Origin of the sequence: Puerhibacterium sp. TATVAM-FAB25 (assembly GCF_046535855.1) — a bacterium.
Lineage (GTDB): Bacteria > Actinomycetota > Actinomycetes > Actinomycetales > Cellulomonadaceae > Puerhibacterium > Puerhibacterium variabilis_A.
On sequence record NZ_JAXUAK010000002.1, the window covers coordinates 56,356 to 171,698 of the forward strand.

The window sequence follows — 115,343 nt, forward strand, 5'->3', positions numbered from 1 at the left end:
GGCAACGATCCGCTCGACGCCGCGCTGGCCGACCACGTCGGGTAGTCAGCGTTCTCCGTGGTGACGTCCCACCCGCGTTCGAGCAGTTGTGGCGACGAACGCTGCCTGAACATCGGCTTCACGCATCGGGACCTTCATGCGGGGAGTCGCCTGACAAGGCACCGCTCGCCTCCGGCGCCGGGCAGACTTCGGCCATGGCCTACCCGGGTCGCCCCACGCTCAAGGTGCTGCCGCAGTTCGCTGGCACCAACGTCGTCAAGTCGACGCCCGAGCAACGGCCTGCCCTACTCGCCTTCGTCGCTGAGCAGTATCAGGCTGGGCGCTCCCTACGGAAGCTCGCAGTGCTCACCGGACGTACGCAGACGGCTGTGCGACGGGCGCTCGACCAGGCCGGCGTCCCTCGACGTTCCCGGGGCGCCTACCGAGCGACCAACGAACCGTCCTCCTGAGCGGCCCCGGGCGAATCGGACACAGTCATCTAGGATTCCTCGGTCCCCTCGGTGTCACCCATCCGCAGCGCGTGGAAGACCTGTGGCGCGTAGAACGACATGACCTCCTCGCGGACCCCCGGGTCCTGGATCAGGACGTCGAACAGCGCCTTGTTCGTCTGCTCGATCTCTAGCACCGTGGTGACGAACTTCTTGTGGAACTCCAACAGGAAGTCGTCGTAGCTGTTGCTCTGAGCCACCGGGCGCAGATCCTCGTCCCGTGTCCACGTCAGGAAGACCTGCTCCATGGCGAGCTTGTGGCGGTCATCGAGGTTGAGCCCGTGCGCCTGGTTGATGCGCTCGATAATGCCGGCAATCGTGTCGGTGCTCTTCTCCCCTGCTCCCCCGCGGCCTTCACCGGGGAACGGCAGCAGCGGGTCCGCCGGCTTGTCCCTGAGCTCGATGGGCTCCTCGGCGCCCTCCTCAAGGGCGAGGTGCGTCAGAACGACCTTGTCGCCGAGTTGGAGGCGCCCCGACTTGCCGTCTGGGAGGACTTGCAGCAGGGCGCGGCAGTAGACGTAGAGCCGCTCGGTGCCGGGGTCGTTGTCGGGGAAGACCTGCGAGAGGAACGCGTACATGCGCACGAAGCGGTCGGCCGCGGTCTTGAACGCCTCCTGGTCATCTTCCGACAGGGCGGCGTACTTCTCTTTCGCCGGCGCTAGTGCGGCGTAGATGACGGCCTGGTTCCGCTTGGCGGGGTCGAGGGCGAAGTACGCGTCGGTGGCCTTCGTGACGTCGTCGACGTCGATGACGTCGTAGTCACGCAGCACGGCGTCGCGGGCGTCGCTGAGCGCGTTGATCTCGGCCGGGAGCGCGGTGGTCTCAGCGTAGAAGAGCTGGAACTCGGCCTGGATGGCGTCTCGGTGGTTGCGAAAGTCCAGCACCAGCGTGTCCGTCTTGCCGGCGGTGGTCCGGTTCAGCCGCGACAGCGTCTGGACGGCGTTCACCCCGGTGAGCGTCTTGTCGACGAACATCGTGTGCAGGAGGGGCTCGTCGAAACCGGTCTGGAACTTCTCGGCGACGACGAGCACGTGATACTCACCCGGCTTGTGCGGTGGCTCGCCCTTGAACCGAGCCGCGGTTTCGGTGTCGGGGAAGTCGTTCATGCCCGACTCGGTGAAGTCCTCGCCAGCGTCCTTGACCTTCCCGGAGAACGCCACCAGGGCCCGCACGTCGGTGTACCCGTGGTCGCCGATGTACGAGTCGATGGCCTGCTTGTACCGGACCGCCGACTTGCGGGAGTCGGTGACCACCATCGCCTTCGCCTTGCCGCCGATCTTGGTCAGCGTGTGCTTGCGCACGTGCTCGACGATGATGCGCGCCTTCTCGGCGATCAGGTGCGGGTGCGCCACAGCGACCTTGCGGAGCTCGCGGGACGCCTCGGAGATCTCCACGAGCTTGCCGGCGGTCTCCTTGTCCACCGCGGCGAGCCGGTAGTAGGTCTCGTAGGTGATGTAGTTATTCAGAACGTTGAGGATGAAGCCCTCCTCGATGGCCTGGCGCATCGAGTACAGGTGGAACGCGCCCTTGGTGCCGTCGTCCTTTAGGGTGCCGAACAGGTTGACGGTGCGCGGCTTCGGCGTCGCGGTGAACGCGAAGAAGCTCATGTTGTCCTGGTGCTCCCGTGCGGCGAGCACCGCGGTCAGCCCCACCTCGGCGTCGGTGAGGTCTTCCCCTGCCTCCTCCAGGGCGCGGGCCACCTTCTCGCCCAGTGCCTGGCGAAGCGCGACGGCGGCGTCCCCGCCTTGGGAGGAGTGCGCTTCGTCGATAAGCACGGCGTAGCGTTTCGCGGCGAGGTCAGCGTTTCCGACGAGGGACAGCACGAACGGGAACGTCTGCAGCGTCGTGACGACGATCTTCGCGCTCGACCGCAGAGCGTCAGCAAGCTGGACGGACTTCGGCGACCCCGACTCGGTGATGGCCACGACCGTGCCCTTCACCTTTTCCATCGACTCGACGTTCGCGCGCAGCTGCTCATCGAGGACGCGCCGGTCGGTGATCACGATGACCTTGTCGAAGACCCGTTCGTCAGCCGCGTCGCGGAGAACGGACAGGCGATGTCCGAGCCAGGCGATCGTGTTGGACTTCCCGGACCCAGCCGAGTGCTGGCACAGGTACATGTGGCCGGACCGGTGCTTACGGGCGTGCGCCTCCATCGCGAGGACGGCGTCCCACTGGTGGTAGCGGGGAAACAGGGGCTGCTTGGTCTTCTTCGCCTGGTGGTCGTAACCCTGGTGGACGAAGCGGCCGAGGATGTCCAGCCACGGTTCGCGTGCCCAGACGTCCTCCCACAGGTAGTGCGTCTGGTACTTGCCCTCCGGTGCCGGCGGGTTCCCGGCACCGTCGTTGTGGCCCTTGTTGAACGGCAGGAAGGCCGTGTCGCTGCCGTCGAGCTTCGTCGTCATGTACACCAGCCCGGGGTCGACCGCGAAGTGCACGACGGCGCGCTGGGACAGCATCACGTCGGTGGGGCTGCGGTCGGCCTTGTACTGGGCGATCGCGTGGTCGACGCCCTGCCCGTTCAGCGGGTTCTTCAGCTCCGCGGTCGCGACCGGGAGCCCGTTTAGGAACAGCGCGAGGTCGAGCCGGTTCTGGTGGCCGGGTGCGTACTTCAGCTCCTTCACGACCGTGAGCCGGTTCGCCTGGTAGCGGGCCATGTGCTCGGCGTTCATCGTGGTCGGAGACTTGAAGTAGGCGAGCTTGATGCGGACCCGCTGGTCCTCCACACCGTCGCGCAGCGCTGCGATAGTGCCGAAGGAGGAGACCTGCTGCGCGACCCGGGCGAGGAACTTCTGCCGCGCGCCGTCCTCCTCGCCGCCGTGGCGCTTCACCAGCTCCTTCCACTGGTCGCTCTGCGTTTCCTCGATGAACGCGAAGAGCTGGACCGGATCGAGCGCGAGGGTACGGTCGTAGTGGGCCTGGCTTCCGGCCGTGTACCCGCCTGCGCTACCCGGCGTGGTGAGCCAGCTGTAGATGTCGGACTGGAACTGCGCCTCAGTCACGTGCTGCGGCATCAGGGAACCTCCCGGGTGATGTCTACCTGCCCGTTCACAGCTGCGCTGATGACCGCTTGGCGGTGCTCGAGCATCAAAGTCAACTGCCTGTCGATCTCTTCCTTCACGGCCCGGTTCCGATCGAGCACCTTGCGGATTGTCAGCACCACGTCTTGTTGTTGCGCGAGGTCAGGAGCGGGAATCCGCAGTTGCCGGATCACTTCCTGGTTGATGTTCTGTTGACCGCCGCCTTCACCCATGGACATGAGTTCCGATCGATGCGCCCACAGCCAGAAGAAGACGAATGCAGGGTCGAGTTCGGTAGGCCGGTGCAGCACGCAGCACGCCTGATTCACCGTCATCGGCACACCGAGAATAGCCAACCGGCCGATGGTTGCGCCGTACATGGCCACGACCAACGACCCCGCCGGGTAGTACCGCAGGGAGCTGTGCTCCTCGAGGGCCACATCGGTAATGGTCTTCGCCGTCGACGTGACCAACGCATCGCGGCACTCCCCGGTGTTCAGCCACGGGTGCGACCCGCCGTAGTACTTCGACTCTGTGGATTTCGGAGTAGTCCCCGAGCCGGTTAGAAAGCGCCACGCGATCTTGTGTGGTGACCAGGTGTCTGGCGTGGGCCCGAGCCAATATGGGCCCCGTTGCACACGCCCACCGGGCTGGTCGGCACCGATGACGAGCCGACGTACCGTTTCCCGCTCAGCCTCATCCAGCAGTGACCTCTGCCGTGACTGCTCTCCCGCGAGCCGTCCCACCTTCCGCAGCGTCCCGTCAAGCCATGCGGCAGTCCGCACCTGCTGAGGGTGCGGAGGGAGTGGGATGGCAAGCGAGCGCAACCTGTCGCGATTTAGCTCCGTCTGGTTCGTGGCGCCAACGGCCAACGCCTCGTTGGCGTAGCGGTAGAAGTCATCAGTGCCAAGGACGTAGGCCAGGTAGGCAGAATGAACTCTGGCCGGGTCGCACCGGATGATGGTGACGTGACCGTCGGCGACCACTGCGCCGCCATCGCTCGAGTAGCGGGCCACTCGACCAAGCGTCCCGGTGCCCGTCGAGTTCACCAAGATGTCGTCTTGCCGCAGCAGTCCCCTAGCCAACTTGCCGGCGTCTACGGGTTCATGGAACTTGGCCAAGCCCAAGTCGATAGTCCGGTCAGGACGGATGCATTTCTGGTTGAACACCCGGATGTCGGAGGGTGCTGCTGAGTAGGTCGGGGCCACCCCTCGGTTGACGAACGGGGCGATGTGCTTGAGCTTGAATGGGCGCCACCCCTCGGGTGTTTGCACCTCGTCAACGCTGAGCGCAAAGCTCGTCACTCGGCCACCTCGCCTAGCATCTTGAGGATGCGACGCTGTGAGAACTTGATCTCGGCGTCGATTTCATGGAGGGGCCGTGGCGGCGTGTACTTGTAGAACAGTCTGGTGAAGGGAATCTCATAGCCTAGCCTGCCCTCGGGGTCAGCCACCCAGGCGTCATCCACGTACGGGAGTACCTCGCGATCCATGTAGTCGGCGACCGCCTCGTCGAGCGGGACGTTCTCACTGTCGCGCAGGTCGACATCCGGAAGGGCACGGCCACGCCCGTCCGTGAGGGACGCAGCGGATGAATCACGCACGAGGCACGCCTTAGCTACCGCCGTCCGCAGCGGGGCCTTGGCGCCGATCGCGTCCAAGGCGGAAGCGAGAGCACCGCGGAAGTTGGCCTCGGTCTCCGCCGTGGTGCCGACCATGCCGGCAAGCTTGCCGATCAGGGTCTCCTGGTCTGCCTTCGGCAGCTTGGCCACCGCACCGAGGGCGGCCACGGCCTCGATCGCAGCGTCGGTGACCGTCCAGCGGGCCCGCAGCGGCCGGTCGACGACGACCTTGCGGTAGCCGAACGCCTCGTTCGGCAGGATCTTGCTGACCTCAGACTCTGTGAACGACTCGTACAGCGCCGTGATGTCGGTCAGGTGCTTCTCCGTGAGCATGTTGCGCTTGTTGCCGAGCGACTTCGGCATCTTCGCGACCATCTGACGGGCATCAACGAGCTGGACGTAGCCCTGCCGCTCGGGCGCCTTCTTGTTGGTGAGCACCCAGATGAAGGTGTTGATGCCGGTGTTGTAGAACATCTGGTCGGGCAGGCCGACGATCGCTTCGAGCAGGTCGTTCTGGATGAGCCAGCGGCGGATCTCACTGGGGCCGGACCCGGCGTCCCCGGAGAACAGCGGTGATCCGTTCACGACGACGGCGACGCGGGCGCCGCCCTCCTCTACCGGCCTCATCTTGGACACCATGTGGAGGATGAAGAGCATCTGCCCGTCAGAGGTGGACGGCAGGCCGGGACCGAACCGGCCGGCCATTCCGAGGTTCTTGTGCTCGGCCTCGACCTTCGCCTTCTCAGTCTTCCAGTCCTTGCCATAGGGCGGATTGGCCAGGATGTACGAGAACTTCCGGTCCGGGAACCCGTCCTCGGTGAGGGTTGAGCCGAACTTGATGTTCGAGGCGTCCTGACCCTTCAGCATCATGTCTGAACGGCACACCGCGTAGGACTCCGGCGAGACCTCCTGCCCGAACAGGTGCACCTTCGCGGACGGGTTCACGTCCCGCAGTCGGTGCTCTGCCTCAGTCAGCATCCCACCCGTGCCACACGTCGGGTCGTACGCGGTGAACACCTTCCCCTTGGTATCGAGCCCACGGTCATCGGCCAGCAGGAGGTTCACCATCAGGCGGATCACCTCACGTGGCGTGAAGTGCTCTCCGGCTTCCTCGTTCGAGAGGTCGGCCGCGACCCTGACCAGCTCCTCGTACAAGTAGCCCATCTCAAGGTTGCTGACCGCGTCGGGGTGCAGGTCGATCTCGGTGAACCGCTTGATGACGGCGTACAGGATGCCGCTTCGGTCCATTCGGTCGATGTGTCGGAAGAAGTCGAACTTGTCGATGACGTCGCGGGCGTTCGGGGAGTACGCGTTGAGGTAGAAGCGCAGGTTGTCGGCGATGTTGTCCGGGTCGTCGAGCAGCGCCTCGATGGTGAACTTGCTGGTGTTGTAGAACTGCTGCCCGGCCGTGATGGCGAGCAGGTCGAAGTGGTCATCAGGGCTGCCGGGCAGGGTCTCGGCCCTGGCGAGCACCTGAACCTTCGTCCCTTCGAGTACGCAGTCGAGCCGGCGGATGACCGCTAGCGGCAGGATGACCTGACCGTACTCGTGTCGCTTGTAGTGGTCCCTGAGGATCTCCTTGATCGACCAGATGAAGGAGACTTTCTCTCCCCAGTTCTCCACGCTGCTTCCTCACGTCGTCGCGGTATGCGAAGCCACCGTGCCTCGAACGGCGGCTCTGTCCATGGGCTCGAACGGGACCAGAGTAGTGAGCGAGGCCGACACCGACTTCGCGATCGGGCTCCCGTGTGAGAGATGTCGGTGGGTGGGTAGGTGCATTCTGCCGACATGGATGCGACCGCATCACCGGAGGAGGAGTACCGCGGCGCCGATGACGTGGTGCTGAAGTTGGTTGCGTTGGAGGTCCGGCGCGCCGCGGCCGACCCCGCGCCACCGGCGTCCGGGGCCCTGGAACTGGCCCCGGTTGCGATCGTGCTCGACGGCGGGATGCGGCGTGTCATTCGTTGGCAGATGGGTCACACGTCCGCTCTCGGGCTGGTGGCGCGCCAGGCGGTGGCTGAGGCGCGAGCGCTGAGAGCTTGCGCGAGCGGTTTCCCGCGGTGGCCGTTGAACTCGAGCGGCCATGGCGTACTGCCGTTCGCGCGCGGGATGACCTGCAGCGGCGCCTGGTCCGGATGTGGAGGAGGTGGCGATGCAGCTGCTGCGGTCATGGCAGCTTGACCTCGACGAACTGCTGAAGGTCAGCGCAGCGGTGCTGACCGAGGGGTAGGGCGGCGGCGCCCTCGTCACGCATCGCCGGAGGTCGGCGGGGAGCTGGGGCACGTAGATCCGGGCGTACCCCGGGCACTGTGCCACTAGCCCCCGCGGACGGGGCGACCGACCGACCAGCGGATGACGCGACGGAGCGCGTCGTTCACCGCGTCCGCCTCCGGACGGACAGCCGTCGGATGCAGGGTTCAGCGGGCGTGCTGACGCCCCGCCGCATCTCGACGCGACCAGCTTCAACACCTCCTCATCGGCGTCGCGGCACTCCGCCGTTCAGCGTAGCCATCGCCTCCCCGACGCCGGCGTCCACCTGCCCACCGAGACTTCGGCTGCTCCCCTCCACCAGGTGCGGTACGACTCCCTCAGTGACCCCTCGCACTGTGAGGACGTCCCGGGCCGGCGGGAACAGGCAGCGCGGAGTTGAAGGCGACGATGGCAGCCGGAAGCGAGGTCGAGCGGACCGAGCGACGTGGAACCCCACCACAGGTTGTCACCGCGTCTCCTCCGGCTGCGACCACTGCTACGCGCTCACCCTGGTCAAGGGTCATTGAGGCGTTCAACCTCGCTCACGTCGACGCCGCGCTCTGCGTCCTAGACGATCCGCCGCCGTAGTCGCCGCTCTTGGCGCAGGTCCACCTTCGTTTCAGCTCGCTTGGGGAGCCTCACCGGTCGTTGAGGCACCCTCCGCGGGGACCTCCGACTCCGCCTTGCCTGCCGAGCGATCGGTCAGCATCGGCACCGGGTGATCCGGCCACAAGCGTGCCTGGAGGGCCTGCTCGAGTTGGGCGATGGTGATCGCGTCTGGCCAGCTTCGACCGGACAGCAAGTCGTACAGCGTCGAGCGTTCGATGTTTGCCTCCCGGGCCAGGCTCGCCTTCGAGCGGTCACCGATGCTGCGCTCCAGGCGGCGCGCGATCTCCACCGCGTAGGCCACTGCGGTCGGTGAGTCGTCGGCGAAGGACCCGTCCGGCCACGAACCCTCCGCTACCCATTCCCGAGGCGTGCGATACGAGCCCGATCGACGTGGCATGGGTCCAGGCTACTGACCGTGCAGTCAATGGCACTTGTCACGAGCCCTCAGGTATGGCTTGTCTCCTGCCCTGCGTGGCCGCCAAGCTTCGGGCTTCGCCCAGGTTGGGCCGGCGACCCTCGCCAGCCCGACCTGGGCAGCAACCGTCACGCCTTGGGATCGTGTGGCGGGGGTGCGCCTTCAGCCCGGGTCCATCGAGACGGATACCCATCCATCCGCCGCACCCAGCCAACCTCGACCATGGCCTTCAGGCGAGCGAGGACCTGCGACTGATTGCGGTCCAGTCGTGACCCGAGTTGGCTCGCCGATTCCGGGTCCCCATCCGCCTCTGGCAGGGCCGCCAGGAGGGTGCGCTCGAACTGTGTCGGCACACGAGGGGCCGTCCGATTCCGGGCCGCGCGCCCGCCACTCAGGGCCGCACGCCACTGTTCCGGCAACATCCGTAGCAACTGGTAGTCCGATGGGAAGGCGATTGCGGGACCGCTCGGTCGGTCTCCGGTCACAACGTGACCGTTCGAGCAGAGCAGGTCGGTCGCCACCTCAGGGACCCGGGCAATCGTCGTGCCAAGGGCGCCACACCAGCAACGCCGCGGAGCAGCGACGAGGCGCGTCCGCTCGATCCGGCCATCGAGAACCGGGCTCCACTCCCGCATGCCCGTGGGAGTGAACGACCGCGACGGTGGACTGCTGAGTCGCCAGACGCTGTCCTGACGCGCCCCTGGGGAGACCTCTTGCAAGTCCTTGTACGTGATGCTTCCCCGTTCGATCGCCAGGTCGACGCACGCCTGACGCTCCGCCGACATCCGAGTCCACTTCCCCCGCGGATCCCAGCGAAATGCTGGATCGGTGTACACCGCACGGATGTGCGCGGCGAACTCCGGACGCCGCCACTCCGGGCCCACCCAGGCCGCCGGCGGCAGGTCCAAGACCGCCTCACGCAGCAGCTGTGCCAGTTCCGGGAAGGGCGCGTGGGTGATGACCAGGGCAGCCACTCGTGACACCCCCGCAGCCGTCAGTTCCTCGACGAGCGTGTCGCGTGACCGCGTAGCGCCGTACCCGGGCCGGTCCATGCGCGCGCGCATCGTCTGGACACCCGTGTTCGCGTTCGTGATCGTCCACCCGATCGGCCCAACCTCGGCGACGCCATCCTCGACCGGAAGGCGCACAACCGCGGACGCTTCCCAACCGCCGTCGCTGCGCTGAACGAGCTTGAGGTCGCGCACCAGCGTTCGGAACGCCTCGTACTCCTCTTGTGTGAAGCGGTCGTCTGCCGTGGCTAGTCGCGCCAGTGCCGCATCGATGAGCTGCGTGCTGGACCGGAAGGATCGTGGCACCTGTTCATCAGCCCGCTCCTGCTCCAGGCCGGCAAGCTTCGTGAGCGCTTCTTGCTCAGCACGACGCCACCTCTCGGCCTCTCGGAGCAGTTGCTTGCCGATCTCTTCGTCCTCGGTGGCGACCGAACGCTTGACAGCCCGCTCCAACCGCGAACGCGCTCGCTCGGCATCCCCCCGCAAGACATCGCGCGGGTTCTCAGAGACCGCAACCCTCGCAGAATCGGCGACGGCGTAGAAGACCGACAGTCCGGCCAACTTCTGGACGGGTACGCCCTCACGGCATGCACGGGCGAAGGCCCGCACGAATCCGTGCAGCAGGTCCGTGGAGCTCATGTACGCCACGATGTCGTTGGACACCAGCTCGCCGCCGTCGATGGACCCGCCGCTCACAGGATGCCCTCTCGGTCCTCTGCAGCCGACCACGCCGGGCGTCGCACGACGCGGTACTGCCCTCGCTTCGCGACCTGGAGCTCGTACCGCCACGTCCCCTCGACCCAGGACATGCCGCTGAGCAGCGAGATCGATGCTGCCCCTCGGCCGCGCGCCTTGTTCTTCTTGGAGGCCCGGCCCACCCCTCGCATCTCCGACGGTGAGAGGAGCTCAGCCTGCAAGGTCCAGTCCTTCGAGGCGGCGACGACGGCGGGTGACAGCGATACGTCGCCGCCGCGGCCCTTCTTCCGACGAGCCGAATTGTGCTCGATGGCACGCCGGCGGACGCGCTCCAAGACCTCCCGCTCGGCCCAACCACCGTCAGGCAGGTCGACGTGGTGGAGGAGCTGCAGCTCACCCTGGAGGTCGCCCTCGCCGCGTGTCACTGGCACGCCGGCGAGCTCCTTGAACCCCTGCAGTGGACAGGTGATGCGCAGCAGGTGCTCACCCGTCAACCACAGCGGCGCCCAGGCATAGAGGGAGTCGAGCAGGGAATGGGCGTTGACGATCGCGGCGAGAGGGGCCTGCTTGCCGGAATGCGAGGTCCCCATGCTGGTGACCCCGATCTTGATGAGTGCTCGTGCCGTCGCACGAGGGCTGCGGTCACTGCCAAGGATCACCAGCATGCTGCGGACCTGGCCCTGCAGTTCGGGAACGGGCACGAGCCGCTTCGTGCTCTTGTCGTACCGGTACCCGAACGGGACGATCCCCCGCCCGTGGGCCCACTCGCCGCGCCGCCACTTCGCGATCTTGCCGGTCAGGAGCCGGGCGACGATCCAGTTCCGTTCCATCGAAGCGATGGTCGCGAACATCCCGAACATCATCTTGCCGACGTCGGCTTGCGGCCCCTCGAACGGGAACTCGACATTGCCCGCGACGACCTTGCGCACCCGGTTGGCGAAGGCGTACTGGAGCCGATTGCCCTGATCCTGCGAGCGGATCAGTCGCGAAAAGTTCGCGGCGATCACGACGTCCGGCCGGATGCGGTCGACTAGCTCCGCCAGGATTTCCGTGAACTGGTTCACCCCTTCGCTGTCCATCCGCGCAGCGGACGTCATCGACCACAGATGCCAGTCGTTGCGGACGCGGAACAGCACTGCTCGGGTCCCCGCCCGGATGATCTCTTGGACGACGACTTCATGCGTGGTGCCATCGACCTTGATCCACAGTGGCTGTTCGGTCGTGAGGGGCGCCGAGCCCAGCTGGCGAACGGCCTCCACCTGAGGCTCGCCGCGGTAGCCCTGGTATGTCTGCTCGCGCATGGCGTCGAACAAGAGCCGATCGGACTGGTTCGACTCGCGCACTACGAACAGCCGGCGCTCGTCGCCGGACGCGTCCTCCTGCCACGCCGACGGGGCGCTGAGTGGTTGGTGGCTCATCGCTCGTTCCTCTCGATCGCACGGCTCACGATCCGCCGCCCCGCAGGTTGCCGGCCGCAGGGATCAGGAAGGGACAGCCGAGCTGCTCCGACAGGGCGATGGCACGGCCCGAAGTTTGGGCGGATGCGGTCGACCAGCTCGGCCAAAATCTCCGTGAACTGGTTGACCCCTTCGCCATCCATCCGCGCCGAGGACGTCGTCGACCACCGGAGCCAATCGATGTCGACGCGGAACACGATCGCTCGGAACCCCGCACGGGCGGTCGCCTGGACCACGACCTCGCGCTTGATGGTTCTGTCGGCGTCAATCCACACCCGCTGATCGGTGGCGAGGGGAACTAGCTCGCGAATTGCCTTCACTTGCCGATCTGACCGGCTCGTCTCGCGGACCACGAACAGCCGGCGCTCCTCGCCGGATGGTCCCTCCCGCCAGACCAACGGGACATTGGGTGGTTGGCAACTCATCGCCTGCTCCTTCCGAGCACGCGGCTGGCACCGTGCCAGTCCGCAGACTGCCGGTCGCGAGGATCAGCCAGGCATAGCCGACCTGCTCCGACAGGGCGATGTCGCGGATGGTGACGACCCGAAGAGACGTACCCATGACTCGACTGTAGTCTTGAAACTACACATTGGACCCCCCGCGGCTGGTCGCTTTCGGTGGCTCGAGAAGCGCCTACGAGGACCAGTCAGATGGGGTACAAGCTCGCCGATAGGAACAGTCCGGGGCCCAGCTGAGGGCGCAAGGAGGTTGGCGCGGGGCGCATCGCCGGCGTCACTGGCCGGCGAACGGACAGCACCGCCGCCAGCCTCTCGACGTGGGTGCGGTGCTGAGGCAACGACCTCCTTGCCTACGAGGTGCCGACGGGCACGGTCCTGGTCATGGCCGAGCCCTTTCTCTACACCAGTTCCGCTCTCGCCCGTCATCTCGAGGCGCTACTTCGGGGCGAGTTCGCTACCGGTGCAAGCCCGTCGGAGTTCTCCCTCGATCCCGTCGACCCAACCTCCGCCCCTGGGCCCGCCGGAAGCACCCAAGCTCGCGTTTGACAGGTCGGCCGCGAGAGGAGAAGGAAGCTCCCAAGACTCACCGCGGTCCTCCACGATGCCGTCGATGAGGGCGGAGGTCGCTTCAGCATCGGCATCTCGGCCGGCCTGTGCGACGAGCCCACCAGCAGCAGCCCGGCCATCGGTATGCCCAGGGCCGACTCGGCACTGCAGCCAGCAGTCGCCCAAGCCAGAACCCGACGACGCGGGAGCGCGCGGCGGCGACACACAAAGCGGCGACCAATCAGCGAAGCCGCCTCGATCAAGCCTTCCGCGCCTTCGCAGCCATGGACTTCGCGCGCGCGACGAACTGCTTCAACGAACCGTCAAACCGCAGTCCGGCCAGCGAGCGGGCTGCGGCGAGCTCATCGCCGGTTAGATCGCCGGCCAGGGCAAGGAGGCACGCCGCGCTCTCCCACGCCAACGCAGCCTCTCCGTCCGGCGTGTACCAAGCCGACGTAGGGGGACGGGTCCCGCTGAGGTATCCGCGCGCGTTTTGGGCACACTCGGCCGCACCCTCACGCAAGTCGTCGGCAAGGGACCCATCCATCGGCTCGGGCGACACAGAAATGTTCGTAGTTGTCATGCCCATACTTGTGCCCGGACGCCCTCTGAGTGCAGTCGCCGCACGTACGACGAGCGGATGGGAGCCGCCTGTCGCGTGCAAGCCGACGACCTTCCGTTCTCAGTTTGAGACGGGCCCCCGGACAGCTGCCCCACTCGCGCAGTTACCGCATCGGCCGCAGCAGTTAGCTCGCGCGTGCGTTGCAGCGCAGGTGCTCGACCCACGGGCCTTCCGGTACGCCCCCTACGGCGACGTCCTCGCCACCGTCCTGCGCCACCACGTCCTCGGGGACGCACCAACCCCTGCTCACCCCGGCCCACTCCGTACGCACAAGCGCCATCAGCATCGCCCTCGCCGCCGACTCTGCCCTCGACACCGACGATGCTCTGGCCCGACCCACACGCTCGGCAGGCCGCAGTACACCGGCAAGACCGCCCACGCCATGCTCCGACGCGACCTCACCATCCGCGAGACCAACGGTCACTCCAGCCCACACACGTCCGCACCACCACCTCGCCGGCCGCTGCCTCTACTACCCCGCGCACCTGCCCGAGCACCAAGCCGTCCAGCGCTACCTCGACTGCACCATCCGCGGCGCCGCCGCCTGACGCCGAATATCGGCATGGGGTCAGGAGGCGGCGCTCACGGCCGGCTCGCCAGGTCCCAACCGGGGCAGGAAGATGCGGCACTCCCCCGCCTGGCGGGATGCGCGGCGCAGCTACCGCGGGCCGCCAGCTTCTCCACTCACGCAAGCCCCTGCCCTCCTGCCCGATTGCGCCGTTATGGCCTGGCCGCCCAACTCGCCGAACGCTTCTAGGTCACTCCAACCATCGCCACGGGTCATCCCACCCCCTGCCAAACCGAGGACGTAGGCGAGGGCTCCGGTGCGGGGGCCGACGTTGATCGGGCTACCGCCGCCCGACCAGAGCAACCACGCCCCCGACACCGCCCGAGTCATCCTCGACCAGGCACACCTGCCACCACCCGCGTCCCTGCGCTGACCTCACCCGACCCGCCCAACAGCAGCTCGAATCGGGCCCGCCCGATAGGCCATGACTACAGACCTAAGAAGGAGGAACCCGCCCACGACACATCCGCGCAGGTCAGGACCCTGGAACCGCGCCCGATGCGTCCTGGAACGACCGGACGCAACCGGCGAAACCAGGACCCACGCCCGCCCCACCGTGCGGCGGCTGCCGCGCTCGCCGCACCACGAACCGTGCCTCGCCCCGGCTCACACACCGTGAGCTCCAACGCGAGGCCACCATGACCCACCACCAACCAGCCAAACGAGCCCAACGCGTCACCTGGCGCGAATCCGCCGACGGCTACCTCGAAGACCACTCCTGGGTCAAGGCGTACCCCCGACAGCTCACCGCCCTCATCCAGGCCCCGATCGCCCCGACGGCGATCGAGCTCGCGCTGTACCTGATGACGCAGCTCAAGACCAACTCCCCCACGATCGAGAACTGGAACGCCGGCGCCGCCGCCCACCGCCTAGGACGCGACCCCGACACCATCTCCGCCGCGACCAGTCGGCTGTGCGACGCCGACTTCGTACGCAAGCGCCGGCGACGTGGACTCCACCTCGACCTCAACCCCGCGCTCGCCTTCCGCGGCTACGAAAAAAACCACCGCGAGGCACTCGAGGCAATGCACATCCCCGCGCCACCTCGCCCCTGGATCAAGGTCTTCACCCCGAACCTGCACACCCTCATCCAGGCACGCCTACCCGGCAGCGAGCTACGCGTCATGCTCCGCCTCATCGCCCTCACCGAGGGTGGCAACAGCACCCAGCCGCTCGGCCCACCAACAACAGCCGCAAGCGCCATCGGCATGACCAAGAGCCCCTGGTGCGCCGCGCTCAAGGTCCTCGAAGAAGGCGAGTTGATCCAACGCGCCAACCGCTCCAACACCGCCGGGGTCACCATCAACCCGCAGTACGCCTTCCTCGGCGGCCCCAACCAACGCGCCGAAGCCATCGCTACCTGGCGACGCACCACGACCCAGCGCGCCCGCGCCGCCAAAGCCGCAGCTGCCAAGGCCGCGAGGGACGACTGAAGTCTCACAGCCACACACCCCACGGCACTCGGGTCAGACGCCCCCCAGGGCCGGCCCCAGCGAGTCTTGGACGGGGCCTGACGCCGGAGCCCTCAACACCGTGGAGACTGCGAGCCGCGTACACCCATCACAGCTATCCAAGTTCTTGGATTTGCCCTGGCTGGGACCGACGTGGCGCAGTTCCGCGACGGCTCCGGCCGGTACTGGCAGTGCGACCCGGAGGGAGTTCTGGCGTCAGCAGACCGAGATCCATCGTCGGCTAGGCCTTGTCGAGTGACCCCCCCCGTACGGTGTCGCCGAAGTGCGGCGCTGCGATGCTGGTGGGCAGGTCACGAGCTCCGCTCGAGCCCGGACGGCCCGCTTTATGAACACTATGAAACTCTAGAAAGACAGTGGAGCCGTAGAGAACTCCCGAGCTCGACGCCGGCGGGTCGATACCTCCCCCGTCAACCCCGCGACTTCGCGGGTGCACTCAAGCGCGACAAGAGAACTGGTACGCACATTGTGCGCCGTCTACGCATTCCTGGTTGGCGCGGACCTAGTCCCACCACAAGCCGTACACGCCATCGGCAAGCCCCTCAACAAGAACGTCCTCCACCCCGCCGGCGGCAACGGGGTCTTCGGCGTCCCAGGACCGCCATACCTCTGCAACGGCAGTTCCGAGTGCATCCGCATCAGCCGTGGTCGGCCAATCACGCTCCAGACGCTCAAGCAACTGGCGCCACAAGGCCATGCCTTGAACCTGGATCCCGTCCAGGCGCAGGTGCCCGCGCGTCAACGAGCCGACCAACCGCCCGTCGAACTGGGTAGCGAGGTCGATGAGCCACCACATCGGGGGCTGATGCCAGTTTGGCCGAGCGGTGACCATGGCGGCATCAAGGAGCGATGCCGCCCGGGCCGCAGCCTCCGGCAGCACGCCCGCCAGCCGCCAACCCGAGGTCACATCCTCCTGGTCAGCAAACGGTGCAAGCAGGGTCGCCAGCGCCTGTGCGGTAGCCACTGCTCAAGCATCGCAGCCGGATCCGACGCCCTAGCGCTAGCCAGCATCCATCCTCCAGGCGCGTGATCCCGAGGTTGAAGTGGACCCGGAGACCTTGAGCACCTGCTGCGGCCCTCCCGGAAGAGGGGGCTCGTCGTTCGACGGGGACGAGGCGGAGCGCCTCCCCACCCACGTGGGCGCCGGTGACGGAGCCGAAGACTCTCGGCCCGTCGCAGTCGTACCTGGCGTGGTAGGCGACGCCGAGCGCGGCGTGCACGTCGCCCTCCGGCTCCTCAAACTCACGTCCTTCTCGACGCCTCCGGCGCGGATGCGGCCCCTTCCGGACGCCTGCGCGGCCGGGAGCCCACGCCAAGTGGGCTCGACCGCTGCAGAGTCGCAACGCTGCGCAGGACAGGGTGCCAATCGGGTGCTTCTGAGCCCGCCGAGGCGCCGGCTTGCAGCCAGCGCCTCGGCGGCCACTCCCCCGACTGACGTCCATGCGAAAGACACACGCTTGGCACGTAGTTCCGCAAGGTCGGCGCCGGACTCGCTCGGCCGCGATACGGACTACGGCGGACCGAGGCGGAGGCCATACTCGACGAGTGAGGACGACGATCTCAGTCCCGGCCACGGAACTCGAGCGGGTCGACCGTCTGGCCGCCCAGCACGGGATGAGCCGCTCGCAATTCTACCTACGCGCGGCACGGCGCTTCGCCGACCACCTCGAACGCAACGACGCCCTCACCGCCCAGGCGAACCCCGCGATCGAGCGCGCCGGCCAGCCGTCGGAGGGCCTCTTCCTCCGCGCGTCCGAAGACGTGATCTCGGGAGGGATTGGCCGCTCCACCGGATGAGCGCGGCGCGCGCCCACCCCTGCGGCTGACGAGCCAGCGGGCACCCAGCGTTACGCTCGTTGACCGACGTCTTCGCATAGGAGAACCTGTCTGTCATGCCGCTCCTGGGAGTGCGGGATGCCGCCGAACGCCTAGGGGTCTCGACCCGCCAGATCCAGCACCTTGTTACCCAGGGTGAGCTGACGGCCCTGGCCCGCGGGGTCCTCGACTCCGGCTCTGTCGATAGGTTCCTTGCAGTGCACGGGACGCTGCGCTCCCGAGCTTGGTCGGCAGCGACGGCGTGGGGTGCGGTCGCGCTTCTGTCCGAAGTCGACGCATCGTGGATGGGAGGCACGCAGCGGTCACGCCTCAAGGCCCGGCTGCGTTCGCTGACCGCCGAGGAGCTTGTCGAACGAGCGAGGGCCCGCGCACTTGTCGCTCGCTTCGTGGGGCACTCGTCCGTTCTCGGGCGTGTTGCCCAGACGGTCGTCAACACTGCCGTGATGCGCTCGGACCTTGGGCTTGCCGGATCAGCGGTCCTTGATGGTTACCTCACGCTTGACGATCGCGACACCGTGACGCGCAGGTTCAGCCTCGTCCCGGACAACGAGGGCACCATCGTGCTGCGCGCGACGACCTTTCCCATCCAGACTGTCCGCGAGATCGCTTCGGCCGGCATCGTCCTGACCGCCCTCGACCTCGCCGAGTCGCTCGAGATGCGCGAACGTCGAGCCGGGATCGACGCGCTCACGCTCGCGCTGGACAAGTTCCGCGGCTGAGCACGAAACCCGGATCGCCGTCGATACCGGGTCGCGTGCATGCACGCCCACGCAGAGGACCACCCCCACCCGCGCCCCCAGCGCTCCGAGCCCCGATCGCGGTATCCACGAGGATGCGAGGGCGCCTTCCGCACACTCGACGGCGCGCCAGTAATCCAATGTGCGTGCCGGGGGCCGTGCGATCGCGGGCAGTTCCGGTCATGGGGGCGAGGCGCAGAGGCCTGCCCGGGAGATCTCAAACGGGGCCTAGCGCCGACGCCCTCAGCGTCGTGGAGACCGCGAGCCGCGTACCCATCACAGCTTTCTGGACTCCTCTAGTTTTTGCATTTGCCCCAGCCGGGACCGACGTGCGCAGCCATCGAGCGTCAGGCTTCCAGCCCTCGATGCACCCCCAGCGCAGCCTCCACACCGCTCCAGGCCGCGGCGCCAGCCACCTCCCAGGCAGGCCGCCACCCACCTGTGCATCCGCGCACGCCACCGCTCGGGCTGCCACCATGTGCCCATGGCCCGGTTCATGACCGTCGACGATGTCGCCGAGGAGCTCGTGCTCTCGAAACGGGGGGTCTACGCGCTCGTCACGTCCGGGGCACTCCCGGCGATCCAGGTAGGCGGGCGCGGCGTGTGGAGGATCGAGCGCGCTCGACTCGAGGAGTACATCGAGCGGCTGTACGACGAACAGCGCCGCCGCATCGCCGAGCCCGACGACGAGCAGCCGTCGACGGACGGCGACACCGATGTCTGACCCGTTTGGGCTGGCAGACCGGTTTGAGCGTCGGCCACCGTTGTCGCACGCGGCCCGCCGGTTCGAATGGATCGCTGGGACAGTCCTGGCCCTGCTGCTTCTGATCGGGTTTGGGGTCCTCAAGCGCTGCGAGGCGCACTACAACGTCTACGGCCGCTCCAACGACGGCGCGACCGAGGGACTGCAGAGCAACGTGGCTGCTGCGCTCTCATGCCTCGAGGCGCAAGCGCCGGGCCTGCGCCCGGGGCAGGACACCGCCGCGGTTGCCGAGCAGCTGACCGACTGCGCGGGCACCGACATCCTCAACCAGGACGACGACGCCATCCGCCCCATCGACTGGCTGCACTCCGAGAACGGCACCATCGCGGTGACGAGCACCGCCACCGCCGACCGGCTCAACCTCACCTTGCTCACCGAAAGCTCTGCCGTGGCCACGGCTGGCGTCTCGCAGGACCGCACCACACTTGGCACGTGCTGGCAGGTGGCAAGTGTGGTGCGCTCCGGCACGCTCTCGTCCCCGTCCGGGACCCCGTGCAAGGAGTCCGTGGCCACCAGGGCGAACATCCAGGAGCAGGTCGCGTTCGACGGCCTCGAGCTCGCCGGCGCCGCAGGAGGTGGGGCCGGTGTCTGAGACGCCCGGCTGGCAGCATCTGATCACCCTCGACGTCGACGGCTTCCCGGCGACGTTCGCGACGGCGCGCGAGGCGGAATGGAAGCGCGTCGTCACCGCGGCGTGCGAGCGGTGGGCGGCCACCACGCCGCCGCGCGTGACGGCCGCCTTCCGATACGCCGTCGAGATCGACTTCCGGCTCGGCCCGTCCCGGCACGCCGGCGAGACGTGGGACCTGGACAACCTGATCAAGCCCACGCTGGACGCGATGATCCCGGTGTTCGGCCCGCGGCAGTGGAGCGGGCCCCTGCAGCCGCAGGACGACCTGGTCGACCGGCTCCAGGCAGAGAAGCGCCAGCCGGCCGACGGCGAGCAGCCCGGCGCCACGATCACGGTGCACGTCCGGCCAGCGACCCAGCTCGGGACCCCGGGGTGACGACGCTGCGCGAGCTACCGGCCGGCGAACTCGAGACGGTGCTCGCCGAGCGCGAGGCGGCCCGCCAGTGCCTGTGGTGCGGCGCACCGCTGCCCGCCGGGTCCCGCCCGCACCGGCGCACCTGCTGCGAGCCGCACCAGCACGCGCTCTCGCGGTGGCGCCGCGGGCCGCGCGCCCGGGTGCTCACTTGCCGCGGCTGCGGGCAACCGATCGATCGCACCGGCGTCGCCGGCAACGCCCCGGTCCTGTGCGACCAGTGCCGGCCCCGGCGCCTACCCCCGCAGCCGCCGTTCCCCATCGGCACCCGGTTCGCGCGCTACACGCTGCTGGAGTACGCGCCCAGCCTGCCGGGCCTCGCCCGCGCCAAGTTCCGCTGCGACTGCGGACGGGTCAAAGACCTGCAGGTCTCCAACGTCTCCGGCGGCAGGGTCACCGACTGCGGAGTCGGCGTAGACCACCAGCGCCTGGACGGCACCGTCTGAGCATGGCGTACTCATCCAAGCCCTCGTTAGAGGCGCCACGCCCGTTTGGTGTGGGTGAGGTCGTGTGATGCCGAAGTATCGAGACTAGATAGACCCGTCGGCCGGCTCGCCGGAAGAGGACCCCGGTGCGCAACCGATTCCCGACCCTCCCGGCTCGAGCGTGTGGGTCAATTGGATCGTCGAGGAGAACGATCTCTGGACGGCGCGCTGGTAGGCGGAGGGCAAGGCTCTCGACTTCACCGGAATCAAGGCTGAGGTAATGGAGTGGGCCGCCCGCCATCCCGCCGAACGGGCGTGGATCTTCGCGGCAACGGCGAACGGCTGAGTCCCCCTCGATCTGCCGGACGAGTCGTCGGGACCGCGGTAGGCCAGGCGACCGCATACACGTCGCCCACGCCGGGGCGTAAGCCCCGCCGCCGTCAGCGTTCCGGCCGCCCAACGTCCCGGCTGGAGGTCGGCTCCGCATCCGGCATGAGGACGGTGCTGAACAACCGACGGGTGCGCCGGCCATCCGGCTGCAGTGCCAGCCGTGGCTCCAGCACCGCACGGAGCTCGCCGATCAGTTCCGCGAGCTCGTCGTCGGTGAGGTACATGGCGTTCTGCCGGTATCCGACCAGGTCTCGTTCCAGGTCGACGTCGCCCCGATCGAGGTAACGGTCGTAGTCGGCCAGCAGGCCCGCGACGAACGTCAGGAAGCCTCGGCGGTGGTCGTCCACGCTCATGCCGCGCGCCTCGTCGGCGCCTACGTGGGCTGCGCCGGCGCGCAGCCGATAGGTCCGCTCGACCGCGCCGCGGACCCGCCGCTCGCCCACCACCTCCAGCACTCCGCCGTCGACGAGCGCGGCCACCTGGCGGTACAGCGTCGCCGCCGACACCTCCGGCAGCTGGGCACGCAGCTCGCCCGTAGTCAGTTCCCGGTCGCCCAGGAACGTCTGCACGATCCGCAGCCGCACGGGGTGCAGCACCACGTCTGCCGGTCTGAGCTCCATCAAGCGATCCTCCACCACGTCATGGTTGACATCATTCTCACTTGCGAGAATGATGTCAACCATGACAGCGATCACGCTCCTCCCCGACACCCTGACCGTCGCCTTCACCCGCGCCGAGAAGGTCGCCGGACTGATCCGCGACCAGCACGTCCCGCTCTCGGCCGTGCGCAGCGTCGAGGTGGTCCCCGACGGCCTGGCCGCCGCCCGCGGGCTGCGCGCGCCGGGCCTGGCGCTGCCCGGCTCGCGCAAGATCGGCACCTGGCGCTCCCGCAGCGGCAAGACGCTCGTGTCGGTCCGGTCCGGGCGCCCCGCGCTGCGCGTCCGCCTGGACGGCCAGCGCTACGCCGAGCTGCTGGTCGACGTCGACCGTCCCGCCGAGGTCGCGGCCGCCCTGGCTCGCGTCACCCCCTGACCTGATGAGCGGGTCCCGGCGCGACGCCGGGCCCGCCGGCCGAGGAGCACCGATGACCGACACGACACTGACCTTCCCCTCCGGCGACATTGCCCTCGCCGGCACGCTGACGACGCCCCCCGGCACCGGCCCCTTCCCGGCCGCCCTGCTGATCCCGGGCTCCGGTCCCGTCGACCGGGACTCCAACCACAAGCGCATGCCGCTGGACATCACGCGCCAGCTCGCGCATGCGCTGCGCGACGCCGGGGTCGCGACCCTGCGCTACGACAAGCGCGGCGTCGGTGCCAGCGGCGGGCGCTGGCGCGCCGCCGGCTTCGGAGACAACGCCGACGACGCCCGGGCGGCCCTGGCAGGCCTGGCGAGCCGCCCGGAGGTGGACCGGTCACGGATCGTCATCGCGGGACACTCCGAGGGCGCGCTGCTGGCGACCATCGTGGCCGCCGGGAACGACGAGCTCGCCGGCGTGATCCTGCTCAGCGGCTCGGCCACCCCCGGCGAAGAGCTGCTGCGCTGGCAGGTGCGCCAGATCGCACCCACTCTGCCCACCGCCGTCCGAATCCTCCTGCGGCTGCTGCGGACCGACCTCGAGCAGAAGGTCGCCAAGAACCACGTCAAGCTCAAGGCCACCACCACCGACGAGGCATGGGTCGACGGCGCCAAGCTCAACGCCCGCTGGCACCGGGAGTTCATGGCCTACGACCCCCGAGCCGACCTGGCGCGCATCAGCGCACCGGTGCTCGCCCTGACCGGGAGCAAGGACCTCCAGGCCAAGCCGGCCGACCTCGAGGTCATCGCCGAACTCGTGCCCGCCCCGGTCGAGGCCCGCCTCGTGCCGGACGTCAACCACATCCTGCGCCCCCAGCCCGGGCCCGCCACCCTGCGCACCTACCGGACGGACCTGCACGGCCCCGTCGACCCGCGCGTGACCGCGCAGATAGTCGGTTGGCTCGCCGAGTTGTTCGCGAGGCTTGCCGGTGACGGTTCACGGCCAGCTCCCGGCAACGCGCCCGCACCGTCTACTCGGGCTTGACGATGGTCGCCGGTGGCCTGGTCGATCGCCGGCCCGACGCCTAAACGCTCGCTGCCGCCAGCCTCGTGCTGTTCCTCGCCGGCGCCCCGCTGTGCAACCACGGCCCACCATCGAGGCGACCGGAAGCGCATCCCGCGGAGCGGCGCGTGCGTCGCACTCGCGCAGCTGCTGAGCTCCGGGCCCTGACAGGTTTCTGCGACGGATGAGGCTGTGGGGAATGCACTTCGCGGCGTGCGTGTTGCGCGGTGCGCGCAAGCACCCAGCGGTGCAAACTTCGGGGCGATCCCGCCCACCGCGCCGGGCACCCGAGCGCCCGACACACCCACCCCCGGTACGACAAGGAGCAAGCCCGTGGCCACCGACTACGACGCACCACGCACCAAGGACGACGACGAGCACGAGTCCCTCGACGCGCTGACCGGCCCGAAAGACCCCAAGACTTCCTCGTCGGTCGACGTGGACGAGAACGAGGCGGCGGAGTCGTTCGAGCTGCCCGGTGCGGACCTGTCCGGTGAGGAGCTGACCGTCCGAGTCATCCCGCCGCAGTCCGACGAGTTCACCTGCACCAGCTGCTTCCTGGTCCACCACCGCTCTCAGCTGGCCGAGGCGCGCTCGGGCCAGCCGGTGTGCACCGACTGCGCCGCCTGAGCGCACCCGGCAGCAACGCTCGCCGGCCTCAGTCGCGCGTGGGCAGCAGGACCGGACCCTGGAGCAACACCCACGAGCTGGGCCAGGACGACCTCAACCCCGCACACGCGCGATTGATCCCTAGATCGCTCCGCCGCTGAGGCTGCTGAGTCCGTCTTAGCCGCGCGCACGGGTCACCAATCCCGAAGCGCTTGCGCCGGGCGATCGCTCGGCGCGTCACCCCTGCCTCCAGCACGTGCCTGGCAGCCGACCGTACCGGGAAGTCGTGGCACACCTAGACGTGGTGTCGCAGATGTGGGGCTGCAGTCCCGCCGTAGCCTTCTCGCTGGTGGCCCGAAGATGCGGCCGCCGCCCTTCCAGGACGGCCCGGTCACGCCGGGCTGGAGAGCAGGGAGACGACGTTGAGCGACCTCGTGCCCGACCCGCTGGACGCAGCCCGCCGCATCGGGCACACGCTCGTGCGCGTCAAGACCGGCGACACGGTGCACGTGCCCACCTGTCCGCACCTGTCCTGGACGACGAAGACCATGGAGGTCACCGACCCCGCTGAAGTTGCGCGCTGGCGCCTTTGCACGGCGTGCGAGTCGGAGCTGTCGGGTCGTGGCCGCACCCGCTACCCCGACCTCGAGCGTGCGATGGAGGCGCTGCCGGTGCCGCTGGACAACCGCCCCATGGTCCGCGAACTGCTCGCCGACCACGACGCCGAGCTCATCTGGATCCCGCACTCCGGCTCCTACATCGGCGCGGGTGGGCCGAAGGTGCGGACCCGGTACATCGGCAAGGGGTACGTGTGGATCGACGCGCGAACCCACTGGCTGCCCGTCTCGGGTGAGAGCCGGGGCCGCGTCGGCGGCGGGCGCACAGAGCCGCAAGAGGTCCTGTGCCCCACCTGCCAGATGGTGCTGCCGGCGACCCGGATCTGCGACACCTGCTCCTGACGACCGCCCAGCCGACCCGTCAGCGGGGGTCACCGACCGGGCGAACTCCCCCGCTCGAGCGCGCCGGCCAGCCGTCGGCGAGCCTCTTCCTCCGCGCGTCCGAGGATGCGATCTCGGGCGGGGCCGACCGCTGCGTTGGATGCCCGCGACACGTGCCCACCCTGCAGTTGGCGCACTGGAGCGCGGGCATCGGGCTTGTGTTGACCGGCGCCTTCGCATAGGCGAATCCGTCTGTCATGCCGCTGCTGGGAGTGCGGGATGCCGCCGAACGCCTAGGGGTCTCGACCCGCTAGATCCAGCACCTTATTGCCCGAGGCGAGCTGACGGCGCTGACCCGCGGGGGTCCTCGATTCAGGCTCTGTCGATAGGTTCCTTGCAACACGTGGGACGCGCCGTGCCCGAACATGGTCGGCGGAGAAGGCGTGACGCGCGGTCTGGTCGGGTGCTGACAGGGGCCGCTCGGGGCGAGCGGGTCGTCTACCCCAGCTTGACCAGGGTGAGTTGCTCGTCGGCGAGCTGAACGTGACTGGCCTTCCAGCCGGCGTCGGCGATGGCACGAGCGACGGCGGACCCGTCGTAGCTGTGCCAGTGCGGCACGTGCTGGCGACTCGACGGGGGTAGGGGGAACCCGAGCACTCCCTCGACTTCGTCGAACGTCAGCGTCAGCTCTCGCGCCTGGTGAGCCCGCAGCCACCGGTACAGGGGTGCGTACTTCCCGGAGTGCGTGGCGACCGCCTTCGAGCCGTCCGTCGTGCCCCGCACTGGGTCGACACCGGGCACTATGGCGGATGCCGCGCCTGTGGCGGCGGCCGTCAGCGACGCGACATCTCGTTGCTCGACGAGCGCTTGGACGTCGTCCGCAGTCCACACGAGCACCGTCGGGCCGGGCCGGTCCACCAGCATCTCCGCGAATCGACGTAGCCCGTCGTCCTTCGGGTCCGTGCCCGCGAGCACGATGACGCCCAGGCCGACCCCAGCGTCTTGCAGGTTCAGCAGGTCCCCCTTCACATGCTTCCGGGTCCGCCAGCTCGACTCGATCTCGAACCCAACCACCGGCACCGGCCGTTCCAGTCCCGGGAACGGCGACGGCGGCGCCCAGGTCCACACCACGTCGAGACGCCCGCCGCGCACCGGGTACTCGAGCACGACGTCGAACCCGAACCGAGAGCCCGCTTGAGCGAGGAGGTCAGTGAGCTCACGGTTCAGCTCCGACGCTGTCCGGTCGTCGGGGGTGCCCATGCCCGGCAGTATCTCCGTCGTGCTGCGCAGCTGCCAGGTGTTGCTCCGGAAGTCGTCGCGGCGACTCGCCGATGCGCAGGCTGCAGCTGTTGGCGCCGCTTGGGCCCGACGGCGCGCCTGCGACCTGAGCACGCCCGCCGCACGGCCTCGGCTCGAGCGCCTCGGACCGCTGTGGGCACCACCCGAGGCGGCTGCACACACCACCCGGGCACTGACGGTCTGTGCCCGCTGCGAGCCAGAGCTCGGACTCGAACCGGCGACCTGCTCCTTACCATCGAGCTGCTCTGCCGACTGACTGCTCGCTGGCGTGAGGCACAAAGTGGCGGCTCCCCCGCGATGCGCCCTGAACCCCTCGCGGCCGCACGACCCGCGCGGCGATGCCCCAGTCGTGGGCTGCCGGGCCGCTAGCGTGCGAGCGTGACGATCTCGACGCTGGGCCGGCTGGAAGCGGTGGCACCACGGGAGGTGTGGCCGCACGAGGCGGCCGACCTGACCCCGTGGCTGCTGGAGAACCCCGAGGAGCTGTCCTCGGTGCTGGGGATGGACCTCGAGCTCGAGGCGGCCGAACACCCGGTCGGTGGGTTCAGCCTCGACCTGCTGGGCCGCGACCGGGTCACCGGCGAGCGAGTCATCGTCGAGAACCAGCTCGAGGGTTCCGACCACGGCCACCTCGGGCAGATCCTCACCTATGCCGCCGGGACCAACGCGACGAACGTCGTGTGGCTCGCCACGAACTTCCGCCCCGAGCACCGCGCCGCCCTGGAGTGGCTGAACGAACGCACGAACGCCAGCACGCGGTTCTTCGCCGTCCAGCTCCAGGTCGTGCGCATCGGGTCCTCCCCCGCCGCGCCCCTGCTGACGCTTGTGGTGCGGCCCAACGACTGGGAGAAGGTCGTGCGCGCCTCAACGAGCCCTGCGCGCCGCCGCGGCGAGGAGGACCTGGTCAGCGAGCTCGAGCGGGTCGGGCAAGGCGACCTTGTCGAGCCGGTGCGCCAGCTGCTGCACGCCCACCTGGCCCTGGGCGATGCCGCCTCCCTGTACTGGGGAGAGGGCCGCCAGCCCTCGGTCACTGCGGTGCTCATCGGGACGCGCGTGTCGCTACAGCCGTGGACCATCTCGTTCATCGCCGGGCAGGCGGCGCTGTCGGTCAACTACGAGTACGTCTACAAGGCGGGCAAGGGCCTGACCGGGGAGCCGATGTCGGCGTTCGCCCAGGCAGTGCAGGGGATCGCGGGGGTGCGTGCGGTCAGCGGTGACGCGGAGGCGTTGGACTGGCGCCGTCGCCCCTCGGTACCCGCCGGTCCGGCGCTCGCCGGCGGCGGTGTCGACGTCCTAACCCGCGCTGTTGCCGCCGCGCAGGCCGCCATCGCCTGACGGCCAGACACGCGTCCTTCGCCCGGCGCCGCCGTCGGCTGCCAGAGAGCAGCGAGCCGGCACGGTCACTGTCGAAGCGACCTACCCCGCGTAGCCCTAGAGAGGATGCCGCAGTGATGACGACTACCCGCGCGCCACGCATCGTGGTCCTGCTGACGGGTGTGCTGGTCACCGCTGCTATCGCCGATTGCTCCCTGGCGGCGCGGGGGTGTGTCACCGTTCAGCGTCGTCATCCTCGGCCGCCGAGACCCCAGCGCCGGGTTCCGCCGCACCAAGCGCGAAGCCGACGCTCTCGCCCGACCAGGAGCGCTGTTCCTGAACGCGCTGCTTGCCATCGGGTTGCAGTGCTCCCTAGACGCATCACTAAAAGCGATGAGGACCGTTGACGCTCCTCTTGAAACACCGACGAGCGGGCAACTCACTCAGCCTTGGGTCGATTGCCGTAGTCGCAACCCGCGCATTCTTCTTCGTCGATGGCATTCCGTGTCCAGCACCGGGTGCAGGTCCAGTAGTTCGCGCGCGGTTCGGCCATTCGGCTTTTCCTCGGACGCACCGTTAGGTCGTCATCGAGGGAGAGCGCTGTCATTATCCTTTCCGTGTCGTCGAGTTCCTCAGCGATCTCAATGGCGATCCTGCCCGCGAGGCGTAGGCAACTCTCGGGTGACGAGGCTGCTTCAGTTATCAGCGTGCCGGTTTCCCTTTCCGCAATGACCGCAACGGCATAGGCCAGCGCGGCGTCGTACATCCCAAGGTGACTTAGGTCGCGATGGAACATTTCGACTGGATCCCAGTGCGTTTCGTTCGCGTTCAATAGGAGCTCAGCGGCCGAGTGCGCCAACCAATCCGAACCGCTGACGAGACATTCGACAAGAGTTTGCTGATCGCGGACGGACAGTTCCTCAGCGTGCTCTCGGTCTGGGTCGACAGGGCTCGCTGACTGAGTCGCGATAACAAGCCAGTCTTCTGAGAACCATCGCCTTGTGGGATTAGAACCCTCGAATGACTGCCGAATGTGCTCTGCCTGTGCCGCGACCGTAGCGCGGTCGATGCCACGGGCGCGCGCAACGATGTCGATCCACTGTCTCCGCAGCGCATGGAACTCGGATCGAAACCCATGGTGGAAATCGCCGTAGGACACTGTTGGGAAGCCCATGGCCTCCAGGAGGTCCCCCGCAGCCGTGAGCGACCAAAGATCCGGTGGCTCATTGACGCTTCCTGCGGGCGCCAGGGAGATGAAGTCCTCAAGCAGTGTGAGATCGTCCCGATCGGTGGGGCCGAGGCCGGCCAGTGCGTCCGTCCAGTCGGGCAGTCTCCACTCCGCAGCGCGGGCATCGGCCGCCCGGAGGCGGCTGTGAATCCGTTCGCCGATGCCGGTCCGCGCGTCTCGGGCAGCATCGAATATCCAGCGCGTCGCATCGGGAAAGCGGGCCGCGATCTGGCCGAGATGCTCGGTGACGCCGAGTGCGACCTGCGCTACGCCGTCGGGTCGCGGCGGGGTGACCACGAAGTGTGCTCGACGCCGTGAAGTGCGCTGCACCGGCGGGTCAGAAGTCGGCACGGGCATCCGCATGACATGCTCGATCGCGTCCAGCACTCGCGCGTCCAGCGATGAGCGGTCACTGGCAGCGTCGGCAAGTCCGGCCACTGCCACCAGGATCGCGCGCTCGTCTTGCGAGAGGTCAGCTGCAACGATTAGCGCGTCGCGCTCCTCGCGCATGGCAGCGGTAAGCGTCAGTTTGCAGACCTGCAAGACCAAGTCGGCGATGGAGACAAGCGCCGCGCTTCTGGCGCGGATGAGCTCGAGCGCTCCCCGGGGGTTGCGGCGTCCACGGCGCACGGGCGCGGTCTGGCTCGCGACGTGGTGCTTGACGTTGGTGAGCAGCCGACGCATCTGCTCGTCGTCAAGAGAGATGCCGCGGTCAGCAATTAGAACCAGCACCATGGCGGTCGCAGCAGCGACCCCGGTCGCTCCGAGGTCGAGTAGAGCATCGATAACCGGCGGGTGCAGTTCTGCAGCAAGACCGATCGCATCGTCGGTGTCCGTGTAGGCGATGACCTCGGCGAGCCACTTGTGCAGGTCGTCTGGTCCCCGCTGGGCCCACATTGCCAACGCGATGTCGACGAACACTCGGCTGCGGCTGGCTATCTCGTCCGACGCGCCGACGACGAACACCGCAACACGCTCATCCCAGAAACGCAGGACATCCTCGGCGACTTCCTCCGCCCGAGCGCCAGGTAGGGCCCATCGCGGACCGCGCAACGTGCGCTCAAGGGTGTGGAGCGCGTCTTGCTTCGTCGGCGCGGACTTCTCGTCGAGCATGCGACCGAGGTCGGTGAAACCGTCGAGCAGCATCATCGGAGAGACCTCTGGAGCCCATGAGCGAGCGTCGTCCGGTGTGGTCCGCTGGCGTTCCCAACGCTTGACCGACCGGGTCAACGCCTGATGTAGCACGCGAGCACGACCACTGGGGAGATCAGCCTCGGGAGTGTCAGCGCAGATGAGCGTCACCAGCGTCGCTAACAACGGAATCGCCATCAGCTCACCGTGAGCCTTCCGCGCGTCCGCCAGCCACTGCTGGCGACTCGCCAACCATGCATCGCGTTGATCGGGCGCTGCTCGTTGGTCGGCACACACTTTGAGGATCGAGTCGATCGTCGATTCCAAGCCGGTCGGTTCGACAAGTTCGCCGCGCGGGAGATCGAGCCGTGCGGCAGCCCGTTCGGCGCTGGGGCGGGTAGTAACTACCAGTCCAAGGCGTGGCGGTAACTGTCTGGTTATCTCGTGCAACTGCTGCGCTACTGAGGCAGCGCGCGAGCCACATTCGTCCAGGCCGTCACAAATGACGATCGCATCCCCGTTAGCTACGGCCTGATGAAGGTGGGCGCGGAGCGCAAGTCGATGTTCCTCACCGACCGACTCCTGAACGCACACGTCGAGCAGCGCATCAAGATCCAGGCCTTGCTCCCGTGAGGCGAGAGCCTTGACTAGCGGAACGACGACCGGGATAGGAGCATGTGGATGATCGGCACAATGTGCTGCAAGCTCTCGGACGGCAACCGACTTGCCGGCTCCCGGTGAGCCAACCACGAGAAGGCGCCGCCACCTTCGCACGCAGACGATCAACTCGCTCCTAGAAGACCGGTCTTCCCTTGATCGCCTGACTTGGATCTGTGACAGCAGCCCGTCGACGTGGACGGGAGGCAAGTCGTCGGCGAGGAGAGACAGATCGATCGTGCCCTGTCGTTGCGTCAAGTGAGTGCGGTATGCATCGATGGCACGGCGTCGGGCCGCTGCGCGTTGAGCCGGGTATCCACCCGCATCAGGGAGAACCACCAGCCCGTCGCGAGCAAGCGCAGACTCCCAGTCATCGATCGTTGAGGCGTCACCAACACCGGCTTGGCGCGCGAACTCGTTCCCGAGAGAAGCAATGACGCCCGCGCCATTGCCATCCTGCACAATGTTGGCCGCGAGCTCGGCGAGATGCGCCTGGCCCAGCGCACCGTCGGTCGCGTTTGGAAGATGCAAGAGTCGCGCACGGCGCAAGACTTCCGCGTGCAGCCTCTCGGGGACTGACTTCGTGATCGCGGCGATCGCCGCGAGATCGGTGGGTCGCTCAGCTTGCGGGACCGCCTCCCGATGGCGGCGGAGCGCGCCCTCGAGCTTCCGCACGTCTCCGCGAAGTTCCTCGGCTGCCAGGACGAACAAGTCGTTTGGCTGCGCGTCGTCAAGCTGCGCGACCCAGTCCTCAACAGTGCTACGTAGTTGGCCGTCATTGCCAACTGCCCGCTTAGCCGAGACGTAAGCGAGGCGACCGTCGGAGAGCGTGACCTTGAGGTCATCCGTCGGATCGTCGGTCTCGAAGTGCAGTGCTACAGGGACGACATAATCGGGCAGATCGAGACCTGGGACGGTCCTGCCCCGCAGCCCAAGTACAGCCACGTAGACCGCGACGTGCGTCCGGAACACGCCGCCACCGGCGTCGGCCCTGCCTGCACTGCTCATGACGTGGACTCACCTCTCCCTTGCCGCCACATCGCTCCGCGGTTGAGCACCTCGAAGTGTGGCGCATTGCGCCGAGGAAGCGGCGTCAACACCCGACGCGAGTTCTTCACCGCCACCCGGGCCGAGGTGCTCGAGGTGCGGCGCGAGCACAACCTCCGGTCGTCGAGTACCGCACCGAGGCCGACGCGGAGGAGTACCGGGCGAGTTGGGAGATCGCGGCGCGACCAGAGCCGACTGCCGCGGCGATGTAGCCGATAGCGGCCGACCTGAGACGTCCTACATGAGCGACTCGCGCCGCTTCTCAGTCGTTGTCAACAGCGTCCAAGATCTGGATCGCCCCATGCTCGTCTACGCATTCGAGCAGATCTCGGTGTGGAACATCGTCTTCTGCGTACTCGTAGCGGCGCACGAGGAGGTCACGCATCGCCCCTTCGCCCGGGGCCTCTGGCCGCCCCTGGAGGCTCCATCGCCTTGCCACCGAATGGGTCTGTAGCAAGGTGTGGAACGAGAGCTCGTCTTCTGCGAAGGCGCTAAGCGGGATCGTGGGCGAGGTCACCGTCTCCGGTTGCCTCGCAAGCTGCATCGCCCGCTCCTGATTGCCGGCACCCCATCCAAGGCCTGCCGCCCTGAGGCGCCAGTTCCACGCCACGTTGACGAGCACGACCAGGATCTGCCAGTCCAGCCATCCGGCGTCGCGCATCTGCATGATGGACTTGCGGCACGTGTCGTCCGCGAGGAGCCGGGGCAAGGTGTAACGAAGCGTCTCGCTCGCCACCTCGTACCTCTCCCGGATGGCACGTAGCGCTTCGTCTCGGACGTACCCGGCCCCGGTCCGCGTAGAGGGGCCAAGTGAGGGCGACGCTATTGGCCGGAACCCAGCCGACGACGCCGGCCGGGTCGCGGCGGCGCACCTCGCGTAGTGGTCATCGTCCAGGTAGTCGGCCGCTTCCTCGTACGGTCGTCCGACGGTGAGTTTGTGGGTAAGCCCAGCCGCGAACATCGGGTCGAGGAGCGCCTGGAGATCGCCCGCTGGTCGAGCATGCACTGCATCGACGAGCTGAACACAGAGCGCAGCCACTGAGTGCTCGCGCGCCTCCAAGTCTTCGAGATCCGCAGACAGAGTGACCTCAGCGTCGATCACAGGCCTCGAGCGGTCGATGTCAACGGCATCCACCTCGCGCCCAGCGTCTCGCCTCACGTCCACGTGTACGCGGACGGTGCTTGAGATCAGTACGGGGTGGTATGGCGCGATGTCGGCAAGGAAGACCTGGAGCGCGGCCACGAGGGCCTCCGCCGCGAGTACCGTGGTGCGGTCATTGGCGAAGGTGAAAGTCCAGCGCACTCCAAGGGCTTCGAAGTCCGCAATGCGAATGGGCCCGACGTCGCTGAATAGGGGTCCCGCGAACTGCTCAACGGCGGCCTGCTCGGCGCCTGTGCCCTGGACGATCTCGTCCAGCAGTTCGAACCAGCCGGTGCGCGGGTGTCCCGCGGAGATTAGGGGCTCAAGCTCGGGCCAGAACTGTCGGATCGCCGCAAGCTCAAGGACAGCATCGTTCCGGTGGTTCTCGAGTTCGGCGTCGTTCTCGAAGTCGAACGGCTCTGGCAGGTAGTGTGCGCGGGCCAGGAGAGCAACCTCAGTAACGGCTGCCCCATCGACCCAGCATCCCGAATATTGGGAGTACCGCGCCGCCTCCAATAGAGCCATCGGCAACTGCCCTTGTGCGTCCTCGGTGCCATGAACGGCGGTCACGGCCGCAGCTGCGGCTGCATACATCTTCGCCGCATACATCAGGCCGAGGCCGGCGTACAGCTTGCCTATAAACCGCATGGTCAGTACCGCGCCGTACAGCGTGTCTCCTGTGAACCAGTTCGCTTTGGCGTTGTGCAGCTCGACGAGCGCTTGCAGCGGCTTGCCCGCCTTGACGAACGCCATCCCGCGATCACGGCACCGCTCGGCTGTCGTCGCCTGCCCTTGGGCGGCAGCGGTGGCTGTGTCGAGCCCGTCGCGAACCTTCGTGTAGAGGGCATGGCTCGACACGATCGGCGCGAACAACGCGAACAGCCGTGAGATGTTGCGGACCGAGTACGCACGGGCGCTGGGGAGCAGTCCGACCAGTCGGGCCAGGTGCTCCATCGCCGCTGGGACATCGATGAGATCTTCATCATCTAGCTTCGAGAAGTCGACTTCGAGGTCCTCGAACTTCACTCCGGCGTGCGCCGCCACCTCGACCGGATCTGGCCGGCCGCGTGTTCGCTCAGCCTTGCGCACGTCGGGCATCAGGTAGGCGAACACCAGCGACTCGGTCAGCGACGCGGCCCGCACTGGGTGGGTGGTGGTGTCGGTCCTCTCGAGCAAGTCGGTGACGTGAAGACACAGCTGCGCAAGTGCTTCCCCGATCTCGTCCGCCCCGGCCCGGCCGACGCCGCTCGACCACATCCCGCCCCAGTACGACGCCAGCACGACCGCGTCGTCGACGATGTTCGGGTGTTCGCTCGTGCACGCGAACTTGATGGCACGGCGCACGAGATCTTCCACGCCGGACGCGCTACCCGTCCCGCGGAAGCGAGCGACGGCCATCTCGTAGCACGCCCGGAACACCAGCTCAGTGTCTGCTCCGTCGTCCGAGTCGACCAGGAACGCACTCATGTAGTCCAGCCACTCGGGCAGGTCGGCGTTCGCGTCGCGCTCCCAGGTCGCAAATCGCAGCCCCTGGGTGATCTCTCCTTGCGTCGCCGGCGTGAGCGCCGCCGGCCCGGTGTGCTGACGCAGCTTCTCCAGCAGCTCCACGTACCACTGCGGCGCCGGATCGTCTTCGGGCGGCGGCACCATCGATGACGGTAGGTCAAGGTAGTGCCGAGCCACCCACACGAGATCGGGCTCGGCGAGGAACGTCGCGATATCAGCACCGCAGAAGACGTCGAGCGTGACCTTGTAACGCTCACGCGCCTGCTTCTTCAGGGCGTGGGTGATGCCCTCCGAGATCGGGTGCACGCTGAAGTACGCAACGTGCTCCACCGGATCTGCGCCCGGGGCACAGATCGCCTCGAGGTCGGCGAGGACCTTGCCCCTCAACTTGTCGCTCTGCACGGTGCAGGCCAGCACCACCGGGGCGGTCGACGCGGACGCCGAGAAACCCGCGGCGTTCGGCAACTCGGCGGGGATGCGGGTCGTGAAAGTCTCGGCGTCGCGCCCCTGGTCACCGCCCGAGCTGACGGGTCCGGTCGCGATCATGATGTTCGCGCTGATGCGTCGGCGAGCGATCCGCGTCGCGATCTCCTCGAAGCGGTGGTGCTCGTTCCTCGAGGAGAGCTCGTGCAGCCGGAACTGGATATAAGCCTCGGCTTCAGGGATTGCACCGGTCACGGGGCCATCCTGCCGCGTCCCTGCGACGGAGCCGCGGAGCCTGGGCGCCAGAGCCGTATCTGCGTCGCTCGGAAGGCGGCGCGGTGGTGGCAAGCACAGGGCGCGATCTCCGACATTGCGCGAACACCCTTGGAGCAACCCAGAACTGGGCGCAGGATTGCCACAGGACGTGCCACAGGAGGGGCCGCGATGACGCATCCATCATGCACATCAGACGCACAAGAGCGTCGAGCATGGCTCGACTTCAAGCCTGTGACCTGCAGCGACATGCTGCTCTCGGGTGAGGATCGCGGTCTACTGCGACATCTGACAGCTGGCGCCCACGGCTGCGGCCGTGAGGCTCTGACCTGCGCGGACGGCACCCCCGTCGCCCTCGTGGCGGCGGGGGTGCCACACGTTGTGCCACAACTTTCGCCCGGTCCTGTGGCACTGCCGGCCCCGGGGCGTGAGGCGATTGCCGGCACCGACCGGCTCCGGACCTTCCCGGTCAACTGTGAGACCCCTCAGGCGGTGAGCCGTGCAAACTGCTAGTCGGCGATCCGTGCAAACTCTAAAAGCGCCTGGTCACAGGACTGAAACTGCGCCACTTCCCGCGATGCCTCCGGGGTCTGGACCAGTCGACGTGGTGGCGCTGTCCGCGTACCCGACCTCGTGAGGGCCGTGACGCCGCGGATCCCGTCCATGGCGGCTCGGCGGAGACGTTGTCGACGCTGGCCGGCCTCTCTACTCGGGGACACCTGGCGACTGCGTTACTAGGCCGCGTCTTCGGACGGCGCGGACAGTTCACCGGTGCTCCGAGGCGGTAGTCGCCACACGTCTGCTCGGTGGACCGGTCGGGTCAGTCCCACCACAGGCCGTAGACGCCGTCGTCCGGGCCCTCCCCGAGTTCCTCGATCGTCCCGGCGCGCAGCGGAGCATCGGCGTCCCACGACGCCCAGACCTCCGCGACCGCATCACCGAGAGCGTCCGCACTCGGTGTCGCGGGCCAATCGCGGCGCACGCGTTCAAGCAGCAGGTGCCAGAAGCCGACGCCGTGGACCTGGATGCCGTCCAGGCGCAGGTACTCGTGGGTCAGAGATCCGACCAAGTGCCCGTCGAGCTGGGAGGCGGTATCGATGAGCCACCACATAGGCGGCTGGTGCCAGTTGGGTCGGGACCAGACCACCTCGAAATCGAGCAGAGAGGCGGCCCGCGCGGCGACCTCAGGAGGCACGTCTACCAACCGCCAACTGGGAGAGGAGTACCTCCGGTCCGCGAACGGCGCCAGCAGAGCTCTCAACGTTGAGGAGGACGCCACCGTTCCATCATGGCGGGCGAGCCTGTTACGCGTAAGCGGCCGACACCCCGCGCCTGCTGACCTGGCCTTTTCTAGAGATTTCTCGAAAGTTGACGTCACGCCTGGGACTGTCGCTCAGGTGACGATCGCAGGCCTGTCCGCCGAATATCCTGGGTCCGTCCAGCTATATCGTCGCAGGTAGGCCGCGCCTGCGTGCTGCACGAATGTGTCGACACTCCATTGCGGAGGTCAGGGCCCACGCCATCACCACGGAGGTGTGGACGTCACCCAGTGGTGAACGCACCACAGGCCTCGACGAGTGCGAGGCAGGCCCTCCGTCTGAGCGAAAGTGCAAGCCCGGGGGCGGATACGCTCGAGCGTTGCGATCTGCTAGACGACGAGTCGTGCGGACCGTAAAGCGGCGAGCCGTGCAAAGCGTGAGAACAACTGGTCACGGTGCCGCCTATCGCGGCCCCGCTAGGTCCTGCATCAGTCCCACCACAGGCCGTATACGCCGGCCGGAGGCCCGCTGGCGCGACAGCGTCCTCCATGGAACCGGCGTCGACGAAACCAGACACACGACCGGACGTGGTTCAGCGCCGAGCGGGTCCGACCCGCCGGCGAGGCTCAGCGCTGCCTGTGGTCGTGGACGACGACGACGGTGCCGCGCGCGCGGCGTGCGGCCGCGTCGGGGACGGAGCCCAGCAACTGGCCGACCATGGCAGGGTGTCGGTGGCCGCCGACGACGAGTAGGTCTCGCTCGGTGGCTTCGCTCAGCAGGACCGTCGTCGGGTCACCGTGGCGCACGACGAGCGAGCGGTCCACGTCGGTGTACTTGTCCGCCCACCGCTCGAAGAGGTCCTCCATCTCGGCGTCGGCGACGTCGTACGAGACGGCGTGCACCAGATCGTCGGCCAGCACGTCCACCGCAGTGCGCGGCCTGACCGCGTGGACGATCCGGACCGGGCAGCGGGCCGCCCGCCCCTCGGCGAAGGCGACGTCGAGGATCTCGACCGGATCCTCGTCGGGGTCCCCGACGCCCACGACGACCCGCTCGGGCGCGCCGACACGGGCCGTCGGAGGCACTACGGCGACCGGCCCGAGGGCCATGGCGGCGGTGAGCCGGGAGACCGACCCCAGCACCAGGCGGTCGAGGCCGACGGCGCCGCCTCGGCCGACGACAACGAGGTCGGCGCTCCGCGAGTATTCCACCAGGACCGCCGCCGGGTTGCCGGGCTCGATCCTGCCCACCACGCCCGCAGCGACGTCCGGCCCCAGGCGCTGCACCGCCCGGCGGACGAAGCCCTCGCACTCCCTTCGGGCCTCGTCCACGACGCCTGCGGTCGCTCTCGACAGCGGCCCCCACGACGTCGCGTACGCGGACACGACCACCACGTGACCGTCGTGCCGGGCGGCGGCGCGCACGGCCCACTCCAGGGCGTGCCCGCTCTCGGGCAAGCCGTCGACGCCCACGACCACGCCGAGCGACCAGGTGTCGTTCACGAACGGGCCTCTCGCTCCTTGCGGCCGTGGACGACGACGACCGGGCACGGCGCCGTGCGGATCAGCGCGTCGGGCACGGACCGCAGCGCGCGACCCGCCGGCACCGGGTGACGGTGGCCCCCGACGACCAGCACGTCGTGCAGGGTGACCGAGCTCAGCAGCATCTCGGCCGGGTGCCCACGGAGCATGGCGACCGTGCGGTCGACGTCGGTGTACTTGTCGGACCAGCGCTCGAGGAGGTCGCCCATCCGGTCATAGGCCAGCTCGCGCCGTAGGCGCGCGTGATGCTGCGCATCCGCGACCACCTCGTCGCCCTTGGCCGGAGTGACGTGGACGAGCAGGACGGAACAGCCGGCGGCGCGCGCCTCGGCGAAGGCGAGGTCGAGCACGGCGGACGGGTCCTCGTCCGGGTCCACACCGACGACGACCCGTGCCGGCGCGCCGGTCCGGGCCCGGGGCGGGACGACCGCGACCGGCCCGTAGGCCATCGCACCCGTAGCCGCCGAGACGGAGCCGAGCACGAATCGCTCGAAGCCAGAGATCCCGCTGCGCCCGACCACCACGAGGTCGGCCGTGCGGGAGTGCTCCACCAGCACGTGCGCCGGCGAGCCGGGCTCCAGCCGCAGCTCGATGTCGGGCCGCGTCTCCTCGACGCCCGAGACGTCCTGGATGACGCGCAGTGCGGCGTCACGGCTCTCGTCGCGCAGGTCCTCGTTGCCGCCGGTGATCGGCGGGGCGTACGGGGAGTACGGCGTCTCGTACGCGCACACGGCGGTCACTTCCGCGCCGTGCCGAGCAGCCACGCCGAGCGCCCACTGCAGCGCACGGCGGCTGTCGCCCGACCCGTCGACCCCCACCACGACACCCCTCATCCAGGTGTTCGCCATGACTTGCTCCTCCTGCGCTGCCGACGATGCCAGCCAAGCCGTGCGGGCGCGGTCGGCGTAGGACCGGCCGGCCCGGCCCGGCCGGGCCGAAGGTCCCGGAGGCACATCTGCCGCAGCAGCGGCGGCGGCCACGCTCTCCCGTCCGCCGTGCGAGCGGTCGGTGTCACACGTGGGCCTGAGGGGCACCGCCCCGGTGCGTGGTGACGAACTGCCTGTCGTGCACGACGCCCAGGAGCAGCACGAGCACGACGGCGACGACGAGCGCCGCGAGCAGCCCTTCGGCAAGGACCGTCTCGGCCAGCAGGAAGGCGGCGAGCCCGAGCGCCACGGTTCCCCCGGCCAGCAGGAGCTCGACCGGCTGGGGCCGCCGTGTGTCGGTGCCCACGTCGAGCACCATGAACCCCGCCACGCCGAGGACGAGCGCGACGGCCGCCATGCCGCGAGGGTCCTGAACGAACGGCATGCTGCCACGCACCAGGTAACCGACGTAGGGCACGACGATCGCCGCCGCGATGCCCAGGGCGATCCAGTCCCGCAGGTGGTGCCTCATTGGTCTCACGTCCTTCGGTGCCGGCCTCCCAGCGGAGGCTCTCCTCTCACCGTGCTTCACGCGGCGGACCGGAGGCAGGGGCGAACGTCCTTCTCGGACGGGTCGTGGGTCTCGCCGCACATCCGTGGCTCACGGGGCCGCGATCTCAGGCCCGCTGACCGGCATCACCAGCCGGGTCCGCCATGCTGCCGGGTCAGGGTCTGACGAGGGTCCGGACTCGTAGAACTCCCAGGACTGGTCCAGCGGCTCGAGCCCGTGCCGCCCGAGCCAGGCCGCCAGGCGGTCGTAGGCGCCCTCGAGCCCCTCGTAGGCACCCACGTGGACAGCTTCGGCGGCGCGGACCGCCGGCAGCGGCTCGACGACGACCTCCCCTTCAGCGACCTGCTTCAGCTCCAGAGCCTCGCCTGGCAGCGCGTCGACGACGGGAAACCCGACCTCGACGTCGACGGTGTCGCCGAACGCGCCGCGGTACCGGGCGTACGGTGGGCCGGCCGGCGACGCACCGAGGCGCTGGAGCGCCGCCGCCACAATTGGGACGGTCCGCCCGACCACCGCCGGCAGCTGGTCCCGGCGCACGACCTGCCGCACGCCCACCACCGCCTGCTCCTCGTGCTCCAGGACGAGGATCTCGCCCTGCGGGTCGTCCGTCATCCGCTCCGTCGTCTCGTTCATCACCCTGCGCCCTTTCCTGGTCGGCTCGACCGCGACGCGGTCGCCGAGGCTCTTGCATCGGCCGCTCGCCGGCGCGAGCCCCCGCCTCGCGACGTTAGGCGGCGGGACGACGGCGATACCGGGCCGTTGGTCCTCTCCAGCCCCAGACCCTCGGTCCGAGGCTCGGGGTCGGTGGACCCTGGTGCGGCGTGCCAGGGCGGCCGACGCTTGGGACGCGCCGTCCCGGCGTCGCGGCGTGCCCGGCCGATGCCTCGCCTGATGGTCCTAGAGGCTCCCATGCGTCACGACGGACCGGTGATCGTCGCGATCGACGGCTCCCCGCACAGCGACACGACCCTGGCGTTCGGCCTCCGGGAGGCGGAGATCCGCGGCGCCGTCGTGCTGCTGGTCCGGGCCTGGACCAATTCAGGGGAACGCCCGCCGCCGTGGAGCCGGAGACCCGCCGCGCCCCGCGGAGCCGACCACGTGCGCTTCGACACCGAAGCCTAGGAGTACCTGGTGGAGCAGCTGGAGCGCGCGCTCGAGACACACCCCCGGCTGACCATCACCATCCAGGCGGTGGAGGGGCCCCGTGGTGCCGACGTTCCAGGCGCTGCGCGACGATGCACAGCTGCTGGTGGTCGGAGCCCAGGGCCACGCCGCCGGCAGGAGGGTGGGTCGCGTCGCCGCACACCTCGCGGCCCATGCGCTCTGCCCGGTGGCCATCGTCCGGGCGCCGGCCACCGGCCCGGGTGCGGACACGGGGCTCGTGGTCGTCGGGGTGGACGGCTCGGCAGCCTCGCTGGGTGCCGCCGCGCTGGCGGCGCGCGAGGCGGCGGGCCGGTCACAGACCCTCGTCGTGCTGCACGCCCGGCTGACGGCCGTGACGCCGTACTCCCCGCTCCAGGACGTGCCGCCGCCGCCCACGATGAGCACCGACGACCCGACTCACCGGGCGGCCCTCGAGGTGGCGGAGGACCTACGGCGGGAACAGCCCGGTCTGGAGGTCCAGGTCGAGCTCCTCGACGGCGACCCCGCGCACGCTCTCGTGTTCGCGACTCGCCACGCGGACCTCGTTGTGGTGGGTTCGCGCGGGATGGGCGCCTTCCGCGGGATGCTGCTCGGGTCGGTGAGCAACGAGGTGGTCCGCGACGCGGCGTCGACCGTGCTTGTGGTCCGCGACGCCCGTCATGTCGCGGCGGGGTGAGCGGCGCTCACCGCCCCGGACCGCCGTGAACGACGACGACGGGGCACTGTGCCATACGCACGAGCGCGTCGGGCACGGACCCGAGGAGCCGGCCGGCGGGCGCCGGGTGGCGGCGACCGCCGACCACCAGCAGGTCGCGCTCGGTGACCTCGTCCAGGAGCACCGCGCCCACCTCGCCGGGGCGCACACTGACCGTCCGTTCGACGTCGGGATACTTGTCCGACCAGCGCTCGAGCAGCGCGCCGAGCTCGTGCGTGGCGATGTCGTGCCACAGCTCGGCGTACCCGCGCCGGCCGGTGCCGGCCTCGAACGCGACGTGCGGGTCGATGACGTGGACCAGCCGGACGGGACGGTCGCCCGCGCGGGCCTCGTCGAACGCCAGTTCCAGGACTGGCGTGGGGTCCTCGTCGAAGTTCCCCACGCCGACCACGACGTGGTCGGGAGTGCTGGTGCCGGCGCCGGGCGGGACGACCGCGACGCGCCCGTGCGACGTCGCCGCGGTCGTCCGGGAGGTCGACCCCCTAGCGGCTCGTTCGGCACCGGCCCCGTCGCCGCGCCCGACGACGACCAGGTCCGCCGTCCGCGAGTAGCTCGCGAGCACGCGCGACGCGGTGCCGGGCTCCACCCGCACCTCGACGCGCTCGCCGGGCTCGGGCGCCCCGGGCAGGCTCGCGACGGCCTGCTCGGCGCGCTCCCGCAGCTCTGGGGCCGCATCGGGGCGCGCTCCGGCGGTCGCGCCGGGGACGACCGGGCCGCGCGGACCCTCGGAGGCCGCCACCGCGACGACGGAGCCGCCGTGGCGCGCCGCGGTGTTGACGGCCCACTCCAAGGCGTGCCGGCTCGCCGCCGAACCATCCACGCCGACGACGACGCCCATCGACCATGCGGCGCTCATGATGCCTCCCCCGCGTGCTCGAGCACTGCGCCGCCGCACGGCCGAGTGTCCGGGCCGACTGACGTCGACGCCCGACGCCGTCGGCGGAGAGCGGTGACCGTCCACGTCGCTGCGCGCGACCATGCCGACGACGCGCGAGCGCGAGAGCACCGGCATGCTCCGGATCCCGAGTTCCCCCATCGCGTGCGCCACCTCCGCGACGTCGTCGTGCGGCGACACCGTCTTCACGCGCCGCGTCATCACGCCGCCAACCACCGCCTGCGGTGCGGCGACGTGGTCGGCCTCAGCCGGCGGCTCCGGCGCGACGCCAGCCCGCAGAAGATCGGCCTCGCTGACGATGCCAACCAGGTGACCCAGCCCGTCAACCACCGGCATCGCCGTGACCTGCTGCCGGCGGAACCGGCGCAGCGCCTGCTCGACGGTCACGTCGCGCGTGATGACGCGGGCCGGCGTCGTCATGACCTCGGAGACCAGCATGGTCGGTTCCTCCGCGAGCGCCGGGGCCGGGGTCGTCCCGGCCCCGTGCGTCCATCGTCCTGGACGGGTCCTCGGGACGATGAGAGCGGAAGGTCTCGCCGTCTGTGGGACGTTGGTCCTGGCCAGACGGCTCACCGCTGCCGTAGGACGGAGACATGACTGGGTCGTCGCCGCCGCTCCGCCGCCGTCCGCCGGTCTCCGCGCCCCGGGGCGCCGGCGCGGCCGAGGAGGCGCGGCGATGAGCGTCGACGGCCCGGTGAGCCACCCGCACGCGATACCGGCGGCCGAGGTCGTCGACGTCCTCGAGACGGACCTTGACGTCGGCCTGACCGGTGCCGAGGCCCGGGCCCGCAGCGCGCGGCTCGGACCGAACTCACTCCCCGTCGCCGCGCGGGCCGGGCCCGTGCGCCGGTTGCTGCGCCAGATGCACGACCCACTGATCTACATCCTGCTCGCGGCGGGGGTCGTCACCGCCGCCCTGCGGGAGTACGTCGACTCGGCGGTGATCTTCGGCGTCGTGGTGGTCAACGCGCTCGTCGGAGCCCTGCAGGAGTCCAGGGCCGAGGCGTCGCTCGACGCACTGCGCGCCATGGTGCCTGCCCGGGCGCGGGTGGTCCGCGACGGTCACGAGCGGCAGGCGGACGCCGCCGACCTCGTGCCGGGCGACGTCGTCCGCCTCGAGGCCGGTGACAAGGTCCCCGCGGACCTGCGGGTGGTCGAAGCCACGGCGGCTCGTGCGGACGAGTCCGCGCTGACCGGCGAGTCAGTGCCGGTCGACAAGGAGGACGTCGTGCTGCCCGTGCCGACGGTCGTGGCGGACCGCCGCAACGTCCTGCACTCGGGCACGCTGCTCACCGCCGGATCGGTGACCGGCGTCGTGTCGCGACCGGCGCCGCGACGGAACTCGGCACGATCGAGCGGCTGGTGAGTTCCACGGAACGGGTCGCGACTCCCCTGACGCGCCGCCTCGGGCAGCTCGGGCGCGTCCTGACCGTCGTGATCCTCGCGCTGGCCGCGGTCACCTTCGTCCTCGGCGTCGCCCGCGGCCGGGACGCCGGCGAGACGTTCACCGCGGCCGTCGCCCTCGCAGTCGGCGCGGTCCCGGAGGGCCTGCCGGCAGCGGTCACCATCACGTTGGCGATCGGGGTCTCGCGGATGGCGCGGCGGCGCGCGGTAGTGCGGCGCCTGCCCGCCGTGGAGACCCTGGGCAGCACCACGGTCGTGTGCACCGACAAGACGGGCACCCTGACGGAGAACCGGATGACCGTGCAGGCGGTGTGGACCCCCGAGCGCACCTACCGGGTCACCAGCTCCGCCTACCGGAACGACGGGAATGTGCTGGGCGTGGACGGCGAGCGGGCGACGCTCGGCGCCGACCGTGCGCTGCACTGGTGCCTCCTGGCCGGGGTGGCGTGCAACGACGCCGTCCTGGTCGCGGGCGACGACGGCGTGACCCTGCTCGGCGACCCGACCGAGGGGGCGCTCATCGCCTCCGCCGCCACGGCGGGGATCCACCACGGCGACGTCTCGCGCCGCTACCCGCGCACCTCAACCGTGCCTTTCGACTCCGTGCGCCGCACGATGACGACGGCGCACCACGACGTCACCACCGGGCGTCGCCTCGTGGTGGTCAAGGGGGCCGTCGAGGCGGTCCTCGCGCTGTGCGGGTGGCAGATGGCCGCCGACGGCTCCCGCACACCCCTCGACGCCGCCACCGCACACCGGGCCGCCGCCGACCTCGCCGAGCGCGGGCTGCGCGTGCTGGCCACCGCCGTCGACGACGCGCCACCGGCGGCGACCTCCGGCGAGGTCCCCGCCGGCGCCCTGGTGCTGACCGGTTTCCAGGCCATGGCGGACCCGCCGCGCCCCACGGCCGCGCGGGCGGTACGCGCCTGCCAGGACGCCGGGATCGACGTCAAGATGGTGACCGGCGACCACGTCACGACCGCACTGGCGATCGCGCGCCAGGTCGGCATCGTGCCCGCGCGCACCGGGCCCGGCGAGGTCCTGACCGGGATCGACCTTGACGCCCTGACCGACGAGGCCTACCCCGACGCGGTGGCTCGCGCGCACGTGCTGGCACGGGTGAGCCCCGAGCAGAAGCTCCGGCTCGTGCGCGGGCTGCAGGCACGCCGGGAGGTCGTCGCGATGACGGGCGACGGCGTCAACGACGCGCCGGCCCTTCAGCAGGCCGACATCGGCATCGCGATGGGCGCCGCCGGTACCGAGGTGGCGAAGGACGCCGCCGCGATGGTGCTGACCGACGACGACTTCGCGACCATCGAGGCGGCGGTCGAGGAAGGGCGGGGGGTCTTCGACAACATCACCAAGTTCATCGTGTGGACCCTGCCGACGAACATGGGCGAGGGTCTGGTGCTCCTGGCCGCCATCCTGGCCGGCGGGCTCCTGCCGATCCTGCCCACGCAGATCCTGTGGATCAACATGACCACCGCGGTGGCCCTGGGTCTCGTGCTCGCCGTCGAGCCACGGGAGCCGGGGATCATGGCCCGCCCGCCGCGCGACCCGCGACAGCCGCTGTTCACGCGAGACCTCGTCGCGCGCACGCTGCTGGTCTCGGCGCTGCTGGTGGCCGGTGCGTGGTGGCTTTTCCGCTGGGAGCTGTCGGCGGGCGCGACCCCAGCGCAGGCCCGCACCGCCGCCGTGAACCTGTTCGTGACGGTCCAGGCGTTCTACCTGGTGAGCTGCCGGTCGCTGACGCTGCCGGCATGGCGCGTGGGTCCGTTCACGAACCGCTGGCTCGTCCTCGGGGTGGCGGTGCAGGTGCTGCTGCAGGCCGCGCTGACGTACCTGCCCGTGATGAACGCGCTGTTCGCCACCGCACCGATCGGTGGCGCCGCCTGGGTCCGCATCCTCGGCGTCGCCCTGGTCGCGTGGGCGCTGGTGGGCGTCGACAAGCACCTGCGGCTGCGGCGCTCGACCCGCCGGCTGGCGCCGCGGCGCGTGCGCCCATGACGGCGCGTGCTCGTGCCACGACCGTTGCGGCGCGCCGGAGCAATCGTCCGGGCGCGCCGCACCGGCCATCGGGTTCAGTCGCGGTGCACCTCGACCCGGTGGACCCCCGTGCGCTCCGCCGGGATGGGCAGCCGGACCTCGAGCACCCCGTCGCGGTACGTCGCCGAGACGTCCTCGACGCTCGCGCCCTGAGGAAGACGAAGGCGCCGCTCGAGCCGGCCGTACCGAAACTCGCTGCGGTACCCTTCGCCGCGCTGCTCCTGTGACCTCTCCTGCCGCTGCGCGACGATGGTCAGGATCCCGTCCTCGACGGTGATGTCGACGTCCTTGTGCGGGTCCACGCCGGGCAGCTCGGCCCGGACCACCAGCGCCCCCTCCCCGTGCTCCTCCTCGACCGGGATCAGCGCGCCGACCGGCAGCACGGCGTCCCGCAGCGACGCCTCGGTGCCGATCGGCCACGGGTCCCACCGGAACGGCCACAGGTCCCAGCGCGGCGGCCAGAGCGCGCCGGCCGGCGGAGTCATCTCGGCCGTCGGCGGACGCCCACCGTCGTCCTCCATGGGCTCCGGCGGCGTCGGCGAACCCTGCGTCCGGCCGCTTCTCCTGCTCATCTCGGTCCTCCTCGCGTCGTCGCGCGCGGCCACCACCGGTCGCTCCCTCACCCTGACCACGGCGCAGGGTCGACCTCCAGGGCCGATGGTCCCGACAGGACGGTGCACGATCCGGGACGGCACAGGTCGAAGGCCCCTGCCGCACGGGCCGGCTCCGCGCGAGGCTGGACAGGACGGACCGGGCAGGACGCACCGGAGGGCGGAGCCATGACCACGGATCGCAGCACCGGATCTCCGGCGCAGCGCCGGGTGGACCGCGCGTCGGCGGCATCACGCCGCAGCGGCTACGTGGTAGCCGGGCTGATCAACGCACTGCTGCTGTACCTCGTCAACGTGCGGCCGGGGTGGCAGGTCGTCCCGTTCCTGACACCAGAGACCACCGACGTGCTCGACGTCGTCAACACGGCCCTCGTCGTCGCGATCGGGGCCAACGTCGTGTACCTGGTGACCGACCCGCCCTGGCTCCACGCGCTCGGCGACCTGCTCCTCGCGGCGGTCGGCATGGTGGCACTCGTCGCTACCTGGCGCGTGTTCCCGTTCGACTTCGCCGGGCAGACGTTCGACTGGGCACTCGCTGCCCGTGTGCTGCTCGTGCTCGCCATGGTCGGGACCGCCATCGCCGCCGTGGTCGCCCTGGTGCGGTTGGTCGCCTGGGCCACGGCGGGCACGGCCCGGAGGCCGTGACGCCCGGCGTGGGGCTAGTCTCGTGGTGCCATGCGCACGCTCGGTGCCACCCGCTCGCTGCCGGCCGGTCCTCGGTCGCGGCTCGCCGGTGCGCTCGTGATCGCGGCACTGGTCCTGAGCGTGGTGACGATGCACGCGATGAGCGGCTCGTCCACCGCCCACGTGTCGCCTGCCGCGGTGACCGCCGCGGCGGACCACCACGCACCCGCGGCCGCGACCGCCCCGGCCCACGTTCAGGCCGGCGGCGAGCACGACGCCGGCGCGTGCGACGGCGACTGCGGCCACCACGCAACGACGGCGATGTGCCTGATGGTGGTCGCCGCACTGCTCACGCTGGCCGCGCCCGGTCAGCGCACGCGGTTCCCCGCCGGGGTCGCGGGCCGCTGCCTGCACCGCCTCGGGCCGGTCGTCGGCCGCCATCGGCCCGCTCCGAGCCTGGACGCCCTCGGCATCTCCCGGACGTAGGTCCACCCGTCGCGACGCCTCGACGCGTCGACCGATACCGAGCCCCCGACGGGCTCGGCCGTGGAAGCTGCTCCGAGAAAGGCCCCATCCCCATGAAGCGCACCCTTGTGCCCGCCGTCGTGCTGGCGGGCGTCGCCGCCCTGGCCGCGTGCTCCGACACCGACCAGCCCGCGCACGACATGTCGAGCATGATGTCCACCACCGCCTCGCCCTCGGCCGAGGAGTCGGCCGCGACCGGCGCGCGGTCCGACGGCGCGGACGTGATGTTCGCGCAGACGATGATCCCCCACCACCAGCAGGCGATCGAGATGTCGGACGTCCTGCTGACCAAGGACGGGATCGACCCGCAGGTCACCGACCTGGCCACCCGGATCAAGGAGGCCCAGGGCCCCGAGATCGACACCATGGAGCAATGGATCGTGGAGTGGGGGGCCGACGACTCCGACATGGGCGCCGGACACGGCCCGATGAGCGACGAGGGCATGATGTCCGACGGCGCGATGCCCCACGGGATGATGGCCGAGGAGGACCTGCAGACGCTGGAGGACGCGCAGGGCGCCGAGGCGCAGCGCCTGTTCCTCGAGCAGATGATCGTCCACCACCGCGGCGCGATCATGATGGCCCAGGCCGAGGTCCGGCACGGCCGGGACGACGAGGCGGTCGCGCTGGCCCAGGCCATCGTCGACGGCCAGCGCGCCGAGGTCCGGCAGATGGAAGAGCTGCTGGCCGCGATGTGATCCCTGCCGTGACCCTGCCGACGGTGGTGCGTCGCCGTGGCGCACCACCGTCGGCCCCGCTCGGGGACCGGTCACGCCAGGGTGGCGGCCCGCCCGTCGTCCGGCAGGGTGGCGCCCGGCCCGTGCGGTGACGACGTCCGCGGGCGCGCCCCGGCCCGGGACAGCCAGTCGTCGACGGTGCTGCGGTCGGCCGTGCCGGAGACCAGCCCGACGTAGCCGTCCGGGCGCACCGCCACCACGCCGCGCCCCGCCCAGCTCTCGATGCGGTGCACCGCGACGTGCGCGGCGAGGGACCCGTCGTGGGGTCGCTGCGCGTCGCGGTCGAGCAGCAGGTGGATCCCTGGCGACGCGACGAGCGTGTGCAGCCGCGTGCGGCGGCCGTCCACCGAGACCTCCCGGTCCGGGAGGTGGTCCCCGGGCCGGGGCCGGCCGGGCGCGGCACTGCCCGCGACCGACAACGGGCTGTGCCGGTAGTGCACCCAGTCCTGGGACAGCAGCCGCACCACCAGGCCCATGAGGTGCCGCTCGTGCGCCACCAGGGGGACGATCGGCGCCGCCAGCGGCACGAGCCGCCCGCGCAGCAGGGCCGGCAGCGCACGGGTGGACGCCTCGCCGAAGAAGACGGCGTGGGTCAGGGCCAGCACCTGCCGGGCGACCGGCCGGCGCTCGGCCGCGTACGAGGCCAGCAGGTCCCCCTGCTTCTCGTCGTGGTCCTCGTCGTCGGCCAGGGCGAGCTTCCACCCGAGGTTCACCGCGTCGAGGATGCCGGTGTTCATGCCCTGCGCCGCGCCGGGTGAGTGGGCGTGGGCGGCGTCGCCCGCCAGGAAGAGCCGGCCGTGCCGGAACGACGCGGCCATCCGGTGCTGCAGCGGCACCTGGGCGGACCAGCGGAGCTCGGCCAGGTCGGCGCCGAGGCCCGACGCGCCCAGGATCTCGCGCACCTCGGCGGCGGGGACGCGGTCGCCGGGCTGGCCGAACGGTGCACCGTCCCGTCTCGCCGGCCGGGTGGCGAGAAGCCGCCAGGTGGCTCCCTCCCCCAGGGCGAACAGGAAGACCAGGCCCGACCGGGCGACGACCACGTGCAGGACCCCGGGTGTCAGGTCGCCCGTCAGCTCGAGGTCGGCGAGCACCACCTCCTGCCGGTACGCCCTGCCGCGCCAGCCGATCCCGGCGGCCCGGCGGACGGTGCTCGCCGGGCCGTCGCACCCAGCGAGGAACCGGCACGCCACCTGCTCGACCCCGGCGTGCGTGTGCAGCGTCGCCCTCGCCGCACCGGGCCCCGTCGCGGCCGTCAGAAGCTCGACCCCGTACTCCACCTCGACGCCCCGCTCGCGCAGCGCGTGGGCGAGCGCCGCCTCGACGTCCGCCTGACGCAGCATGGTCAGGTGGGGGTACGGGGTCGCCGCCCAGGCGACCTCGCCCAGCGCGACGTCGACCCGGCGGCGCCCCAGGTGCACCTCGGCCCTGGGGGTGCCGCCGGAGCGCGCCAGCAGCGGCTCGGTCACCCCGAGCGGGCGCAGGGACTCCAACGTCCGCGGGTGCAGGATCATGGCGCGCGAGGGGCGCGGTCCCACCGGTCGCCGCTCGACGACCCGCACGGACGCCCCGTGGGCGTGTGCCTGCAGCGCGGCGGTGAGCCCGGTCGGTCCCGCTCCGACCACCAGGACGTCCACGTCCTGGCCGGCGCTCATGCCGCGACCACCCACCACCAGCGGTCGTCGGAGGCGGCCGTCCCGGTGGTCTCCTGCGGGAGCCGGGCCAGCGCCTCGTCGCGCCGCACGCCGGGGACAACGCGGTAGTCGATGGAGCCGGGTTCGCAGACCAGCTCCAGCACCCGCCACAGCGACCGGGCGTAGTGCTCGGCGCGCTCGGCGCCGTCCCACTCATACAGGCCGCGGTAGACGCCGTGGTCGTCGTGGGCCAGCCAGAGCTTGGACACGAACCCGGGGAAGCCCACGAACAGCGGCGTGTTCAGCAGGCTCTCCGCGCGGAACAGGGCGTGGCCGCGACGCCCGCGGACCCACCGCAGCCGGAAGGCGACGGCCAGGAAGCACGGGTCGCTCGCCGGGGTGGCGGCGACCGTCTCGCGGTAGACGCGTGCCTCGGTGCCGTCGCCGAACCGTACGACCCGACCGACGTTGCGGCGCGGCTGGTGCACCTGCCGCCGCGCGAGCATCCGCGCGCTCGCTCCGACGCAGCGGGCGACGGCGCGCCAGGCGTCCGGCCTCGGTGCCGGCGTGTGCTGGACCATGCGTCCTCCCTCGGCTCCGGGCCGACGGCACCGCTCAGGCGGCGTCGGGGTCCGGCTGGTGGATGCCGAACGTGTTGCCCTCGGTGTCGAGGTAGTAGCCCTGCCAGGCCATGCCCGTCAGCGCCGTCTTCGGGGCGACCACCCGCCCGCCGGCCTGGAGGATGCGCGCGTGGGCCCCGTCGTAGTCCTCGACCCCGACGGTGCACACGTAGGCGTTCGCGCCCTCGGCGGCGGTCGGCGCCGGCCCCTGGCGGGGCAGCAGCCCGCCGTCGATGCCGGGCTCGCCCTCGGCTCCCGTCACCACGCCCCAGTACGTCGACCCGGCGATGTGGCCGTAGTCCTCGAACTTCCAGCCGAATGCGGCGGCGTAGAAGGCCTTGGCACGCTCGGTGTCGTCGACCTGGATCTCGAAGTGCAGGACGCGTCCCATGACCCCTCCCTGGGTCGCTCGGACCGTGCTAGGCGACGCGCGGTTCCCGCGCCCGTGTGACGGGTCCCCCGGCGTGGGTGGGACGCGGCTGCGACCGCAGGCCGGCCAGGAGCAAGGCGGCGGCGACCGTGATCGTCGCGGCGATGTAGGGCTCCTGCGGGTCGAACGCGGTGGCGCCCGGAAGCCCTTCCCTCGCCTGGAAGGCGAGGGCGAGCATGTAGTTGACCTGAATCACCGCGCTCGCCACGAGCAGCACGCCGCCGAGCACGTGGCCCCACGGCCGTCGCCGCCACAGCAGCACCGAGGCGGTGGCGTAGGCGGGCACCAGGGTACTCAGGTCCATCGCGTAGCCCAGGTGCCCGATCGGCGCCGGTTGCAGCAGCAGCCCTTCGGGCGGCGGGGCGCCCGTGGTGGCGAACCGCAGCGAGAACCAGGCCCACATTCCCCCGAGGGACGCCGCCAGCGCCCCGAGCACCACACCGACGGTACGGACCGGCGTCCGAGCCCGGGCAGCGGAGACGAGCGCGCCGACGTCGAGCGAGCGCAGCAGGAGCACCAGCGCCACCGCCGCCAGCACGAGCAGCACCACGTGCGCGAGGAACAGCGCGTTGAAGGCGGCGCCGAAGACGTAGTACGCGTAGGTGTACACGACGTAGACCAGCATCCCCGCCCACAGCACGTGGGCCCGTGCGGAGCCGCGCCGGGCACGGACCATCGCGCCAGCCAACAGCGGCGTGGCGACCGTGAGGGAGCCGAGGTCGTAGGCGCGGAAGGTCGCCGCGTTGGCCGGCGCGTCGCGGTACAACCCCCGCCAGGCCAGCCCCGTCGCCGAGGCAGCCGCCATCAGTGCGGTCACACCGAGGGACAGGCGCCCCGCGAGCCGGTGCCCCGCGGCGGGCCCACCGGGTCCGGCGACCACGGGTGCTGCCGAGGCCGCCTCGGCCCTGCCGGCGCCCAGGTCGGCGTCCCGGCGTTCCCGCCGGACCGCCGCGCGCACGTGGTCGACAGCGGCCCGCACCACGCGGCGCACCGCCGCCGAGCCCGCCGTCGCCATGGATCCAAGCCGCGCCGTGAGTCGGCCGGACGGCGCGCCGTCCGCGCCCCATGAGTGTGCCGACGCCGTCATCGGACCACCGCCTCTCCCGAGCAGTGTCCTGCGCCGTGGGCCGTCACCACAAGGTGCCGGGTCGATGAGCAGGGGTGGGCGGGGACCAACGACCCTGACGCGGCTCGTGCGTCTCGACCACCGTGGACTTGTGGACCGCGCGGCACTCCTGCCGCGACCGATCGGAGGTGCACCCGTGGTAGCCGTGACGGTGGAGGGGCTGCGCAAGACGTACGGCGACGTGGTCGCCGTCGACGACCTGTCGTTCGCGATCGAGCACGGCGAGGTGTTCGCGCTGCTCGGGCCCAACGGGGCCGGGAAGACCACGACGGTGGAGATTCTCGAGGGCCACCGCCGACGCACGGCCGGCCGGGTGGCGGTGCTCGGCCACGACCCGCAGGCCCGGAGTCGCGACCTGCGCGAACGGATCGGGATCGTGCTGCAGGACGCCGGCTTCGACGAGGACTTCACGGTCGCAGAGCTGGTGCGGCTCCACCGGAGCCTGTACCCGCGTCGGTTGGGCGCGGCGGCGGTCATCGAGCAGGTCGGGCTCGCCGAGAAGGCGGACGCGCGGGTCAAGACCCTCTCCGGCGGGCAGCGCCGGCGGCTCGACCTGGCCCTCGGCCTCGTCGGCGACCCGGACCTGCTGTTCCTCGACGAACCGACGACCGGGTTCGACCCGTCGGCCCGCCGCCGCGCCTGGGTGCTCGTCGAAGGCCTGCGGGCCATGGGCAAGACCGCGCTGCTCACCACGCACTACCTCGACGAGGCCGAGCACCTGGCCGACCGGGTGGCGGTGCTCGTGCACGGACGGCTCGTGGCCCTCGGCACGCCGGCCGAGCTCGCCGCACGGCACCGCAGCGCGGTGGTGTCCTTCCGACTGCCCGACGGCGCCGAAGCCGCCGACCTGCCCACGCTCGACGGGACGCTGACGCCCGAGGGCGCCGGCTGGCAGCTCCAGACGGCGCAACCGACGACGGTGCTGCACGCCCTGACCGGGTGGGCGCTGGCCCGAGACCTCGAGCTGCCGGCGCTCACCGTGCGCCGCCCCACGCTCGAGGACGTCTACCTCGCCCTCATCGGCGACGAGGCGGCCGCCGAGGAGGCGGTGGGCGTGCCCGTCGCGTCCTCCCCCGCATCCTCCGCGCCGCGGGGCCGGCGATGACCGGCCCGGCCACCGCGGTCCGCCCGACCCCGGCCGCGCTCGCCGGCGGACAGGTGCGGCACGCCGCGACGGAGTACTGGCGGGCCCGCGTGGTGCTGGTCTTCAGCCTGCTCGTGCCGCTCGTCTGGCTGGTGATGATCGGCGCGCTGGCAGGCAACGAGGTCGTCGACCCGGTCACCGGCCTGCGGGTCATGCAGTTCGCCACACCGATCGCGGTCACGATGGGCACGCTGTACGGGACCCTCCCCACCGTGGCGATCACCCTGGTGCAGGCGCGGGAGACCGGGGTGCTCAGGCACCTGCGCGGCACTCCGCTGCCCACCTGGGCCTACCTGCTCGGACGCGTAGTCGCGGCGAGCGCCTTCGCCCTGCTGGCGGTCGGCGCCGCGGTCGGCCTCGCGCTGGTCGCCTACGACGTGCAGGTGGTGTGGCGCACGGTCCCCGCCACGGTGGTCACCCTTCTGGCCGGCGTGCTGTGCTTCGTGACCCTTGGCCTCGGCCTGGCGACGGTGTGCCGGTCGACGACCGTGGCGCAGGGCGTCTCGATCGGCGGCGTCGTGGTGCTGTCGTTCGTCTCCGGCCTGTTCACCTTCGGCACCCCGTTGCCGGAGCCCGTCACCCGCGTGGCCGACGTGTTGCCGGTCAAGCCGCTCACGGAGGCGCTGCAGGACCAGTTCAACCCGCACCTGTCCGGCGCGGGATGGGATCTGCGGGCGCTCGGCATCCTGCTCGCCTGGACGGCGGTCGGGGCCGTGATCGCCGCGGCGGGACTGCGCGACCGGGAAGCGACCGCGTCGGGCGGACCGTCGCGGTCTGCAGCAGCGGAGGTCGCGTCCCGCGACCCCGAGAGAGCCGACCGCGTCGTGACCGCACCGGCCGTGCAGGCCGGGCCGCGCCCGCGCCCCGACGTCCTGGTGCGGGGTCAGGTCGGGGCAGCCGTGCGCGCCACGTGGCGCGACCCGGGTGCCGTCTTCTTCGCCGTGGTGCTGCCGGTCGGCCTGTACGCGCTCATCGCCAGCACGGCCGACGCCGGACCGGTGCCCAGCGGTGCACCGTTCCGGTTGCACCTGGCCGCCGGCATGATCACCTGGGGCGTCGCGGTGACGTCCTTCCTCAACATCCCCGAGGCGGTCGTCACTGCCCGCGACCGCGGCGTGCTCAAGCGCCTGCGCGGCACGCCGCTGCTGCCGGCGCACTACCTGGCCGGGCGTGTGGTGGCCGGCACGCTGCTCGCGCTCGCCATCGCCGCGGTCGTGCTGGCGCTGGGCGCCGCCGCCTTCGGGGCCCGGCCGTCCCCGGCGGGCCTCGGGGCGTCCGCGGCCGTGCTGATGCTCGGCAGCGTGACCCTGACCGCCTGCGGGTTCCTCCTGGCTGCGGTCGTGCGCAACGCCCGCACCTTCGGTGCGGTCGGCCTGGTGGCGCTGCTGCCGGTGGCCTTCGTCTCCGACGTGTTCGTCACGGGCGCCCCGGCGTGGATGAGTACGGTCGGGTCGTTCTTCCCGCTCAAGCACCTGCAGAACGCCCTGACGGAGCTCCTCGCCGGGGTGGGCGGCGCGGACACGTGGTGGCACGTCGCCGTCCTGGCTGCGTGGGCGCTGGGCGCCGGGGCGCTCGCGCTGCGGTTCTTCCGCTGGCAGTCGCCCGATCCGTGACCCGAGGAAGCGTGCACCATGGACCTCGCCGCAGCGGTCCGCTCCCCCGCCCTCGCGCGTGCCCGCGACGCCGCCGTCGTGATCGGCGAGTACGCCGCCGAGACGCTCTGGGCGGTGACGCACCCAGAGTGGCGCCGGTCGGGAGCGACGCGGCGGGAGGAGGCCGAGCCTCTCCCCGGCGACGGGCTCGTGCCCGAGCCGAACTGGGCCGCCACCCGCGCGCAGACCGTCCCGGCGCCGCCGGCGCAGACCTGGCCGTGGGTGGCCCAGATGGGCTACGGGCGCGGTGGCTGGTACGGCGACTTCCCGTGGTGGCGTGATCCTGCCGGCCACCGCGGGCCGCGCTCGGCGGCGGACCGCGTCGTACCCGGATTCCAGCGCGTTGCGGTGGGCGACGTGCTCCTCGACGGCCCCGGCTGCTCGGCCGAGGTCGGCGCCTGGTACGTCCGGGACGTCCGGCCCGGCCGCCACCTGGTGCTGTACAGCTCCCGCACCCTGTCGGGCCGTGAGCTGGCGTTCCTGCGCCGGCGGCCCCGTTCCTGGTTCGACTGCAGCTGGGCGTTCGTGCTGCACCCCGCGCCCGAGGGCGGCACGCGGCTCCTGGTTCGCACGCGTGTGCGCTACCACCCGGGCTGGGTGCTGCCGCTGCTGTCGGTGGTCCGGGCGGGAGACACGGTCATGCAGCGCGCGATGCTCGCGGGGCTCGCGCGCCGCGCCGCGCAAGAACCAGGGCCGACGGGCGATGGCGCGGTCGGCGGCTAGGGCCAGGTCGCCGGCGGCAGGTCCAGCTCCAGGCTGCGCAGGGCCATCTCGCCGTAGCGCAGCTCGCCGTCGGGCAGGTGCCACACCGCCGCTGCGCCGGTCGGGCGCGGCCAGCCGTCGACCGCCGTCCAGCCCGCCACCGGCGTGCTCCACGCGGCGCGCACCGGCCCGCCGGGCAGGTCAACCCAGCGGTCGGTGGATCGGAAGTCACGTGGGCGGCCGTCGTCGTCGACGAGCACCTCGGCGCTCACCGTCAGCCCCGCGTCGGTGACCGCGACGCGGAAGCCGTCGTCGCCCGCCGCGGCCCAGGCGGTGCGGGGGTGCAGCAGCATGCCGGGCGCGAGCAGCACGGCGTCGTTGAGCCAGGTGGTGAGCTCGCTGATGTCGAACGCGGGCCCGGCGCCGTCGGCGACGGTGACCAGGCCGAGGGCCTTGCCGACCATCCGCCCCGTCCCGGCGCGGTAGGTGTCCCAGCCCCACATCGGCACGACGCGGGCGACCGTCAGCCGCATCCGGAACAACCGCACCGGCTGGAGCCCGCAGCTGTACTGCCAGGCGTCCAGGGGCAGCCACGGCCGGCCGGGCCCACGGCGGAAGCGACCGGTGAAGTGGGCCCGCAGCGACCAGGGGCGCGGCCGGCCGAGGACCCCCATCGCCCGCAGGTACCGCGCCGCCACCGGCGGCAGCGGGTCGAGGTCCGCCTCGGTGACCGGGTCGCTCGTGGTCGGCCGGGCCGGTAGCCCGGCGGCGGCCACCCGCCGGCGGAAGACCCGCGGCGGGCGGTCGGCGGTCGTGGCAGGTTCGGCGACGGACGTGGCCATGACTGCTCCAGCGGTGCGGGCGGCAGGGTGTGACGCGACCAGCCTGCCGGGTCCGGTGCCCGCGGCCACGGGCCGGACGGCCCCGCCCCGGCGGGCCCTTCGGCTCTCTCCCGCGGCGCGCCCGGCCGCCAGGGTGGGTGGTGGGAGGCGATGACCATGTTCACCATCCGCAACCTCGGCGGCGTCGCCCTGCTGCTCGCGGGCAGCACCTGGCTGTGGACCACACCCGCGTTCGCCGGCCGCGGCGTGAGCACGTCGGGGGCGCTGTGGGCGGTCACCCGGGTGCTCAGCCTGCTCACCGTCGCGGCGTTCTGCGTGGCGACCTGGGGGCTGTTCGCGCGCCATGCCTGGTGGGAGCCGGTCGCGCTCGGCGCGGCGGGCCTCGGGCTGGCTGCCCTGGTGCCGTTCTTGTTCGCCGCGCGCGCGGGTGGCGAGGCTGCCGGCGCCGTGACCTGGAACGTCTTCGTCCACCTGCTGATGGTGGCCGGCGTGCTCGTGCTGCTGCTCGTGCCGCAGCTCGAGCAGTGGGTCGACCACCACGTGATGGGCGGGTGACGCCGATGCGCCGCGACACCACGACCTCCACCGCCCCCACCGCCTCGCGCGCCCGCGTCTCCTCGGGCCCCGCGGGGATCGTCGTCCCGTCGCGGGCGGTGGTGCTGCTGACGCTCGCGCTGGCGGTGGTGGCCGCGGCCGCCGCCGCCGTCGGGCTGTTCGCCTCCGGCGGGCCGGGCCCGCACGAGGTGGTCACGGCCCGCGGAGAGAGCGTTGACGTGTACGGGACAGGGCTGTACCGGCACGACTCGTGGCTGCTCGGGGTCGGCAACCGGGGCACCGACGCGGTCACGCTCTTCCTCGAGGTCCCCGCGCTGCTCGTGGCCCTGTCCGCCTACCGCCGCCGGTCGGTGCGCGGGACGGTGGTCCTGGTCGGCGTGCTGGGCTGGCTGCTCTACTACTACGCCTCGATGTCGCTGTACACGGCCTACCACCGGCTGTTCGGTCTCTCCGTGCTCGCCTTCGGCCTGGCCCTGTTCGCCGCGCCGCTCGCCCTGCGCAGCGTCGACCCGGCCCGCTTCGCCGCCGCCTTCCCCGACCGGCCCTCGCGGCGCGCCCTGGTCGGCTATCTCGGCGGCCTCGCCGCGGTGCTCACGGCGGCCTGGGCGCCTCCCCTGGTCGCCGCCGCGGTCACCGGCGCGGTGCCCGCACGCCTCGACGTGTACAGCACCGAGGTGACCTGGGCGCTGGACCTGGCGGTCGTCGCCCCGGCGGTCGCGGCCACCGGCTGGCTGCTGCACCGCGACGCACCGTCCGGACGCCTCGCAGCCACCGCGATGCTGGCCGTCAACGTCGCCCTGGGCACCGCGCTCGCCGCCCAGGGCGCCGCGCAGCTCGCCGCGGGCGTCCCCGTGCGCCCCGCCGAGGTCGTCGGGGCCATGGTGTCGTTCGCGGTGATGACGGTCGTGGCCGCGACCCTGCTCGTGCCGCTGCTGCGGCGCCTGCCCGCCGCGCCGCGCGAGCCGGACGCCCGCCCGTCGCGGACGGGTTGACGCCGCCCCGACGGCGCAGAAGGCTGAGCACGACGACGGCGTCCACCGGGAGGGGTCCACGATGACGGTCCTCCTGGCACCAAGGCGCCACCGGGCGGTGATCTTCGACCTCGACGGCGTCGTCACCGACACCGCCTCGGTGCACGCCGACGCGTGGCGGCAGCTCTTCGACGAGTTCCTGGCCGGGCGCGGGGGCCGGCCAGGCGAGGACCACCGCCCCTTCGGGCACGAGGAGTACCTGCGGCACGTGGACGGTCGCCCCCGGTACGACGGCGTCGACGCGTTCCTCCGCTCGCGCGGCGTCGCGCTGCCGTGGGGCGACCCCACGGACCCGCCCGGCCGCGAGACCGTGTGCGGCCTGGGCAACCGCAAGGACCGGTACTTCCGCGAGCGGCTCGCGCGGGACGGGGTCCGGGTGTTCGACGACGGTGTGGACCTGGTCCGCCGGACCCAGCAGCGCGGGCTCGGCACGGCCGTCATCTCGGCCAGCCGCAACTGTCGGCGGGTGCTGGCCGCCGCCGGCCTCGGCGCGCTGTTCCCCGTCCGGGTCGACGGCGAGGTCGCGGCCGCGCTGGGGCTGCCCGGCAAGCCCGACCCCGCCGTGCTGCTGGAGGCCGCGCGGCGCCTCGGGGTCGGCGCGGACGCCGCCGTCGTGGTGGAGGATGCCGAGGCGGGGGTGGAGGCCGGGCGGCGCGGCGGGTTCGCGCTCGTGATCGGCGTCGCCCGCGGCGGCGACGGCAGCGACCTGCGCGCGCACGGTGCCGACGTCGTGGTCGCCCGGCTCGATCAGGTGAGGGTGGACGGGGCCGACGCGCCGTCGCGCACCGGGGCGTCGCGGCCGTGAGCGCGGCGGAGGCGCGCGCCGCGCAGGACCAGGCCGCCGGGCCCGGTGCATCGGCGTCGGATGACGGCTGGGTGCTGCGCTACGTCGGCTACGACCCGGCGGACGAGGGCCGTCGGGAGGCGCTGTGCACGGTGGGCAACGGGTATCTCGCCACCCGCGGCGCCGCTGCCGAGTCCCGGGCCGACGGCGTGCACTACCCCGGGACCTATGTGGCGGGGCTCTACAACCGTCTTCAGGACCGGGTCGACGGCCGGGTCGTCGAGAACGAGAGCCTGGTCAACCTGCCGAACTGGCTGGCGACACGGTTTCGCATCGACGGCGGGCCGTGGCTCGACGCGGGCCACGCCGAGGTCGTCGAGCAGGCCCAGGAGCTCGACCTGCGGCGTGCGGTGCTCACCCGCCGCACGCGCCTGCGGGACGGCGAGGGCCGCACCACCACGGTTACTGAGCGCCGGCTGGTGAGCATGGACCAGCCGCACGTGTGCGCCCAGCAGCTGACCTACGTGCCCGAGGACTGGTCCGGCCGCCTCGAGGTCCGCTCTGTGCTCGACGGGGCCGTGAGGAACTCCCTCGTGGCGCGCTACCGGGCCCTCGACGGCCGCCACCTCGACCTGGTGCGGACCGCTGCCCCGGCGCCCGACACCGTGCTGCTCGAGATGGTGACGACGCGGTCGGCGATCCGCGTTGCGATGGCCGCCCGCACCGTCGTCCGGCGCGACGGCCGGCCGGTGGAGGTCGAGCGCCGGCTCGTCGACGACGGTCCGGTCGTCGGCCATCTCCTGGTCTTCGACGCGCAGGCGTCCGAGCCGGTGGTCCTGGAGAAGACGGTCACCGTGTTCACCGGCAGGGACCGCGCCATCGCCGAGCCTGCGCACGAGGCCGTCCGGTGGCTGCCGCGCGTCGGCGGGTTCGACGACCTGCTGGGCCGCCACGCCCTGGCCTGGGCCCACCTGTGGCAGCTGTTCTATCTCGACATGGAACGCGACGGGGGCCTCCTGCCGATCCTGCGCCTGCACCTGCTGCACCTGCTGCAGTCGGTCTCCCCAGCTTCGGTCGGCCTCGACGTCGGCGTCCCGGCCCGGGGCCTGCACGGCGAGGCCTACCGCGGACACATCTTCTGGGACGAGCTGTTCGTCCTGCCGGTCCTCAACCTGCGCCTGCCTGCGCTCACCCGCTCCTTGCTGCGGTACCGCCGTCGGCGCCTCCCTGAGGCGCGGGCCGCGGCCCAGGAGGCCGGCTTCTCGGGAGCGATGTTCCCCTGGCAGTCCGGCAGCAACGGCGAGGAGGAGAGCCAGCTGCTGCACCTCAACCCAGCCTCCGGCCGCTGGGTCCCCGACCCGACCCGCCGGCAGCGTCACGTGGGCCTCGCCGTCGCCTACAACGTCTGGCAGCACTACCAGGCGACCGGTGACCGGGAGTTCCTCGTTCATGAGGGGGCGGAGACGCTCCTGGAAGTCGCTCGGTTCTGGGGCAGCCTCGCTGCCTACGACGAGAGCCGCGGCCGCTACGTCGTGCGCGGGGTGATGGGGCCGGACGAGTTTCACTCCGGTTACCCCGGGGTCGAGCAGGTCGGCGTCGACAACAACGCCTACACCAACGTCATGGCCGCCTGGGTGCTCCAGCGGGCCCTCGACACCCTCCACCTGCTGCCGACCCTCAAACGCCACGAGCTCGAGGAACGGATGGGACTGCAGCGGGCCGAGCTCGCCCGGTGGCGCGACGTGGCCCAAGGACTGTTCGTCCCCTTCCACGACGGTGTCATCAGCCAGTTCGAGGGCTACGAGAAGCTGGAAGAGCTCGACTGGGCCGCCTACCGGGCGCGCTACGGCAACATCCAGCGCCTGGACCGAATCCTCGAGGCCGAGGGCGACTCCGTGAACCGCTACAAGGCCTCCAAGCAGGCCGACACCGTGATGCTCTTCTACCTGCTGTCGGCGGACGAGCTGCGCGAGGTGCTCGAGCACCTCGGCTACTGCCTTGAGCCGGAGCTGATCCCGCGGACGGTCCGCTACTACCTCGAGCGCAGCTCGCACGGGTCCACCCTCTCGGCCTTGGTGCACGCCTGGGTGCTCGCCCGGTCGGACCGCACCAGGGCGCTGGAGTTCCTCGACCAGACGCTGCGGGCGGACGTGGCCGACATCCAGGGCGGGACCACGCCGGAGGGCATCCACCTCGCGGCCATGGCCGGGAGCGTCGACCTGCTGCAGCGGTGCTTCTGCGGTCTGGAGACGCGCCAGGACCAGCTCGTCCTCGACCCCTACTGGCCCGAGTCGCTCGGCGTGATGGAGTTCGCCATCCGGTACCGCGAGCAGCCGATCCTCGTGCGGGTCCGCGGTGACCGCGCCGAGGTGGCCGCGGGCCCGGGGATGTGGCGACCGGTCCGCGTCTCGTGCCGCGGCGAGCTCGCCGAGCTCGCACCCGGCGCGCGCCTGGCCTTTCCGCTCGTCACCGCACCGTCGACGACGGCATCCCAGCGCGGCCTCTGACGGTCTCTCGGCACCGTGGCGTCGGGTCGAAGGTCCCTGCCGGCTCCCCCGGGTCCGTCACTAGCGTGGATCTTGAAGGAACACCTCGAACGCGGGCGAAGGAGGACCGACCATGGACCCGACCATGAACTTCCCGAGGGACCGGGCACCGGACCCGTCGACGCAGCCGGGCGCGGACGAGCTGCGCGTCCTCGCGGTGCAGCGGCTGCGTGCCAAGCGCGAGCTGGCCACGCATGCGGTGGCATATGTCCTGGTCAACTCGATGCTGGTCGTGATCTGGTTCATGACCGGCGCCAACTTCTTCTGGCCCGTCTTCCCGATCCTGGGCTGGGGCATCGGCCTCGTCTTCCACGCCTGGGACGTGCTGGCGCCCGGACCCTCGGAGGCGCGGATCCAGGCCGAGATGGACGCGCTGCGACGACGCTGAGACGCCGGTGGGTGACCAGCCGTGCTCACTACGGCCGACTGGTCACCAGCCGTGCTCGCCTGGTCACCAGCCGTGCTCGCCGCGGATGAGCACGTCCGAGCCACCATCGACGAACACGACCTGCCCGCACAGGTGCGAGTTCTCCTCGCTGACCATCCAGGCCAGCAGGCGCGCGGGCACCTCAGGCTGCATGAACCCGTTCAGCGGCATGGGGATCAGCGCGGACATCGCCGCCCGCTGCACCTCCGTGCCGAGCATGCCCGCCACCATCGGCGTCTCCACCACGCCGGGCGCGACCGCGTTCAGCGGGATCCCCGCGACGGCCCACCCCGTGTCGACGGCCACCCGACGCACCCAGCGGCACAGCGCCACCTTGCTGCTGGCGTAGATCAGGTCGCTCTGCTCCGCCGCGACGAGCTTGTCGGCGCGCTCGAGCGCCCCCGCCTCGTCGTACGCCAGGCACAGCTCTACCAGGTCACCGTCGTGCGGCAGGATCGCGGCCATCGACGCCGTGGCCACCGCCCGAGGGGCTCGCGACGCCTTGAGCAGCGGTCGCAGACCCTCGAGGGTGGCGACGGCGCCGAAGAAGTTGACCGCGATGGTGGGCGGCGCCGGGTGCGCCAGCCCGGCGTTGGCGACCACCGCGTCGATACGGCCGCCGGCCTGCGCCTGCACCTCATCGACGAGCTCGGCGCGGCCCTGCGGGGTGGCCAGGTCCACGACGACGTCGGCGTCGTGGCGGTCGACCCCGACCACACGGTGCCCCTGCTGCCGCAGCACCCCGGCGGTCGCCCGGCCGATCCCGGAGGCCGAACCGGTGACGACGACGGTGCGCATGGCAGGACTCCTGTCTCGTGCGGCCGCCTCGGTGCGTGCGGGGCAGGGCTCTCGCGGCGCCGGGTGGTGCTCTCACGCTACGAGCCCGGACCGCCGGGCACCCGAGCCGTAGGTCCCGCGTCCCGCCGGGCCTGGTGCCGCCGCGACCGGGACCGAAGTCCCTGTCGCGGACCGGCGGGGCGCGACACGCTGATGGGGCGGGTCCGCACAGGCAACGTGGCCGCGGCGGGTCCGACCAGGAACGAGGAGGTTGCCATGCACCAGGACGGACCAGTGGTCGTCGCGCTGGACGGGTCCCCGCACAGCGGCGGGACCCTCGACTGGGGCCTCGAGGAGGCCGAGCGTCGAGAGGCGGAGGTGCTTCTCGTCCGCGCCTACCAGGAGCCGCGGGAGTACGCCCCACAGTGGAGCTGGTACCCCACCACCGAGGAGATCCACTTCGACACCGAGGCCAAGGAGTACCTCGCGGACCAGCTCGAGCGGGCGACCGCCGAGCACCCGGACCTGCGGATCACCACCCAGGTGCTGCACGGTCCGGTCGTCCCCATGGTGCGGGGCGTGACCGAACGAGCCCGGCTGCTGGTCATCGGGGCGCGTGGCCACTACTCGGAACGTGGCGTCGGGCGCACGGCCGCGCACCTCGCGGCGCACGCCCGGTGTCCGGTCGCGGTCGTCCGCGGTCCCGTCGACGGCCGGCCCGTGGTCGTCGGCGTCGACGGGTCCGAGGCCTCGCTCGCCGCGGCCACGCTGGCTGCGGACGAGGCGGCGGCCCGGTCGGTCCCGCTCGTCGTGCTGCACGCCCGTCCGACGGTGCTGCCGCCCTACGCCCCGCTCGGCGTGCTGCCGCCGCTGGCCACCGCGAGCAAGAGCGACCCCACGCACCAGGCCGCCCGACGGGTCGTGACGGAGCTGATGGAGCACCACCCCAACCTGGAGGTCCGCCTGGAGCTCCTCGACGACGGACCGGTGCACGCCCTCGCCGAGGCTTCGAAGGACGCCGGGCTCGTCGTCGTCGGAGCACGCGGCATCGGCGCGTTCCGGGGGATGCTGATGGGCTCGGTGAGCGCCGAGCTGGTGCGCGAGGCCCACGGGACGGTGCTCGTCACCCACGGCGCCGCGGCCGAGTGACGTCCCGTTCTGCTCCACCCGCACGGAACGACCTGCACGGCACGACCCGCACGGAGGCGACCATGGCCCACACCTGGACCGTGACGATCCAGCTGTTCGACGCCGACGACATCGACCCCGAGGGCACCACGACGTCGGCCCATGCGCTGCTGCGCACCTCCAGCGGCACGTCGCTGGAGGGGCGCGGCACGTCACGGCGCAACCCCCACGACCCACCCGTCCGGGAGATCGGCGAGGAGCTGGCCGCGGCCCGGGCGCTGCGTCACCTCGCCGACCGGCTGCTGGAGGCGGCGTCCGACGACCTCGCCCCGCTGGAGCCGCCGCGCTGAGGGTGACGTCCGGCCGAGCGTGACATCGCCCGGAACAGGGCTCCCACCACGCGCGACGGAGGGTTAGCGTGGTCATGTCGGGAACCGGTCTGGGGACGAGGCGGTCGGACATGGCTCACGGCGAAGGTGAGCGCGACGAGGGCGTGCGCGACGAGAGTCACCTGCTCCCCCAGCTGCCGCTGGACGGCCTGCTGGACGACCTCGAGGCGCACATGCGCACGATCCGGGCGGCCCGCCGGAACGTCGACGTGCTGCTGGCGGCGATCGTCGACGTCGGCCGGGGCCTGGAGCTGCGCCCGGTGCTCGAGCGGATCGTCGCCGCCGCGGCGCACCTCGTCGACGCCCGCTACGCGGCGCTCGGGGTCATCGGCGAGGACGGAGACATCGCCGAGTTCATCACCGTCGGTCTCGACGAGGAGCAGATCCACGCCATCGGCCCGTTCCCGCACGGGCGCGGCATCCTCGGGGAGCTGATCGAGCACCCCACCCCGCTGCGGCTGCACGACCTGACCACCCACCCGGCCTCCTACGGCTTCCCCGCGCACCACCCGCCGATGCGCACCTTCCTCGGCGTCCCGGTGCGGGTGCGCGGCACGGTCTTCGGCAACCTGTACCTGACCGACAAGCGCGGCGGGGAGGACTTCTCCGCCGCCGACGAGCGGCTGCTGGAGGCGCTCGCCTCGGCGGTGGGCGTCGCGATCGAGAACGCCCGGCTGTTCGAGGACGCCCGGCGCAGCGCCCGCTGGCTGGCCGGCAGCGCGCAGATCTCCCGCGAGCTGCTGTCCGGGGCCGAGCCGGGCAAGGTGCTCGAGCTGTTCGTGCGGGAGGTGGCGGACGTCGCCGACGCCGACCTCGTGGCGATCGCGCTGCCCGCGGCCGACGGCGAGCGGCTGGTCGTCGAGGCCGCGGTCGGCCAGGACGTCGTGGGCACGACCGTGCCGCTGACCGGGACCTTCTCCGCCGAGGTCTACGCCTCGGGCTTCCCCCTCGTGACCGCCGACGCCCGCACCGACGAGCGCGCGACGCTGATCGTCGACCCCGCCGGGGAGATTGGTCCCGCCGCGCTGCTGCCGCTGGGCGAGCCCGGCCGCACCCGGGGCGTGCTGGCGGTGGGCCGCAGCGCCGGCCGCGCCGTGATCCCCAGCACGGTGGTCGACGCCCTCGCGGCGTACGCGAACCAGGCGGCGGTGGCGCTGGAGCTGGCCGAGCGGCGGCGCGACGCCGAGCGGCTCGCCGTCCTGCGCGACCGCGACCGCATCGCCCGCGACCTGCACGACCTGGCGATCCAGCGGCTGTTCGCCACCGGGCTGTCGCTGCAGGGCCTGCTGCACCGGATGGACGACGAGGAGTGCCGGGAGCGCGTCGACGCCGCCGTCGTGAGCATCGACGAGACGATCGCACTGATCCGCACCCAGATCCTCGGGCTGCAGGCACCGCGCCGCTCCGCCCCGGCCACGGGGGCGCGCGCCCGCGCCATCGCCGAGGTCGACCACGCCGGGCAGGTGCTGGGCTTCCCGCCGTCCCTGCGCTTCTCCGGGCCCGTGGACGCCGCGGTCCCGCCCGGCCTCGTCGACCACCTCGTCGCCGTGCTGCGCGAGGCGCTGTCGAACGTGGCGCGGCACGCCGGGGCGACCGCCGTCGACGTCGACGTGCGCGTGGACGACCGGCTGCTGGTGCGGGTGCGCGACGACGGCGTCGGCCTGCCGCCCGGCGGGCGGCGCAGCGGCCTGGCCAACCTCGCCCACCGCGCCGCGGAGCTCGACGGGACGCTCGAGCTCGCGCCCGGACCGCGGGCCGGCACGGTGCTGGAGTGGGCGGTGCCGCTCCCGCCGGTCCCAGGTCGTGGCACGTCCTAGGTGTACTTCTCGTACGCGGGGCGGTCGACGCCGTCGTCGCCGTCGCGCTCGAGGCGCACCGCCAGCACGGCGGCCTCGACGCGGCCGTGCAGGCCGAGCTTGGCGAGCAGGCTCGAGACGTAGTTCTTCACCGTCTTCTCCGCCAGCCCCATCCGCGTGGCGATCTGCCGGTTCGTGAGCCCCTCGCCGACGAGCTCGAGGATGCGGCGCTCCTGGTCCGTGAGCATCGTCCGCGGGTCCTCTCGCGGCGTCTGCGGGCGGCGCATCCGCGCCATGACTCGCGCGGCGGCCTGCGCGTCGAGCATGGACCCGCCCGCCGCCACGGTGCGCACCGCCTCCACCAGGTCCGAGCCCCGGACCTGCTTGAGCACGAAGCCGGCCGCGCCGGCCATGATCGCGTCGAACAGCGCCTCGTCGTCCGCGACCGACGTCAGCATCAGGCAGGCGGGCGGGTCGTCCCGCGAGCGCAGCTCGCGGCACAGGGTCACGCCGTCGCCGTCCGGCAGGCGCACGTCGAGCACGACGACGTCGGGCGCCGCCGCCGGCACGCGCGCGAGGGTCTCGCGCACGTCGGAGGCCTCCCCCACGACCTCCAGGTCCTCGTGCGCCGCGAGCAGCTCGGCCACGCCGCGGCGCACGACCTCGTGGTCGTCGACCAAGAACACCCGCACCGGCATGCGGCCGTTGGCAGTGCTCGACATGCTGATCACCAGGTCCCGTCGTCCCACGGTCGAGTCTCGTGGCGGACTTCCACGTGCCGCACGCCGGGGACGGCTCGGACGGTCGCCTCGACGAGCCGGCACTCCCCGTGCGGACCGCCCCACACGCGGGCACGCCCGTCGTCGATCACGAAGTGCCAGGCGTTGAGCTCTTGCGCCCGCAGGGCCGTGGCGACGTCCTTGCGCAGGTCGGCGTCGGGCCGGGCGAGCCGGGCCACCACGTCGCTGCGCGAGACGACCCCGACGACCCGAGCGCCCCAGAGCACGGGCATGCTCTTGATGTCCGTGGTCACCATCGTCTGCGCGATGTCGGCCACGTCGTCCCCGGGCGCGGCAGTGCGCACGGCCCGGGTCATCACCGCACCGACCGTGCCCGGTGGTTCCGGCTCCGGGTCTCGGACGCGGCGCAGCACCGCCCGGGAGTCGTGCGGCACGCCGTCGCGCAGCAGGTCGGCCTCGCTGACGATGCCCACGAGGCGCTCACGCTCGTCGAGCACAGGGAGCGCGGTGACCCGCAGCTCGTGCAGCAGTCGTAGCGCCTCCTTGACCGTCATCTCCGGCGTCACGGTGCGAGCCGGCGTGGTCATGATGTCGGCGACCAGCATGACTGCTCCTTCGGTTCCTTCAAGACGGGACACCGTGGCCGCCTCGGGGGCGAGGCGGCCGGCGGTGTCGGGGGTGGTCGGCGGAGTCTGCGCAGGACGGGGAAGCGGTCAGCGCAGGACGGGGAAGCGGCGCACCAGGTCGGTGCTCGCCCACCGGCGGCCCAGGCCGAGGGAGTCGCCGGCCAGCGACGCGGCGAGGCCGATCAGCACGGCCGCCTCGATCACGTGCGAGTCGACGAACGGGTTGACCGGGATGGGCAGGGCGGTCAGCCACATCATCATCAGCAGGACCGCGCCGGCGCCGGCGGCGATCCGCATGCCGATGCCCAGCGCCAGGGCCAGGCCGATGCCCAGCAGGCCGAGCATGAACAGCCAGTCGATGAACACGTTGCCCGCCAGCGGGGTGAAGACGCCGGCGAACGTCCCCTCCACGCCGCTGAGGTAGCCGGTCGTCGGGGACCCGCCGCGGATCCACGCCCCCTCGGCGGGGGTGGCCAGCCCGAGGCCGAACGTCTTGTCGACGAACGCCCACAGGAACTCGAACGCCAGCAGCAGCCGCACGACGGCCCAGGTGTACCGGGCCACCAGCGACGACTCACGGACCGGCGCCTGCGGGGAGGCGTCCGGGGTCCGGTGCACGGTCGCGCTCATGGTGATCCTCCTTGTCGTGGCCGGCGTGGCGTCCCGGCCTCCTGCTGCCACGATCCCGGCACGGTGGGCGCACGGAGCAGGGCGCAAGGGCACGCCACGACGGGACCTTGGTCCCGCCGGCCGGCCCGCCGCGTCCCGGCCGCCGCGGCCGTGCCCGCGCACTTGCTGCGTCGTACGCTCTCGCCGTGTCGCACCGCTAAGTGGCTGCATGAGCGCCCACCAGCCTGTCCCGGTCGCCACGCGATCCCGGCGAGGTAGCCGCCTCAGGTGCCGGGCCGACCCGGGTGCGGCGCCGTGGACGGTGACGGCTCCGCGGTCCGCTCGGGTGGATCCGTGGTCCGACCGGGGGCGGACGCCACTGCGGGCAGGAGCAGCCCGGTGACGGCACCTAGAACGGCCCCGGCGGCGGCCCCCGTGGCGGCGCCCCACCCCACGACGGCCGGTATCGACCAGGCCACGCCCGTGGTGCTCGCACCCAGGAAGATGACCGGCATCGCCACCGCCCAGCCAGCGGTGCAGGCGCCGACCCACAGCCCCGGGCGTGGGACCACGCCCCGCAGCACCCACGCCTGCGCCACGCCGAGGAGGGCGCCCATCGCCACGCCGACGCCGACAGCCCCGCCAGCCACAGTCCAGGCCGGCGGGGGCGTGCCACCGGCGCCGGCGAGGATGGCCGGCGCCGAGCCCGCCGCCCAGCCGACCCCGGCAACGACCAGAGTCACCATCATCCAGCGCAGCCGACGGCGGCGAGGCAGCCAGACCCGCAGTCCCCACGCCTGAGCCAGGCCGAGCGCGAGCCCCTCGACCAGCCCGCCGCCGACCACAACTGCCCAGGCGCCGAGGAGGTCGGCACCGGTCGCGTCACCCTGCGTCATCGCTGCACCGCCGCGGGCGGCCGCGGCCGCTGCTGTCATGCCGACCGTCTCGGCGGCCGCGCACAGCACGATCCATCGAGGCCGGGACGGTACGACGACGGGTGCGTGGCCGCGCCACGCGTCGTGACTCGTGCCGACGCTGACGGTTCTCATGGCTCCTCCGTCTGTGCCGCGCTCGCGATGGCCGTCGCGCCCTGCAATCACAGCCCATCCTGTGTCTCCGACGACCTCGGCCACAGGGCCGTAGGGCCAGGTATTCCGGCCCTTCCAGCCGCCGCGCACAGGTGGAGATGCTGACCTCATGGGCAAGAGCTCGAGCACCGAGACCAGCCCTCGGGCGAACGACCCGATGTATGAGCCCCCGGACGGCCCCGCCACCACAGTGGGACAGCTACACGTCGCCGATGGCCCGGCCCGGCCGCGGCACCCCCGGCTGCTCGCGGTGCTGGCCTTGGTGGTCGGCATACCGGCGACCGCCGCGGGGGTCGGGATCGGGATCCGGTACCTGCAGAAGACGGGCCTGACGCTCGACACGGTCGTCGGCCTGACCCTGCTCGCCACCGGGCTCCTGCTCCTGGGGTACGCAGCTACCCTGGGGTGGACGGCCGTGCGGTCGTGGTGGCGCCTGCTCCTCCTGCCCGCCGCCCTCGCGGTGCTCGTCCTGGTGTTCTGGTCCGCCGTGGCGGTGATGTACGCCGTCGCGCCCCCGGCCGCACTCGGACCCGGCACGCCCGCGGGCGTCGGGTTGGACCACCGCGACGTCACCTTCAACACCAGCGACGGAGTCGAGCTGTCCGCCTGGCTCGTCCCCTCGCGCAATGGTGCCGCGGTGGTGCTCAAGCACGGGTCGGGCTCCACCCGCACCGCGACGCTACGGCACGCCGCCGTGCTCGCCGGCCACGGCTACGGCGTGCTCATGGTCGACGCCCGCGGCCACGGCCGCAGCGGCGGCGAGGGAATGGACATCGGCTGGTACGGCGACGCGGACACCACAGCAGCGGTGGACTTCCTGACCAGGCAGGACGACGTCGACCCCGCCAAGGTCGGGATCGTCGGCCTGTCGATGGGCGGCGAAGAGGCCATCGGCGCCGCGGGCGCGGACCACCGCATCGGCGCCGTGGTCGCCGAGGGCGCCACCGGGCGCACCGCCGCCGACCACGAGCCCGTCCTTCCGGACTCCTTCGCCGCCGTGCTGCAGCGTGGCCTGGACCGGTACACCTACGCGCTCACGGACCTGCTCACCGGAGCGTCACCGCCCGCCTCGTTGCACGACTCGGTCGCCGCGGCGGACGACACCGCGTTCTTCCTGGTCGCCGCGGGCACGGTCGAGCAGGAGGTGCTGGCGGCGAGCGACATGCGCAGCGCGGCCCCAGACCGGGTGCAGGTCTGGACAGTGCCCGACGCCGGCCACATGAACGCGCTCGGCACCGCACCGCAGCAGTGGGAGCAGCGCGTCGTCCGGTTCCTGGACGACCAGCTTCAGCCCGAGCCACGCCCGTAGGAGGGCGGCGTGGGCAGGAACCGCCTTCGCCGGGACGGTGCACCGATCGATCCCCGAGACGTAACGGACTCGGACGGAGGACATTCCCCATGCAGACCAGCGACGCGACACCGAGCCGGCGTGCCCGTCCGCTCTTCGGGCTGCGGCGGCGCCCGGGCCGCCTGGCCCTGGCCGTCTTCCGCCTCCCCCTGGTGCTGTACCGCCGCGGGTGGGGCTGGATGCTCGGTCGCACGTTCATGCTGCTCGTCCACGCCGGGCGCACGACAGGGCGACCCCACCCGATGACGGCGATGGTGATGCGCTACGACCCCACCAGCCGCGAGGTCGTCATCTTCTCCGGCTGGGGCCCGCGCTCCGACTGGGTGCGCAACCTCAGAGCCCGCCCGGCGCTGCGCGTGGAGGTCGGCCGCGATGCCTACAGGCCACAGCACCGGTTCCTCGCGGACGACGAGAGCGACGCGGTGGTGATCGACTTCCTGCAGCGGCACCCGCAACGCGCGCGGCTGGCCTGCCGGATCCTCGGCTGGCCCGACCTGCGGGACGAGGCGGCGCGGCACGACTTCGTCCACACGCACCCGTTCGTGGCGCTCCGTCCGGCTCAGCCCGCGGCGTCGTAGGCCTCGGCGAGCCAGCCGCGCACCTCGGCGTCCACGTCCGCGGCGCCGGTGAGCAGCAAGTGGTGCATCCACAGGCCCGCCCGCAGCTGGACGACCTCCCGGAATCGCGCCGAGGGCACCTGGCGAGGCAGCGCGACCGACAGGACGGCCGGCGCCACCGGGTGGCCGACGCGGTCAGGCCGCCAGACGTACGCGAAGCCGCGCCGCGCCGCGTGGAAGGCGACCTGCGTCTTGCTCACCCGCACCGCGTGGTCACCGAGCGCGGCGACGGCCGCGGCCACCTCGCGGCACGCCGCAAGCCCAGCCGGGCACCCTTCGAAGAGGGCTTCGGCCGTGCGCCCACTGTCGCCCTGCATGGGCCCACGCTAGGAGCCTCCCGAGCCCTTGGCACGACAGGTGAAGTTTGCTTCGCTTGTTGCCACGTGGAGGGGAGTATCCCCCGACGCCTCGTCGTCATGACGGCCCCGCCCGGGGCCCGGCGGGGCGGGCCCGGGCGGGCCGGGAGAGACCTCCGATCGCAGTGATCGGAGGATGCGTCATGAACGTCCCGTTCTGGGTCTGGGTCGCGGTGCTGGCCACGATCGTGCTGATGCTCGCGGTCGACCTGGTCGCGCACCGCCGCGCGCACGTGATCGCGGTGCGCGAGGCCGCGGCGTGGTCGGTGGTGTGGGTGGCCCTCGGCGTCGGGTTCGGCGTGCTGGTGTGGGTCGTGTGGGGCCCCGAGTGGGGCCAGCAGTACTTCGCCGGGTACCTCATCGAGAAGTCGCTGGCCGTGGACAACGTCTTCGTCTGGGCCATCGTCTTCAGCTGGTTCGCCGTGCCGCGAGAGCTACAGCACCGGGTGCTGTTCCTCGGCGTGCTGGGTGCCCTCGTCCTGCGCGGCGCGTTCATCGCGGCCGGCGCGGTGCTGATCGAGAACTTCTCCTGGATCCTCTACCTCTTCGCCGCCTTCCTGCTGTGGACCGGCTACCGGATGATCCGTCAGCGCGACGAGCACGTGGACCCCGGCAGGTCGGCCGTGCTGCGCAGCTTCCGCAGGGTGGTCCCCATGACGGACGCCTACCACGGCCCCCGGCTGCTGGTCCGGCGCGGCGGAGCGCTCCTGGCCACCCCGCTGCTGGCCGTCCTGGTGCTGATCGAGGTCACCGACGTCGTCTTCGCCGTGGACTCGATCCCGGCGATCTTCGCCGTGACCGACGAGGTGTTCCTCGTCTTCACCGCCAACGCGTTCGCCGTCCTGGGCCTGCGGGCCATGTACTTCCTGCTGGCCGACCTCGTGCACCGCTTCGTGTACCTCAAGGTCGGCCTGGCGCTGGTGCTGGTCTGGGTCGGGATCAAGATGCTGCTCAAGATCGACGTGTACTACGTCCCGACCGGTGTCTCCCTGGCCGTGATCGCCACCATCCTCGCCGTCTCGGTCGGCCTGAGCCTGCGGGCGACCCGAGGCCAGGGCCGGCAGGCCCTCGCCGTTCCTTCCGAGCCCCCCTTCCGCGTGGCCACCGACGCGGAGATCACCGCCCTCGAGCCGCTCTGGCGCCGCCGCCGCGAGGCCCGCGACGCCGTGCGCCCCGGCGACCGCGGGCCCGACACCCCCTCATGAACGGAGACCCCTGCGCCATGTCGCACCCCGCAGCCGCCGAGGCCCGGCCACCGAGCCGGGCCGGCACGTCATGGACGTTCCTCACCCACCACGGACACGTCCTGCTGGCGGTCGCCCGCTCGCCCGACGCCCGCGTCGCCGACGTCGCCGCGCGGGTGGGCATCTCGCCGCGCGCCACCCTGACGATCCTCAAGGACCTGGAGACGGCGGGCTACGTCCGCCGCCGGCGCGTCGGGCGGCGCAGCCACTACACCGTCGACCCGCACCGGCACTTCCGCCATCCCGCCGACGCCGACCACGAGATCGGCGAGCTCCTGGCGATCTTCGCCGCCGACGCCGAGGGGACTTGATTCTGCCCTCCGCCCAGCTGCTCGGAGTCCTCGCCGACTGGGCGGTGATGCTCGGGTTCCTCGCGCTCCGGTCCTTGCGGTGGGAGTAGCACGGCGCACGGAGAAGGAGGACCTTCGGCCCTCACCGGGCCCACCGCGACATGCCTAGCCTGGAGGCGTCGGCTCCGCGTCCAGGGCCGTGACCTCACGCGCGAGGAGGGACGAGATGCCCCCGCACTGCGACTCGCTCGACGGCCCCGTGGTCACCGCCGCGCGCACGGCCTTGGACGCCGACGACGTCGACCTGGTGCTGCCGTTCGTCCCTGAGGACGCCGAGGCCGAGGTTCGGGCAGTGTTCACCGCCGTGCGGCCGGTCCGGCACCTGAGCGAGGCCGCACGCGAGGTCGCCGATCGGTTGTTCTTCGAGAACGTCGTCCGCCTCCACCGCGCCGGGGAAGGCGCGCCGTACACCGGCCTGAGGCCGGCCGGCCTGGGGTTCGGCCCGGTGATCCCGCTCGCGGAGCAGGCCGTCGCGTCAGGGTCGTCCCGCGCGGTCGCGCAGTACCTCACCCGCGTGCTCGACGACGAGCTCGACCAGCGGATGGAGCGGGTGAACGCCCTGGCCGCCGTGAAGGACCGGTCGACCGCCGACGCGCGGGCCCACGTCGAGGCGATGCTCGGCTTCCAGGTCTACAGCCACCACCTGCTGCAGGCCCTGCACGGACCGGCCCACGGGCACGGGCGCCACCAGCATGGGTGACCCGGTGTTTCCGCGCCGGGAGCACCATGCTCACCGGACCGTCCTCCGCGGCGCCGCCGCACACCCGAGAGCCAGCACCAGCGCCGTCCTGCCCCGGGCCGAGAGGTCTCCGAACACGAGCACCTGGACGGCGTCCGCGGCGAGCGCCGCGAGCGGGGCGAACGGTGAGACGGCGCGGCGCCGGTCCGTGAGCGCCCGGGCCGCGAGCGCCGCCGCCGCTGCGGCGCCGAGGAACCAGGACGCCGGCACCAGCACGTCACCGACCGAGGGCGCCCACGTGCCTTCCGCGCGCTGCCTGATGCCCTCCATCGTCCTGCGCTGCATGACGATCTGAACCGGTCCCTGCAGCCGCGGCACCACCCCGCCTCCGCGGCACCGCACCACCAGTCGGCTCCTCATGGGCCCGGCGGGCTCGACGACGAAGGCCCAGGTGCTGCTCGGCCTACCGTCGTGCAGCTGCTCGTCCGAGTCCCCGACTCCCCCGAGCACGAGCGCACGGCCGGGGTCGTACCCCGCCACGGGGTTGGCCGGCGCGTAGCGGGCCATCCGGACCACCCGTCGGCCGACGCCGAGCGGCTCCTGCAGGTCGGCGCGCACCTCGGCGCTCGAATGGACGTCGGCCCCGACCATGTTCTCCAGCCAGTCGTAGCTGTACAGCCCCGCCCTGCCCTGCCCGAGCTGGGTGACCCACGGCCACACCTGGTCCGCGGGGCGATGCACCGTGATCGCGTTGGTCCACACGAAGCCCGGCCGCGGGACGAGGTCGTCCCCCGGCCACCGCCGGGACCGCTCGGACGGCGTCGTGCCCCAGGACCGCAGCCGCGGGACCACGTAGGCGACGAAGAACACCGCGGGCGGGATGCTCATCGTCGCGAAGTTCCCGAACAGGCGGACCGACCGCACGGGCCGCCCGCCCGCCGCCCCGCGCTCGCTGCTGACCCTGGCCATGCCTGGTCGCCTCCTCCGGGCGGTCGCGCCGTGGGGGTGCTGGACGTGCGGCCTCACGCTAGGCGTCCTACGGACACCGCGGCAGGGCCACATGGCCTGCCCGACCGGCCCTGTGCGGACCCCCGGCTCGCGACCACGCTGGTCTCGTGACGTCGACCCTGCGGGCACCTCCGGAGACGGGGACGATCCCGGCGCGCACGGGCTGGGTGCGCCGGATGCCTCGGCAGTACCCGCTGCTCGTGGGCACTCTGGCTGTCGGTGCGGTGGTGGTCGGGCTGGTGATCGGTGGCCAGCCGCGGTGGGCACAGTGGCTGGGCTTCGGATGGGCCCTGCTCGTGGGCGCCCGCGTGGCCGGGCGCATGGCCCGCGACGTGCTCGCCGGGCACTGGGGCGTGGACGTGCTGGCCGTCACGGCGATCGTCTCGACCGTCCTGGTCGGCGAGTATCTGGCCGCTCTCGTCGTCGTGCTGATGCTCACCGGCGGGCAGGCCCTGGAGGACTACGCCTCCCACCGTGCCCGCAAGGAGCTGCGCGCGCTGCTGGAGCGCGCCCCGACGCTCGCGCACCGGCTGGGTCCGGCCGACACCGTCGCCGACGTGCCGGTCGAGGAGGTCCTGCCCGGCGACCAGGTGCTCGTCCGCCCGGCCGAGGTCGTACCGGTCGACGGCGTCCTGGTCAGCGCCGAGGCGGACTTCGACGAGTCCTCCCTGACCGGCGAGAGCCTGCCGGTCACCCACCACGCCGGAGACCCGGTGCTGTCCGGCGTGCTCAACACCCAGCAGGCCGTCACCGTCCGGGCCACCACCGCCGCCGCGGACAGCCAGTACGCCCGCATCGTGGCCATGGTGCGCGAGGCCGCCGAGTCCCGGGCGCCGGTGGTGCGGCTGGCCGACCGCTACGCCGTGCCGTTCACCGCCTTCGCCTTCGCGGTGGCGGAGGCGGCGTGGTGGTACCACGGCGACCCGACGGTCGTCGCGGAGGTGCTGGTGGTCGCCACCCCGTGTCCGCTGCTGATCGCCGCCCCCGTGGCCTTCCTCGGTGGGATGAGCCGCGCAGCCAGAGCCGGCATCATCGTCAAGAACGCCGGGACCCTCGAGCGGCTGGCCGCCGTGCGCACCGTCGCCTTCGACAAGACCGGCACGATCACGTACGGCCGCCCCGAGCTGCTCGCCGTGCACCCCCGACCGCCGTGGACCACCAACCGGCTGCTTGGTCTCGCGGCGTCGGCCGAGCAGTACTCCTCCCACGTGCTGGCCACCTCGATCCGCGACGCGGTCGCCGCCCGCGGCCTGGCCCTGTCCCCCGCCACCACCGCGCACGAGGAGGCCACGCACGGCGTCACCGCCCTGGTCGACGGCCACGAGGTCGTCGTCGGCAAGCGCGCCCACGTCGCGGCGGGCGCGACCGGCGTCGAGGAGCAGCCCCTCGCGCCCGGGGAGCTGGCCGTCTACGTCGGCGTCGACGGCCGCTTCGCCGGCACGCTCGTGCTGAGCGACCACCCGCGCGACGACGCCCGCGACACCATGGACCAGCTGGCGGCGCTCGGCATCAGCCACCGGCTGATCCTCAGCGGCGACGCCCGCTCCACCGTCGCCCACGTCGCCGCCGCCGTGGGAGTGACCCAGGTGCACGCCGAGTGCCTGCCCGAGGACAAGGTGCGCCTCGTGCGCGAGCTGCCCGCCCGGCCCGTGCTCATGGTCGGCGACGGCGTCAACGACGCGCCCGTCCTGGCCGCCGCCGACGTCGGGGTCGCCATGGGGGCACGCGGCTCCACCGCCGCCAGCGAGTCGGCCGACGTCGTCGTCCTCACCGAGGACCTCGCCAAGACCGCCACCGCCGTCCGCAACGGCCGGCGCACGATGACCGTGGCCCTGCAGAGCATCTGGCTGGGCATCGCCCTGTCCGTCGGGCTCATGCTCGTCGCCGCCACCGGGACCGTCCCCGCGATCCTCGGCGCACTGAGCCAGGAGGTCGTAGACCTCCTGGCCATCCTCAACGCCCTGCGCGCGCTGCAGGCCGGCGGCTCGCGCAGGCCGGCCCGCAGCCGGGCGACCGCGCTCAGCCCTCGCTCGTGACGACCACCTTCAGCGCCTGCTCGTCCGCGGCGCGGGAGAACGTGTCGTAGGCCTCGTCCCACTGGTCGAACGTGAACCGGTGGGTGACGAACTTCTCCGGCGCGATCCGTCCGGCCTGGATGTCCTCGAGCAGCTGCGGCGCGGTCGTGGCGTTCACGAGCCCGGTCGTGATGGTGATGTTGTTGATCCAGTCCCGGTCGATGGGGAAGGTCACCGGCTTGCCGTGGACGCCGACGTTGGCCACCCGGCCGCCGGGCCGGATCGCGTCCAGGCACAGGCCGAAGGTCGCGGGGATGCCGACGGCCTCGATCGCCACGTCGACGCCCTTGCCGCCCGTGCCGAGGGCCTTGAGCTGCTCGAGCGCGTCGGGGGCGGCCTCGACCGTGTCGGTCGCGCCGAAGTCGCGGGCGGCCTTGAGGCGGAACGGGTTGCCGTCGACGGCGACGACCTTCGCGGCGCCGGCCGACCTGGCCGTCATGACGGCCGCGAGCCCCACGGGCCCGACCCCGACGACGGCGACGACGTCACCGTCCTTGACCTCGCCGTACTGCACGCCGATCTCAAACCCGGTCGGCAGGATGTCCGAGAGCATCGCGCCCTGCTCGGCGGTGACGCCGTCGGGCAACGGGATGAGCCCGTTGTCGGCGAACGGCACGCGGACGTACTCGGCCTGGGTGCCGTCGATGAGGTGCCCGAAGATCCAGCCGATGCCGCCCAGCGTCTCGCAGTGCGAGGTCAGGCCTCGCCGGCAGTAGTCGCACTCCATGCACTTGCTGATGCAGGAGACGATCACGCGGTCGCCGACCTTGACCTTGGTACAGGCCTCGCCCACCTCAGTCACGACCCCGACGCCCTCGTGGCCGAGGATCCGGCCGTCGGTCACCGCGGGCACGTCGCCCTTGAGGATGTGCAGGTCGGTGCCGCAGATCGTGGTCGTCTCGATCTTGACGACCGCGTCGGTCGGGTCCTGCAGCGTCGGGTCCGGGACGTCCTCCCAGGCCTTCTGCCCAGGTCCGTGGTACACAACAGCCTTCATCGCAGCCCCTTTGCCACGGGCGGCCCGACGGACGTCGATGGAGGAGTCGGCCCTCACCGTCGTGAACCGCTCTTGCTCCCGATGCTAAGCCCGAGCCGGCGGCGATCGGGTCCCCGTCGCCGGCGGCACCAGCCGCAGCGGAGCCGCACCTCCGGTTCAGGGTCGGCCGGCCGAGATCGTTTGAAACGCCTACCGGTGCTGACCGTGCGGATGATTGCCCTGGCGCAAGCCGGTGGGCAGCTTGGCAGTTCGGCTCCCACACCCGAATCCGGTGGCTTACGGAGTCGGGCCAGCTCCCGGCCACTCGCCGGTCACTCGCTCGTCCTCGCTTCGCCCACGGGCGGGCACAAAGGGCCCCCGGCTCAGGGCCGATCGCCCCTGACGCTGGCCGGGGGGACGCCTGACGCTGGTGCCAGGCCGCGTTCCCGGACCGGGTCCCCGCCTAAACGTCGGCCTCAACCCTGGGAGCCAGTCATGTCGTACCAGCAGTTCATCACCGCAGCGCGGGGCCGGCTAGCGTCCGCCGCGCGCGAGACCTGCCAGGTCGCAGGCGTCGGGACCGTAGAGTTCGTCGACGACGGGGCTGGCCCCCCGGCGCTGGTGAGCCACCCGCTCTTCGGCGGTTTCGACACCGGCCTGGGCGTAGGCCGCCAGTTCCTCGGTCCGGACCACCGCATCGTCGCGCCGTCGCGCTTCGGCTACCTCGGCTCCACCATGCCCCACACTGCCACACCCGCCGACCAAGCCGACGCGTTCACTGCCGTGCTGGACGAGCTTGAGCTGGACCGCGTCGTCGTCCTCGGCTACTCCGCCGGCGGGCCGTCGGTCATCCAACTCGCGCTGCGCCACCCCGAAAGGGTCTCGGCCTTGGTGCTGGTGGCCTCGGCGCTTCCCGGCAAGGCTGGAAACCCTCCCCGGCTCGTAGCCAGGGCGCTGTTCGGGTCAGACGTCACGTTCTGGCTCCTGGGGCGCATGGGGCCGTCCGTCACGGCCCGGATCCTCGGCATGGACAGGCAGTTTCGACCCGTCGGATCCCAGCGCCAGGTCATCGAGGACACGTGGGCGAGCCTGTTCCCCGTGGCGCCGCGCAAACGAGGGGTGCTGCACGACCTCTACGTCTCGAACCCTGACGTGCAGACGTACCCGCTCGAGAAAATCACCGTCCCCACGCTCGTCCTGAGCGCCCACGACGACGCGATGTCGGCCTACGACAACGCCGAGAGTGCCGTACCCCGGATCTCGAGCGCCCGGTTGGTGTCCTTCGCGGACGGCGGGCACCTGCTTCTCGACCATGACGACGCAATACGCCGGTCGGTCGCCGACTTCCTCCAGATGGCCCCCTCTCCGAGATCAGCTCGGGCCGGTGGACTCCCTCCCGTCGCCGGCAAGAGCAGTCGATCACCAACGCCGTAGAGAGGTTTATCGAGGAGGCAAGGGCTGGCCCCCCGCCGGGCTTTGCGCGAGATCGCGCCCCGGGCTGAGCCGGCGAGCAGAGCTGCCGAGCGCAGGCACGCCGACGATCCGGCGGATTTCAGTGACGCCCGTCACGGCCGTCGGAGACCTGACCCCTGTGGCATCAGCCCCAGACGAAGGCGGCATCGAGCTGGAGGCGAGGTCGTGGCTGCTCGACGCGCCGCATCCGGCACAGTGGACTCTGTGAGTCAGGAGCTGCGACCGGCGGTGCTGCGCGGGGCGCCGAGCATCGCCCACCTGGACACGGACGCGTTCTTCGCCTCGGTCGAGCAGCACCAGAAGCCCTCGCTGAAGGGCCCGTCCTGGTGGGTGGCAGCGGTCCGCGCGACGTGGTGGCGGCCGCCTCCTACGAGGCCCGCGCGTTCGTGGTGCGCTCGGCCATGTCGATGGCGGGAGTTGCGAGACCCTGACGGGTCTGTAGTGATCTCGTGTCCGAGCGGCTGCCCGTACCTGTCGATCGTACGAGCGTCGGCGGACGTTCGGTCGCTAGAAGTGATCGCCAACGGCAACGACGCTCCGGCTACCGGCGGAGGTAGGCCTCGACGGGAGTGTCGATGAGCCAGCCAATTTCTTCGCCTTGGCATGTCAGTACCCAAGCGCCGCCGCACAGGTCCACTACAAACGCAGTGGACCTGTCACTACGTTCGTAGTACCGTCGCTACATGGACCACTCCGCGAGCCGCGCGGGCGGGGCCGCGGCACTCTCCGAAGTCCTCGCCGTGCCGACGCTCGACGGCGTGCGGCACGAGTTCGTCCAGGTGGGCGACCTGCGGATGCACGTCGCCCTCGCAGGACCTACGGACCCGACCGCGGCGTCGGGCGCCACGCCGGTGCTGCTGCTGCACGGGTTCCCCGAGCACTGGTGGCAGTGGCGGGCGGTCATCCCGCTCCTGGCCACCGACCGTCGCGTGATCTGTCCGGACCTGCGGGGCTGCGGCTGGACCGATGCGCCGCGTGACGGGTACGACATCGCGACGCAGGTGGCCGACGTCGTCGGGCTCCTCGACGCGTTCGACCTGCAGCGGGTGCACTTGGTGGGGCACGAGTGCGGCGCGCTCGTCGCCCTACGTCTGGCGCTGGACCAGCCGGAACGCGTCGCCAGTGTGGTCAGCATGACCGTGCCACATCTGTGGATCCGGTGGAGCCCCCGGCTGCTGGCGACGCTGCGCAAGGTCTGGTTCGACCCGCTGCTGGCGATACCGGGGCTGGGGCCGTTGCTGCTCTCGCGCGGACGGCAGCGCCTGCCGCGCTACCTGATGACCAGCCACCTGCAAGTCCCCGATGCGATCGGCCCGCACGACGAGGAGCTCTACCTCGAGCGGCTGCGGGACCCTGCTCGGGCGCGAGCCTCGGTGGCGGTCCACCGCGACCTGGTCATGCGGCAACTGCGGAGCATCCTGCGCGGTGCCTACACCGATCGTCGGCTCGAGGTGCCAACCGTCGCGCTGCTCGGGGCCGGCGACTCCCTCTCCGACGCTCGCCTGCTCGGCGGGTACGAGGGACACGCCGCCGAGCTCACGATCGAGATTCTCGAGGACGCCGGGCACTTCTTGCCCGAGGAGCGCCCCGAGCGCGTCGCCGACGCGGCGCGCAGCCTGTTCGCTCGCGCCGCCTAGCGCAGCACAGTCCCGAGATCGGACTACTTGGTCGACGTCCAGACATGGACGTCTTGCCCCGCACACATCCACGGGCACGCATCACCCGTCGCGACGAAGGAGTTCGTCATGGACGCCGCGAGAACCTCCCCGACCGACTCCGGACGAGCCGTGCAGTGGATACCACCGCTGCCCGAGGCCCCCGGTTTTGACCACCTCGTCGTCGAGACGCCCGGCCTGCGCACACACGTCGCAGCCATCGGCGAAGGCGACCCAGCTGTGCTGCTGCACGGCTTTCCCCATCACTGGTGGCAATGGCACGCCATCGCCCCGGCGATCGCCGCACACGGCTACCGCGTCCTGTGCCCCGACCTGCGCGGCGCAGGCTGGACCGAGGCCGACGACCCCCGCATCGAGCGCGAGACCCGGTTGCGCGACCTGCTCTCCCTGTTTGACGTCCTAGGGATCGAGAGCACCCATCTCGTCAGCCACGCCATGGGCGCCATCACCGCGATGCAGCTGACCTATGACCACCCCGAGCGAGTGCGGACGGCCGTGCAGCTTGCGGTGTGGCCCGGCTTCGTGAAGTTCAGCCCGAAGCTCTTCCCGGCCTTCCAGAACCTGCCCCCGTACATCTGGCACCGCCCCGGCGCCTCGCTGCGCGGCACCTTCTCCGAGCGGTACGTTGCGCGCCCCATCTCGGAGGCAACCGTCGACGCCCACCTCACCCCGATGCACAGACCTGAGATCGACGCCGCGGTGCGCCGCCTCACCCGCGGCATGGTCCTCCCCGAGGCCACGCGCATCATGCGCGGCGTCTACCGCCGCCGCCGGCGGCTCACGGTACCGACGCTCGTCGTGTTCGGCCGCCGTGACTACCCCACGACGGAGGAGCTGATGGGACGCATCTGCCGCGATCCCGAGCGGTTCGCCGACCGCGTCGAGTTCGCCTACGTGGACGGCGCCGCGCACTTCGTCACCGACGACACCCCCGCCGAGATTGCCGACCTCTCGCTCGACTGGTTCGACCGCGCCGCATAGCCGACGGTTGGCATCGTGCCTAGGTGGTGAGTCGCGCGACCGGTGTCGCAGTGGACGACCTCTTGTCTCCTGACTTCACCAGGCCGACGATTGCCACAACGGCTGCCACACGACGCACCTTGCCGACGCAAATGCCATGCACATCAGACGCAGATCGGGGTTACCCAACCTCATCCAGGAGGTGCCCTGACCTGCGGTGATGCGCGAGGAGGAGCGATGCATCGCGGTCTACTACGACATCTGACCCCTAGGGTTTTTCGACCCTGACGACACCGCCGAAACGGCGGCTGACCTGCACAAACACCTTTCGGGGTTTGGCAGCGTCAGTCGCCGTTTCGCGTTCTCGTGTGGGATTTTTGTGGGATCTTCTGCCTCGGGCAACAACTCTGCGTCCCTGCGCGCCGGGCCGTCGACAGGACAGCAAGCGATGCGCACAGCCGGCCAGCTCGCACTGAGACGCGCGAGCGCACGGTCAGACGCCCGGCTCGCGATCAGCAAGTGGTCGCCGGTCATTCGATGCACCGACGAGCCGGCCGTGAGCGATCACTGACTTCCTGCGGCCGCGATCCGCGTGACCGTCGCGGCGCTCGACGACGAACGATCGGCGACGTTCGCCAAGGATCTCGCCGACACGTCGGCATCGCTGGGGACCTGACCCGTCGGGACCCCGCGTGCCCGGCCGCCCAGCCGCGGCGTTACCGCGGCCCGGCGAAGGACCGGCGGCGCACCTTTCCGGCGTCGTCGCGTACCGGCTCCCGGACTATCCGGACGCGAGCCGGGCGTCGCGGGCGGTCGAGCACTGTCGCGGCGAAGGCGCGCAGCGTCTCTGCGTCCACGTCGGCGTCCCCGATGTCGACTACGGCCTCGATGCGTTGGCCGTGCACGTCGTCCGGGACGCCGAAGGCCACGGCCGACCGCACGGACGGGTGCTGCTCGAGCACACGCTCGACCTCGACCGGGTAGACCTTCTCCCCGCCTCGGATGATGACGTCGTCGTCGCGGTCGGTGATCCAGAGGTAGCCGTCGGCGTCGAGGTGTCCGACGTCGCCGAGCGTGTCCCACCCGTCGTGGGTGCGTCGGGTCGGCGCCCCGAGGTACCGGTAGGTCGAGGAGTCGCCGCGTCGCATCCAGACGAGCCCTGCCTCGCCCGGCTCGGCCTCGGTGCCGTCGGCACGCTGCACGCGGATCTGGGTGCCGCCGATGGGCCGCCCGACGCTGCCGGGCCTGCGCAGCCACTCGTCACCGCGGATCATCGTCAGCCCGTTGGACTCCGACCCGGCGTACACCTCGACCACGCGGTCGGCGCCGACCCAGGCGAGGAAGCGCCGCTTGAGCTCCGGCGGGCACGGGGCACCGAGGTGCAGCAGCGTCTCGAGCGACTCGAGGCGGTCGGCGCCGCGCTCGGTCTCTGGGAGGCGCAGGAGCCGGTGCATCATCGTGGGCACGACCAGGCTCCACGTGACCCGGTGCCGCTCGACCGCGTCGAGCCAGGCGTGTTCGTCGAACCGCGGCAGGAGCACGAGCCGGTGCCCGGTGAGCAGTCCGCGGAAGGCGTAGGTGAAGGGGGCCGAGTGGGTCAGCGGCCCGCTGACGAGCTGGGTGCCGCGCAGTGGTAGGAACGCGGCGACGGGGGCGTCCGGGTCGAGCAGTGCCGGCGCGGTGGCGACCACGACCTTCGGGCGACCGGTGCTGCCGGAGGACGTGGGCGCCTTCCACGAGCGCGCCCAGGCATCGGGCAGAGTGCTGTCGTCGAGATCCGCGCCGGGTGCGTGGCCTTGGGTCAGCACGGGCACGCCGTCGACGGCCAGGCCGATGGTGAGCGCGGGGTGCGCGGTTGCCACGACCGCTCGCTGCTCGTCCGGCGTCAGGCCCCGCGACACGGGTTGCGGCGTCGCGCCGGCCTTCCAGATGGCGACGCAGACGATCAACATCTCGAAGCCGTTGGGCAGCGACACCGTCACGAGGTCGTTCCTGTGCACACCCCGGGCCAGCAGCTCGCGCGCGTATCGGTTGCTCGCGCGCTCGAGTGCGTCGGCCGTCAGGATGTGCGGCCCCATGACCGCGACGACGCGGTCCGGGTCAGCGTGCGCCAACCGGGTGACGATCCGCGAGATCGACTGCCGCGCCACCGTCGCCTCCCTCCCGCAGGACGTGCTCGTAGAACCGCTCGTGCGCCGCGGCGGCGCCGTCCCAGGAGTGGCGCTCCGCCAGCGCCCGTCCTGCGGCGGCGTCGGCGCCCGACCTGCCGTCGACCGCCGAGGCGAGGGCCGCCGCGATCGAGGGGACGTCGTGCGCGTACCGCACGCAGTCGCCGAAGACCTCCCGGGTGACGGGAAGGTCCCGGGCCACCACGGGCACCCCGGCAGCTAAGGCCTCCATCGCCGCCAGCCCGAAGCCTTCCTTCGTGGACACCATGCCCAGCGCCGATGCCGCGGCGACCAGAGGCGGGACGTCGTCGTCGTCGAGGGTGCCCAGGATGACCGGCTCGATCCCGAGCTCGGCGGCGCGCTCCTCGAACCGGGCGCGGTAGGGGCGATAGTCGAAGAGGGTCTCGCCGCCGCCGAACACCAGCGACAGGTCCGGGTGGCCGCGGCGCAGCCGCGCGAAGGCCTCGAGCAGGTCGATGGACCCCTTGCGCGGTTCGATGCCGCCGAGAGCAAGGACGTAGGGGCCGAGCCGGTCTCGCCAGGCGTTGCGCGCCGGCGTTCCGGCAGGCGAGGCGGCGCGCGCGAACCGCGCCGCGTCGACCCCGTTCGGGATGACGGTTGGCTCGAGCCGGTAGGCCTCGCCGACTTCATGGGCGACCGCCTGGGAGACGCACAGCCGGGCGACGGGCTCGCTGATCGCCAGGCGATGGCACTCCACCAGGCCTGGAGTGGTGAACTCGTCCAGGTGGTGGATCGTGCGCACGCACCGGGCCCCGGCGGCCACGACGGCGTTGGCGGAGATGCAGTCCTGGGCGTGGACGACGTCGAACGCGGGTCCGCGCTCCGAGCGGAAGGCCTCCTGGAAGGCGGCGCTCATGGTCTGGATGGAGCGTTCGATCCGCTCGCCGACCGTCTCGTCCTCGCGCGCCTCGAACGGCACCACGCGTACCTGGACGGCGGGATCGACGGGGCGGAAGAACGCCTGGTCCCCGCCGCGCCCGAGCGTCCAGACGGTCACCTCGTGACCGCGTCGCGCCAGGGCCTCCGCCAGGGCGAGGGTGTGCACCACTCCCCCGCGCGGCTTGGTCGAGTAGGTGATCTGGGCGATGCGCACGCGCGGCCTCCGGTGTGTCAGGCGTCGGTGAGCGCGCCGAGGGCGTAGGAGCCGACGACGCGGTCTCGTAGGTGGTTCATGGTGCGACGGGCACGGGCGACGTCCGACTCGACGTCGGCGGTGGCGACAGCGAGCCCACCCTTGGCCCAGGTCTTGGCGAGGATCTCGCCGGCGGGGTCGACGACCTTCGCCTGCCCGAGGAACCGCAGGTCCCCCAGCACACCGGTCTGGTTGGACGAGACCAGGTACAGCTGGTTCTCCGCGGCCCGCGCGCAGTCGTACAGGTCGAACAGGTGGGCCTGCCGGTCGTTGCGGATGCGGTCGGAGCGGTCGGTCACGCTGGCCGGCCAGGCGCTCAGGCAGGCGAGCACCACGGCGCCGTCGAGCGCGAGCGTCCGCGCCGCCTCCGGGAACGTCTTGTCGAAGTCGATGAGCATGCCCAGCCGCCCGAGCGGGGTGTCGAAGGCGGCGAACGAGCCTCCGGCGCGGTAGGCCTCGTTCTCCGCCAGCGGCAGGTGCACCTTGCGGTGCACCCCGAGCACCCCGTCACCGTGCACGGCGACCGCCGTGTTGTACCGGACCTCGAGGCCCTCCTCGATGGCCCGCTCGGCGATGCCGAAGCAGACCACCATGTCGCCGGCCATGCGGGCGATGGCGGCCACCTCCGGCCCGTCGAGGTCGACAACCGGCGGCAGCGCCTCCGCGCCCGGTCCGTCGGTCGGGTGGTACAGGTCGTGCAGGTACCCGCCGATGGTGGCGTCGGGTAGCACCAAGAGGTCGACGCCGCGTCCGCGGGCCTGCTCGACGATGCCGGGCAGCTTGGCGAGGGTGCGGTCGATGTCACGTCCGAAGTGAGCAGCGACCGCACCCATCGTCATCGTGGACATGGCGCCCAGGGTATGCGCAGCGCTCTCACGCGCCGCCCGCCGCGGCGGTCGCGAGCGCGACGGTCGGACCCTCCCACGCGCCGGCCAGGCGGTGGGTGGCGAGGGCTCCGGCGAGGTGCGCGGCGTCGTCCGCCACCCCGTGGAAGCGGCCCGAGCCCCACGTGTGCAGCCAGGGCAGCCCCAGGAACGCCAGCCCCGGGACGGGGCTGAGCCCGCGCACGTGGCGCGGGTGGCCCTCCTCGTCCAGGACGTCCGGCGCGTGCGGGCCGAGCCACGACCAGTCGGCCCGGAAGCCCACGGACCACACGACCGCGCCGATCTCGTCCAAGGGCAGTCGTTCCGGCTGGGTCGGCGGGCGCCACACCGGGGCGTACCGCTCCTCGTGCGGCGCGTCGATGCCGTGCGCGTCGATGTACCGGTCGATGTCGTTCTTGATGGACTCGGCCACCGAGTCGGCGTGGTCCAGGTCCGCCTCGAGCGTCGGCGCGAACGTGATCGCGCCGCCGACCTCGACGCCGGTGGCGCGCCCGTACAGGTGCATGCCTCGGCGGGCGAAGTCGCGCAGGTCGATGTCCCGCCCGCCGTCGCGCCCGGTCACGTAGTGGTTGGTCGACTCCCGCTTGGCCAGCCCGCGAGTCGCCACCGGGATGTCGTACACGCCCATCTCGGCCAGCCACGTCATACAGTCCTTGCCGCGGTAGCGGCGTGCCACGCGCGGCGCGCGGCCGGCGGCGAGGTGGACCTCGCGGCCGGCGAGGAACAGGTCCTCGGCGATCTGCGTGCCGGACTGCCCGGTGCCGACCACGAGGACCGGCCCGTCCGGCAGCTGGTCGGCGTTGCGGTAGGTGTGGGAGTGGATCTGCGCGATGCGGTCGGGCAGGCCGGACGCCCACGCCGGCACCACCGGTCGGTGGTACCCGCCGACCGCGGCGACCACCGCGTCCGCGGTGATCGTCCCGGCCGTGGTCGTCACGACGAACCCGGCGCTCTCCCTCGGGGCGAGGTGGGTGACCGCCACGCCCTCGGCGACCGGGGCGTCGAACGAGTCCGCGTAGCGGCGTACCCACGCGTAGACCTCGTCGCGTTTCATGAAGCCGTCGGGGTCGGGTCCGTCGTACGGGTAGCCCGGCAGACGGCAGTGCCAGTTCGGGGTGACGAGGGTGAACGCGTCCCAGCGCCCGTCGCGCCACTCGTGCGCGACGGTGTCCCGCTCCAGCACGAGATGGTCCACGCCCGCCGCTACCAGGTGGTGGGACAGCGACAGGCCGGCCTGTCCGCCACCGACGACGACGACCTCGTGGTGGGCCCCGTCCACGACACCGGCGCGGATCATGCGGCACCTCCCGGGGTCGCGCCGGCCGTGCCCGGCGCCGGGGACGCGGCGGGCAGCGGCGGGGCCATCCGCAGCACCTGCACCTCGCCGTCGCCCGCGTACCGGGCGGCGACGTCGCGGATCTCGGCCTCCTGCGCCATGGCGGAGGTGCAGGCTACGCCGTACCGGGCACGCACTCGCTCGCTCGCCTGGCCCAGCGCGCGGGCGGACCGCTCGACGAACTCGCTCACGGGGTAGCGGGCGCCGACCTCGAGGTGGTCCCACATGACCAGGCTGGGCGAGTAGCAGACGGTGTCGGTGCCGTCGGGCCAGCGCACCTCGAACGTCATCTCAGGCATGGGCCAGCTCCCGCCACCCTTGGGCCTGCGGGGAGTCCGACGCGGTCACCGGGCCGTAGGCGTCCGGCCGGCGGTCGCGCAGGTGGAACATGCCGCCCCGCATGGTGCGGAAGGTGCCCTCGACGTCGATCTCGGCCACGGCCAGCCCGGCGCCCAGGAGCGTGGTGGCCAGCACGTTGCCGCCCGGGTCCACGACCTTGGCGTTGCCGACGTACCGCAGCGACCCGAAGGTGCCCGACTGGTTCGAGGCGATCCAGAAGACCTGGTTGTCGAGCGCCCGGGCGGTGTCGAACAGGTTGAACCGGTAGGTCCACCGGTCGTCCTGGAGGTTCTCAGCGGTCGCGGTGCGCGCGGCCGGCCATGCCGACAGCGACACCACGATCTCCGCCCCGTCGAGCGCTAGCACCCGAGCGGCCTCCGGGAACGCCTTGTCGTAGCAGATCTGCAGGCCGATCCGGCCCAGCGGGGTGTCGAACGCGTGGTAGCCCGGTCCGGCCGCGTAGGACATGGCCTCGCCCAGCGGCTGGTGCACCTTGCGGTAGGAGCCGTAGATCCGCTGCCCGTCGAGGCAGACGGCGGCGTTGTAGCGGGTTTCGCCGTCGTCGTCGAGCTCGCAGAACCCGATGACGACGACGGTCTCGCCGGCCAGCTCCTGGACGTGGCGGAGCTCGGGGCCGTCGAGGCGGATCGCCGGCGGCAGGGAGCGGGTGGTGGTGCGCACGGTGTCCCCGTGGTTGCCGAGCGACGAGAGGTACCCGCCGATCGACGCCTCGGGGAAGGCGACCAGCTGGGCTCCCTGGGCCCGCGCGTCCTCGAGCAGCTGCTCGATCAGCGCGTAGTTCTGCTCCAGGTCGCGTGTGAAGTTCGCCGAGACGGCGGCGACGGTGATGCTCACGACGGCGCTCCTACAGGTTGTAGGTGGAGTTGATGATGGCGCCCTTGCGGGCGTAGTGGATCAGGGCGTCCTGGACGTCCAGCGGGTGGGCGGGGATCACCCCGGCGATGAGGTCCTCCTCGCGCATGCCGTGCAGCGCCATGCCGAACCGGCAGCAGAAGACGGTGCCGCCCTCGGCGATGAACGTCTCCAGCGAGCCGTTCATGTTCAGCTCGCCCGGGAAGCCGGAGTCGCCCGTGGTGGGGAAGCCGCGGTTGGCCGCGCAGGCCAGCGCGCCCGGGCCGTAGAAGTAGATGGCCGACTCGAAGCCCTTCCGCAGCGCGCGCGTGGCCTGCAGGATCGCCACGAAGCTCACCGACGACTCGTGCGGGATGCCGTGGATGAGCGTGAAGTACGACTCCCCGTTCTCCGCCTTGTAGTCGGGGAAGATCTTGGTGGAGCCGTACAGGTTCGTGCCCTTGGGCAGCGACGGGTGCGGGATCTCCGCGAGCGACGCCTCGATGTTGGCCTGGATCTGCTCGTCGAAAGCCATGCTTCGTGCTCCTTCTGTGAGGGGTCGTGCAGGACTGGGTCGCGCCGGGGACGGCCCGGCGGGTTTGGGGAAGGGACGTGGAAGGTGGTCAGGCGGCGACCGGGCCCGTTGCGGCGCCGAGGCCGGTGGCCGGGTCGGGGACGGCATCGGTGACGACGCCGTCGGGCCAGCGCAGGCGCACCCCCGGCTCGGCGGTCAACCGACCGCACTCGGCCGAGACCGCGAGGCCGCCGACGGCGGCCGGCATGCGGGACTGGCCCGGGGCGTCCGCGGTGAGCATCGCGAAGCCGGGAAAACAGGTCAGCCAGTCGCCCGTCGCGGCCGCCGACGGGGTCGGCACGTGCGCCACCTCGATGACGGCTCCCGTGCCCGAGGCCTCGGCGAGCATCGCGGTCGTCCCGACGACGCCGGCCATGGACACGTCCTTGGCTGCGCGAGGGGCCGCGGTCGCGACGGCGCCGGCCAGGTGGCGCAGCTCGGCGGAAGTGCGCGCGGACGTCGAGTCCCACTGGCGGCCCTCGAACCCGCGCCGCCAGCGCCCGGTGAGGTCGGCCGTCAGGGACAGCGCGTCACCCGGCCGCCCCCCGCCGCCCGGGACCGGACGGTCGGTGCGGCCGAGGGCCGTGACGGACAGCGCGGCCGGCACTCCGAGCTGGGTGTGGCCTCCCAGCACCGGCACGCCCCAGGCCTGGGCCGCGCTGTGCAGGCCGTTCATCACCCGGCGGGCGAACGACAGGGTCGGCCCACCGAGGGCGTCCAGGAGCCCGACCGGCCGGGCCCCCATTGCGGCAAGGTCGTTGACGTTGACCAGCACGGCGCACCAGCCGGCCCACTCGGGGTCCCGGTTCAGCAGGGCCGGCAAGATTGCGTCGCACGCGGCGACCACGTCCGTGCCGGGCACCGGCGCGCCGTCGTCGCCGACGAACCCGGCGCCACCAAGCGTCCCGCCGGGCACCAGGGTGCCGGCGTCCTGGAGCAGCGGGCCGACCAGCGCGGCCAGCGCCGCCTTGGTCGAGGCCACCAGCCCGGCGATCCGCGTGACCGGCCAGCGCATGCGCACGTGCGGCGCTCCCTGCACGTCGCACGTCTCCCACGCCTGCCAGCCGAGCCGCTCGAACAGGATGCGGTTGGGGGCCTGAACCGTCGCCTCGAACCGCAAGACGCCAAGCTCTGCGGCCCGAGCACATGCCGCGCGGACCAGCGCCGCGCCGATCCCCCCGGCATGCCGCGCCGATCGCGCCACGACGAGACGGCTCCCGGTCCACCAGCCGATGTCGCGGCCTGCGGCGTCCAGCGCCTCGGGTGCCGGGGCGAGGCGGACGCCTCCCAGCACGCGGTCCTCGCCGTCGACCGCGACCAGCACCTCGGCGCGGGGGTCGTCATCGACGCGGTCGAGGTCGTCACCGGCGAACAGGCCCTGCTCGCCGACGAAGACATCGCGCCGCAGCGCGCGGTAGGCAGCCACGTGCCGAGGCTCGGCCGGGCGGACGGTCCACGGCTGGGGCGCGCGCGGCTCGACCGCGGCGCCGGTGAGGGTGGGAACGTCGAGCATGTCAGCCCCCGACCGCGGCCAGCGCGCTGCACGCCCCGCAGGCGGCGCAGCCGGCGGCCTGATCGGCGCCGCGCATCCCCGCAGTCCGCAGCAGCACCCCCACCCGGCGGGTGATGTCCGCGACGACGCCGCGGTGCGGCGCCGGCACGTGATCGACGTCAGTGGCGAGCGTGCCGGCAAGAGGCCGGAACGGGACCACGAACGGGTACACACCCATCTCGATGAGCTCACCGGCCGCCGCAACGAGCTCGTCGGGGTCCTCACCGAGGCCGACCAGCAGGTAGGTGGAGACCTGGTTGCGGCCGAAGACGCGCACGGCCTCACGCCACGCCGCTCGGTACTCGTCGAGCGAGACGGTCGACTTGCCCGGCATCCACCGGCGGCGCACCTCGTCATCCATGGACTCGACGTGGATGCCGATCGACCGGGCGCCGGCCTCGTACAGGTCGGTGATCGCCTGCAGGTCCGCGGGCGGCTCGCACTGCACCTGAATCTGCAGCTCGGGCACCGCCTTCTTCACGGCGCGGACGCAGCGGGCCAGGTGCTTGGCCCCGCGATCCCAGCCGTTCGAGGTACCGGTGGTCATCACCATCTGCGAGACCCCGTCGAGGTCCCGCGCGGCCCGCGCCACCTCGGCGAGCATCGCCGGCGTCTTGACCGCGACGGTGGTGCCGGACCGCAGCGAGGACTCGATCGCACAGAACCGGCAGCGCTCGCTCTCGTCGTAGCGCACGCAGGTCTGCACCACGGTGGTCGCGAGGACGTCGCGGCCGTGCAGCTTCGCGATCTTGTCGTACGAGGTCCCGTCCGCGGTGGTCAGGTCGTAGAATCGCGGACGGGTGACCGGCTCCACGTCCATCCCGAGGTCTGCACCATCGAGCGTCAGGCGACCCTGGCGCACGAGGTACGGGCTGTCGGGGTTGAGCGGGATCGCGGCCCCCGCACCGCCGATGACGAAGTGTCCGTCGTCGCTCGGCCCCGCGCCGCCGTTGCGGCGGACCGGAGCGTCGCTGCGCACGCCGAGGAGGGCAAGGCTCACTCGGGTCGAGAGCTGGTCGGTGGGCGACATGGCTCAAGTAGAAGCGCCCGTTTTTTCCGAATGGTTTCTGGCGGAATAAGAATGTGTGACAGCGATCACGGCTGGCCAGAGGACCCTCCATGTCACGCGCGGGGTTTCGCTGTCCAGAATGGCCTTGGAGTCCATCGCGGCAGGACGCGACGCGCTGCGAACGCGCTTGGCACGCTATACCTATCCACGGCGTGAGCCGCTCGGCCGCGATTCCGACTGGGCCGCACGCCTACCGGGTGGCCATACTCGACGAGTGAGGACGACGATCTCAGTCGCGGCCACGAAGCTCGAGCGGTTCGACCGCGTGGCCGCCCAGCACGGGATGAGCCGCTCGCAGTTTTACCTGCGCGCGGCAAGGCGCCTCGCCAACCACCTCGAACGCAACGACGCCCTCACCGCCCAGGCGAACGCCGGGATTCAGCGCGCCGGCCAACCGTCGGGATTCCTCTTCCTCCGTGCATCCGAGGGCGCGATCTCAAGCACGGACACGTTCTGAGCACAGAGTCCGGGCTCGAACCGGCGACCTGCTCATTGCCGTGGAGCTGGTCTGCCGTCTGATTTCTCGGGCCGGACCACCGTCGTTGCTGGCGTTAGGCACACACTGCTGGCTCCCCCGTGATGTCCAATGAGTTCTGCGGCGGTCGCGCTACCCGCGCGGCGATGCCCCGGTCGCGTCGTGCCGGGCCACTAGCGTGCGGGGCGTGACGATCTCGACGCTGGGCCGGCTGGAAGCGGTGGCACCGCGGGAGGGCGGCCGCATGAGGCGGCCGACCTGACCCCGTGGCTGCTGGACAACCCCGAGGAGCTGTCCTCGGTGCTGGGGATGGACCTCGAGCTCGAGGCGGCCGAGCACCCGGTCGGTGGGTTCAGCCGCGACCTGTTGGGCCGCGACCGGGTCACCGGCGAGCGGGTCATCGTCGAGAACCAGCTCGAGGGCTCCGACCACGGCCACCTCGGGCAGATCCTCACCTATGCCGCCGGGACCAACGCGACGAACGTCGTGTGGCTCGCCACGAGCTTTCGCCCCGAGCACCGGGCCGCCCTGGAGTGGTTGAACGAACGCACGAATGCCAGCACACGGTTCTTCGCCGTCCAGCTCCAAGTCGTGCGCATCGGGTCCTCCCCCGCCGCGCCCCTGCTGACGCTCGTGGTGCGGCCCAACGACTGGGAGAAGGTCGTGCGCGCCTCGACCAGCCCGGCCCGCCGCCGCGGCGAGGAGGACCTGTTCGCCGAGCTCGAGCGGGTCGGCCAGACGGAGCTCATCGAGCCGGTGCGCCAGCTGCTGCACGCCCACCTGGCCCTGGGCGATGCCGCCTCCCTGTACTGGGGCGAAGGGCGCCAGCCCTCGGTCACCGCGGTGCTCACCGGGACGCGCGTGACGCTGCAGCCGTGGACCGTCTCGTTCATCAGCGGGCAGGCGGCGCTGTCGGTCAACTACGAGTACGTCTACAAGGCGGGCAAGGGCCTGACCGGGGATCCGATGTCGGCGTTCGCCCAGGCAGTACAGGAGCTCACGGGGGTGCGTGCGGTCAGCGGTGACGCCGAGGCGCTGGACTGGCGCCGTCGCCCCTCGGTACCCGCCGGCCCCGCTCTCGCCGGCGGCGGTGTCGACGTCCTGACCCTCGCTGTCGCCACCGCGCATGCCGCCATCGCCTGACGGCTGGACACGCGCCCTTCGCCCGGCGTCGCCGTCGGGTGTCAGAGCGCGGCGAGCCGGCACGCTCACTGGCGTAGCGACCTACCCCGCGCAAGCCAAGTTCGACCGTCGAGCACCTCGCCTAACCAGAACGGCTCCACTGTGTGCCATCAGCACCGCGCCCGGGAGGGGACGGCGAAGCGGCGCGACAATCGGCGTCAGCTGCATGCGCGGTCCCCGACACCGGCCCCCGATCCGACCCAGGTGTCGGCCAGGGGCCTCCGAGCGGCGAGCGAGCATAGCGACGTCGGCGCAGCGAGCGCGGCCGCGGTTTAGCCGTTCACGGTTCTGGCGCGTCGGAGGGCCTCGTTGTACCTGCGGGCCGCCCACACCGCGTCTTGCAAGCGGCGCATAGCCGTAGCGAGAGTCGTGCCGTTGTCGCGTCGTGTTACGTCGAATGCGGAGACGTCTTCGCCGAGCTCTTCGTACGGGTTCTCCAAGGCGAGCGCGATGTCGTTGCCTACCGCCTCGATCTCCGTGCGCACCCGTGCAAGCAGGCGGTCAGCACGCTGTAGCCGCTGGGCAAGCCCCTTCTCCAAAGCTGCAATGACCTGGTGATAGGTCGGCACGGCATCCTCACGCACGTAGGTATGACCGCGTTCCGAGCGGACTGACCCGCCAAGCAAGTTCTCCTCAAACAGCATTGCTAGCGTGGTCGTCTCAATACCGCACGCCCGGGCCGCCTCTGAAAGCTTTAGCGTCGCCACGTCCCCCATGAGTCTGCAAGGTAGCCGATGACAGCGGGCTCAGGATGAACTCCCACGGCGGTTCGCGCCTGCTCAGAGGTGAACGTATTGAAGGACACGGGCCGATTTGGTGCGCGACGCCGTCTGCCTACAAGTCGACTGGCTACAAAAGGGATGCTTGTCCGAATTGCGACAGGTGGGCGTGCAGCCCGTGCTTCTTTTGGCCGATCGTGAGGCCATCATCGGGGAGAATGCGCAAATCGGACCACGCTACCTTGTGTCAGCGCGTACCGATACGTTCACGGCGAAGGTCAAAGCGCCCCTGATGTTCAGCGGCGCACAACTCGACCAGAACAACCCCGCGGCCACACCGGAGACCCGATGAGCGACGCCAGCCCGCAGTCCACCGAAGAGCCTGGCGCTGCGCCGGACGATACCGCCGCCGAGGACGCTCCGACCGATGCTCGAATCGTCACCAGCTACCTGACCGCGCCCGAGTCCGACGACTACATCGCCATCCTCAGCGTGCTGGATGCCGTCGGGGGCGAGCTCACCCCCGCCCAGGTCGCCGCCGAGCTGCGCACCGCCGGCCACTCGCCCGACGTGGCCAAGGTCGAAGCCCGCCTGGGCGCCCTGCGCGGCTGGGGCGTGGTCAGCCCCCGTCAGGACAACAACAACGCCCGGGTTGTGGCCGACCTGCTGGCCAAGAACTTCCGGTACACCCTGACCCGGCACGGGCGCATCACCCACCGCTTCTACCGCGAGTTCCTCGCCGACGGCGCCCCCGTGCGCGAGATCGCGTTCAACTCCCTGGGCGTGATGATCGCCGCCCTCGAGGCGCTCGCCGCCCCGGACGCCGACTGGACCGACGCCACCTGGGTGCGCCAGCGCGTCGATGAGGTCTTCACCAACCACGACAACCTCGACTCCTCCCTGGTCGGCTCCGAGGACGCCCTACTGGCCCTGGCGGGCCGCTACGACCTGGACGACCCGAAGATCTCGGAGTTCAAGGACCTCCTGCTGGGCTACACCACCCGCGCCGTGGAGGAGATCGAGGCCGGCCAGCTGCGCGTGATGGCCGCGCTGCGGCTGCTGGACGGCCGGTTCGACGACCTGGCCGCGATCACCGTGTCCACGTCCGCGGCCGCGGCCCTCATCCACAACGACGTCCTCGCCCCGTCCAAGGGCGGCCAGGCCGCCGACTGGGACCGGCTCGTGGCGTGGTTCGACCCGGCCCGCGGCAGGCCGGCGAGGTTCTCCTCGCGCATCCTGACCGCGCTGCCCACCCTGTACGCCAACCTGCGCCGCCGGCGCAACGCGGCCGGCGCGTTGCCGGACCGTTCCCGCGCCCTACTGCTGGCCCAGGCGTGCCTGGACGAGACGTGGGGGCAGGCGCTGTTCGTCGCCGCCTTGGGCGACCACCCCTGGCGCAAGCTGCACGGCGAGACCGACGAGCCGACGGCCGGGCGCACGCCGCGCTGGCGCGACGGGCCGCAGGTCGAGGTCGCCAAGGGGCTGCGCACCATCGGGCGCACCGGCACCCGCGGCCGCGCCCCGGCGCCCCCGGACGACTCCGCCGACCGCGCCGCCGCCGAGCAGGAGCGCGCTCGCCGCAAGGCCGACCACGACGCCAAGGTGGCCGAGATCCTCGACGCTGGCCCCGGCGACGTGCTGTCCGCCGGCGCTGGGCGGCTGGCGTTCACCCGCCTGCTCGCGGCGCGCCAGTCTCGACCTACCGCCGGCCGGCGCACCGCCGCCAAAGACGGCCTGGCCTGCACCCTGGTCATGCGCGAGGGCGCCGTGGCCGAGCTGACCTGCTCCACCTTCCGGGCGTGGGTGCCCGGCTGGGTAGTTGCCTTCCATCCGCCGGGGCAGCTGCCGGTCCTACCGGCGGCCGAGCACGACGACGGCCGCCCGGTGCGCATCGTGACCCAGGAGGTCGCCGCATGACCCGCCAGACCCATGGCGCCCGGCTGAACATCTCCGCCGACGCCCAGTCCGAGGTTGCCGACGTGCTGCGCCGCCTGATGCGCACCCCGTGGCTGGTCGGCGGGCGCGACGACGAGCTGATCTCCGCGGTGCGCCGCAACCAGGAGGCCCTCCAGACCGTGCTCCAGGGCCGTCTCGGCTGGTCGCTGCTCGTCGAGCGTGACCTGGTGCGGCTGCGCAAGACCCCGCCGGCGCGGCTGGAGGACTGGACCTCCCACGCGCCCACCCCGCAGGCATGCTCGTGGACGTTCCTGTTCGCCGCGGCCGCCGAGTCCCTGGCCCACAAGGTGACCCTGGCCCAGATGGTCGAGGCCGGCCGGGTCGTGGCCGCCGAGGCGGGCATCCCCGTGGTCGAGGGCCGCACCCTGCGCCAGGCGCACGCCGCCGCGCTGCGTGAGCTGATCGCCCGCGGCCTGCTCGAGGAGTCCGACGGCGACCTGGACGCCTACGTCGAGGACGAGGGCGCCCAGGTGCTGCTCACCGTGTTCCACACCCGCCTGGAGCACCTGATCGCGAACTGGACCACGGCGTTCGACCCGGCCACCGAGCCCGAGGAATGGCTGGAGGCGGTGCGTCGCGATGACGCCGCGCCCCGGCGCATGCGTCGGCTCCTGGTCGACGACACCGTGGTGCACACCGCCGACCTGGACGCCGAGGAGGCCGACTGGTTCAGCCGGCGCCTGCGCGGCGACGACGCCGGACCGCTGGCGGCCGCGTTCGGGGTGACCATCGAGCGGCGCGCCGAGGGCGCCGCGTTCGTCGTGCCGGACGACCTGTTCCGGTGGGACAAGGAGCTCGGCGACGTGTGGTTCCCCAAGGCCGGTGCGGCCGGGCACGCCGCCTTGCTGCTGTGCGACCACCTGCTCGACCGCGGCCAGCAGCCGACCGCGGACAACCACGGCCCGGGGACCGGCTGGTGCGGCCTGCCGCACGCCGAGGTCGCCGCCCAGCTGGAGGACATCGTGGGGCGCGGCCGGGGCGCCTGGCCCCGCGCGGCCGTGGAGAACGTCGCCGGGCTGCTGGACGAGGCTCAGGCGCTGCTGACCGCGATGGGCCTGCTGCGCCGCATCGACGACTGGTGGTGGGTCTCCCCCGCGGCCGGGCGGTGGGAGGCGCCCGCCAACCCCGTGTTCATCCCCGACGCCCTCGACGACACGACCGGGGACGCGGCAGCCGAGGCGGCCGGCGGCGCGGGCACTGCCGCCGCCGACGACGCCGACACCGTCCCGGCCACCCGAAGCACCCACACCCAGGCGACGCTGCTCGACCTTCCGGAGGACCAGTGACCGACACCTACGCCGAGCAGACCGCGTTCGACCCCGAGGAGCTGAAGGCTCCCGCGACCTGGGACCTTTCGCGGTTCGCCTGCCGGTGGCGGCTGGTCGGGTTCGGCGTGGTCAACGTCTGGCGCTACGCCCAGCTCGAGCTGCCCGCCCCGTCCGGGCGGCTGCTGCTGCGCGGCAGCAACGGCACCGGCAAGACCACCGCGCTGGAGCTGCTGTGGCCCTACCTGCTGGACCTGGAGGGCGCCAAGCACAAGCTCGCGGCGGGCAAGAACCGCGCCACGACCCTGAAGGACCTGCTGCGGGAGAACCGCGGCGGGGACAAGCGCATCGGGTACGCGTGGATGACCGTGGCCGGCCCCGGCGACGCCGGCGAGCTGTCCTACGGGGTGCGCCTGACCCTGGCCGGCGACACGGTCAAGATCAACCCGTTCCGCATCCCCGGGCGCCCGCTGCACGACCTGGCCCTGACCGGCCCCGACGGCAGGTCCTCGATCAGCTCGCTTGAGGCGTTCACCGAGGCGGTCGAGGCCGCCGGCGGGCGGGTGTTCGAGGACGCCGAGGCCTACCAGTCCGACCTGGCCGCGCACGTGTTCGGCGCCCGCCGCGAGATGGTCGTCGCGATCGCCGACCGGGTGCGCCGGGTGCGCCGCCCGGACCTGATGGAGGCCACCACGCCCAACGCCGCCGCGCAGGTGCTGCGCGAAGCGCTGCCCGGGGTGGACGTCCAGGAGATCGAGGCCGTCGCCAAGGCGCTGGCCGAGACCGAGACGACCCGTGAGGCGTTCGAGCGGGACCTGGCCGCCGCCGACCGGCTGGCCGAGTTCGACACCGCGTACCAGGCCTACACCGTCGCGCAGGTGCGCACGGCGACCGACGCGGCCGCGGCCGCCCACACCCGCCTCGACAAGGCCCGCAAGTCCGCGCAGAGCGCCGCCACCGCCGCGCAGAAGCTGGATGAGGAGGCCGAGGCCGCCGAGCAGCGCGTCACCGCCCTCGAGGCGGACGAGGACGCCACCGACGCCGAGATCACCGCGATCGAGAAGCTGCCCGCCTTCAGCGAGATCGCGAACCTCCAGCTGCTGCAGCAGGCCGCCCGCAGCGCTCGGGCCTCGGCCGACGCGCATCTGTCCGCGCTGACCGGGCGCGTCGAGCGGCTGTCCGACGACGCCGCCACCGTGCACACCGACGCCCAGCGGCTCGCCGGGCAGGTGCGCACGGCGGGCCAGGAAGCGACGACCGCCGACCCGCAGGCCGGCACCGCAGCGGTCGCGCTGACGGTCTCGACCCGCCCGCACGCGCTGCTACAGGTGGGCGACGTGGCCCTGGACCCCGGCGTGGCGGTCGAGATCGCCGACCCCGCCGAGCAGCTGGCCGCCGCCCGCGAGCACTGGTCGGCGCTGGGCCGCGCGCACCGTGAGACCGCCGCCGGCGCCCAGACGCTGCGTCGCCGCTACGAGCGGGAGGTACTCGGCGCCCAGCGCGAGGCGAAGACGGCCACCAAGACCGCCGACCGGGAAGCGGAGGCGGCCAACGCCGCCGCCGCGCAGATGACGGCACGGCACGCGGCGCTGCGCGAGGCCATTACGGCGACCGTCACCAAAATCTGCGAGTGGATCGAGGCCAACCCCGACCTGGCGCAGGACGCCGACGGGCCCGGCCAGGAGCTCGACCTCGAGACCGTGCGTGAGCACGGGGACGACCCCGAGGCGCTGGTGGCGGCCGCGGACGACTGGGCGCAGCACGTGACCGTCGGCGCCGCCAACGAGGCCGGCCGCCTCCACCATGAGGCGCTGGGCCTGCTCACCCAGGCCGAGCAGCTGCGTACCCAGGCCAAGGACCTGCGCGAGGAGGCGCGCCAGCTGCGCGCCGGCAAGCTGCTGGCGCCGCCGCGCCCCGCGTGGGCGGCACCGGCCGGGCACGTGCTCACCGATGCCCTCACCTGGCCGGAGCACACCGACGCGGGAACGCAGGCGCTGGTCGAGGCCGCGCTGTCCGCCGCCGGGCTGCTGGGCGCCGAGCTCACGCCCGCCGGGGTGCGCGCCGCGGCGTGGACGGTCACCACCGCTGGCCCCACCCTCGAGCACGCGCTGTCGGCCGTCGTGACCGTGGACCCGGACCACGAGCTGGCCGGCGCCGCGACCGCGGTGCTGGACCGGATCGCGTACGCCCCCAGCGCCGCCCAGTCCCCCGCGGCGAGCGTCATCGGCGCCGACGGCACCTTCCGGCTCGGGGTGCTGGCCGGCCGTGCGCCCGGCACCGAGCAGCCGCACACGCTGCCCGCGTCCCGCTTCGTCGGCGCCGCGCAACGCCTGGCCGCCGCCCGGGCCCGCGCCGAGCAGCTCGACGCCGACGCCGTCGAGCTCGACACCCAGGCGAGCGCGCTGACCGCGCAGGCGGCCGAGCTCGACACGCGCGGCACGGCCGTCAAGCGGCGGGCCGCCCAGTTCCCGGCCCGCCGCGATCTGCGCGACACGTCACGGGAGCACGCCGCCGCGGTCCGCGACGCCGGGCACGCGCGCGACCGCGCAGAGCAGGCGCGCAAGGACGCCACCGAGCTGACCCGGGCCGCGACGACCGCAGAGCGCACCTGGAAGGAGCAGGCCCTAGCGATGGGCCTGCCGACGGACCCGGACGCCATGGAGCCAACCGCCCAGCGCGAGAACGACGCCGGCGCACAGCTGGAGCAGGCCGCCAGCACCCTGGTGAGGCTCGAAGAGCAGATCGGGCGCCTGCTGGCCAGGGCGGCGCGGGTGAGCACCGACCGGGAGCGGCTGGCCCCGGTGCACGCCCTGGCCTGCGAGACACACGCCCAAGCGGCGAAGGCGGAGGCGACGTTCGAGCAGGTGAACGCCAAGCACGGGCAGGAGGTCGCGGCCCTCAACGCCCAGCACGACGCCGCGAAGCGGAAGCTCGAGAAGGTCCGCGGTGACCTCAGGGACGCGCGCGGCAAGCAGACCACCGCGGTGTCAAAGGCCGCCTCCCAGCGCGAGATCGCCGTGCAAGCCAAGCGGACCGTGCTCGAGCAGGAGGAGCCGGCGGCCGCCCAGGCGCTTGGTGTGCTGGTCGCCCTGTGTCAGGTGGCCGACGTGCGCGACGTCCTTCAGCTCGAGGTCGCCCCGGACGCCGGTCCCGACCTGATCGAGCAGGTCCGGGCCCTGATCGCCGGTCGCGCCACGCGTGAGCGGAAGTCCACCGAGGAGACGTTCGAGAAGGTTCGCGCCGCGCTGGCCCCGCACTGGGCGGTGGACCGTGACCGGCCGTTCCAGGACGGGAAGGTGGCGCTGGAGACCTACCGGTGTACCCATGACGGGCAGACGCTGACCGTGCCGGCCGCCGCCCGGTACGCCGCCGAGCTGCGCGACCGCGCCGCCGACCAGCTCAGCGAGGCCGAGCAGAACGCGTTGCAGGACTTCATCGTGCGCCGCATGCCGGCCGCGATCTCTACCGCCTGGCACGAGATGAACGACTGGATCGACGCGGTCAACAAGAAGATGTCCTCCACCGCCGCATCCTCCGGCGTGCGGGTCCGGGTGCGCCTGCTGACGCGCGACGACCTATCGCCCGCCCAGCGCACCGTGCACGCCCTGGCGTGCAAGAAGTCCGCCGCCACCCGCACGCAGGACGAGAGCGACCGGCTGGCCGACGCGCTCAAGGCGCTGCTGAGCGGATCGGTCGCGGACACCATGCAGGGCCGGGTCGCCGAGGCGATGGACGTCGCGGATTGGATCCGCCTGGAGTACCGCATCCACCGCCCGGGCAAGGACACCGACCAGCCATGGACCACCCGCACCGGCCTGTCGACCGGTGAGTCCCGTCTGGTCACCCTCGCCCCAATGCTCGCCTCGGTCGCGGCGCTGTACGACTCGCTGCCCGACACCGCGCTGCGCCTGGCCGCGCTCGACGAGATCCCTGCCACCGTCGACGGGCACGGCCTGGACGGACTGGCCCGCTACATCGGCACCCTCGACCTGGACCTGGTGTGCACCTCGCACGGCTGGGACGGTGCGCCCGGGGCATGGGACGCGGTCGACCTGCACGACCTGGAGGCATGGACCTCCGGGTGGGTGCTCGGCTTCCACACCCCGGTGCGCGCCCACGGCGTGCGCTGCCCCGAGGACCCTGAGTTCATCCAGTGACCGCACCGTCCTGGGGCCCGCTGGCCGACCCCGACCTCGCGTGGCTGTGGCACGCCCTGGCCGACGTCGCCGACAAGGCCGGTGACCCCGACCTCGCCGGCGCGGCCGACCCGCTGGTGACGCTGCCAGCCGCGCCGGCCCAGCGCGCGGCAGCCGCCGGCTGGATCCAGGGCAAGACGCAGACCGGTGGAGTTCGCCGGCGGGTGCTGCTGGACCCCGTCCGCCAGGCCGTCGCGCTGCGCGCCCCGGGGTGGACCCTCGGGCAGGCGGTGGCCTCGCTGTCGGGCCGGCAGCTGGCCGTGGCCGCCCTGCGCCGCGCGCAGGCCGCTGCCGAACGCGCAGCGGTCAGTGACAGCCTCCACGAAGCGGCACTCGCGGCCGGGCTAGACCCTGCAAGACTCGTGGAGCACCTGCAGCGGGCCGGGTGGGTCACACGCCTGACCCGCACGCCGCAGGCTGCCGCGCAGGCGGTGCAGGTGGCGGCGCAGGTGCTGCGCCTGCCCCCCGGTGAGCGGGTCGACCGCCGGCTGCTGGTGCCGGACGACCCGCACGCTCTGGACGAGGGACGGCCACTGGCTGGTGCGGTCTTGGCGGTGCTCGCGTTCGCCGGGCGCACCAGCGCGGAGGGCACGACCCGCGCCCGGTGGGCGCAGGCCAGCGTCGACATCGACGACATCATGGGCGGTCTGGCGATGACCGGGATCGTCCCGGCCGGCTGGTTCGCCCCGACCGGCGCGGTGGTCACCGTCCCGCCGCGCGAGCTCGCCTGCGCCGCCTGGCCTGCGCCCCCTAAGGCAGGTGGGTGGGTGCTAGTTACGGAGAACCCTTCGGTTCTGGCCGCGGCCGCCGACATGGCCGGCACCGAGCAACGCCCCGGGGTGCGGGTCGTGTGCACTCTCGGCACGCCTTCACGTCTGGAGGCCGAGGCAGTCGCCGGACTGGTCAAGGCGGGATGGCGGGTCGCTGTTCGCTGCGATTTCGACCCGGCCGGCATCGCGCACACCAACATGATCCTCGAGGCGGTCCCCGACGCGAGGCCCTGGCGGATGAGCGCCCAGGACTATTTGGACTCCAACCCGTCGGTGCCGCTGAACGGACCGATCGGTCCGACACCGTGGGATCCGGCGCTGGCTGAACGCATGGCACACAGGGGCCTGGCAGCATTCGAAGAAGCTCTACTTCAGCAAGTCCTTAGCGACCTACGTGCCGAGGCTTTCGCCCTAGGTGGTAGGGCGTAGGGATACGGGTGCCCGGGTACAGTCGGAGCATGCCTGACGAGGACCCGGACGCAGCCAAAGACGCGTTGATCTGGGAGCTGAAGCTGGTCGGCCGCCCGGCCGGCACTGAGTATGGGCGATCGCGAGACGATGACGACGCCGCCAGTCCCAATCTCTACATTCCTGGCGTCAGAGGGGTCCAGACGCAAGTCAAGATCCGTGCCGCCGACGAGCAAGCCGAACACTCGCCGGCCAGCCGGGAGCCGGTGTCCATCCCCATCAACGGCGACCGACGTGCGAAGCCATCGTTGTTTGAAGAGATCGCCAAGGAATTGATTGAGGCACTCGTCGCGGAGGCTAGACCTCACGTCGAGCGATGGTTGATCGAACGAGCATTCCCGGCAATCAGGGCGAAGGCAGAGTTGGCCCTCGCAAGGATTGCTAAATCTCGAAGGGCGGATCGCCAGGCGGTTGTCACCGAAGTGAGCGCTGTCGTCGGCAAAACACCTGAGGAATCCGCCGCGGTCGCGGATGCGTTGTCTGAAGCGAACACGACCACGATGAGCAGTGAGGAAGCCCAGCGACGCCTCGTTGCCGCCTGCCTTGCTCGCGCCTTTAGCGACGAGCAGATTCGCACAGTGCTCAATGCGCGAATCGGTGATGCGGACGGCTCTCCTGATCGGGAGGTATTGCTAGAGAACTTCACGCCGCAGGAACTCGAAGCGCAGTTCAACTCGACGCTTGAGGCGAACCCCGACCTTATGAGTGAGTTCGCAAGGATGTACGTGGAGGGTCGGATTGGCACGACTCCTGCGGTGCTGGACCAGAGGCTGGAGGAGACGTCGCACCTGGAGCAAGGCGAGAAGTAGCCGCACGCTGGTGCTTCTCGTGTTCAGCGACCCGCTGATCTCAACGTGACGGGAGCATGCGGCGTGCCCGCTCGATTGTCTGGACTCGCACGCAGCAGTCCGATGGTGCGCCACCCGGCACACGCTGGATTCATCCGTTGATCGCTCCGCCGGTGAGGCTGCTGACGCCGTCCTCCCGGCGCGCACGGGTCATTGGCGGGAACCAAGCACGAGGTGCCTACTCCGGGCGATCGCCCGGGGATTGTCCCTGCCCGCAGCGCGAGCCCGGCCGCCGACCGCGCCGGGAACTCGTGGCACACCCAGCCGTAATGTCGCAGGCGCCCCCTAGCCTTCTCGCTGGTGGGCGCGCAGGTGCGGCCACCAGCTTTCCAGGACGGCCCCGGTCACGCCGGGCTAGAGAGCAGGGAGACGACGTTGAGCGACCTCGTGCCCGACCCGCTGGACGCAGCCCGCCGCATCGGGCATACGCTCGTGCGCGTCAAGACCGGCGACACAGTGCACGTGCCCACGTGCCCTCACCTTTCCTGGACGACGAAGACCACGGACGTCACCGACCCCGCCGAAGTTGCGCGCTGGCGCCTTTGCACGGCGTGCGAGTCGGAGTTGGCGGGTCGCGGCCGCACCCCCTACCCCGACCTCGAGCGGGCGATGGAGGCACTGCCGGTGCCGCTGGACAACCGCCCCATGGTGCGCCAGCTGTTCGCCGACCACGACGCCGAGCTCATCTGGATCCCGCACTCCGGCTCCTACATCGGCGCCGGCGGGCCGCAGGTGCGGACCCGGTACATCGGCAAGGGCTACGTGTGGATCGACGGGCGGACCCACTGGCTGCCCGTCTCGGGCGAGAGCCGCGGCCGCGCCAGCGGCGGGCGCACAGAGCCGCAAGAGGTCCTGTGCCCCACCTGCCAGATGGTGCTGCCAGCGACCCGGATCTGCGACACCTGCTCCTGACTCGCTGACCTTCCGCACCAAACCAGCGGTTGCCTCGAAAGCCCCAGCCGCGCTTGAGCCAGGAGGCGTGCACCTGTTCAGGGGCGTACGCGGAGGCCAGGAGCGCTACGGGCTACCGACGGTAGGCGTGACCCACAGCCGAGCCACTGCCACCAGCGTTGCTCCGGTCACCCTGTCGTGGTCTCGTGACACGATTCGCCTCACCACGACAGGTCTCGTAGAAGGGCATCACGACGGTGCAGCAAAGCAGCCGTGACGGCGAGGGTAGGCCGGTCCTCACGCAGAGCTCCGACCTTCTGGAGTACCTGGCCGCGGTGGCCCGGGAGGTCGGGCCCAAGCCGGTGCTGGACGTCACCGCGCACCCGTTCACGCTGTGGCCCGCGGACATCCCCCACCATCGCGCGATCCGGGTGGGTCCCACCGACACGCGCGCGTCGTGGCTCGAGGTCGAGCGGGTGTCCGAGCCCGCACCCGTCACCATCCCGGGCGCTCTGCACGGCTTGATCGACCCCAGCTCGTGCCGCACCCCGGATGCGGCGCCGCAACTGGACGAGGAGGCCGTCGCCCGGTACGCCCGAGCCCGGGCCGTCGAGGAGTACCCGGGCTCCGACCCTGCCGACGAGGCGGAACGGAGTGAGTACGCCGAGGCGGAGCGCGACGACGTGCGCCACCAGTTCACCGCCTGGCTCACCGGCACCTGGGGCGCCTGGGTGGACACTGCGCGCCCGACGTTCGCCGCGCGGGCCCTGTACGCGCGCCTGTACGACCTGCGACTGCGCGCCGAGGCGGACTCCGCGACGCTCGAGGTCATCTGGGGACACGCCGTGCTGTCCTACCGCGGCGCCGACGGCCCCATCCTGGCCCCGCTGCTGACCACCGCGGTCACCCTCGAGGTCGACCCGGACGACGCCACGATCCGCATCGGCCCCGAGGGCACCGTCGAGCTCGAGCTCGACGGTGTCGCAGGCTCCGGCATCCCCGGCATGGGCGAGCTGGTCAATCTGCGCGCGACGCTGCGGTCAGCGCCGCCAGACCCGTGGTCCACGGAGGAACGGGCGGTGACCCGCGGCCAGATGCTGAGTGGTCTCGGCGGTGCCGCGGCCCTAGTCGACTCCCCCGACCCGCTCCCGGTCACCCCCACCCCCACGGTCAACGACGGCTGGGTGCTGTTCTTGCGTAAGCGCCCGCTGCGCCAGGAGCGGTTTTACGACGAGCTGTCGGCGAAAATCCTCGATGAGGAGTTTGTTCCGGAGGCGCTGGCGTCGGTTGTCGCGGACAAGGACCGCGTCGATGCCGCCCTGTCCGAGCTCGGGCGCCCCACCGACGTCGACGACCACACCGCCGACCGTTTGCTGATGCCGCTGCCGGCCAACCAGGAGCAGGAACGCATCGCCCGGCAGCTCGCCGGCTCGCGTGGCGTCACGGTCCAGGGCCCGCCCGGCACGGGCAAGTCCCACACGATCGTCAACCTCATCTCCCACCTGGTCGCACAGGGCAAGCGGGTCCTGGTCACCGCGGAGAAGGAGCAGGCGCTGTCAGTCCTGCGTGACAAGATCCCCGAGCCGCTGCGCGACCTGTCCCTGGCGGTGCTCACTTCCACCCCGGCCGCCATGGAGGAGATGCGCGGCGCCGTCCAGTCAATGCAGGACTCCCTCGCCGGTCTGGATGTGGACAAGGAGGCTCGGCGCATCGCCGAGCTCGGCGCACGGGTTGACACACTGCGCGAGAGCCTCCTGCGGATCGATGCCGACCTGGTCGAGGCGCTGCGCAGCGAGCAGCGGGAGTACCCGCTGCCGGGCGGGCAGGCCAAGGCACCCGAGGTGGCCCAGTGGCTGGCCACCGACCGCCACCTGGACGTCGTCGAGGACCGCGTCCCGCTCGACAGCCCACCGCCGTTGACCCTGGCCGAGCTCGATGAGCTGGCCCATCTGCTGGCGGCGGTGACGACCCAGGACGCCGAGGCCTCGGTACTGGACCTGCCGGTCGAGGCGTGGCTACCGACGGCGGCGGACCTGCACGCGAGGTTCGAGCGCCTTGAGCAGCTGCGGACCCAGGTCACCGCGCTTGAGGACAGCGGGCTGCGGGTCGAGACCCTGGACGGGACCGACCTGGCGAGTCTGCGTCGGGTGGCCGACGAGCTGCGCGCCGCCGCCGGCGAGGCGAGGTCCCTGGCCGGTGAGTGGGAGGACCGGTTTGCCGCCGCTACCCGCGCGTCCGCGCACCCGGGCGGCGAGGGCGCGGTCGGGTGGGTCGTGCAGCACAACCCAGCCGTCCTGAACAAGCTCGCCACCGCCAACCAGACGGCCAGCCGCCTGGCCGGGCACACCATCACGGTCCCCGACGGCGACCCGAACACCCAGCTGGGGCTGCTGCAGGAGTGGCGCAAGCCCGTGGAGGCTGGCAAGAAGCTCTCGATGTTCGCCCGCCGGGAGCTCAAGGAGCTCGCCGCCGCCGTGCGAGTGGACGGCTACCCCGTGTCCACACCCGCCCACCTGGACCTGGTCGCCGGGCAGGTGCGGCTGCGCACCACCCTGCGCGAGGCGCGCACCCTCATGGACCAGGCCTACGCCCCGTGCGCGATCCCGGTCCCAGAGGACGAGCCCGGGTTCCTGTTCGCAGCCGAGCAGCTCGCCCGCCGGGTCGCGGCGGTGCACGCTTGGTGGAGCCAGAGCTACCCGCGCCTAGCCACCCAGCTCGCCGCCGTGGTCACCCTGCCCGACCCGGCCCTGACCCCGCGGTCCCTCGAGCACATCGCCGGGCTGTACGACGGCGCCGCGGCCCGGCTGGAGGAACGGCGCCTGGCCGCCGAGCTCGAGGACCTCACCCAGCATGTCGCCGAGCGTGGCCGGCCGGCCGGCGCCTCGTCGCTGTGGCCCGCCCTGCGCTCGGCGCTCGACCTTGCCCAGTCCGACGCCTGGGACGCGGCGCTGACCGAGGCCCGGCGCCTGCTGGCGGTACGCGCCCAGGTGCTGCGCTCGCGTGGGCTGGCCGAGCGGATCGCCCAGGGCGGCGCCCCGCGGTGGGCGTCGGCGATCGTCGAGTCCCGCGGTGACCACGCGGTCGTCGGTGAGGTCGAGGACTACCCCACCGCGTGGGAGCGGGCCAAGGCCCGCACCTGGCTCCTTGCGCTGCACGCCCAGGCCGACGTGCCTGCCCTGATGAACCGCTCGCACGCCGAGTCGATCGAGCTCCAGGCAACGATCGTGGACCTGGCCGCCCGCTCGGCCCGCGTAGAGCTCAAGCGCAACATGCGCGACGGGCAGCGCGTCGCGCTCGAGCGGTGGCTCCACGCCATCAAGAAGGCCGGCAAGGGCCTGGGCAAGAACGCGCCGCGGCTGCTGGCCGCGGCCCGCGAAGAACTGCCCGAGGCGATGGGCGCGGTGCCCATCTGGATCATGCCGATCTACCGGGTGATGGAGAACTTCGACCCGCGCGTGTCCGAGCTGTTCGACGTCGTGGTGGTGGACGAGTCCTCCCAGTGCGACCTGCTGTCCCTGGGTGTGCTGGCCCTGGGCAAGAAGGCTGTGGTCGTCGGCGACGACAAGCAGACGACCCCGCAGCGGGTCGGCATTCTGACCGAGCGCATCGCCGAGCTGCAGGACCAGCATCTGCGCGGGCTGCGTGGAGCCCGGCTGCTGACGCTGGACGAGTCCCTGTACTCCATCTCGACGCGTGCGTTCCCCTCGACGATCGCGCTGCGAGAGCACTTCCGGTGCGTGCCGGAGATCATCGAGTTCTCCAACCGGTACTACAACGGCGCCATCCGCCCGCTGCGGGAGGTCACCCGGCCTGAGCTCGGCGACCCCATCCGCCTGGTGCACGTGCCCGGGGCGCTCTCGGTGGATAAAGGTCAGGGGCGAACCAACCTAGAGGAGGCCCGCGCCATCGCCGACCAGGTCGCCGCCTGCGCCGCCGACCCCGCCTATGACGGGCTGACGTTCGGGGTGGTGACGATGATGAGCGGCCCGCAGGCCCAGCACATCCAGAACGCCATCCAGACCCGGCTCGATACCGCCGAGTTCGAGCGGCGGCGCATCCGGGTGGGCAACCCGCCGGCGTTCCAAGGCGACGAGCGCCACGTCATGTTCGTCTCCATGGTCGCCCACGACAACTCTTTCCAGGCGACCCGGCCCATGTACCACCAGTGGGCAAACGTGGCCGCCTCCCGAGCGCAGGACCAGCTGTGGATCTTCCACAGCATGGACCCGACCACGCTTCACCCCGACGACCAGCGCCGGGCGATGATCCAGTACGCCCAGAGCTACGACCGCCGCCAGGATGCCGGTGACCTGTACGAGCTGACCGAGTCCCAGTTCGAGCGGGACGTGCTGGCGCAGATGCTCGAGCGCGGGTACGACGTGGAGCCGCAGCACCGCGCCGGCAGCTACCGGATCGACTTCGTCGTAAACGTCGCCCCCGGAGAACGGTTGGCCATCGAGTGCGATGGCGACGCCTTCCACGGCCCGGACAAGTGGGCCGACGACGTGCTGCGCCAGCGGGTCCTGGAGCGCATCGGATGGACGTTCTGGCGGGTGCGGGCCTCGGAGTACTACTACGACCCCGAGGCCGCGATGCGCCCGCTGTGGGAGCGGCTGGAGACGATGTGCCGGCGCGCGGCCACGGCCGAGGACATTCGTCGCGCCCGCCAGGTCGCCGTTGCGGAGATGCGGCTGCACGACCTCCGACAGGAGGCCATCGCACACGTGGCCACCTCCAGCGAGCCCGCGGACTACGCGTCGGACCCCGCAGAAGCGGCCTTGCGCGCCATGTTCGAGGAGCCCGACTCCGAAGTGCGCCCGGCGCCAGCTCCTCGGGCAGCCGGCCCCATGCCCGAGGCACGGCGTGCCGCCACCCCGGGCGGCGCGCCAAACGCGGCGGAAGTCCGGGCGTGGGCGCGGGCCAACGGCTACACCATCGGCGACCGCGGAGTGCTGTCCCAGCATGTCAAAGACGCCTACATGAAGGCGATGGAAGCCGGTTCGGCCGCATCCACGGATGCCGCCCGCGAGGTCACCGGCTAGTAGGAGGGCGGATCAAGCCCATGGCACTTACGCGATGAAGGCGCGTGAGAAGCACTCCGCAGCGAGGCGTAGATCAAGGGCCCGGCTGGAGACAGCCGGGCCCTTGCAACGCTCAAGATCGCCATAGACACACACGTTCGCTCAGCACGCTCCTCGCGGCAGCAGTAAGCGCACGCACAACGCTCGTTGCCGCCTGTCGAAGACCCAGGTCAGCGACCAAGGAGCCTGACCCGTGCCCCTCGCACCTCGGGTGCTGTTGAGGCGTTCGGACCTTCTCGGATCGCCGCCGTCGGCGGTGGGCGATGACACGACTTCACCCCTATCCGACGCTTTGTGGCCTTGCCGGTCGAGTAACGTCCGGCGCAGCCACTACCGCCCAAGGAGCCTCCGCATGACAGACGAGAAGTACACGACGGCCCTGCGCATGGCGATGAGCGACTCGCAGACCTACGTCGTGCCGTCGGACGAGGTCACCGCGTGGCTCTCACAGCAGATCCAGCCGGTATCGATCATGGACGGGCACGCCACGAACTTCCCAGGCGGCGCCGCGCCCGCCGCCAACTACATCGAGCTTCGCCGAGCGACGCGGTTTCTCGACGTGTTCCACGCGGCGCCCGGCTGGGATTACGCGACATCGTGGACGTACTCGCACCTGGAAGGTGAACCAGACGGCCTCGGGGACATCAGGGGCGAGACCTCGCTGTACGACCGCCCGACCGGTGAGCAGTTCACGTTGGGGGACGGCGTATTCGTCGACCTCGCCTCGTTCGCCGGCCGCGAGGGCGATCTGCTCCGCGTGCTTGGGCACTTGTCCTCGACCGGAGCGTTCCTTGTCCTCACCCCTTGGTCCGCGATAGGGGAGTCGGAGCAGGCGCTGGTGGGCTGGTTCCAGGATCGCGGCTACACGCGGGCCCTGCAGGGTGGGTGCCTCCTGCGCCCGCTGACTCCAGGCATCGACTACTAGGGCGTGTCTCCGATAGGGGCGACACGCCCTAGCTCACGATGAGCCAGGGGCAAGCACGGACGCTCCCGCCGGCGACCGGCGGGAGCCTCCATGGACCTATGCGTGTTGGTCGACCTCGAGCATCCCCGTCACGGGCGCGGCTGGCTGGTGCGGGTGCGGGACGACGGTCGCATCGCCGTGCGGTTCGAGACGGCAGCCACGGGCCCGGGACGCCAGCTCAACGTCGAGATGGACGACCTGCAGCTGGTGACGCCGCTAGATGTAACCAGTCATGACGTTGGTTGGAGTCGGCGGGTCGGGGGCAGGCCGCCGAGGGCTTGGTGGTGTCGTCGAGTGTTGTAGTGCTCGAGCCAGGGGGCAAGGGCGGCGGCTCGCTCGGCGTTACTGCTGAATGCCCGTCGGTAGGCCCACCCGTTGGCCAGGCTGCGGTTGAGGCGTTCGACCTTGCCGTTGGTCCAGGGGCAGCGCGGCTTGATGAAGACCTGCCGGATGCTGCGGGCGGCGCACAGATGGCGCAACGAGTACCGGTCGCGGCGCACCTGCAGGGCGGGGTCAACAAGGTGACCGTCACGGCCGGTGCGACGCCCGTCGTGCTCGACCGGATCACCGTCGCCCCAGGTTAGGGCGTGCTGACCGCGACTGAGTACCAGGCCGAGGAGACCGAGCTCGCGGGCTCCGCCTCCGTGGTGGACCTGTCCCTGGCCGAGGGCGGCCAGGCCGTCGCCGGTGTGGGCGGCGAGCCCGGGAACGACAGCTCCCTGACGTTCAGCGTCGACGCCAGCGAGGCGGGGCCGCACGCGGTCGTGTTCCGCTTCTCCAACCCGGAGCAGGTGGACGGGACCCACTACAACCCCAACCCCGTCGCGCGCCACGCGGACATCTCAGTCAACGACGGCGACGCGCAGCGCGTGCTGTTCGTCCCGACGTTCCACGAGAACAACTTCTGGGAGCGGACCGTGGTCCTCGACCTTCACGAGGGCGAGAACACGATCTCGCTGCGGTCGCAGGAGGCCACCAACTGGGACGGCGAGACCTACGCGTCCGAGCTGTGGCCTGCGGACTACAACCTGCGGGCGGACGAAGCGCCGATCGTGAACCGGATCACCGTGTCGCCGCTCAGCGCGACCCTGCTGGCGACCCCGGCGAGCCCCGTCGACATCGCGGCGACCGGCGTGTGCCGCGGCCCGCGTGCGTTCCTTGAGGTGAAGGTGACCAACAGCTCCGACCGTCCGGTGGGGGTCGCGATCGCCACCGACCACGGCACCCGGGAACGGGGCCCGCTCGCCGCGGGCAAGGAGTGGCGGCAGACCTTTCCGACGAAGTCGGGGGCGCTCGATGCCGGGACGGTCACCGTGACCGCCGACGGCGTCGAGGCCACCGCCGACTACGAGGGTGTGAGCTGCGGCTGATCCCCGTGTGACCCCAATCAGGCGCGGCCCCGCGGCGGAGCTCGACTCCCGCCGCGGGGCCGCGTCGCGCAGCCGCATGTCCCCCTTGAGCCGCTCGACGCCCCTTGTCTCCCAGCTCCGCCAGGCCGACGATTGCCACAACGGCTGCCACAGCACCCACCCCGCCGACGCGAAAGCCACGCACATCAGACGCAGATCGGGGTGACCCGACCTCATCCACCGGTGCCCTGGCCTGCGGCGATGCTCGAGGAGGAGCGATGGATCGCGGTCTACTACGACATCTGACGCCTAGGGTTTTTCGGCCCTGACGACAGCGCTGAAACGGCGGCTGACCTGCACAAACATCTTTCGGGGTTGGGCAGCGTCAGTCGCCGTTTCGCGTCCTCGTGCGCGAGGAAGCCCGGCTCACGGCCCCCGGGGCACCGGCTCCGGACCACGGCGCCATCGAGCTGGAGGCCGAGGTCGTGGCTGCTCGACGCGCCGCATCCGGCACAGTGGACCCCGTGAGTCAGGAGCTGCGACCGGGGGTGCTGCGCGCGCAGCCGAGCATCGCCCACCTGGACGCGGACGCGTTCTTCGCCTCGGTCGAGCAGCACCAGAAGCCCTCGCTGAAGGGCAGGCCCGTGCTGGTCGGTGGCAGCGGACCCCGCGGCGTGGTGGCAGCCGCCTCCTACGAGGCTCGCGCGTTCGGGGTGCGCTCGGCCATGTCGATGGCCCTCGCGCGGCGCAGGTGCCCCCAGGCCACCGTGCTGACGCCGAGGTTCGCGGCGTACAGCGCGTACTCGGCAGCCGTCATGGCGGCCCTGCGGGAGCAGACCGAGCTCGTCGAACCCCTGAGCATCGACGAGGCCTTCGCCGACCTGGGACACCTGTCCCCCGGTCCAGACGGGTGGACCCGGGTTGCCGCGGACCTGCGCGCGCGGGCCGTCGAGCTGTCCGGCGTCCCGGTCTCGGTCGGGATGGGCCGCTCCAAGCTGGTCGCCAAGCTCGCCTCGGCAGCCGCCAAGCCGGCCGGCGTCCGGGTTGTCGCGCCCGACGGCGAGGACAGCTTCCTCCTGCCGTTGCCGGTGCGCTCGCTGTGGGGCGTCGGACCGGTCTCGGCCGAGCGGCTGGAGCGCATCGGGGTGCGCACCGTCGAGGACCTGCGCGCCCAGCCGCTGGACACGCTCGTGGCCATGGTCGGGGACGCGGCCGGCACGAACCTGTACCGGGTGGCACGCGGCTGGGACGACCGGCCGGTGACGGTGCAGCGCGAGCGCAAGTCCGCCGGCGCCGAGCACACCTTCGACTCCGACCTGTACGGCCGGGCCCAGGTGGCCGCGTACATCCCGGCCGTCACCGCGCAGGCGATGGCTCGCCTGTCACGGCGTGCGGCTGCGGCCCGCACCGTCACGGTCAAGGTACGCTTCGCCGACTTCACGACCGTGTCGAGGTCGGTGACGCTGGCCTCCCCCTCTTCGGAGAGCCGGGTCCTGACCGACGCCGCACGCCGAGCCCTGGACCTGGTCGAGACCGACGCGCCGGTGCGGCTGCTGGGAGTCTCCTTCCACGGGCTGTCGGAGCACGCCCAGCTCGCCCTGGACATCCGGCTGCACGACGAGCCGGACGCCCCGCAGGCGTCGCTGATGTCGGAGGAGCCGGGCGTCGTCGAGCCGGGCGTCGACGAACCGGACGTCGACGCGCCGGCCGCGCCTGCGCGCGCCCGGCGCACGCACGGCTCGCTGCGCGAGCAGGACTGTGCCCCGGGCGTCGACCTCGAGCATCCCCGTCACGGGCGCGGCTGGCTGGTGCGGGTGCGGGACGACGGTCGCGTCGCCGTGCGGTTCGAGACGGCGGCCACGGGCCCGGGACGCCAGCTCAACGTCGAGATGGACGACGTGCAGCTGGTGGCGCCGCTAGGGCCCGACGGCGCTCCTGCGGCCTGAGCGCGGCTGCCGCACGGCCGACCCGTCGGCGCGCGGGTCACCGGCCGGCGAGGAGGTCCGCGAGCCTGCTCGCCGGCTCGTGGAACGCGGCGCTGTTCGGGTCGGCCACCCAGATCTCCCCGTCCCACGCGCGGAACGCCAGCCCCGCCCAGAACTCGTCGAGCTCCCGGTCGTCGCTGTCGTCGCCCGACTTCCCGACGGACGCGAGCACGCACGCGGCGCCGTCCGAGACGTCCGCGAGCACCTGCGAGACCAGCGCCGTCTCCAGACCCGGCGCGACCTCGTCCAGGGACGATGCCGAGGCGACGGTCGTCAGCAGGACGGCCGTGCCGGCGTCAGCCTCCAGACCGAGGTGCGCATCCGGCAGCCACAGGTCGCCCCGCTGCTCGAACGCGGCGAACAGCCGGGCGTGCGCCTCGTCGATCGTGCCCAGGACGTCGTGCAGGTCGGCGCCCGCGAGCCGGAACGGGTTGAGCACGGATCCCTCGAGGAACGCCAGCGTCACGGCGACGCCGTGGTGTCCTTCCCCAGGGCTGATGCCGAGCGCGCACTCGGCCAGCAGCGGGCTGATGTCGCTCAGCAGCGACTCGACCTCGTCGGGGGTGACGTGCCGGTAGGAGTGCTGCGACGTCCACGCGTGCCGGGCGGCGACCTCCGGCGGGACGTCGACGGGGGTCTTGAGCTCGGCGCGGAAGCGGCGCAGGCCCGCACCGCTCTCGTCGTGCCCGGCCAGGGCGCGGTAGGTGTGGGTGCGCACGGTCGACCGGCGCAGCGCGTCGAGGATCGCTGCCGAGCTCGTGGTCGGCGTGGTCGGCGTGGTCGCCATCGTCCCCCCTGTCGATGCTGATCGGCTCGCGGCCCAGTCTCGGCAGACGGGCCGACCTCCGCACATCGAAGCCCGCGGCGGCGGGGGTGCCGCGCGTCGCGCGACCCGTCGAGGGAAGGCCGAGCACGTCCGGACACCGGAGATCCCGCGCGCCGGCGTCCCGGCCACGTACGATCACCGCGCGGCGGCACGGTCGGCGCCGCCGTCACGACGACCGACCTGTCGGACCAGCCGCACCCGCGTTCCCCGCACGGCCCTACGCCCAAGGAGCGGAGCATGACGATCCTGCACGTGGCCCTCACGGGCTCCGACACCAGTCCCGGCACCGAGGACGCCCCGCTGCGGACGGTGAACGCGGCGGCCGCGCGGGCGACGCCCGGCGACACCGTGCGCGTCCACGAGGGCACCTACCGCGAGTGGGTGCGCCCGGTGCGCGGCGGCCTGAGCGACACGCGCCGCATCACCTTCGAGGCGGCCCCGGGCGAGCACGTGAAGATCACGGGGGCGGAGGTGGTCACCGGCTGGACCCGGCTCGACGGGACGGACGCGTGGCGCACCGAGGTGCCGAACACCGTGTTCGGCGACTTCAACCCGTTCGCCGAGGAGCTGTGGGGCGACTGGCTCGTCCCGGACCCCGACGGCAACCGGCCCACCCGCGGCGACGTCTACCTCGACGGCCGCTCCCTGACCCAGGTCTTCTGCGTCGACGCCGTCACCGCGCCCGTGCGACGCACCGAGGTGCGCGACGGCTGGGCCAAGACCCTCCAGGCCGTCGAGGACCCGGAGTGGACGCAGGCGGTCTGGTACGCCGAGGTCGGCGACGAGGCCACGACCATCTGGGCGAGCTTCCTCGGCGCGGACCCTGACGCCGCGCTGACGGAGATCAACGTCCGCCCGGCGGTGTTCTACCCCGAGCAGCACCACCTCGACTGGATCACCGTGCGCGGCTTCGAGCTGGCGCAGGCCGCGACCCCGTGGACCCCGCCGACGGCCGACCAGCCGGGCCTCGTGGGGCCGAACTGGGCCAAGGGCTGGATCATCGAGGACAACGACATCCACGACGCGAAGTGCTCCGCCGTCTCCCTCGGCAAGGAGATCTCGACGGGCCACAACTACGCTGCCGTGCGCGGCGACAAGCCGGGCTACCAGTACCAGCTCGAGTCCGTCTTCACCGCGCTGGAGCAGGGCTGGACCCGCGAGCGCGTGGGCTCGCACGTGGTGCGCCGCAACCACGTCCACGACTGCGGCCAGAACGGCGTGGTGGGCCACCTCGGCGCGGCGTTCTCGACGATCGAGGACAACCACATCCACCACATCGGCACGAAGCGCGAGTTCTACGGCTACGAGATCGGCGGGATCAAGCTGCACGCCGCGATCGACGTGCAGATCATCGGCAACCGCATCGACCACTGCACGCTCGGCACGTGGCTCGACTGGCAGACCCAGGGCACCCGCGTCAGCCGCAACGTCTACCACGCCAACACGCGCGACCTCTTCGTCGAGGTGTCGCACGGCCCGTACCTGGTCGACCACAACGTGCTGGCCTCGCCCGTCGCCGTCGAGAACTTCTCGCAGGGCGGCGCCTACGTCAACAACCTGGTCGGCGGCGTCGTGCGCGTCGGGCAGGTGCTCGACCGCGCCACGCCGTACCACCGTCCGCACTCGACGACGGTGGCAGGCTTCGCCAACGTCCTCGGCGGCGACGACCGCTGGATCGGCAACCTGTTCACCGGCGCCGACGTCGAGGGGGCGCTGCTGCCCGGCACGATCTGGCTGGACCGGGCCCCGGCGACGTCGGGCACGTCCGGCTACGACGCCTACCCCGCCGGCTGGGAGGGCTACCTCGCGGCCGTGAACGCCGGCCAGGGCGACCACGAGCGGTTCGGCACCAAGCGGCAGGGCGTCCACATCCGCGACAACGCCTACGCGAACGGCACGCGGCCGTACGCCGCCGAGGCCGGTGCCCGCACCGTGGGCGACGAGGTCCGCCTCGACGTCGTCGAGGACGGCGACGCGCTGTACCTCGACGCGGTGGTGCCCGCGGCGCTGCTCCAGGTCGTCGGCGTGGT

General features: G+C 71.6%; 99 protein-coding genes and 2 pseudogenes (2 of these 101 only partly in view). 56 read left to right on the plus strand and 45 right to left on the minus strand.

What is annotated here, in order from left to right:
• Positions 1-36: the 5' portion of a hypothetical protein gene (locus U5M74_RS02580; protein ID WP_410905879.1), read on the minus strand. It extends 213 nt beyond the left edge of the window; 36 of the gene's 249 nt are visible here — the first part of the coding sequence; it begins with the start codon at positions 34-36; its stop codon lies beyond the left edge, outside the window.
• A 158-nt stretch (positions 37-194) separates the two neighbouring features.
• Between U5M74_RS02580 and U5M74_RS02585 the strand changes: the two genes are divergently transcribed.
• A complete protein-coding gene (locus tag U5M74_RS02585; protein ID WP_410905881.1) occupies positions 195-449 on the plus strand; it encodes a helix-turn-helix domain-containing protein in 255 nt (84 codons plus the stop codon).
• Positions 450-478: 29 nt separating this feature from the next.
• On the opposite strand, the gene U5M74_RS02590 is transcribed toward U5M74_RS02585, so the two are convergent.
• From U5M74_RS02590 to U5M74_RS02600, 3 genes are read right to left on the minus strand one after another with little or no spacing between them, the layout of a single operon-like run.
• The gene (locus tag U5M74_RS02590; protein ID WP_410905883.1) at positions 479-3,502 is read right to left on the minus strand and encodes a type I restriction endonuclease subunit R; all 3,024 of its coding nucleotides are present in this window, start codon (positions 3,500-3,502) and stop codon (positions 479-481) included.
• Complete coding sequence (locus tag U5M74_RS02595) at positions 3,502-4,812, minus strand: restriction endonuclease subunit S (RefSeq protein ID WP_410905885.1); 1,311 nt, start codon at positions 4,810-4,812, stop codon at positions 3,502-3,504. Before U5M74_RS02595 ends, U5M74_RS02590 begins: the two co-directional genes overlap by 1 nt.
• Positions 4,809-6,752, minus strand: a complete 1,944-nt coding sequence (locus U5M74_RS02600; protein WP_410905887.1) for an N-6 DNA methylase — start codon at positions 6,750-6,752, stop codon at positions 4,809-4,811. The genes U5M74_RS02595 and U5M74_RS02600 overlap by 4 nt, the downstream gene beginning before the upstream one ends.
• 165 nt (positions 6,753-6,917) lie before the next feature.
• Between U5M74_RS02600 and U5M74_RS02605 the strand changes: the two genes are divergently transcribed.
• Positions 6,918-7,310, plus strand: coding sequence for a hypothetical protein (locus U5M74_RS02605; protein WP_410905889.1), 393 nt, complete (start codon positions 6,918-6,920; stop codon positions 7,308-7,310).
• A gap of 227 nt (positions 7,311-7,537) precedes the next feature.
• The gene (locus U5M74_RS02610) at positions 7,538-7,906 is read left to right on the plus strand and encodes a DUF5131 family protein (RefSeq protein ID WP_410906373.1); all 369 of its coding nucleotides are present in this window, start codon (positions 7,538-7,540) and stop codon (positions 7,904-7,906) included.
• A 92-nt stretch (positions 7,907-7,998) separates the two neighbouring features.
• On the opposite strand, the gene U5M74_RS02615 is transcribed toward U5M74_RS02610, so the two are convergent.
• From U5M74_RS02615 to U5M74_RS02630, 4 genes are all read right to left on the minus strand, one after another.
• Positions 7,999-8,385, minus strand: a complete 387-nt coding sequence (locus tag U5M74_RS02615; protein WP_410905891.1) for a helix-turn-helix domain-containing protein — start codon at positions 8,383-8,385, stop codon at positions 7,999-8,001.
• Between the two features lie 146 nt (positions 8,386-8,531).
• Positions 8,532-10,109, minus strand: a complete 1,578-nt coding sequence (locus U5M74_RS02620) for a hypothetical protein (protein ID WP_410905893.1) — start codon at positions 10,107-10,109, stop codon at positions 8,532-8,534.
• The gene (locus U5M74_RS02625; protein WP_410905895.1) at positions 10,106-11,527 is read right to left on the minus strand and encodes a recombinase family protein; all 1,422 of its coding nucleotides are present in this window, start codon (positions 11,525-11,527) and stop codon (positions 10,106-10,108) included. The genes U5M74_RS02620 and U5M74_RS02625 overlap by 4 nt, the downstream gene beginning before the upstream one ends.
• The gene (locus U5M74_RS02630; RefSeq protein WP_410905897.1) at positions 11,524-11,919 is read right to left on the minus strand and encodes a hypothetical protein; all 396 of its coding nucleotides are present in this window, start codon (positions 11,917-11,919) and stop codon (positions 11,524-11,526) included. Before U5M74_RS02630 ends, U5M74_RS02625 begins: the two co-directional genes overlap by 4 nt.
• Positions 11,920-14,398: 2,479 nt before the next feature.
• Here U5M74_RS02630 and U5M74_RS02635 point away from each other — a divergent pair.
• Entirely contained in the window at positions 14,399-15,193 is a 795-nt protein-coding gene (locus U5M74_RS02635; protein ID WP_410905899.1) for a hypothetical protein, read from the plus strand.
• 538 nt (positions 15,194-15,731) lie between these two features.
• Here the strand turns inward: U5M74_RS02635 and U5M74_RS02640 are convergent.
• The gene (locus tag U5M74_RS02640) at positions 15,732-16,193 is read right to left on the minus strand and encodes a hypothetical protein (RefSeq protein WP_410905901.1); all 462 of its coding nucleotides are present in this window, start codon (positions 16,191-16,193) and stop codon (positions 15,732-15,734) included.
• A 581-nt stretch (positions 16,194-16,774) separates the two neighbouring features.
• Between U5M74_RS02640 and U5M74_RS02645 the strand changes: the two genes are divergently transcribed.
• The 6 genes from U5M74_RS02645 to U5M74_RS02670 all read left to right on the plus strand — a co-directional run bounded on the left by U5M74_RS02645 (position 16,775) and on the right by U5M74_RS02670 (position 20,054).
• Positions 16,775-17,026 carry a ribbon-helix-helix protein, CopG family gene (locus U5M74_RS02645; RefSeq protein WP_410905903.1) on the plus strand — a complete coding sequence of 84 codons (252 nt, stop codon included), beginning with the start codon at positions 16,775-16,777 and terminating at the stop codon, positions 17,024-17,026.
• A gap of 95 nt (positions 17,027-17,121) precedes the next feature.
• The gene (locus U5M74_RS02650; RefSeq protein ID WP_410905905.1) at positions 17,122-17,784 is read left to right on the plus strand and encodes a hypothetical protein; all 663 of its coding nucleotides are present in this window, start codon (positions 17,122-17,124) and stop codon (positions 17,782-17,784) included.
• A gap of 502 nt (positions 17,785-18,286) precedes the next feature.
• Positions 18,287-18,526: a helix-turn-helix domain-containing protein gene (locus U5M74_RS02655; protein ID WP_410905907.1), complete on the plus strand. Its 240-nt coding sequence runs from the start codon at positions 18,287-18,289 to the stop codon at positions 18,524-18,526.
• A 40-nt stretch (positions 18,527-18,566) separates the two neighbouring features.
• Complete coding sequence (locus U5M74_RS02660) at positions 18,567-19,157, plus strand: hypothetical protein (RefSeq protein WP_410905909.1); 591 nt, start codon at positions 18,567-18,569, stop codon at positions 19,155-19,157.
• Entirely contained in the window at positions 19,150-19,572 is a 423-nt protein-coding gene (locus U5M74_RS02665) for a hypothetical protein (protein WP_410905911.1), read from the plus strand. Before U5M74_RS02660 ends, U5M74_RS02665 begins: the two co-directional genes overlap by 8 nt.
• Positions 19,569-20,054: a hypothetical protein gene (locus U5M74_RS02670; protein ID WP_410905913.1), complete on the plus strand. Its 486-nt coding sequence runs from the start codon at positions 19,569-19,571 to the stop codon at positions 20,052-20,054. The genes U5M74_RS02665 and U5M74_RS02670 overlap by 4 nt, the downstream gene beginning before the upstream one ends.
• A 419-nt stretch (positions 20,055-20,473) precedes the next feature.
• On the opposite strand, the gene U5M74_RS02675 is transcribed toward U5M74_RS02670, so the two are convergent.
• Positions 20,474-21,118, minus strand: a complete 645-nt coding sequence (locus U5M74_RS02675; protein WP_410905915.1) for a helix-turn-helix domain-containing protein — start codon at positions 21,116-21,118, stop codon at positions 20,474-20,476.
• Here U5M74_RS02675 and U5M74_RS02680 point away from each other — a divergent pair.
• The 4 genes from U5M74_RS02680 to U5M74_RS02695 all read left to right on the plus strand — a co-directional run bounded on the left by U5M74_RS02680 (position 21,105) and on the right by U5M74_RS02695 (position 24,071).
• Positions 21,105-21,455, plus strand: coding sequence for a hypothetical protein (locus U5M74_RS02680; RefSeq protein WP_410905917.1), 351 nt, complete (start codon positions 21,105-21,107; stop codon positions 21,453-21,455). The two genes, U5M74_RS02675 and U5M74_RS02680, sit on opposite strands and share 14 nt — an antisense overlap.
• A gap of 52 nt (positions 21,456-21,507) precedes the next feature.
• Positions 21,508-22,485, plus strand: coding sequence for an alpha/beta hydrolase family protein (locus U5M74_RS02685; protein ID WP_410905919.1), 978 nt, complete (start codon positions 21,508-21,510; stop codon positions 22,483-22,485).
• A gap of 351 nt (positions 22,486-22,836) precedes the next feature.
• Positions 22,837-23,133 (plus strand): DUF4193 domain-containing protein, encoded by a 297-nt coding sequence (locus U5M74_RS02690; RefSeq protein ID WP_410905921.1) that lies wholly within the window; start codon positions 22,837-22,839, stop codon positions 23,131-23,133.
• A 401-nt stretch (positions 23,134-23,534) separates the two neighbouring features.
• Positions 23,535-24,071, plus strand: coding sequence for a hypothetical protein (locus U5M74_RS02695; RefSeq protein ID WP_410905923.1), 537 nt, complete (start codon positions 23,535-23,537; stop codon positions 24,069-24,071).
• Positions 24,072-24,548: 477 nt separating this feature from the next.
• Here U5M74_RS02695 and U5M74_RS02700 read toward each other — a convergent pair whose 3' ends face one another.
• Positions 24,549-25,310 carry a hypothetical protein gene (locus U5M74_RS02700; protein ID WP_410905925.1) on the minus strand — a complete coding sequence of 254 codons (762 nt, stop codon included), beginning with the start codon at positions 25,308-25,310 and terminating at the stop codon, positions 24,549-24,551.
• A gap of 417 nt (positions 25,311-25,727) precedes the next feature.
• Between U5M74_RS02700 and U5M74_RS02705 the strand changes: the two genes are divergently transcribed.
• The gene (locus tag U5M74_RS02705; protein WP_410905927.1) at positions 25,728-26,684 is read left to right on the plus strand and encodes a hypothetical protein; all 957 of its coding nucleotides are present in this window, start codon (positions 25,728-25,730) and stop codon (positions 26,682-26,684) included.
• 418 nt (positions 26,685-27,102) lie between these two features.
• On the opposite strand, the gene U5M74_RS02710 is transcribed toward U5M74_RS02705, so the two are convergent.
• The 7 genes from U5M74_RS02710 to U5M74_RS02740 form a co-directional block, all read right to left on the minus strand.
• Positions 27,103-30,687, minus strand: a complete 3,585-nt coding sequence (locus tag U5M74_RS02710; protein WP_410905929.1) for an NACHT domain-containing protein — start codon at positions 30,685-30,687, stop codon at positions 27,103-27,105.
• A 301-nt stretch (positions 30,688-30,988) separates the two neighbouring features.
• Complete coding sequence (locus U5M74_RS02715) at positions 30,989-34,051, minus strand: hypothetical protein (RefSeq protein WP_410905931.1); 3,063 nt, start codon at positions 34,049-34,051, stop codon at positions 30,989-30,991.
• Positions 34,052-34,889: 838 nt separating this feature from the next.
• Positions 34,890-35,447: a hypothetical protein gene (locus U5M74_RS02720; protein WP_410905933.1), complete on the minus strand. Its 558-nt coding sequence runs from the start codon at positions 35,445-35,447 to the stop codon at positions 34,890-34,892.
• 507 nt (positions 35,448-35,954) lie between these two features.
• Complete coding sequence (locus U5M74_RS02725; RefSeq protein ID WP_410905935.1) at positions 35,955-36,830, minus strand: universal stress protein; 876 nt, start codon at positions 36,828-36,830, stop codon at positions 35,955-35,957.
• Positions 36,827-37,717, minus strand: coding sequence for a universal stress protein (locus tag U5M74_RS02730; protein WP_410905937.1), 891 nt, complete (start codon positions 37,715-37,717; stop codon positions 36,827-36,829). Before U5M74_RS02730 ends, U5M74_RS02725 begins: the two co-directional genes overlap by 4 nt.
• A gap of 163 nt (positions 37,718-37,880) precedes the next feature.
• Positions 37,881-38,267, minus strand: a complete 387-nt coding sequence (locus tag U5M74_RS02735; protein WP_410905939.1) for a hypothetical protein — start codon at positions 38,265-38,267, stop codon at positions 37,881-37,883.
• Between the two features lie 129 nt (positions 38,268-38,396).
• The gene (locus U5M74_RS02740; protein ID WP_410905941.1) at positions 38,397-38,939 is read right to left on the minus strand and encodes a GyrI-like domain-containing protein; all 543 of its coding nucleotides are present in this window, start codon (positions 38,937-38,939) and stop codon (positions 38,397-38,399) included.
• 294 nt (positions 38,940-39,233) lie between these two features.
• On the opposite strand from U5M74_RS02740, the gene U5M74_RS02745 reads away from it, so the two are divergent.
• A complete protein-coding gene (locus U5M74_RS02745) occupies positions 39,234-39,428 on the plus strand; it encodes a hypothetical protein (RefSeq protein ID WP_410905943.1) in 195 nt (64 codons plus the stop codon).
• A gap of 82 nt (positions 39,429-39,510) precedes the next feature.
• Positions 39,511-40,125 carry a universal stress protein gene (locus tag U5M74_RS02750; RefSeq protein ID WP_410905945.1) on the plus strand — a complete coding sequence of 205 codons (615 nt, stop codon included), beginning with the start codon at positions 39,511-39,513 and terminating at the stop codon, positions 40,123-40,125.
• Between the two features lie 7 nt (positions 40,126-40,132).
• Here the strand turns inward: U5M74_RS02750 and U5M74_RS02755 are convergent, their stop codons facing one another.
• Complete coding sequence (locus U5M74_RS02755) at positions 40,133-41,497, minus strand: universal stress protein (RefSeq protein ID WP_410905947.1); 1,365 nt, start codon at positions 41,495-41,497, stop codon at positions 40,133-40,135.
• A gap of 325 nt (positions 41,498-41,822) precedes the next feature.
• Here U5M74_RS02755 and U5M74_RS02760 point away from each other — a divergent pair.
• Positions 41,823-44,470, plus strand: a pseudogene (locus tag U5M74_RS02760) (HAD-IC family P-type ATPase).
• 74 nt (positions 44,471-44,544) lie between these two features.
• On the opposite strand, the gene U5M74_RS02765 reads toward U5M74_RS02760, so the two are convergent.
• Positions 44,545-45,081: an Hsp20/alpha crystallin family protein gene (locus U5M74_RS02765; RefSeq protein WP_410905949.1), complete on the minus strand. Its 537-nt coding sequence runs from the start codon at positions 45,079-45,081 to the stop codon at positions 44,545-44,547.
• Positions 45,082-45,288: 207 nt separating this feature from the next.
• Between U5M74_RS02765 and U5M74_RS02770 the strand changes: the two genes are divergently transcribed.
• From U5M74_RS02770 to U5M74_RS02780, 3 genes are all read left to right on the plus strand, one after another.
• A complete protein-coding gene (locus tag U5M74_RS02770; protein ID WP_410905951.1) occupies positions 45,289-45,765 on the plus strand; it encodes a hypothetical protein in 477 nt (158 codons plus the stop codon).
• A 30-nt stretch (positions 45,766-45,795) separates the two neighbouring features.
• Positions 45,796-46,230 carry a hypothetical protein gene (locus U5M74_RS02775; RefSeq protein ID WP_410905953.1) on the plus strand — a complete coding sequence of 145 codons (435 nt, stop codon included), beginning with the start codon at positions 45,796-45,798 and terminating at the stop codon, positions 46,228-46,230.
• Positions 46,231-46,322: 92 nt separating this feature from the next.
• Complete coding sequence (locus U5M74_RS02780; protein ID WP_410905955.1) at positions 46,323-46,967, plus strand: DUF305 domain-containing protein; 645 nt, start codon at positions 46,323-46,325, stop codon at positions 46,965-46,967.
• Positions 46,968-47,038: 71 nt separating this feature from the next.
• On the opposite strand, the gene U5M74_RS02785 is transcribed toward U5M74_RS02780, so the two are convergent.
• The 4 genes from U5M74_RS02785 to U5M74_RS02800 are packed head-to-tail and all read right to left on the minus strand — an operon-like array spanning position 47,039 to position 50,702.
• Complete coding sequence (locus tag U5M74_RS02785; RefSeq protein WP_410905957.1) at positions 47,039-48,658, minus strand: FAD-dependent monooxygenase; 1,620 nt, start codon at positions 48,656-48,658, stop codon at positions 47,039-47,041.
• Entirely contained in the window at positions 48,655-49,218 is a 564-nt protein-coding gene (locus U5M74_RS02790; protein ID WP_410905959.1) for a hypothetical protein, read from the minus strand. Before U5M74_RS02790 ends, U5M74_RS02785 begins: the two co-directional genes overlap by 4 nt.
• 34 nt (positions 49,219-49,252) lie before the next feature.
• Entirely contained in the window at positions 49,253-49,648 is a 396-nt protein-coding gene (locus tag U5M74_RS02795; RefSeq protein WP_410905961.1) for a VOC family protein, read from the minus strand.
• A gap of 28 nt (positions 49,649-49,676) precedes the next feature.
• The gene (locus U5M74_RS02800) at positions 49,677-50,702 is read right to left on the minus strand and encodes a hypothetical protein (protein ID WP_410905963.1); all 1,026 of its coding nucleotides are present in this window, start codon (positions 50,700-50,702) and stop codon (positions 49,677-49,679) included.
• A 247-nt stretch (positions 50,703-50,949) separates the two neighbouring features.
• On the opposite strand from U5M74_RS02800, the gene U5M74_RS02805 reads away from it, so the two are divergent.
• The 3 genes from U5M74_RS02805 to U5M74_RS02815 are packed head-to-tail and all read left to right on the plus strand — an operon-like array spanning position 50,950 to position 54,332.
• The gene (locus tag U5M74_RS02805) at positions 50,950-51,918 is read left to right on the plus strand and encodes an ATP-binding cassette domain-containing protein (RefSeq protein WP_410905965.1); all 969 of its coding nucleotides are present in this window, start codon (positions 50,950-50,952) and stop codon (positions 51,916-51,918) included.
• Positions 51,915-53,570, plus strand: coding sequence for an ABC transporter permease (locus tag U5M74_RS02810; protein ID WP_410905967.1), 1,656 nt, complete (start codon positions 51,915-51,917; stop codon positions 53,568-53,570). The genes U5M74_RS02805 and U5M74_RS02810 overlap by 4 nt, the downstream gene beginning before the upstream one ends.
• 18 nt (positions 53,571-53,588) lie before the next feature.
• A complete protein-coding gene (locus U5M74_RS02815; RefSeq protein ID WP_410905969.1) occupies positions 53,589-54,332 on the plus strand; it encodes an SRPBCC family protein in 744 nt (247 codons plus the stop codon).
• Here U5M74_RS02815 and U5M74_RS02820 read toward each other — a convergent pair.
• The gene (locus U5M74_RS02820) at positions 54,329-55,153 is read right to left on the minus strand and encodes a DUF6544 family protein (protein ID WP_410905971.1); all 825 of its coding nucleotides are present in this window, start codon (positions 55,151-55,153) and stop codon (positions 54,329-54,331) included. The two genes, U5M74_RS02815 and U5M74_RS02820, sit on opposite strands and share 4 nt — an antisense overlap.
• 150 nt (positions 55,154-55,303) lie before the next feature.
• Between U5M74_RS02820 and U5M74_RS02825 the strand changes: the two genes are divergently transcribed.
• The 5 genes from U5M74_RS02825 (at position 55,304) to U5M74_RS02845 (ending at position 60,457) form a co-directional block, all read left to right on the plus strand.
• Positions 55,304-55,708 carry a hypothetical protein gene (locus U5M74_RS02825; RefSeq protein ID WP_410905973.1) on the plus strand — a complete coding sequence of 135 codons (405 nt, stop codon included), beginning with the start codon at positions 55,304-55,306 and terminating at the stop codon, positions 55,706-55,708.
• 5 nt (positions 55,709-55,713) lie between these two features.
• Complete coding sequence (locus U5M74_RS02830) at positions 55,714-56,700, plus strand: hypothetical protein (protein ID WP_410905975.1); 987 nt, start codon at positions 55,714-55,716, stop codon at positions 56,698-56,700.
• Between the two features lie 61 nt (positions 56,701-56,761).
• The gene (locus U5M74_RS02835) at positions 56,762-57,544 is read left to right on the plus strand and encodes an HAD family hydrolase (protein ID WP_410905977.1); all 783 of its coding nucleotides are present in this window, start codon (positions 56,762-56,764) and stop codon (positions 57,542-57,544) included.
• Positions 57,541-60,030 (plus strand): glycoside hydrolase family 65 protein, encoded by a 2,490-nt coding sequence (locus tag U5M74_RS02840; protein WP_410905979.1) that lies wholly within the window; start codon positions 57,541-57,543, stop codon positions 60,028-60,030. The genes U5M74_RS02835 and U5M74_RS02840 overlap by 4 nt, the downstream gene beginning before the upstream one ends.
• A 112-nt stretch (positions 60,031-60,142) precedes the next feature.
• Positions 60,143-60,457, plus strand: coding sequence for a 2TM domain-containing protein (locus tag U5M74_RS02845; protein ID WP_410905981.1), 315 nt, complete (start codon positions 60,143-60,145; stop codon positions 60,455-60,457).
• Positions 60,458-60,520: 63 nt separating this feature from the next.
• On the opposite strand, the gene U5M74_RS02850 is transcribed toward U5M74_RS02845, so the two are convergent.
• Positions 60,521-61,294, minus strand: coding sequence for an SDR family oxidoreductase (locus U5M74_RS02850; protein ID WP_410905983.1), 774 nt, complete (start codon positions 61,292-61,294; stop codon positions 60,521-60,523).
• A 255-nt stretch (positions 61,295-61,549) separates the two neighbouring features.
• Here U5M74_RS02850 and U5M74_RS02855 point away from each other — a divergent pair, with 255 nt between their 5' ends.
• From U5M74_RS02855 to U5M74_RS02865, 3 genes are all read left to right on the plus strand, one after another.
• Complete coding sequence (locus U5M74_RS02855; RefSeq protein WP_410905984.1) at positions 61,550-62,422, plus strand: universal stress protein; 873 nt, start codon at positions 61,550-61,552, stop codon at positions 62,420-62,422.
• Positions 62,423-62,484: 62 nt separating this feature from the next.
• On the plus strand, positions 62,485-62,751 hold the full coding sequence (locus tag U5M74_RS02860; protein WP_410905986.1) for a dsRBD fold-containing protein: 267 nt from the start codon (positions 62,485-62,487) through the stop codon (positions 62,749-62,751).
• Between the two features lie 110 nt (positions 62,752-62,861).
• A complete protein-coding gene (locus U5M74_RS02865) occupies positions 62,862-64,607 on the plus strand; it encodes a GAF domain-containing sensor histidine kinase (protein ID WP_410905988.1) in 1,746 nt (581 codons plus the stop codon).
• Here U5M74_RS02865 and U5M74_RS02870 read toward each other — a convergent pair.
• The 4 genes from U5M74_RS02870 to U5M74_RS02885 form a co-directional block, all read right to left on the minus strand.
• Positions 64,604-65,308, minus strand: a complete 705-nt coding sequence (locus U5M74_RS02870; RefSeq protein ID WP_410905990.1) for a response regulator — start codon at positions 65,306-65,308, stop codon at positions 64,604-64,606. The genes U5M74_RS02865 and U5M74_RS02870 overlap by 4 nt on opposite strands.
• 5 nt (positions 65,309-65,313) lie before the next feature.
• Positions 65,314-65,931, minus strand: coding sequence for an HPP family protein (locus U5M74_RS02875; protein WP_410905992.1), 618 nt, complete (start codon positions 65,929-65,931; stop codon positions 65,314-65,316).
• 108 nt (positions 65,932-66,039) lie between these two features.
• On the minus strand, positions 66,040-66,582 hold the full coding sequence (locus tag U5M74_RS02880; RefSeq protein ID WP_410905994.1) for a hypothetical protein: 543 nt from the start codon (positions 66,580-66,582) through the stop codon (positions 66,040-66,042).
• Positions 66,583-66,845: 263 nt separating this feature from the next.
• Positions 66,846-67,694 (minus strand): hypothetical protein, encoded by an 849-nt coding sequence (locus U5M74_RS02885; protein ID WP_410905996.1) that lies wholly within the window; start codon positions 67,692-67,694, stop codon positions 66,846-66,848.
• Positions 67,695-67,758: 64 nt separating this feature from the next.
• Between U5M74_RS02885 and U5M74_RS02890 the strand changes: the two genes are divergently transcribed.
• Together U5M74_RS02890 and U5M74_RS02895 are read left to right on the plus strand one after the other, a co-directional pair.
• On the plus strand, positions 67,759-68,958 hold the full coding sequence (locus tag U5M74_RS02890; RefSeq protein WP_410905998.1) for an alpha/beta hydrolase: 1,200 nt from the start codon (positions 67,759-67,761) through the stop codon (positions 68,956-68,958).
• 89 nt (positions 68,959-69,047) lie between these two features.
• Positions 69,048-69,575 (plus strand): nitroreductase/quinone reductase family protein, encoded by a 528-nt coding sequence (locus tag U5M74_RS02895; RefSeq protein WP_410905999.1) that lies wholly within the window; start codon positions 69,048-69,050, stop codon positions 69,573-69,575.
• Here U5M74_RS02895 and U5M74_RS02900 read toward each other — a convergent pair.
• Positions 69,557-69,931 carry a DUF5655 domain-containing protein gene (locus U5M74_RS02900; protein ID WP_410906001.1) on the minus strand — a complete coding sequence of 125 codons (375 nt, stop codon included), beginning with the start codon at positions 69,929-69,931 and terminating at the stop codon, positions 69,557-69,559. The two genes, U5M74_RS02895 and U5M74_RS02900, sit on opposite strands and share 19 nt — an antisense overlap.
• Before the next feature lie 182 nt (positions 69,932-70,113).
• On the opposite strand from U5M74_RS02900, the gene U5M74_RS02905 reads away from it, so the two are divergent.
• The 3 genes from U5M74_RS02905 to U5M74_RS02915 all read left to right on the plus strand — a co-directional run bounded on the left by U5M74_RS02905 (position 70,114) and on the right by U5M74_RS02915 (position 72,264).
• Positions 70,114-71,175: a TerC family protein gene (locus U5M74_RS02905; protein WP_410906002.1), complete on the plus strand. Its 1,062-nt coding sequence runs from the start codon at positions 70,114-70,116 to the stop codon at positions 71,173-71,175.
• 17 nt (positions 71,176-71,192) lie between these two features.
• On the plus strand, positions 71,193-71,525 hold the full coding sequence (locus U5M74_RS02910; protein ID WP_410906004.1) for a winged helix-turn-helix domain-containing protein: 333 nt from the start codon (positions 71,193-71,195) through the stop codon (positions 71,523-71,525).
• Positions 71,526-71,730: 205 nt separating this feature from the next.
• Positions 71,731-72,264: a DUF6448 family protein gene (locus tag U5M74_RS02915; protein ID WP_410906006.1), complete on the plus strand. Its 534-nt coding sequence runs from the start codon at positions 71,731-71,733 to the stop codon at positions 72,262-72,264.
• Between the two features lie 30 nt (positions 72,265-72,294).
• On the opposite strand, the gene U5M74_RS02920 is transcribed toward U5M74_RS02915, so the two are convergent.
• Positions 72,295-73,212 (minus strand): hypothetical protein, encoded by a 918-nt coding sequence (locus U5M74_RS02920; protein ID WP_410906008.1) that lies wholly within the window; start codon positions 73,210-73,212, stop codon positions 72,295-72,297.
• A gap of 215 nt (positions 73,213-73,427) precedes the next feature.
• Between U5M74_RS02920 and U5M74_RS02925 the strand changes: the two genes are divergently transcribed.
• On the plus strand, positions 73,428-75,287 hold the full coding sequence (locus U5M74_RS02925) for a heavy metal translocating P-type ATPase (RefSeq protein ID WP_410906375.1): 1,860 nt from the start codon (positions 73,428-73,430) through the stop codon (positions 75,285-75,287).
• On the opposite strand, the gene U5M74_RS02930 is transcribed toward U5M74_RS02925, so the two are convergent.
• Positions 75,271-76,323, minus strand: coding sequence for a zinc-binding dehydrogenase (locus U5M74_RS02930; protein ID WP_410906010.1), 1,053 nt, complete (start codon positions 76,321-76,323; stop codon positions 75,271-75,273). The two genes, U5M74_RS02925 and U5M74_RS02930, sit on opposite strands and share 17 nt — an antisense overlap.
• 474 nt (positions 76,324-76,797) lie before the next feature.
• Between U5M74_RS02930 and U5M74_RS02935 the strand changes: the two genes are divergently transcribed.
• From U5M74_RS02935 to U5M74_RS02950, 4 genes are all read left to right on the plus strand, one after another.
• Positions 76,798-77,736: an alpha/beta fold hydrolase gene (locus tag U5M74_RS02935; RefSeq protein ID WP_410906012.1), complete on the plus strand. Its 939-nt coding sequence runs from the start codon at positions 76,798-76,800 to the stop codon at positions 77,734-77,736.
• 392 nt (positions 77,737-78,128) lie between these two features.
• Positions 78,129-78,206, plus strand: a complete 78-nt coding sequence (locus U5M74_RS02940) for a hypothetical protein (RefSeq protein ID WP_410906377.1) — start codon at positions 78,129-78,131, stop codon at positions 78,204-78,206.
• Positions 78,207-78,458: 252 nt separating this feature from the next.
• The gene (locus tag U5M74_RS02945) at positions 78,459-79,412 is read left to right on the plus strand and encodes an alpha/beta fold hydrolase (RefSeq protein WP_410906014.1); all 954 of its coding nucleotides are present in this window, start codon (positions 78,459-78,461) and stop codon (positions 79,410-79,412) included.
• A gap of 108 nt (positions 79,413-79,520) precedes the next feature.
• Positions 79,521-80,432, plus strand: coding sequence for an alpha/beta fold hydrolase (locus U5M74_RS02950; protein ID WP_410906016.1), 912 nt, complete (start codon positions 79,521-79,523; stop codon positions 80,430-80,432).
• Positions 80,433-81,127: 695 nt separating this feature from the next.
• On the opposite strand, the gene U5M74_RS02955 is transcribed toward U5M74_RS02950, so the two are convergent.
• The 9 genes from U5M74_RS02955 to U5M74_RS02995 form a co-directional block, all read right to left on the minus strand.
• Positions 81,128-82,525 (minus strand): AMP-binding protein, encoded by a 1,398-nt coding sequence (locus tag U5M74_RS02955; protein ID WP_410906018.1) that lies wholly within the window; start codon positions 82,523-82,525, stop codon positions 81,128-81,130.
• Positions 82,512-83,693, minus strand: a complete 1,182-nt coding sequence (locus tag U5M74_RS02960) for an MSMEG_0565 family glycosyltransferase (protein WP_410906020.1) — start codon at positions 83,691-83,693, stop codon at positions 82,512-82,514. The genes U5M74_RS02955 and U5M74_RS02960 overlap by 14 nt, the downstream gene beginning before the upstream one ends.
• A 17-nt stretch (positions 83,694-83,710) precedes the next feature.
• Positions 83,711-84,580 carry a carbon-nitrogen hydrolase family protein gene (locus U5M74_RS02965; protein ID WP_410906022.1) on the minus strand — a complete coding sequence of 290 codons (870 nt, stop codon included), beginning with the start codon at positions 84,578-84,580 and terminating at the stop codon, positions 83,711-83,713.
• Between the two features lie 25 nt (positions 84,581-84,605).
• Complete coding sequence (locus U5M74_RS02970; RefSeq protein ID WP_410906024.1) at positions 84,606-85,913, minus strand: MSMEG_0569 family flavin-dependent oxidoreductase; 1,308 nt, start codon at positions 85,911-85,913, stop codon at positions 84,606-84,608.
• On the minus strand, positions 85,910-86,251 hold the full coding sequence (locus U5M74_RS02975; RefSeq protein WP_410906026.1) for an MSMEG_0570 family nitrogen starvation response protein: 342 nt from the start codon (positions 86,249-86,251) through the stop codon (positions 85,910-85,912). Before U5M74_RS02975 ends, U5M74_RS02970 begins: the two co-directional genes overlap by 4 nt.
• The gene (locus U5M74_RS02980) at positions 86,244-87,146 is read right to left on the minus strand and encodes a carbon-nitrogen hydrolase family protein (protein WP_410906028.1); all 903 of its coding nucleotides are present in this window, start codon (positions 87,144-87,146) and stop codon (positions 86,244-86,246) included. The genes U5M74_RS02975 and U5M74_RS02980 overlap by 8 nt, the downstream gene beginning before the upstream one ends.
• Positions 87,147-87,156: 10 nt before the next feature.
• The gene (locus U5M74_RS02985; RefSeq protein WP_410906030.1) at positions 87,157-87,678 is read right to left on the minus strand and encodes an MSMEG_0572/Sll0783 family nitrogen starvation response protein; all 522 of its coding nucleotides are present in this window, start codon (positions 87,676-87,678) and stop codon (positions 87,157-87,159) included.
• Positions 87,679-87,766: 88 nt separating this feature from the next.
• A complete protein-coding gene (locus U5M74_RS02990; protein ID WP_410906031.1) occupies positions 87,767-89,230 on the minus strand; it encodes an MSMEG_0567/sll0787 family protein in 1,464 nt (487 codons plus the stop codon).
• A 1-nt stretch (position 89,231) separates the two neighbouring features.
• A complete protein-coding gene (locus tag U5M74_RS02995) occupies positions 89,232-90,299 on the minus strand; it encodes an MSMEG_0568 family radical SAM protein (protein ID WP_410906033.1) in 1,068 nt (355 codons plus the stop codon).
• A 253-nt stretch (positions 90,300-90,552) separates the two neighbouring features.
• Between U5M74_RS02995 and U5M74_RS03000 the strand changes: the two genes are divergently transcribed.
• Positions 90,553-90,795 carry a CopG family transcriptional regulator gene (locus tag U5M74_RS03000; protein WP_410906035.1) on the plus strand — a complete coding sequence of 81 codons (243 nt, stop codon included), beginning with the start codon at positions 90,553-90,555 and terminating at the stop codon, positions 90,793-90,795.
• A 318-nt stretch (positions 90,796-91,113) separates the two neighbouring features.
• On the plus strand, positions 91,114-91,956 hold the full coding sequence (locus U5M74_RS03005; protein ID WP_410906037.1) for a hypothetical protein: 843 nt from the start codon (positions 91,114-91,116) through the stop codon (positions 91,954-91,956).
• A 311-nt stretch (positions 91,957-92,267) separates the two neighbouring features.
• Here U5M74_RS03005 and U5M74_RS03010 read toward each other — a convergent pair whose 3' ends face one another.
• Positions 92,268-92,711, minus strand: a complete 444-nt coding sequence (locus tag U5M74_RS03010; RefSeq protein WP_410906039.1) for a hypothetical protein — start codon at positions 92,709-92,711, stop codon at positions 92,268-92,270.
• A gap of 100 nt (positions 92,712-92,811) precedes the next feature.
• Between U5M74_RS03010 and U5M74_RS03015 the strand changes: the two genes are divergently transcribed.
• The 9 genes from U5M74_RS03015 (at position 92,812) to U5M74_RS03055 (ending at position 109,114) form a co-directional block, all read left to right on the plus strand.
• Positions 92,812-93,066 (plus strand): hypothetical protein, encoded by a 255-nt coding sequence (locus U5M74_RS03015; RefSeq protein WP_410906040.1) that lies wholly within the window; start codon positions 92,812-92,814, stop codon positions 93,064-93,066.
• Entirely contained in the window at positions 93,063-94,631 is a 1,569-nt protein-coding gene (locus U5M74_RS03020; protein ID WP_410906041.1) for a DUF2397 family protein, read from the plus strand. The genes U5M74_RS03015 and U5M74_RS03020 overlap by 4 nt, the downstream gene beginning before the upstream one ends.
• A complete protein-coding gene (locus U5M74_RS03025; protein ID WP_410906042.1) occupies positions 94,628-95,956 on the plus strand; it encodes a DUF2398 family protein in 1,329 nt (442 codons plus the stop codon). Before U5M74_RS03020 ends, U5M74_RS03025 begins: the two co-directional genes overlap by 4 nt.
• Entirely contained in the window at positions 95,953-100,092 is a 4,140-nt protein-coding gene (locus tag U5M74_RS03030; protein ID WP_410906043.1) for an SbcC/MukB-like Walker B domain-containing protein, read from the plus strand. The genes U5M74_RS03025 and U5M74_RS03030 overlap by 4 nt, the downstream gene beginning before the upstream one ends.
• A complete protein-coding gene (locus U5M74_RS03035; protein ID WP_410906044.1) occupies positions 100,089-101,330 on the plus strand; it encodes a DUF2399 domain-containing protein in 1,242 nt (413 codons plus the stop codon). Before U5M74_RS03030 ends, U5M74_RS03035 begins: the two co-directional genes overlap by 4 nt.
• Positions 101,331-101,359: 29 nt before the next feature.
• A complete protein-coding gene (locus U5M74_RS03040; protein ID WP_410906045.1) occupies positions 101,360-102,178 on the plus strand; it encodes a hypothetical protein in 819 nt (272 codons plus the stop codon).
• A gap of 414 nt (positions 102,179-102,592) precedes the next feature.
• Positions 102,593-103,129 (plus strand): hypothetical protein, encoded by a 537-nt coding sequence (locus U5M74_RS03045; protein ID WP_410906046.1) that lies wholly within the window; start codon positions 102,593-102,595, stop codon positions 103,127-103,129.
• 236 nt (positions 103,130-103,365) lie between these two features.
• Entirely contained in the window at positions 103,366-108,150 is a 4,785-nt protein-coding gene (locus U5M74_RS03050; protein ID WP_410906047.1) for an AAA domain-containing protein, read from the plus strand.
• Positions 108,151-108,541: 391 nt separating this feature from the next.
• Positions 108,542-109,114 carry a hypothetical protein gene (locus U5M74_RS03055; RefSeq protein ID WP_410906048.1) on the plus strand — a complete coding sequence of 191 codons (573 nt, stop codon included), beginning with the start codon at positions 108,542-108,544 and terminating at the stop codon, positions 109,112-109,114.
• A 269-nt stretch (positions 109,115-109,383) separates the two neighbouring features.
• Here U5M74_RS03055 and U5M74_RS03060 read toward each other — a convergent pair.
• Positions 109,384-109,641: pseudogene (locus tag U5M74_RS03060) on the minus strand (integrase core domain-containing protein); the annotation flags it as partial.
• 99 nt (positions 109,642-109,740) lie between these two features.
• Here U5M74_RS03060 and U5M74_RS03065 point away from each other — a divergent pair.
• Positions 109,741-110,523: a hypothetical protein gene (locus U5M74_RS03065; protein WP_410906049.1), complete on the plus strand. Its 783-nt coding sequence runs from the start codon at positions 109,741-109,743 to the stop codon at positions 110,521-110,523.
• Between the two features lie 503 nt (positions 110,524-111,026).
• Complete coding sequence (locus U5M74_RS03070; protein WP_410906050.1) at positions 111,027-112,448, plus strand: DNA polymerase IV; 1,422 nt, start codon at positions 111,027-111,029, stop codon at positions 112,446-112,448.
• 37 nt (positions 112,449-112,485) lie between these two features.
• On the opposite strand, the gene U5M74_RS03075 is transcribed toward U5M74_RS03070, so the two are convergent.
• Positions 112,486-113,274, minus strand: coding sequence for a hypothetical protein (locus tag U5M74_RS03075; RefSeq protein WP_410906052.1), 789 nt, complete (start codon positions 113,272-113,274; stop codon positions 112,486-112,488).
• A 276-nt stretch (positions 113,275-113,550) separates the two neighbouring features.
• Between U5M74_RS03075 and U5M74_RS03080 the strand changes: the two genes are divergently transcribed.
• Positions 113,551-115,343, plus strand: the 5' portion of a protein-coding gene (locus U5M74_RS03080; protein WP_410906054.1) for a right-handed parallel beta-helix repeat-containing protein. 178 nt of this gene lie beyond the right edge of the window; 1,793 of the gene's 1,971 nt are visible here — the first part of the coding sequence; its start codon is at positions 113,551-113,553; its stop codon lies off the right edge, out of view.

Excerpts from the sequence above, each read along its gene's own strand:
- U5M74_RS02780 (WP_410905955.1), top strand. The coding sequence starts at position 46,323 with ATGAAGCGCACCCTTGTGCCCGCCGTCGTGCTGGCGGGCGTCGCCGCC.
- U5M74_RS02930 (WP_410906010.1), bottom strand. The coding sequence starts at position 76,323 with ATGAAGGCTGTTGTGTACCACGGACCTGGGCAGAAGGCCTGGGAGGAC.
- U5M74_RS02890 (WP_410905998.1), top strand. The coding sequence starts at position 67,759 with ATGGGCAAGAGCTCGAGCACCGAGACCAGCCCTCGGGCGAACGACCCG.
- U5M74_RS02920 (WP_410906008.1), bottom strand. The coding sequence starts at position 73,212 with ATGGCCAGGGTCAGCAGCGAGCGCGGGGCGGCGGGCGGGCGGCCCGTG.
- U5M74_RS03040 (WP_410906045.1), top strand. The coding sequence starts at position 101,360 with ATGCCTGACGAGGACCCGGACGCAGCCAAAGACGCGTTGATCTGGGAG.
- U5M74_RS02860 (WP_410905986.1), top strand. The coding sequence starts at position 62,485 with ATGGCCCACACCTGGACCGTGACGATCCAGCTGTTCGACGCCGACGAC.
- U5M74_RS02775 (WP_410905953.1), top strand. The coding sequence starts at position 45,796 with ATGCGCACGCTCGGTGCCACCCGCTCGCTGCCGGCCGGTCCTCGGTCG.
- U5M74_RS02910 (WP_410906004.1), top strand. The coding sequence starts at position 71,193 with ATGTCGCACCCCGCAGCCGCCGAGGCCCGGCCACCGAGCCGGGCCGGC.
- U5M74_RS02635 (WP_410905899.1), top strand. The coding sequence starts at position 14,399 with ATGACCCACCACCAACCAGCCAAACGAGCCCAACGCGTCACCTGGCGC.
- U5M74_RS03010 (WP_410906039.1), bottom strand. The coding sequence starts at position 92,711 with ATGGGGGACGTGGCGACGCTAAAGCTTTCAGAGGCGGCCCGGGCGTGC.
- U5M74_RS02585 (WP_410905881.1), top strand. The coding sequence starts at position 195 with ATGGCCTACCCGGGTCGCCCCACGCTCAAGGTGCTGCCGCAGTTCGCT.
- U5M74_RS02800 (WP_410905963.1), bottom strand. The coding sequence starts at position 50,702 with ATGGCGACGGCGGGCTCGGCGGCGGTGCGCCGCGTGGTGCGGGCCGCT.
- U5M74_RS02935 (WP_410906012.1), top strand. The coding sequence starts at position 76,798 with ATGTCGTACCAGCAGTTCATCACCGCAGCGCGGGGCCGGCTAGCGTCC.
- U5M74_RS02610 (WP_410906373.1), top strand. The coding sequence starts at position 7,538 with ATGCAGGGTTCAGCGGGCGTGCTGACGCCCCGCCGCATCTCGACGCGA.
- U5M74_RS02795 (WP_410905961.1), bottom strand. The coding sequence starts at position 49,648 with ATGGGACGCGTCCTGCACTTCGAGATCCAGGTCGACGACACCGAGCGT.
- U5M74_RS03055 (WP_410906048.1), top strand. The coding sequence starts at position 108,542 with ATGACAGACGAGAAGTACACGACGGCCCTGCGCATGGCGATGAGCGAC.
- U5M74_RS02915 (WP_410906006.1), top strand. The coding sequence starts at position 71,731 with ATGCCCCCGCACTGCGACTCGCTCGACGGCCCCGTGGTCACCGCCGCG.
- U5M74_RS03025 (WP_410906042.1), top strand. The coding sequence starts at position 94,628 with ATGACCCGCCAGACCCATGGCGCCCGGCTGAACATCTCCGCCGACGCC.
- U5M74_RS02790 (WP_410905959.1), bottom strand. The coding sequence starts at position 49,218 with ATGGTCCAGCACACGCCGGCACCGAGGCCGGACGCCTGGCGCGCCGTC.
- U5M74_RS02855 (WP_410905984.1), top strand. The coding sequence starts at position 61,550 with ATGCACCAGGACGGACCAGTGGTCGTCGCGCTGGACGGGTCCCCGCAC.
- U5M74_RS02970 (WP_410906024.1), bottom strand. The coding sequence starts at position 85,913 with ATGATCCGCGCCGGTGTCGTGGACGGGGCCCACCACGAGGTCGTCGTC.
- U5M74_RS02700 (WP_410905925.1), bottom strand. The coding sequence starts at position 25,310 with ATGGGCACCCCCGACGACCGGACAGCGTCGGAGCTGAACCGTGAGCTC.
- U5M74_RS02785 (WP_410905957.1), bottom strand. The coding sequence starts at position 48,658 with ATGAGCGCCGGCCAGGACGTGGACGTCCTGGTGGTCGGAGCGGGACCG.
- U5M74_RS02605 (WP_410905889.1), top strand. The coding sequence starts at position 6,918 with ATGGATGCGACCGCATCACCGGAGGAGGAGTACCGCGGCGCCGATGAC.
- U5M74_RS02655 (WP_410905907.1), top strand. The coding sequence starts at position 18,287 with ATGGCCCGGTTCATGACCGTCGACGATGTCGCCGAGGAGCTCGTGCTC.
- U5M74_RS02895 (WP_410905999.1), top strand. The coding sequence starts at position 69,048 with ATGCAGACCAGCGACGCGACACCGAGCCGGCGTGCCCGTCCGCTCTTC.
- U5M74_RS02870 (WP_410905990.1), bottom strand. The coding sequence starts at position 65,308 with ATGTCGAGCACTGCCAACGGCCGCATGCCGGTGCGGGTGTTCTTGGTC.
- U5M74_RS02740 (WP_410905941.1), bottom strand. The coding sequence starts at position 38,939 with ATGAACGAGACGACGGAGCGGATGACGGACGACCCGCAGGGCGAGATC.
- U5M74_RS02730 (WP_410905937.1), bottom strand. The coding sequence starts at position 37,717 with ATGGCGAACACCTGGATGAGGGGTGTCGTGGTGGGGGTCGACGGGTCG.
- U5M74_RS02710 (WP_410905929.1), bottom strand. The coding sequence starts at position 30,687 with ATGAGCAGTGCAGGCAGGGCCGACGCCGGTGGCGGCGTGTTCCGGACG.
- U5M74_RS02685 (WP_410905919.1), top strand. The coding sequence starts at position 21,508 with ATGACCGACACGACACTGACCTTCCCCTCCGGCGACATTGCCCTCGCC.
- U5M74_RS03020 (WP_410906041.1), top strand. The coding sequence starts at position 93,063 with ATGAGCGACGCCAGCCCGCAGTCCACCGAAGAGCCTGGCGCTGCGCCG.
- U5M74_RS02625 (WP_410905895.1), bottom strand. The coding sequence starts at position 11,527 with ATGAGCCACCAACCACTCAGCGCCCCGTCGGCGTGGCAGGAGGACGCG.
- U5M74_RS02875 (WP_410905992.1), bottom strand. The coding sequence starts at position 65,931 with ATGCTGGTCGCCGACATCATGACCACGCCGGCTCGCACCGTGACGCCG.
- U5M74_RS02765 (WP_410905949.1), bottom strand. The coding sequence starts at position 45,081 with ATGAGCAGGAGAAGCGGCCGGACGCAGGGTTCGCCGACGCCGCCGGAG.
- U5M74_RS02835 (WP_410905977.1), top strand. The coding sequence starts at position 56,762 with ATGACGGTCCTCCTGGCACCAAGGCGCCACCGGGCGGTGATCTTCGAC.
- U5M74_RS02990 (WP_410906031.1), bottom strand. The coding sequence starts at position 89,230 with ATGCTCGACGTTCCCACCCTCACCGGCGCCGCGGTCGAGCCGCGCGCG.
- U5M74_RS02615 (WP_410905891.1), bottom strand. The coding sequence starts at position 8,385 with ATGCCACGTCGATCGGGCTCGTATCGCACGCCTCGGGAATGGGTAGCG.
- U5M74_RS02865 (WP_410905988.1), top strand. The coding sequence starts at position 62,862 with ATGGCTCACGGCGAAGGTGAGCGCGACGAGGGCGTGCGCGACGAGAGT.
- U5M74_RS02650 (WP_410905905.1), top strand. The coding sequence starts at position 17,122 with ATGCCGCTCCTGGGAGTGCGGGATGCCGCCGAACGCCTAGGGGTCTCG.
- U5M74_RS02965 (WP_410906022.1), bottom strand. The coding sequence starts at position 84,580 with ATGTCCACGATGACGATGGGTGCGGTCGCTGCTCACTTCGGACGTGAC.
- U5M74_RS02825 (WP_410905973.1), top strand. The coding sequence starts at position 55,304 with ATGACCATGTTCACCATCCGCAACCTCGGCGGCGTCGCCCTGCTGCTC.
- U5M74_RS02850 (WP_410905983.1), bottom strand. The coding sequence starts at position 61,294 with ATGCGCACCGTCGTCGTCACCGGTTCGGCCTCCGGGATCGGCCGGGCG.
- U5M74_RS02925 (WP_410906375.1), top strand. The coding sequence starts at position 73,428 with ATGCCTCGGCAGTACCCGCTGCTCGTGGGCACTCTGGCTGTCGGTGCG.
- U5M74_RS02995 (WP_410906033.1), bottom strand. The coding sequence starts at position 90,299 with ATGTCGCCCACCGACCAGCTCTCGACCCGAGTGAGCCTTGCCCTCCTC.
- U5M74_RS02770 (WP_410905951.1), top strand. The coding sequence starts at position 45,289 with ATGACCACGGATCGCAGCACCGGATCTCCGGCGCAGCGCCGGGTGGAC.
- U5M74_RS02985 (WP_410906030.1), bottom strand. The coding sequence starts at position 87,678 with ATGGCTTTCGACGAGCAGATCCAGGCCAACATCGAGGCGTCGCTCGCG.
- U5M74_RS02845 (WP_410905981.1), top strand. The coding sequence starts at position 60,143 with ATGGACCCGACCATGAACTTCCCGAGGGACCGGGCACCGGACCCGTCG.
- U5M74_RS02820 (WP_410905971.1), bottom strand. The coding sequence starts at position 55,153 with ATGGCCACGTCCGTCGCCGAACCTGCCACGACCGCCGACCGCCCGCCG.
- U5M74_RS02755 (WP_410905947.1), bottom strand. The coding sequence starts at position 41,497 with ATGCTGGTCTCCGAGGTCATGACGACGCCGGCCCGCGTCATCACGCGC.
- U5M74_RS02815 (WP_410905969.1), top strand. The coding sequence starts at position 53,589 with ATGGACCTCGCCGCAGCGGTCCGCTCCCCCGCCCTCGCGCGTGCCCGC.
- U5M74_RS02950 (WP_410906016.1), top strand. The coding sequence starts at position 79,521 with ATGGACGCCGCGAGAACCTCCCCGACCGACTCCGGACGAGCCGTGCAG.
- U5M74_RS02810 (WP_410905967.1), top strand. The coding sequence starts at position 51,915 with ATGACCGGCCCGGCCACCGCGGTCCGCCCGACCCCGGCCGCGCTCGCC.
- U5M74_RS02975 (WP_410906026.1), bottom strand. The coding sequence starts at position 86,251 with ATGCCTGAGATGACGTTCGAGGTGCGCTGGCCCGACGGCACCGACACC.
- U5M74_RS02945 (WP_410906014.1), top strand. The coding sequence starts at position 78,459 with ATGGACCACTCCGCGAGCCGCGCGGGCGGGGCCGCGGCACTCTCCGAA.
- U5M74_RS02900 (WP_410906001.1), bottom strand. The coding sequence starts at position 69,931 with ATGCAGGGCGACAGTGGGCGCACGGCCGAAGCCCTCTTCGAAGGGTGC.
- U5M74_RS02590 (WP_410905883.1), bottom strand. The coding sequence starts at position 3,502 with ATGCCGCAGCACGTGACTGAGGCGCAGTTCCAGTCCGACATCTACAGC.
- U5M74_RS02905 (WP_410906002.1), top strand. The coding sequence starts at position 70,114 with ATGAACGTCCCGTTCTGGGTCTGGGTCGCGGTGCTGGCCACGATCGTG.
- U5M74_RS02735 (WP_410905939.1), bottom strand. The coding sequence starts at position 38,267 with ATGAGGCACCACCTGCGGGACTGGATCGCCCTGGGCATCGCGGCGGCG.
- U5M74_RS03075 (WP_410906052.1), bottom strand. The coding sequence starts at position 113,274 with ATGGCGACCACGCCGACCACGCCGACCACGAGCTCGGCAGCGATCCTC.
- U5M74_RS02680 (WP_410905917.1), top strand. The coding sequence starts at position 21,105 with ATGACAGCGATCACGCTCCTCCCCGACACCCTGACCGTCGCCTTCACC.
- U5M74_RS02880 (WP_410905994.1), bottom strand. The coding sequence starts at position 66,582 with ATGAGCGCGACCGTGCACCGGACCCCGGACGCCTCCCCGCAGGCGCCG.
- U5M74_RS02830 (WP_410905975.1), top strand. The coding sequence starts at position 55,714 with ATGCGCCGCGACACCACGACCTCCACCGCCCCCACCGCCTCGCGCGCC.